This window comes from Peteryoungia wuzhouensis, from assembly GCF_003205195.1.
Taxonomy (GTDB): Bacteria; Pseudomonadota; Alphaproteobacteria; order Rhizobiales; family Rhizobiaceae; genus Allorhizobium; species Allorhizobium wuzhouense.
Genome location: NZ_QJRY01000003.1, coordinates 1 through 113,834, shown reverse-complemented (window position 1 = coordinate 113,834; position 113,834 = coordinate 1). Strand labels below are relative to the sequence as shown.

General features: G+C 63.3%; 99 protein-coding genes and 1 tRNA gene (1 of these 100 running past the window's edge). 48 read left to right on the top strand and 52 right to left on the bottom strand.

Annotation, left to right across the window (positions count from 1 at the left end; translation table 11 throughout):
• Positions 1-319: the 5' portion of a M20 aminoacylase family protein gene (locus tag DMY87_RS09715; RefSeq protein ID WP_110791120.1), read on the bottom strand. The gene continues 842 nt to the left of window position 1, outside the view; 319 of the gene's 1,161 nt are visible here — the first part of the coding sequence; the start codon lies at positions 317-319; its stop codon lies beyond the left edge, outside the window.
• A 200-nt stretch (positions 320-519) separates the two neighbouring features.
• Here DMY87_RS09715 and DMY87_RS09710 point away from each other — a divergent pair, with 200 nt between their 5' ends.
• Together DMY87_RS09710 and DMY87_RS09705 are read left to right on the top strand one after the other, a co-directional pair.
• Positions 520-1,578 (top strand): D-alanyl-D-alanine carboxypeptidase family protein, encoded by a 1,059-nt coding sequence (locus DMY87_RS09710; protein ID WP_110791119.1) that lies wholly within the window; start codon positions 520-522, stop codon positions 1,576-1,578.
• A gap of 8 nt (positions 1,579-1,586) precedes the next feature.
• Positions 1,587-2,768 carry a CobW family GTP-binding protein gene (locus tag DMY87_RS09705; protein ID WP_110791118.1) on the top strand — a complete coding sequence of 394 codons (1,182 nt, stop codon included), beginning with the start codon at positions 1,587-1,589 and terminating at the stop codon, positions 2,766-2,768.
• On the opposite strand, the gene DMY87_RS09700 is transcribed toward DMY87_RS09705, so the two are convergent.
• The 5 genes from DMY87_RS09700 to DMY87_RS24150 form a co-directional block, all read right to left on the bottom strand.
• Positions 2,765-3,007 carry a sulfurtransferase TusA family protein gene (locus tag DMY87_RS09700; protein ID WP_110791117.1) on the bottom strand — a complete coding sequence of 81 codons (243 nt, stop codon included), beginning with the start codon at positions 3,005-3,007 and terminating at the stop codon, positions 2,765-2,767. The two genes, DMY87_RS09705 and DMY87_RS09700, sit on opposite strands and share 4 nt — an antisense overlap.
• Complete coding sequence (locus DMY87_RS09695) at positions 3,004-4,284, bottom strand: L,D-transpeptidase family protein (RefSeq protein ID WP_110791116.1); 1,281 nt, start codon at positions 4,282-4,284, stop codon at positions 3,004-3,006. Before DMY87_RS09695 ends, DMY87_RS09700 begins: the two co-directional genes overlap by 4 nt.
• 167 nt (positions 4,285-4,451) lie before the next feature.
• A complete protein-coding gene (locus DMY87_RS09690; protein ID WP_110791115.1) occupies positions 4,452-5,405 on the bottom strand; it encodes an acetyl-CoA carboxylase carboxyltransferase subunit alpha in 954 nt (317 codons plus the stop codon).
• A 62-nt stretch (positions 5,406-5,467) separates the two neighbouring features.
• The gene (gene xerD / locus DMY87_RS09685) at positions 5,468-6,409 is read right to left on the bottom strand and encodes a site-specific tyrosine recombinase XerD (protein ID WP_110791114.1); all 942 of its coding nucleotides are present in this window, start codon (positions 6,407-6,409) and stop codon (positions 5,468-5,470) included.
• A gap of 17 nt (positions 6,410-6,426) precedes the next feature.
• Complete coding sequence (locus DMY87_RS24150) at positions 6,427-6,576, bottom strand: hypothetical protein (protein ID WP_165826195.1); 150 nt, start codon at positions 6,574-6,576, stop codon at positions 6,427-6,429.
• A 146-nt stretch (positions 6,577-6,722) separates the two neighbouring features.
• Between DMY87_RS24150 and DMY87_RS09680 the strand changes: the two genes are divergently transcribed.
• From DMY87_RS09680 to DMY87_RS09670, 3 genes are read left to right on the top strand one after another with little or no spacing between them, the layout of a single operon-like run.
• On the top strand, positions 6,723-7,313 hold the full coding sequence (locus DMY87_RS09680) for a shikimate kinase (protein ID WP_110791113.1): 591 nt from the start codon (positions 6,723-6,725) through the stop codon (positions 7,311-7,313).
• Positions 7,310-8,437 (top strand): 3-dehydroquinate synthase, encoded by a 1,128-nt coding sequence (gene aroB, locus DMY87_RS09675; protein ID WP_110791112.1) that lies wholly within the window; start codon positions 7,310-7,312, stop codon positions 8,435-8,437. The genes DMY87_RS09680 and aroB overlap by 4 nt, the downstream gene beginning before the upstream one ends.
• On the top strand, positions 8,437-9,744 hold the full coding sequence (locus tag DMY87_RS09670) for an HlyC/CorC family transporter (RefSeq protein WP_110791439.1): 1,308 nt from the start codon (positions 8,437-8,439) through the stop codon (positions 9,742-9,744). Before aroB ends, DMY87_RS09670 begins: the two co-directional genes overlap by 1 nt.
• A 16-nt stretch (positions 9,745-9,760) precedes the next feature.
• On the opposite strand, the gene DMY87_RS09665 is transcribed toward DMY87_RS09670, so the two are convergent.
• The gene (locus tag DMY87_RS09665) at positions 9,761-10,042 is read right to left on the bottom strand and encodes a BolA family protein (protein ID WP_062282470.1); all 282 of its coding nucleotides are present in this window, start codon (positions 10,040-10,042) and stop codon (positions 9,761-9,763) included.
• A 103-nt stretch (positions 10,043-10,145) separates the two neighbouring features.
• On the opposite strand from DMY87_RS09665, the gene DMY87_RS09660 reads away from it, so the two are divergent.
• From DMY87_RS09660 to DMY87_RS09640, 5 genes are all read left to right on the top strand, one after another.
• Complete coding sequence (locus tag DMY87_RS09660) at positions 10,146-10,772, top strand: J domain-containing protein (protein WP_110791111.1); 627 nt, start codon at positions 10,146-10,148, stop codon at positions 10,770-10,772.
• 58 nt (positions 10,773-10,830) lie between these two features.
• Positions 10,831-11,823 (top strand): cobaltochelatase subunit CobS, encoded by a 993-nt coding sequence (gene cobS, locus DMY87_RS09655; protein WP_110791110.1) that lies wholly within the window; start codon positions 10,831-10,833, stop codon positions 11,821-11,823.
• A 12-nt stretch (positions 11,824-11,835) separates the two neighbouring features.
• Positions 11,836-13,731, top strand: coding sequence for a cobaltochelatase subunit CobT (cobT, locus tag DMY87_RS09650; RefSeq protein ID WP_110791109.1), 1,896 nt, complete (start codon positions 11,836-11,838; stop codon positions 13,729-13,731).
• Between the two features lie 49 nt (positions 13,732-13,780).
• On the top strand, positions 13,781-14,770 hold the full coding sequence (locus tag DMY87_RS09645; RefSeq protein WP_110791108.1) for an esterase-like activity of phytase family protein: 990 nt from the start codon (positions 13,781-13,783) through the stop codon (positions 14,768-14,770).
• A gap of 121 nt (positions 14,771-14,891) precedes the next feature.
• Complete coding sequence (locus DMY87_RS09640; protein WP_133253015.1) at positions 14,892-15,458, top strand: hypothetical protein; 567 nt, start codon at positions 14,892-14,894, stop codon at positions 15,456-15,458.
• A 67-nt stretch (positions 15,459-15,525) separates the two neighbouring features.
• On the opposite strand, the gene DMY87_RS09635 is transcribed toward DMY87_RS09640, so the two are convergent.
• Together DMY87_RS09635 and rpmB are read right to left on the bottom strand one after the other, a co-directional pair.
• Complete coding sequence (locus DMY87_RS09635) at positions 15,526-16,164, bottom strand: queuosine precursor transporter (RefSeq protein ID WP_110791106.1); 639 nt, start codon at positions 16,162-16,164, stop codon at positions 15,526-15,528.
• A gap of 156 nt (positions 16,165-16,320) precedes the next feature.
• The gene (gene rpmB, locus DMY87_RS09630) at positions 16,321-16,611 is read right to left on the bottom strand and encodes a 50S ribosomal protein L28 (RefSeq protein ID WP_062282487.1); all 291 of its coding nucleotides are present in this window, start codon (positions 16,609-16,611) and stop codon (positions 16,321-16,323) included.
• 235 nt (positions 16,612-16,846) lie between these two features.
• Between rpmB and DMY87_RS09625 the strand changes: the two genes are divergently transcribed.
• From DMY87_RS09625 to DMY87_RS09615, 3 genes are read left to right on the top strand one after another with little or no spacing between them, the layout of a single operon-like run.
• Positions 16,847-17,620, top strand: coding sequence for a DUF3108 domain-containing protein (locus DMY87_RS09625; protein WP_110791438.1), 774 nt, complete (start codon positions 16,847-16,849; stop codon positions 17,618-17,620).
• 33 nt (positions 17,621-17,653) lie between these two features.
• Positions 17,654-18,532, top strand: coding sequence for an aromatic amino acid exporter YddG (gene yddG / locus DMY87_RS09620; protein ID WP_110791105.1), 879 nt, complete (start codon positions 17,654-17,656; stop codon positions 18,530-18,532).
• An 11-nt stretch (positions 18,533-18,543) separates the two neighbouring features.
• The gene (locus DMY87_RS09615; protein WP_110791104.1) at positions 18,544-19,185 is read left to right on the top strand and encodes a lysoplasmalogenase; all 642 of its coding nucleotides are present in this window, start codon (positions 18,544-18,546) and stop codon (positions 19,183-19,185) included.
• A 7-nt stretch (positions 19,186-19,192) separates the two neighbouring features.
• Here DMY87_RS09615 and DMY87_RS09610 read toward each other — a convergent pair whose 3' ends face one another.
• Positions 19,193-19,615: a cupin domain-containing protein gene (locus DMY87_RS09610; RefSeq protein WP_110791103.1), complete on the bottom strand. Its 423-nt coding sequence runs from the start codon at positions 19,613-19,615 to the stop codon at positions 19,193-19,195.
• Entirely contained in the window at positions 19,615-20,385 is a 771-nt protein-coding gene (gloB, locus tag DMY87_RS09605) for a hydroxyacylglutathione hydrolase (RefSeq protein ID WP_110791102.1), read from the bottom strand. The genes DMY87_RS09610 and gloB overlap by 1 nt, the downstream gene beginning before the upstream one ends.
• Positions 20,386-20,473: 88 nt before the next feature.
• On the opposite strand from gloB, the gene DMY87_RS09600 reads away from it, so the two are divergent.
• On the top strand, positions 20,474-21,226 hold the full coding sequence (locus DMY87_RS09600) for a class I SAM-dependent methyltransferase (RefSeq protein ID WP_110791101.1): 753 nt from the start codon (positions 20,474-20,476) through the stop codon (positions 21,224-21,226).
• Between the two features lie 127 nt (positions 21,227-21,353).
• Positions 21,354-22,277 carry a prephenate/arogenate dehydrogenase family protein gene (locus tag DMY87_RS09595; protein WP_110791100.1) on the top strand — a complete coding sequence of 308 codons (924 nt, stop codon included), beginning with the start codon at positions 21,354-21,356 and terminating at the stop codon, positions 22,275-22,277.
• A 120-nt stretch (positions 22,278-22,397) separates the two neighbouring features.
• Here the strand turns inward: DMY87_RS09595 and DMY87_RS09590 are convergent, their stop codons facing one another.
• A complete protein-coding gene (locus DMY87_RS09590) occupies positions 22,398-23,411 on the bottom strand; it encodes a DUF2125 domain-containing protein (protein WP_110791099.1) in 1,014 nt (337 codons plus the stop codon).
• Between the two features lie 49 nt (positions 23,412-23,460).
• Between DMY87_RS09590 and DMY87_RS09585 the strand changes: the two genes are divergently transcribed.
• Entirely contained in the window at positions 23,461-23,994 is a 534-nt protein-coding gene (locus DMY87_RS09585) for a gamma-glutamylcyclotransferase (RefSeq protein WP_110791437.1), read from the top strand.
• A 12-nt stretch (positions 23,995-24,006) separates the two neighbouring features.
• Here the strand turns inward: DMY87_RS09585 and DMY87_RS09580 are convergent, their stop codons facing one another.
• From DMY87_RS09580 to ftsE, 4 genes are all read right to left on the bottom strand, one after another.
• Entirely contained in the window at positions 24,007-24,789 is a 783-nt protein-coding gene (locus DMY87_RS09580; RefSeq protein WP_110791098.1) for a lysophospholipid acyltransferase family protein, read from the bottom strand.
• A 77-nt stretch (positions 24,790-24,866) separates the two neighbouring features.
• Positions 24,867-25,577: a YdcF family protein gene (locus tag DMY87_RS09575; protein ID WP_245408869.1), complete on the bottom strand. Its 711-nt coding sequence runs from the start codon at positions 25,575-25,577 to the stop codon at positions 24,867-24,869.
• 76 nt (positions 25,578-25,653) lie between these two features.
• Positions 25,654-26,655, bottom strand: a complete 1,002-nt coding sequence (locus tag DMY87_RS09570; RefSeq protein ID WP_110791097.1) for a cell division protein FtsX — start codon at positions 26,653-26,655, stop codon at positions 25,654-25,656.
• Positions 26,648-27,307 carry a cell division ATP-binding protein FtsE gene (gene ftsE / locus DMY87_RS09565; RefSeq protein ID WP_165826207.1) on the bottom strand — a complete coding sequence of 220 codons (660 nt, stop codon included), beginning with the start codon at positions 27,305-27,307 and terminating at the stop codon, positions 26,648-26,650. The genes DMY87_RS09570 and ftsE overlap by 8 nt, the downstream gene beginning before the upstream one ends.
• A gap of 201 nt (positions 27,308-27,508) precedes the next feature.
• Between ftsE and DMY87_RS09560 the strand changes: the two genes are divergently transcribed.
• The 3 genes from DMY87_RS09560 (at position 27,509) to DMY87_RS09550 (ending at position 29,297) form a co-directional block, all read left to right on the top strand.
• Positions 27,509-28,159: a hypothetical protein gene (locus DMY87_RS09560; RefSeq protein ID WP_110791096.1), complete on the top strand. Its 651-nt coding sequence runs from the start codon at positions 27,509-27,511 to the stop codon at positions 28,157-28,159.
• A gap of 84 nt (positions 28,160-28,243) precedes the next feature.
• On the top strand, positions 28,244-28,786 hold the full coding sequence (gene hpt / locus DMY87_RS09555) for a hypoxanthine phosphoribosyltransferase (RefSeq protein ID WP_110791095.1): 543 nt from the start codon (positions 28,244-28,246) through the stop codon (positions 28,784-28,786).
• 151 nt (positions 28,787-28,937) lie between these two features.
• Positions 28,938-29,297 carry a response regulator gene (locus DMY87_RS09550; protein WP_110791094.1) on the top strand — a complete coding sequence of 120 codons (360 nt, stop codon included), beginning with the start codon at positions 28,938-28,940 and terminating at the stop codon, positions 29,295-29,297.
• A gap of 96 nt (positions 29,298-29,393) precedes the next feature.
• Here DMY87_RS09550 and DMY87_RS09545 read toward each other — a convergent pair whose 3' ends face one another.
• The 4 genes from DMY87_RS09545 to argH all read right to left on the bottom strand — a co-directional run bounded on the left by DMY87_RS09545 (position 29,394) and on the right by argH (position 35,179).
• Positions 29,394-32,048: a TIGR02302 family protein gene (locus DMY87_RS09545; RefSeq protein WP_110791093.1), complete on the bottom strand. Its 2,655-nt coding sequence runs from the start codon at positions 32,046-32,048 to the stop codon at positions 29,394-29,396.
• Between the two features lie 133 nt (positions 32,049-32,181).
• A complete protein-coding gene (gene lysA / locus DMY87_RS09540; protein ID WP_110791092.1) occupies positions 32,182-33,450 on the bottom strand; it encodes a diaminopimelate decarboxylase in 1,269 nt (422 codons plus the stop codon).
• 13 nt (positions 33,451-33,463) lie between these two features.
• Positions 33,464-33,652 (bottom strand): LPS translocon maturation chaperone LptM, encoded by a 189-nt coding sequence (lptM, locus tag DMY87_RS09535; RefSeq protein WP_165826194.1) that lies wholly within the window; start codon positions 33,650-33,652, stop codon positions 33,464-33,466.
• Positions 33,653-33,775: 123 nt separating this feature from the next.
• Complete coding sequence (gene argH, locus DMY87_RS09530; protein ID WP_110791090.1) at positions 33,776-35,179, bottom strand: argininosuccinate lyase; 1,404 nt, start codon at positions 35,177-35,179, stop codon at positions 33,776-33,778.
• A gap of 24 nt (positions 35,180-35,203) precedes the next feature.
• On the opposite strand from argH, the gene tlpA reads away from it, so the two are divergent.
• Positions 35,204-35,866, top strand: coding sequence for a thiol:disulfide interchange protein TlpA (tlpA, locus tag DMY87_RS09525; protein WP_110791089.1), 663 nt, complete (start codon positions 35,204-35,206; stop codon positions 35,864-35,866).
• A 310-nt stretch (positions 35,867-36,176) separates the two neighbouring features.
• Here tlpA and DMY87_RS09520 read toward each other — a convergent pair whose 3' ends face one another.
• From DMY87_RS09520 to DMY87_RS09485, 7 genes are all read right to left on the bottom strand, one after another.
• A complete protein-coding gene (locus DMY87_RS09520) occupies positions 36,177-37,058 on the bottom strand; it encodes a 3-hydroxybutyryl-CoA dehydrogenase (protein WP_110791088.1) in 882 nt (293 codons plus the stop codon).
• Positions 37,059-37,184: 126 nt separating this feature from the next.
• Positions 37,185-38,114, bottom strand: a complete 930-nt coding sequence (locus DMY87_RS09515) for an electron transfer flavoprotein subunit alpha/FixB family protein (RefSeq protein ID WP_110791087.1) — start codon at positions 38,112-38,114, stop codon at positions 37,185-37,187.
• Positions 38,115-38,262: 148 nt separating this feature from the next.
• Entirely contained in the window at positions 38,263-39,012 is a 750-nt protein-coding gene (locus DMY87_RS09510; RefSeq protein ID WP_110791086.1) for an electron transfer flavoprotein subunit beta/FixA family protein, read from the bottom strand.
• Positions 39,013-39,194: 182 nt separating this feature from the next.
• Positions 39,195-40,076, bottom strand: coding sequence for a rhomboid family intramembrane serine protease (locus tag DMY87_RS09505; protein ID WP_110791085.1), 882 nt, complete (start codon positions 40,074-40,076; stop codon positions 39,195-39,197).
• Positions 40,077-41,736: 1,660 nt separating this feature from the next.
• Positions 41,737-42,315, bottom strand: coding sequence for a cob(I)yrinic acid a,c-diamide adenosyltransferase (locus tag DMY87_RS09495; protein WP_110791083.1), 579 nt, complete (start codon positions 42,313-42,315; stop codon positions 41,737-41,739).
• Positions 42,316-42,319: 4 nt separating this feature from the next.
• Complete coding sequence (locus DMY87_RS09490; protein ID WP_110791082.1) at positions 42,320-42,517, bottom strand: twin transmembrane helix small protein; 198 nt, start codon at positions 42,515-42,517, stop codon at positions 42,320-42,322.
• Positions 42,518-42,547: 30 nt separating this feature from the next.
• A complete protein-coding gene (locus DMY87_RS09485; RefSeq protein ID WP_110791081.1) occupies positions 42,548-43,372 on the bottom strand; it encodes an SDR family oxidoreductase in 825 nt (274 codons plus the stop codon).
• 106 nt (positions 43,373-43,478) lie between these two features.
• On the opposite strand from DMY87_RS09485, the gene DMY87_RS09480 reads away from it, so the two are divergent.
• Positions 43,479-44,372, top strand: a complete 894-nt coding sequence (locus DMY87_RS09480) for a YihY/virulence factor BrkB family protein (protein ID WP_110791080.1) — start codon at positions 43,479-43,481, stop codon at positions 44,370-44,372.
• On the opposite strand, the gene gluQRS is transcribed toward DMY87_RS09480, so the two are convergent.
• The gene (gene gluQRS / locus DMY87_RS09475) at positions 44,343-45,239 is read right to left on the bottom strand and encodes a tRNA glutamyl-Q(34) synthetase GluQRS (protein WP_425353490.1); all 897 of its coding nucleotides are present in this window, start codon (positions 45,237-45,239) and stop codon (positions 44,343-44,345) included. The two genes, DMY87_RS09480 and gluQRS, sit on opposite strands and share 30 nt — an antisense overlap.
• A 33-nt stretch (positions 45,240-45,272) precedes the next feature.
• Between gluQRS and DMY87_RS09470 the strand changes: the two genes are divergently transcribed.
• Positions 45,273-45,914: a DNA-3-methyladenine glycosylase family protein gene (locus DMY87_RS09470; RefSeq protein WP_110791078.1), complete on the top strand. Its 642-nt coding sequence runs from the start codon at positions 45,273-45,275 to the stop codon at positions 45,912-45,914.
• Between the two features lie 173 nt (positions 45,915-46,087).
• Positions 46,088-46,645 (top strand): HNH endonuclease, encoded by a 558-nt coding sequence (locus DMY87_RS09465; protein ID WP_062282563.1) that lies wholly within the window; start codon positions 46,088-46,090, stop codon positions 46,643-46,645.
• 78 nt (positions 46,646-46,723) lie between these two features.
• On the opposite strand, the gene DMY87_RS09460 is transcribed toward DMY87_RS09465, so the two are convergent.
• Together DMY87_RS09460 and DMY87_RS09455 are read right to left on the bottom strand one after the other, a co-directional pair.
• On the bottom strand, positions 46,724-47,239 hold the full coding sequence (locus DMY87_RS09460; RefSeq protein WP_110791077.1) for a disulfide bond formation protein B: 516 nt from the start codon (positions 47,237-47,239) through the stop codon (positions 46,724-46,726).
• A gap of 11 nt (positions 47,240-47,250) precedes the next feature.
• Positions 47,251-47,832, bottom strand: coding sequence for a YqaA family protein (locus DMY87_RS09455; RefSeq protein WP_110791076.1), 582 nt, complete (start codon positions 47,830-47,832; stop codon positions 47,251-47,253).
• A 178-nt stretch (positions 47,833-48,010) separates the two neighbouring features.
• Between DMY87_RS09455 and DMY87_RS09450 the strand changes: the two genes are divergently transcribed.
• Positions 48,011-48,095: transfer RNA gene (locus tag DMY87_RS09450), tRNA-Leu, on the top strand.
• Positions 48,096-48,318: 223 nt separating this feature from the next.
• Here DMY87_RS09450 and DMY87_RS09445 read toward each other — a convergent pair.
• From DMY87_RS09445 to DMY87_RS09390, 12 genes are all read right to left on the bottom strand, one after another.
• Positions 48,319-52,425: a tandem-95 repeat protein gene (locus DMY87_RS09445; protein ID WP_110791075.1), complete on the bottom strand. Its 4,107-nt coding sequence runs from the start codon at positions 52,423-52,425 to the stop codon at positions 48,319-48,321.
• A 138-nt stretch (positions 52,426-52,563) separates the two neighbouring features.
• On the bottom strand, positions 52,564-53,574 hold the full coding sequence (locus DMY87_RS09440; protein WP_110791074.1) for an alginate lyase family protein: 1,011 nt from the start codon (positions 53,572-53,574) through the stop codon (positions 52,564-52,566).
• A 110-nt stretch (positions 53,575-53,684) separates the two neighbouring features.
• Positions 53,685-54,935, bottom strand: coding sequence for a tetratricopeptide repeat protein (locus tag DMY87_RS09435; protein ID WP_165826193.1), 1,251 nt, complete (start codon positions 54,933-54,935; stop codon positions 53,685-53,687).
• Positions 54,919-57,696 (bottom strand): tetratricopeptide repeat protein, encoded by a 2,778-nt coding sequence (locus tag DMY87_RS09430; protein WP_110791072.1) that lies wholly within the window; start codon positions 57,694-57,696, stop codon positions 54,919-54,921. Before DMY87_RS09430 ends, DMY87_RS09435 begins: the two co-directional genes overlap by 17 nt.
• 65 nt (positions 57,697-57,761) lie before the next feature.
• On the bottom strand, positions 57,762-60,500 hold the full coding sequence (locus DMY87_RS09425; protein ID WP_165826192.1) for a tetratricopeptide repeat protein: 2,739 nt from the start codon (positions 60,498-60,500) through the stop codon (positions 57,762-57,764).
• On the bottom strand, positions 60,497-61,603 hold the full coding sequence (locus DMY87_RS09420) for an alginate lyase family protein (RefSeq protein WP_110791070.1): 1,107 nt from the start codon (positions 61,601-61,603) through the stop codon (positions 60,497-60,499). The genes DMY87_RS09425 and DMY87_RS09420 overlap by 4 nt, the downstream gene beginning before the upstream one ends.
• A complete protein-coding gene (locus tag DMY87_RS09415) occupies positions 61,596-65,216 on the bottom strand; it encodes a NosD domain-containing protein (RefSeq protein ID WP_133253013.1) in 3,621 nt (1,206 codons plus the stop codon). Before DMY87_RS09415 ends, DMY87_RS09420 begins: the two co-directional genes overlap by 8 nt.
• Complete coding sequence (locus tag DMY87_RS09410) at positions 65,216-66,625, bottom strand: mannose-1-phosphate guanylyltransferase/mannose-6-phosphate isomerase (RefSeq protein WP_110791068.1); 1,410 nt, start codon at positions 66,623-66,625, stop codon at positions 65,216-65,218. The genes DMY87_RS09415 and DMY87_RS09410 overlap by 1 nt, the downstream gene beginning before the upstream one ends.
• A complete protein-coding gene (locus tag DMY87_RS09405; protein WP_147412781.1) occupies positions 66,622-67,737 on the bottom strand; it encodes a PilZ domain-containing protein in 1,116 nt (371 codons plus the stop codon). Before DMY87_RS09405 ends, DMY87_RS09410 begins: the two co-directional genes overlap by 4 nt.
• A 21-nt stretch (positions 67,738-67,758) precedes the next feature.
• Positions 67,759-69,258, bottom strand: coding sequence for a glycosyltransferase (locus DMY87_RS09400; protein WP_110791066.1), 1,500 nt, complete (start codon positions 69,256-69,258; stop codon positions 67,759-67,761).
• The gene (locus tag DMY87_RS09395; RefSeq protein WP_110791065.1) at positions 69,242-70,552 is read right to left on the bottom strand and encodes a nucleotide sugar dehydrogenase; all 1,311 of its coding nucleotides are present in this window, start codon (positions 70,550-70,552) and stop codon (positions 69,242-69,244) included. The genes DMY87_RS09400 and DMY87_RS09395 overlap by 17 nt, the downstream gene beginning before the upstream one ends.
• Before the next feature lie 234 nt (positions 70,553-70,786).
• Entirely contained in the window at positions 70,787-71,485 is a 699-nt protein-coding gene (locus DMY87_RS09390) for a Crp/Fnr family transcriptional regulator (protein ID WP_147412782.1), read from the bottom strand.
• A 393-nt stretch (positions 71,486-71,878) separates the two neighbouring features.
• Between DMY87_RS09390 and DMY87_RS09385 the strand changes: the two genes are divergently transcribed.
• The 7 genes from DMY87_RS09385 to DMY87_RS09355 all read left to right on the top strand — a co-directional run bounded on the left by DMY87_RS09385 (position 71,879) and on the right by DMY87_RS09355 (position 81,086).
• Positions 71,879-73,162 (top strand): AGE family epimerase/isomerase, encoded by a 1,284-nt coding sequence (locus tag DMY87_RS09385; RefSeq protein ID WP_110791063.1) that lies wholly within the window; start codon positions 71,879-71,881, stop codon positions 73,160-73,162.
• A complete protein-coding gene (locus DMY87_RS09380) occupies positions 73,162-74,694 on the top strand; it encodes a phosphomannomutase (protein WP_110791062.1) in 1,533 nt (510 codons plus the stop codon). The genes DMY87_RS09385 and DMY87_RS09380 overlap by 1 nt, the downstream gene beginning before the upstream one ends.
• A gap of 29 nt (positions 74,695-74,723) precedes the next feature.
• Positions 74,724-75,200 (top strand): Ros/MucR family transcriptional regulator, encoded by a 477-nt coding sequence (locus DMY87_RS09375; RefSeq protein ID WP_110791061.1) that lies wholly within the window; start codon positions 74,724-74,726, stop codon positions 75,198-75,200.
• The gene (locus tag DMY87_RS09370) at positions 75,197-77,047 is read left to right on the top strand and encodes a type I secretion system permease/ATPase (RefSeq protein WP_110791060.1); all 1,851 of its coding nucleotides are present in this window, start codon (positions 75,197-75,199) and stop codon (positions 77,045-77,047) included. Before DMY87_RS09375 ends, DMY87_RS09370 begins: the two co-directional genes overlap by 4 nt.
• Positions 77,044-78,339 carry an HlyD family type I secretion periplasmic adaptor subunit gene (locus DMY87_RS09365; RefSeq protein ID WP_110791059.1) on the top strand — a complete coding sequence of 432 codons (1,296 nt, stop codon included), beginning with the start codon at positions 77,044-77,046 and terminating at the stop codon, positions 78,337-78,339. The genes DMY87_RS09370 and DMY87_RS09365 overlap by 4 nt, the downstream gene beginning before the upstream one ends.
• Positions 78,340-78,753: 414 nt before the next feature.
• Positions 78,754-79,203 carry a hypothetical protein gene (locus DMY87_RS09360; RefSeq protein ID WP_110791058.1) on the top strand — a complete coding sequence of 150 codons (450 nt, stop codon included), beginning with the start codon at positions 78,754-78,756 and terminating at the stop codon, positions 79,201-79,203.
• 194 nt (positions 79,204-79,397) lie between these two features.
• Complete coding sequence (locus DMY87_RS09355) at positions 79,398-81,086, top strand: AMP-binding protein (protein ID WP_110791057.1); 1,689 nt, start codon at positions 79,398-79,400, stop codon at positions 81,084-81,086.
• 58 nt (positions 81,087-81,144) lie between these two features.
• Here the strand turns inward: DMY87_RS09355 and DMY87_RS09350 are convergent, their stop codons facing one another.
• The 4 genes from DMY87_RS09350 to secA form a co-directional block, all read right to left on the bottom strand.
• A complete protein-coding gene (locus DMY87_RS09350; RefSeq protein ID WP_110791056.1) occupies positions 81,145-82,416 on the bottom strand; it encodes a GNAT family N-acetyltransferase in 1,272 nt (423 codons plus the stop codon).
• Positions 82,413-83,807 (bottom strand): lipopolysaccharide biosynthesis protein, encoded by a 1,395-nt coding sequence (locus DMY87_RS09345; protein ID WP_110791055.1) that lies wholly within the window; start codon positions 83,805-83,807, stop codon positions 82,413-82,415. The genes DMY87_RS09350 and DMY87_RS09345 overlap by 4 nt, the downstream gene beginning before the upstream one ends.
• 60 nt (positions 83,808-83,867) lie before the next feature.
• Complete coding sequence (locus DMY87_RS09340) at positions 83,868-85,073, bottom strand: acyltransferase family protein (RefSeq protein ID WP_110791054.1); 1,206 nt, start codon at positions 85,071-85,073, stop codon at positions 83,868-83,870.
• Between the two features lie 235 nt (positions 85,074-85,308).
• Positions 85,309-88,011 (bottom strand): preprotein translocase subunit SecA, encoded by a 2,703-nt coding sequence (gene secA, locus DMY87_RS09335; protein WP_110791053.1) that lies wholly within the window; start codon positions 88,009-88,011, stop codon positions 85,309-85,311.
• A 245-nt stretch (positions 88,012-88,256) separates the two neighbouring features.
• On the opposite strand from secA, the gene DMY87_RS09330 reads away from it, so the two are divergent.
• From DMY87_RS09330 to DMY87_RS09305, 6 genes are all read left to right on the top strand, one after another.
• Complete coding sequence (locus DMY87_RS09330; protein ID WP_110791052.1) at positions 88,257-89,108, top strand: peptidylprolyl isomerase; 852 nt, start codon at positions 88,257-88,259, stop codon at positions 89,106-89,108.
• 76 nt (positions 89,109-89,184) lie between these two features.
• Entirely contained in the window at positions 89,185-90,426 is a 1,242-nt protein-coding gene (argJ, locus tag DMY87_RS09325) for a bifunctional glutamate N-acetyltransferase/amino-acid acetyltransferase ArgJ (protein ID WP_110791051.1), read from the top strand.
• Between the two features lie 8 nt (positions 90,427-90,434).
• Entirely contained in the window at positions 90,435-91,205 is a 771-nt protein-coding gene (locus DMY87_RS09320) for a GNAT family N-acetyltransferase (protein WP_110791434.1), read from the top strand.
• Between the two features lie 2 nt (positions 91,206-91,207).
• Positions 91,208-91,621, top strand: a complete 414-nt coding sequence (mutT, locus tag DMY87_RS09315) for an 8-oxo-dGTP diphosphatase MutT (RefSeq protein ID WP_110791050.1) — start codon at positions 91,208-91,210, stop codon at positions 91,619-91,621.
• Between the two features lie 98 nt (positions 91,622-91,719).
• Positions 91,720-92,040 (top strand): hypothetical protein, encoded by a 321-nt coding sequence (locus tag DMY87_RS09310; RefSeq protein WP_110791049.1) that lies wholly within the window; start codon positions 91,720-91,722, stop codon positions 92,038-92,040.
• Positions 92,041-92,098: 58 nt separating this feature from the next.
• Positions 92,099-92,272 carry a Flp family type IVb pilin gene (locus DMY87_RS09305; RefSeq protein WP_110791048.1) on the top strand — a complete coding sequence of 58 codons (174 nt, stop codon included), beginning with the start codon at positions 92,099-92,101 and terminating at the stop codon, positions 92,270-92,272.
• Here DMY87_RS09305 and DMY87_RS09300 read toward each other — a convergent pair.
• Entirely contained in the window at positions 92,269-93,168 is a 900-nt protein-coding gene (locus DMY87_RS09300) for a methyltransferase domain-containing protein (protein ID WP_110791047.1), read from the bottom strand. The genes DMY87_RS09305 and DMY87_RS09300 overlap by 4 nt on opposite strands.
• 117 nt (positions 93,169-93,285) lie before the next feature.
• Between DMY87_RS09300 and DMY87_RS09295 the strand changes: the two genes are divergently transcribed.
• From DMY87_RS09295 to DMY87_RS09275, 5 genes are read left to right on the top strand one after another with little or no spacing between them, the layout of a single operon-like run.
• Positions 93,286-94,005, top strand: coding sequence for a ComF family protein (locus tag DMY87_RS09295; protein WP_245408894.1), 720 nt, complete (start codon positions 93,286-93,288; stop codon positions 94,003-94,005).
• Positions 94,006-94,058: 53 nt separating this feature from the next.
• Positions 94,059-94,313: a glutaredoxin 3 gene (gene grxC, locus DMY87_RS09290; protein WP_110791045.1), complete on the top strand. Its 255-nt coding sequence runs from the start codon at positions 94,059-94,061 to the stop codon at positions 94,311-94,313.
• A gap of 13 nt (positions 94,314-94,326) precedes the next feature.
• Positions 94,327-95,184: a carbon-nitrogen hydrolase family protein gene (locus DMY87_RS09285; protein WP_110791044.1), complete on the top strand. Its 858-nt coding sequence runs from the start codon at positions 94,327-94,329 to the stop codon at positions 95,182-95,184.
• Positions 95,181-95,609 (top strand): DUF1178 family protein, encoded by a 429-nt coding sequence (locus DMY87_RS09280; protein WP_110791043.1) that lies wholly within the window; start codon positions 95,181-95,183, stop codon positions 95,607-95,609. Before DMY87_RS09285 ends, DMY87_RS09280 begins: the two co-directional genes overlap by 4 nt.
• Positions 95,606-96,190, top strand: a complete 585-nt coding sequence (locus DMY87_RS09275; protein ID WP_110791042.1) for a DUF3291 domain-containing protein — start codon at positions 95,606-95,608, stop codon at positions 96,188-96,190. The genes DMY87_RS09280 and DMY87_RS09275 overlap by 4 nt, the downstream gene beginning before the upstream one ends.
• Positions 96,191-96,193: 3 nt before the next feature.
• On the opposite strand, the gene DMY87_RS09270 is transcribed toward DMY87_RS09275, so the two are convergent.
• From DMY87_RS09270 to mprF, 4 genes are all read right to left on the bottom strand, one after another.
• Complete coding sequence (locus tag DMY87_RS09270) at positions 96,194-96,745, bottom strand: DUF924 family protein (protein WP_110791041.1); 552 nt, start codon at positions 96,743-96,745, stop codon at positions 96,194-96,196.
• A complete protein-coding gene (gene ubiG, locus DMY87_RS09265) occupies positions 96,742-97,497 on the bottom strand; it encodes a bifunctional 2-polyprenyl-6-hydroxyphenol methylase/3-demethylubiquinol 3-O-methyltransferase UbiG (RefSeq protein WP_110791040.1) in 756 nt (251 codons plus the stop codon). Before ubiG ends, DMY87_RS09270 begins: the two co-directional genes overlap by 4 nt.
• Before the next feature lie 137 nt (positions 97,498-97,634).
• Positions 97,635-98,996, bottom strand: a complete 1,362-nt coding sequence (locus DMY87_RS09260; RefSeq protein ID WP_110791039.1) for a virulence factor family protein — start codon at positions 98,994-98,996, stop codon at positions 97,635-97,637.
• The gene (gene mprF, locus DMY87_RS09255) at positions 98,993-101,596 is read right to left on the bottom strand and encodes a bifunctional lysylphosphatidylglycerol flippase/synthetase MprF (RefSeq protein ID WP_110791038.1); all 2,604 of its coding nucleotides are present in this window, start codon (positions 101,594-101,596) and stop codon (positions 98,993-98,995) included. Before mprF ends, DMY87_RS09260 begins: the two co-directional genes overlap by 4 nt.
• A 277-nt stretch (positions 101,597-101,873) precedes the next feature.
• On the opposite strand from mprF, the gene DMY87_RS09250 reads away from it, so the two are divergent.
• From DMY87_RS09250 to clpB, 6 genes are all read left to right on the top strand, one after another.
• Complete coding sequence (locus DMY87_RS09250; protein WP_110791037.1) at positions 101,874-103,148, top strand: aspartate kinase; 1,275 nt, start codon at positions 101,874-101,876, stop codon at positions 103,146-103,148.
• 86 nt (positions 103,149-103,234) lie between these two features.
• A complete protein-coding gene (gene ptsP, locus DMY87_RS09245; RefSeq protein ID WP_110791036.1) occupies positions 103,235-105,502 on the top strand; it encodes a phosphoenolpyruvate--protein phosphotransferase in 2,268 nt (755 codons plus the stop codon).
• Positions 105,503-105,529: 27 nt separating this feature from the next.
• Entirely contained in the window at positions 105,530-106,609 is a 1,080-nt protein-coding gene (prfA, locus tag DMY87_RS09240) for a peptide chain release factor 1 (protein ID WP_110791035.1), read from the top strand.
• On the top strand, positions 106,606-107,481 hold the full coding sequence (prmC, locus tag DMY87_RS09235) for a peptide chain release factor N(5)-glutamine methyltransferase (protein WP_110791034.1): 876 nt from the start codon (positions 106,606-106,608) through the stop codon (positions 107,479-107,481). The genes prfA and prmC overlap by 4 nt, the downstream gene beginning before the upstream one ends.
• A gap of 332 nt (positions 107,482-107,813) precedes the next feature.
• Positions 107,814-108,611 (top strand): DUF4167 domain-containing protein, encoded by a 798-nt coding sequence (locus DMY87_RS09230; RefSeq protein WP_110791033.1) that lies wholly within the window; start codon positions 107,814-107,816, stop codon positions 108,609-108,611.
• Positions 108,612-108,818: 207 nt separating this feature from the next.
• On the top strand, positions 108,819-111,422 hold the full coding sequence (gene clpB / locus DMY87_RS09225) for an ATP-dependent chaperone ClpB (RefSeq protein ID WP_110791032.1): 2,604 nt from the start codon (positions 108,819-108,821) through the stop codon (positions 111,420-111,422).
• Positions 111,423-111,519: 97 nt separating this feature from the next.
• Here the strand turns inward: clpB and DMY87_RS09220 are convergent, their stop codons facing one another.
• On the bottom strand, positions 111,520-113,463 hold the full coding sequence (locus DMY87_RS09220) for a M23 family metallopeptidase (protein WP_110791031.1): 1,944 nt from the start codon (positions 113,461-113,463) through the stop codon (positions 111,520-111,522).
• Positions 113,464-113,834: the final 371 nt, after the last annotated feature.

Sequence of the window (113,834 nt, the reverse complement as noted above, 5' to 3'; positions counted from 1 at the left end):
GCCCGTCATGGCCGCAGGCATGCATGCGGCCTGCGGTCGCGGACGCCCAGGGCTTGCCCGAAATCTCCTCCAGCGGCAGGGCATCCATGTCGGCCCGCAGGCCGATGGTGCGGCCGGTGCCGGTGCCCTTGATGATGCCGACGACGCCGGTGCGGCCGATGCCGGTCACGATTTCGTCGACACCGAATTCCTGCAGTTTTTCTGTGATGAAGGCCGCCGTGTTCTCGACGTCATAGAGGATTTCGGGATGGGCATGGAGATGGCGACGCCATGCGGTGGCCACCGACTGGAGTTCGGAGGCACTGTTCAGTATCGGCATTGCATTATCCTGGAGGCTTTCGATCACATGATTGTCGGGCCTGAATGTGCGCCTTTCAATTGACGTATTCAATGGGCTTTGCCATTGCTTGCACTCCCATGGCATGGCAATGCCAGCACTCCTTACCCGCGAACAAGAGGTTCCCAATCGTGTCAACGAAGTGCCCGGGCAGGTTCTCCGTCAGAGCAGCCCTCCGCCGAATGGTCGCTGTTGCAGCCCTCGTCGCCGTTGCCGCCCCCGGCGTCGTCGCCGCCAATCCGGTCGTGGTCGTCGATGTCGCGAGCGGCCGCGTGATCGCCCATCAGGAGGCGTTTCGCAAGTGGTATCCCGCCTCGCTCACCAAGCTGATGACGGCCTATGTGACCTTCAGTGCCATCCGCAGCGGCCAGGTCTCGCTCGATACCGTCGTCGTCATGAGCAAACATGCGGCCGACCAGCCGGCCAGCAAGATGTATTTCAAGCCGGGTTCGAAGCTGACGCTCGACAGCGCGCTGAAGCTGTTGCTCGTCAAGTCGGCCAATGACGTGGCCGTTGCGATCGCCGAGACGGTGGGGGGCACGGAAGGCGCCTTTGTCGCGCGGATGAATGCGGAAGCGAAACGCCTCGGCATGAGCTCCAGCCGCTTCATCAATCCGAACGGATTGCCGGGCAAGGGTCAGTATACGACGGCGCGGGATCTCGCCCTGCTCGCCGCCGCCATCCGCCGTGAATTCCCCGAACATGCCGGCTATTTTACGCTCGAAGGCGTCACCACCGGCAAGAAGGAATACCCGAACTACAACCTGCTGATCGGTCGCTTTCCCGGCGCCGACGGCATGAAGACGGGTTTCATCTGCGCCTCCGGCTTCAACCAGGTCTCGTCGGCCACGCGCAATGGCCGCACCGTGATCTCCGTCGTGCTCGGTGCTGACAGTCTTGGCGCGCGTGCCGACATGTCGGCGGATCTGCTGCAGAAGGCGCTGACCACCAATGTCGCCGGGAACCGGCTGGAGGCGCTGGCGCCTTATGGCGAGGGCCAGGATCAGGTGGCCGATATCAGCGCCGATATCTGCAATCCCAAGGCCGCCGCCGTGCGCAGCGAAGGTCGCGACGAAGGCGGCCGCATGAAGCTCCTGTCGGCCTATATCCGCGAAATGGATCATCCGCCGGTCATGAGCTTTGCCGGGCTGATCCCGGGCAGCGAGCCGGTCGACAGCAAGAAAACGCCCGCTGGCGAAATCGCCAATGTGCCGATCCCCAAGCCCCGTCCGAGTTTGTGAGCGATTTCATGACGACTGACCGCATCCCTGTTTCGATCCTCACCGGCTTCCTCGGGGCGGGCAAGTCGACCCTGCTCAACCGGCTCCTGAAGGACCCGGCGATGAAGGATGCCGCCGTCATCATCAACGAGTTCGGCGAAGTCGGGATCGACCACCTGCTGGTCGAGGCATCGAATGATGCGGTGGTGGAACTGGCCGATGGCTGCCTGTGCTGCACAGTGCGCGGCGAACTGGTCGACACACTCGCCGAACTGATCGACGGCATGCAGACGGGACGGCTGAAAGCCTTGTCCCGCATCGTCATCGAAACCACCGGCCTTGCCGATCCCGCGCCTGTCATGCAGTCGGTCATGGGCCATCCGTCCATCGCCCAGCATTTCGATCTCGATGGCGTCGTGACTGTGGTCGATGCCGTCAACGGGCTGTCGACGATCGAGAGCTTCCCCGAGGCCTATCGCCAGGTCGCGGTCGCCGACCGGCTGATCCTCACCAAGAAGACGCTCGCCGATGCGGAGACGATCGACCGCATCACGACCCGGCTGAGAGCGCTCAATCCGCGCGCGCCGATCACCGATGGCGATGACGAGGGAGCTGCTCAAGCCTCCATCCTGATTAACGGTCTCTACGATCCCGGTAGCAAGATCCCCGATGTCGACCGGTGGCTGCGGGACGAGATGGCGGCTGCCGATGATCACCATCATCACGACCACGATCACCACGGCCACGACAACCATGATCATCATCACGGTCATCATCATGACCATCACCATGAGCACCACCACCATCATCACGCCCATGACGTGAACCGACACGGCGATCAGATCCGCTCCTATTCGATCCTGCACGACCAGCCGATCGATCCGATGGCGATCAACATGTTCATCGACCTGTTGCGCTCCACCCACGGCGACAAACTCCTTCGAATGAAGGCGATCGTCGCGCTGACCGACCGGCCGGACAAGCCGCTCGTGCTGCATGGGGTGCAGTCGATCTTCCATCCGCCGGTCCGCCTGTCGGCCTGGCCCGAGGGGTCCGACCGCAAGACGCGGCTGGTGCTGATCACCAAAGATCTCTCGGAAGATTATGTGCGGGATCTGTTCGGCGCTTTCACCGGCAAGGTCGCGATCGACCGTCCCGACCGCGCCGCGATGACCGACAATCCGCTGTCGGTGCCGGGTTTCAAGTTCTAGGCTTTCTGAGCGCCACCCTTGCGGATGCGGAAACGATGTCCGGTCTCGATCTTCTCCTGGGCGAGAAGGTCGTGGCCGTCCTCGCCGCAGAAATGCGGGATGTCGATGCCGGCCAGCGGGTCGCTGGTCTCGATCAGCAGTTCCTCGCCGGGGTTCATGTCCGCCAGCCTGCGCCGCGTCTTCAGGACGGGCAGGGGGCATTTCAGCCCCTTGAGATCATAGAGGATGGCGGCGGTCATTCCGACTGCCAGAGCTTCCAGAAGGGCTTCTTGCTGGTCGGCGCTTCCGGAGCGGCTGCGGCCTGCGGCGGTGCCAGCGGGTTCGGCTGCGGCACGGGAATGTTGCTCGCAGTCTGCGTGCCCGGAGCCGCTTGCGCGGTCGCTGCCTGGTTTGCCACCGGGGCTGCATTGCCGGGCGTCGACATCGGTGCGGCCGTGCCATTGCCCGATGCGTTGTTCGCCATGCGGTTTACCGCGGCAGCGCCGTCGGGTGCGCTGAGGGTCGCGGGATCCACATCGTCGATATCAAGCAGCTTGCCCGCCTTCAGCGCCGATCCGGTCGGGGCAAAGGCGAGATCCTTGGCACGCGACCGGCGCAGGTCCGCCACCAGCGCCTTGCGCTCGGCTTCGGTCGGGTCGTACCAGATCTTGCCGTCGAACTTTTTCATGGCCTTGTCATAGGCCTTGTCATAGGCGGCATTATAGCCTGCCATGGCCATTTCGAGCGCCGGCGGCGTCGACATCGGCGGGCAGGCGGCCTGGGCCGCGAAGCTCTGGCCCTCAGCGGCCACCTGGTTGAAGACGTATTTCTTCTCGCAGACATTCACTTCCGGGGGACGCTTGGTCACCTCGAACTGGTCATAGCCCACCTTCAGCATCTTCCAGAACTCGATGTGCTGGCTGTGGCGGTGGCGCGCCATGTTCTCGGCGGTCATGCGGAAGGGAAAGGCCTGCAGCTGGATCGAGGTCTGGCCGCCCTTGAAGGCGTCGCGGGCGAAGGCATAGATCTCAAGGATCTGCGCATCCGTCATCGAATAGCAGCCGGATGAAGAGCAGGCGCCGTGGATCATCAGGTTCGTGCCGCTGCGGCCATTGGCCTGGTCGAAGCGGTTCGGGAAACCCGTGTTGATCGCGAGGAAATATTTCGAATTCGGGTTCAGGTGATAGGGCGTCAGCGGATAAAAGCCCTCGGGCGCCTGACGGTCGCCTTCCTTGACCTTCGGGCCAAGGCGGCCCGACCAGGCGCAGATGTCGTAGGAGGCGATCAGGTCGAAGCGGTTGTTGGTCTTCGCCTTCCAGACCTCCAGCTTGCCCTCTTCCTTGAAGATGCGCAGCATGATCGGCGAATTGCGCTCCATGCCCTTCTTCTGGATTTCGGCAAGGATGCGGCCGGGCAGCGGCTGCTCGACCTTGTTGGAGACCTTCGGCGTATCGTAGGTCGCACTTTCCAACGTGTCATTGCAGCCCGCGAGGGCAGCAGCAAAAACCAGGAGCAGGGCCGTTGATGTCAAGCGCATGCGTAAACGCTCTTTCCAGAACTGATAGACAGGCTCAAGGAGCCCGGGATCAATAGTTTATAATGTCTTTCTTCACAAATTATAAACCACCGGAAACCGGCTGGCCTCACCCGCCTTCTGCCGCTAGGGCGGCAAAACGGCGGAGTGATGGCAAATAGCCTGCGGCGTCAGAGATTTCGGCCGATCTCGAGGAATTTCTGCCGACGGTCGGTGCGCAGCTTGTCGCCCGGCTGCGCAGAGAGTTCGGTGAGCGCCGTGAAGATCACGTCGCCGGTGGCATTGATCACCTTTTCCGGGGCGCGGTGCGCGCCGCCGACCGGCTCGGGAATGATGCCGTCGATGATGCCGAAACCTTTCAGGTCTTCCGCCGTGATCTTCATGCTGGTCGCGGCTTCCTTGGCGCGGGTCGAGTCGCGCCAGAGGATCGAGGCCGCCCCTTCCGGCGAAATGACGGAATAGATCGCGTGTTCGAGCATGTAGACGCGGTTGCCCGTGGCGATCGCGATCGCGCCGCCGGAGCCGCCTTCGCCGATCACGACAGAGATCATCGGGACCTTGAGGCCCAGGCACATTTCGGTCGAACGGGCGATGGCTTCCGCCTGGCCGCGCTCTTCCGCACCCACGCCCGGATAGGCGCCGGCCGTGTCGATCAGCGAAATCACCGGCAGGCCGAAACGATCGGCCATTTCCATGACGCGGATCGCCTTGCGATAGCCTTCGGGACGCGGGCTGCCGAAATTGTGCTTGATGCGCGACTTGGTGTCGTTGCCCTTTTCCTGGCCGATCACGGCAACAGGCTGGCCACGGAAGCGGGCGAGGCCGGCCTGGATGGCGGCGTCCTCGGCAAACTTGCGGTCACCGGCCAGCGGCGTGAATTCGGTGAACAGCGCTTCGGCATAGTCGACGAAATGCGGCCGCTGCGGATGGCGCGCGACCTGCGTCTTCTGCCAGGCGTTCAGCTTCGAATAGATGTCCACCATCGCCTCGTCGACGCGGCTTTCCAGCCGGCTGATCTCTTCCGAGGTGTCGATGCTCTCGTCCTCTTCCGCGATTTTCTTCAGTTCGCGGATCTTGGCCTCGAGGTCGGAGATGGGTTTTTCGAAGTCGAGATAATTGTGCATGAACTCCGTTCCGATCGTTCGTCCCTGGCGCGCGCCGCCCGCAGGAACCGGCTTTGCCGGTCCTAATCGGGGTTTTTGGCCTGTTTTGCAAGGGGGTGATGTGTTTGCACCAGTTGCTGCAGCCGCTCGTCCAATACATGCGTGTAGATTTGTGTCGTGGAAATGTCGCTGTGGCCAAGCAGTTCCTGCACCACGCGCAGGTCGGCTCCATTGCCGAGAAGATGGCTGGCAAAGGCGTGTCTCAGCACATGCGGCGAAACGGCCGCGGCCGACAGGCCGGCCCTGATGGCGAGATCCTTCAGCTCGCGGGCAAAGACCTGGCGGGGCAGATGCCCTTCCTTTGATGCCGCCGGAAACAGGAAGGAACTCGCGGCATGGACCGGGTTTTCCGCCCGGATCGTCCCGTAACGGGCCAGTGCCTCGATCGCCGTGCGTGACAGCGGCACCAGCCGTTCCTTGTTGCCCTTGCCCTTCACCACCAGGAAGCGTCCTTCCTGGGTCAGGACCTTGGCCGGCAGCGACACGAGTTCGCTCACGCGCATGCCGGTCGCATAGAGCAGTTCCAGCAAAGCCAACAGGCGTATGCGCTGTGGCTGTTCGGGTCCTTCCTCAAGGCTCTCTTCCTCGGCCAGCGTCAGCATGCCGTTCACATCCTCGACCGTCAGCACCTTGGGCAGCGGACGCGCCTTCTTCGGCGCATCGAGGATCGCGGTCGGGTCGTCGCCGCGCAGGTTTTCCGCATAGAGAAACTTGTAGAACTGCCGCATGGCTGACAGCCGGCGTGCCTGGGACGTCGGCTGGAAGCCGCGCCTTGAGAGGTCGGCCAGATAGGCCACGAGGTCGTCCCGGGTCGCATTGCCGACCGATACCTTTCGCCCCGACAGAAAGGAGGCGAGGTCTTCCAGGTCGCGTTCGTAAGACAAAAGCGTATTGGCAGCCGCCCCCCGCTCCGCACTCAGCATTTCGAGAAAGGCGTCCACACGGGCCCGGCTCAGATCCGACACGCCTGTCTCCTTTTTCGCTATTCGGCGGGGTTGATGCGTTCGGAAGGAATGCGCACGGTCACATCCCGTTCCCTCGGCTCGACGAAGACGGCGAAGGACCACATCGTCGCATAGACCATGCCGACAATGGTGGCGCAAAGGAAGAGAAAGCGGAAGAGTGTGGGCATGAACAGTCCTTTGGGCTCGCGCAGTCCTAGATAGGGAGAAGCGTGGCCAAGATGCAAGGCCGGGACAGTGTGGCCCGTTTGCCGCCTACGGCTTGACGCTCGCCCCCTATTTGTCAATAGGTCATGAAACAGTTGCGAACAGGCCGATGACCGATACGATCTTCAACCTAGCTCCCTCGCCCGGTGAGCGCGCCAAGGCAGCGCTGGGGCGCCGCAACCTCGTTCTCGTCGGTCTGATGGGGGCCGGCAAGTCGGCGATCGGGCGTCTCGTCGCCCAGCAGCTCGGTCTGCCCTTCATCGACACCGATACCGAGATCGAACGGGTTTCGCGCATGACGATCAGCGAACTCTTTGCCGCCTATGGCGAAGAGGAGTTCCGGGCGCTGGAAACCCGCGTCATCAAGCGGCTCATGCGCTCGGGGCCGCGCGTGGTCTCCACCGGCGGCGGCGCCTTCATCAACGAGAAGACCCGCAAGCAGATCGAGCGCGGGGGGCTCTCCGTCTGGTTGAACGCCGATCTCGACGTCCTTTGGGACCGCGTCAACAAGCGGGACCATCGGCCGCTCCTGAAGACGGAAAACCCGAAACAGACACTCAAGGACCTGATGGACAAGCGGTATCCCATTTATGCACTGGCTGATATCACCGTGCAGTCGCGGGACGAACGCAAGGAGGTGATCGCCGGTGAAGTGCTCACCGCAGTCATCGATCATATCGGCAAGGACAAACGCCCATGACAAAGCTCGAAACGACCGAACGCCTGGTGCATGTGCCGCTGGGCGAGCGCTCCTATGACATCCTGATCGGTCCCGGCCTGATGGCGCGTGCCGGCGGCGAGATCACGAGCCGCATCAAGGGCCGCCGCGCCGCGATCGTGACCGACGAGAATGTGGGTAAGCTTTATCTCGACGGTCTGATGGACAGCCTGCAGACCGACGGCATCGAGGCGGTCTCGGTGACGCTTCCCGCCGGCGAAAAGACCAAGAGCTTCGACAGCCTCACCAATGTCTGCGACGTGCTGCTTGAAGCGCACATCGAGCGTAACGATACCGTGATTGCGCTGGGCGGCGGCGTCATCGGCGATCTCACCGGCTTTGCCGCCGGCATCGTGCGCCGTGGCGTGCGTTTCGTGCAGATCCCGACCTCGCTTCTCTCCCAGGTCGACAGCTCCGTCGGCGGCAAGACCGGCATCAATGCCCGCCAGGGCAAGAACCTGGTCGGCATCTTCAATCAGCCGGACCTCGTGCTTGCCGATACCGATGTGCTCGACACGCTGTCCGAGCGCGAATTCCGCGCCGGTTATGCCGAGGTCGCCAAATACGGCCTCATCGACAAGCCCGATTTCTTCGAATGGCTGGAGACGAACTGGCGCGAGGTCTTTGCCGGCGGCGCCGCCCGCATCGAAGCGATTGCCGTGTCCTGTCAGGCCAAGGCCGATGTGGTCGCCGCCGACGAGCGCGAAAACGGTCGTCGCGCACTGCTCAATCTCGGTCATACCTTCGGCCATGCCCTGGAAGCCGCGACGAAATACGACAGCAGCCGCCTCGTGCATGGCGAAGGTGTTTCCATTGGCATGGTGCTGGCGCATCGCTTTTCGGCGCGGATGAATCTGGCAAGCCCCGATCTTGCAACCCGAGTCGAGGCGCATCTGCGCGAAGTGGGGCTTCCTACCCGCATGGACGAAATCCCCGGCGAGCTGCCACCGACCGAAATCCTGATGGACGCCATCGCCCAGGACAAGAAGGTGAAAAGCGGCAAGCTCACCTTTATCCTGACACGGGGCCTCGGGCAGTCGTTCGTTGCCGATGACGTGCCGGCCTCGGAAGTCGAGCGCTTCATCGAGGAGATGCGCGCACCATGATGGAGATCCAGGCTTTCCTGTCGAACCTGTCGGACTACTGGCTGACGCTTCTCGCCATCCTGGGGCTGATCTGTGCCTCGGCCTTCTTCTCCGGGTCCGAGACGGCGCTGACCGCAACGTCGCGCGCTCGCATGCACAGCCTGGAGGTCAATGGCGACACCCGTGCAGGCGTGGTCAATTTGCTGATCGAGCGGCGCGACCGGCTGATCGGGGCACTTCTGATCGGCAACAACCTGGTCAACATCCTTGCCTCGTCGCTGACCACCAGCCTGTTCCTCGGCCTGCTCGGCGATTCCGGTGTGGCGATCGCCACCTTGTTGATGACCGTGCTTCTGGTCATCTTCTCTGAAGTCCTGCCGAAGAGCTGGGCGATTTCGACGCCTGAGCGTTTTGCCCTGTTCGTGGCGCCTCTCGTTCGACCCTATGTGGCGGTGGTCGGCCCCCTGTCGAGCGTGGTCAACTGGATCGTGCGCAAGCTGCTCGGCATCTTCGGCGTCTCCATTTCCGGTGAGGCTTCGATGCTGTCGGCCCACGAAGAACTGCGCGGCGCGGTTGCGCTGCTCCATCGCGAGGGTGGCGTGGTCAAGGCCGATCGCGATCGTCTGGGCGGCGTTCTCGATCTCGGCGAGCTCGAGGTCTCCGACATCATGATCCACCGCACTGCCATGCGGGCGGTCAATGCCGACGAGCCGCCGGAAGTCGCCATCCGCATCATTCTCGAAAGTCCTTATACGCGCATGCCCGTCTGGCGCGGCGCGACCGACAACATCATCGGCGTCATTCATGCCAAGGACCTGATCCGGGCGCTCGCCGAACCCAATGTCGAACCGCACGACCTCGATATCGTCAAGATCGCCCAGAAGCCGTGGTTCGTGCCCGACACCACCAATCTGAAAGACCAGCTCAATGCCTTCCTGCGCCGCAAGACGCATTTTGCCGTCGTCGTGGACGAATATGGCGAAGTGCAGGGCGTGGTGACGCTGGAAGACATCCTCGAGGAGATCGTCGGCGATATCTCCGACGAGCACGATCTGGAAATCCAGGGCGTGCGTCAGGACAGCGATGGTTCGATCGTGGTCGATGGCGGTGTGCCGATCCGCGATCTCAACCGCGCCATGGACTGGCAGCTGCCGGATGAAGAGGCAACCACCATTGCCGGCTTGGTCATCCACGAATCGAAGACGATCCCGGAAGAACGCCAGGCGTTCACCTTCTACGGCAAGCGCTTCATCGTGTTGAAGCGTGAGAAGAACCGGATCACGCGGCTGCGCATCCGGCCGATCGAGACGACCGAAACTCCGGCCTGACCGTCAGGCTGCGGCCTTACCAGCGGGTAGCTTCGCCCGGTGCTGCGGGTTCGATGGCGAGCGCATGCAGGCCCGCATCGATTTCGGGTTTGAGAAGATCGTTGACCGCCCGGTGACGCGCCAGTCGCGTCATGCCGGCAAAGGCGTCGGAGACGATCCGCACCCGCATATGCGTCTCGCCGGTACCGGTGATGTCAGGCTGATGGCCAGCGTGATGCGCGCTTTCGTCGATCACGACGAGCCTTTCCGGCGCGAAGGTCTCGGTGAGTTTCGCCTCGATCCGGTCGCGGAGGGACATGGGAATTCTCCTGGGCACTGCTTCGGCCAAAGCCCCACAAAGCGCTGAACATTCCCGTTTGTCAATTCTTGTCGCGCCCCTGCCCGCACCCCATAATCACCGCATGAAACTCGACTCGAAATACTTCGATCCGATCCGCACCAAGCGTCGACGGACGGCGGAGCCGGAACAATCCGATCCAACCTGCCAATGGGACGGCTGCAACAAGCCGGGTGCCCATCGCGCCCCCGTGGGTCGTCATGCCGAAGGCCAGTTTTTCCTGTTCTGCTTCGAGCATGTGAAGGAATACAACAAGGGCTACAACTACTTCTCGGGCCTCTCGGACACCGAGATTGCGCGCTACCAGAAAGAGGCGATCACCGGCCATCGCCCCACCTGGACCGTCGGTGTCAACAAGGCTGCCAAATCGAGCCCGATCCACTCGACAATGCGCTCCGGTTCGGCTGCGTCACAGGCGCGCATGAAGGACCCGTTCGGCTTCATCCAGCAGGGTCGCGGCGGCGCCTCGCGCTATCAGGCCGCCGACCGGAAACTCAAGACCTTGGAGGCGAAAGCGCTGGATACGCTTGGGCTTACCGTCAGCGCAACACCGACCGACATCAAGACCCGGTACAAGGAGCTTGTAAAAAAACACCATCCCGACGCAAATGGCGGAGACAGGGCTTCGGAAGAGCGTTTTCGCGCTGTCATTGAAGCCTACAAATTGTTAAAGCAGGCCGGTTTCTGTTAATCCGAACACACAGCAGCGATGAATGCGGCCGGTCGGTGGCGCCCGGCATGGAGAGACGATGAGCAAAATGGATCTTGATATTACCAATCTCCCCGACACCACCGTGTCGGTTCGCGAGGTCTTTGGTATCGACAGCGATATTCGGGTGCCTGCCTATTCCAAGGGTGACGCCTATGTGCCGGACCTCGATCCGGACTATCTTTTCGACCGTGAAACCACGCTCGCCATCCTCGCCGGCTTTGCCCACAATCGTCGCGTCATGGTCTCCGGCTTCCACGGCACCGGCAAGTCGACCCATATCGAGCAGGTCGCCGCCCGCCTCAACTGGCCCTGCGTGCGCGTCAACCTCGACAGCCATGTCAGCCGTATCGATCTCGTCGGCAAGGACGCGATCGTTCTGAAAGACGGCAAGCAGATCACCGAATTCAAGGACGGCATCCTGCCCTGGGCCTATCAGCACAATGTCGCGCTCGTCTTCGACGAATATGATGCCGGTCGTCCGGACGTGATGTTCGTCATCCAGCGCGTGCTGGAATCGTCCGGCCGCCTGACGCTTCTCGACCAGAGCCGCGTCATCCGTCCTCACCCCGCCTTCCGCCTGTTCGCCACCGCCAACACGGTTGGCCTCGGCGACACGACCGGCCTCTATCACGGCACGCAGCAGATCAACCAGGCGCAGATGGACCGCTGGTCGATCGTCACCACGCTGAACTACCTGCCGCATGACAAGGAAGTCGACATCGTCTCGGCCAAGGTGAAGAGCTTCGGCTCGACGGCCGAAGGTCGCGACACCGTCTCGCGCATGGTTCGCCTCGCCGATCTGACGCGCGCCGCCTTCATCAACGGCGATCTCTCGACCGTCATGAGCCCGCGTACCGTCATCACCTGGGCTGAAAACGCCGAGATCTTCGGTGATGTCGCCTTCGCTTTCCGCGTCACCTTCCTCAACAAGTGCGACGAACTGGAGCGTACGCTGGTGGCCGAGCAGTATCAGCGCGCCTTCGGCGTGGAACTCAAGGAAAGTGCGGCCAATATCGTGCTTGGCGCATAAGGACTGAACAGCATGGCAGTGCGGGGCGATAATTCGAAGGCTAAGGCCGGCGGCGTGGTGGACATGGAGCCGATGCGCCGTGCCATCACCGGCTGCGTACGCTCGATCGCGGGCGATCCGCAGGTCGAGGTCGCCTTTGCCAATGAACGTCCGGGTCTCGCCGGCGAGCGCATCCGCCTGCCGGAACTCTCCAAGCGTCCGACGGCGCATGAACTCGCCGTGACCCGTGGTCTCGGCGATTCCATGGCGCTGCGGCTCGCCTGCCACGATCAGAAAATCCATGCCAGCATGGCACCGCAAGGCACCGATGCCCGCGCCATCTTCGATGCCGTCGAACAGGCGCGCGTCGAGGCGCTGGGCTCGATCCGCATGCCCGGCGTCGCCTCCAACATCCAGTCGATGAACACCGAGAAATACGCAAAGGCGAATTTCTCGACGATCAGCCGCCAGGAAGATGCCCCGATCGGCGAAGCCGTCGCCATGCTCGTGCGTGAAAAGCTCACGGGCCAGAAGCCGCCGGAAACCGCCGGCAAGGTACTCGATCTCTGGCGTCCCTTCATCGAGGACAAGGGCGGTGCCGATCTCGACAACCTCGCCTCCGTCATTGAAGACCAGCAGGCCTTTTCCCGTGTGATCCGCCACATGCTCTCGTCCATGGAAATGGCCGAGGACATGGGCGACGAAGAGGAGCAGGGCGAAGACGACCAGTCGACCGACGAGGAGCAGCCGCGCAGCGGCGAGCAGGACCAGGAAAGCGCCGAGGAAGAAGCCGGCCAGGATTCGGCGCCTGCCGAAGACAGCGAAGCCTCGCAGGAACAACTCGACGACGGCGAAATGGATGGTGCCGAGATCTCCGAAGAGGAGATGTCGGACGAAGGCGACGACGACAGCGAAACGCCCGGCGAAATGCGCCGTCCGGCCACCCCCTTCGACGATTTCAACGAGAAGGTCGACTACAAGATCTTCACGCCGGAGTTCGACGAGGAAATCACCGCGGAAGAACTCTGCGACGAGGCTGAGCTTGAGCGGCTGCGCGCCTTCCTCGACAAGCAGCTCGCCCATCTGCAGGGTGCCGTCGGCCGGCTCGCCAACCGGCTGCAGCGCCGACTGATGGCGCAGCAGAACCGCTCCTGGGATTTCGACCTCGAAGAGGGTTACCTCGACCCGGCGCGCCTGACGCGCCTGATCATCGATCCCATGCAGCCGCTCTCCTTCAAGAAGGAGAAGGACACCAAGTTCCGCGACACCGTCGTGACGCTGGTCATCGACAATTCCGGCTCGATGCGCGGCCGCCCGATCACGGTTGCCGCTTCCTGCGCCGACATTCTCGCCCGCACGCTCGAGCGCTGCGGCGTCAAGGTCGAGATCCTCGGCTTCACGACCAAGGCCTGGAAGGGCGGGCAGGCACGCGAGAAATGGCTTGCCGGCGGCAAGCCGCCAGCGCCCGGCCGCCTGAATGATCTCCGCCACATCATCTACAAGTCGGCGGACGCCCCCTGGCGCCGGTCGCGCCGCAATCTCGGCCTGATGATGCGCGAAGGCCTGCTCAAGGAAAACATCGACGGTGAAGCGCTGATGTGGGCGCATAACCGTCTGATCGGCCGCCGCGAGCAGCGCAAGATCCTGATGATGATTTCCGACGGTGCCCCTGTCGACGATTCGACGCTGTCGGTGAACCCTGGCAACTATCTCGAACGCCACCTGCGCGCCGTCATCGAGCAGATCGAGACGAAGTCGCCGGTCGAGCTTCTTGCCATCGGCATCGGCCACGATGTCACCCGCTACTATCGCCGCGCCGTCACCATCGTGGATGCCGACGAACTGGCTGGCGCGATGACCGAACAGCTCGCTTCGCTGTTCGAAGACAAGTCGACGGGTGGCACGGGACGGGCGCGTCTGCGTGCCTGAGCGCGGTCGGCTTCGTCGTTTCACGTCTCATCTGGCGTTGAGTGCCTGCGTGGCGCTTTTGGCCGCCTGCTCCAAACCGGCGGATATTCCTGCCGGCGAAACCCTTGCGATCCCCGTTGAAAGTAGTGCCTTCGTCGATCTCGACGGGGTGACGACGGCGCTTGGCGGCGCACCCAAGCTAGCGCCCGGCCTTACCTTCCTCGGCGGCATGGAGCTATCCTCCCCCGAGCCGCTGTTCGGTGCCTTCTCCTCGATCCGTTTCCGGGACAAGGAGCGTTTTCTCGGCGTTTTCGATACGGGCTATTTCATCGAAGGGCGCATCACGCGCGATGGCACTGGCCGCCTGGCCGGTCTGTCAGATGTCCGTCTCGCCCCCTTGCTCGATGCCGACGGGCGGATCAGTCCGTCCAAGTATCTGGTCGATGCGGAAAGCCTGGCGCTCGATGGAGACCGCGCCTATGTCGGCTTCGAGCAACGCCACCGCGTTGTTGCCTATTCACCCGTGTCAGATCTCGGCCAGGCGCGACCCTCGGCCCCGCTGCCGCTCCCATTCGATGTTACCCGGCTGCGCAGCAATGGCGGGATCGAGGCTCTTGTATTGTCGCCAACCGCCAGCCCGCTTGCCGGCGCGCTCCTTGCGCTCTCGGAGAAGAGCGTGGACGAGAACGGCAACAATTACGCCGGCATACTCTCTGGCCCGCTTCAGGGCGAGTTCCGTGTCAAGCCGCATGATGGCTTCGAGATCACCGACGGCGCCTTCCTGCCTGATGGCGACCTGTTGCTGCTGGAGCGTCGCTTCTCGATCGCGACCGGCGTCGGCATGCGTCTGCGACGCATCGCGGGCGCCACAATCCGCCCCGGTGCCGTGGTCGATGGTGAAATCATCTTCGAAGCCGACAACCGCTCGCAAATCGACAATATGGAAGGCATGGATGCGATCGTCGCCGAGGACGGCTCAATCCATCTGATCGTCGTCTCTGATGACAACCACTCCATCCTGCAGCGGACGCTGATGCTGGAATTCCGGCTGGCAAACTAGAACGGCTGGAAGACTTCGTTAACGCCGTTTGACCGTTGTTAATTCGGCGCCATCCATGGCTCTTGCGCCGCTCCCTCGCTGCGGCGATAGTTCCGATACCGAGGCAAGCGACGAGCCCATCTTGAGCGACACCGGCGCAGATATCCTTGTCAGCCAGTCCATCCCCGCACCGCTGAGGATTGTGTTCGCCGTGGTGTCCGCCGCGCTTGCAATCCTGATGGTCACCGAACTGTCGCCCGGGCTCTGGCCGATTTCGCTTGTCACACCCTTTTTTGCGGTGATCGTCGGTGGCGGCCTTGTCGTGCTGGCCGGGCTCTTCCTGACTGCGGTCACAGGCCCTGGTGAGACCTGGCATTTCCGGCCCGGATTGGTTGAGATCGATCAGCGTCTTCTGACGGCCCGACAGGTCTTCGTCGTGGAGCCGGGACCGGGGGATTGCCGGATCCTTCGACAGGAAATCAGCGATTCCGCGCCGAGCTGGCACATCGTCATCGATCGCGCAGCCGCGCCTATGACGGTGCCAGGCGATCTCCTGGAGCGCGCCGCTACTTGGCTCATTTCGTCTGCGCGCAAAAGGCAGGGGCCCGGTCTCGTCTCACCGGGATTTGGTTCGGAGCAAGCGGCCGAGGAGGCGCTGGCACTGCTTCTGGCGAAAGGCGTGACGGTGTCTTCGGACACGGTCTCCTGACAAGAAAAAGGCGGGATCTTCACCCCGCCTGTTCTTCCCATTCGTCTGGCTTGCCGGTCCCGCTTGATCAGGCGGTCCGTTCGACCTGCGGCATTGGGCGCAGTACGCTCATCAGCGCGCCATAGGGCAGTAGCATCACCACGCCGATCAGCATCTTCACGCTGAAGTCGGCCATCGCCCAGGAGATCCAGCGCGGCGCTTCCGCGCTCATCACTCCGAGGATCGGGGCTGCAGAAATGGCGAAGTCGTCATTCGGGCCGATGAAGCCGAAGACCGGGGCGAAGGAGAGCGAGAAGAAGATCACGGTGTCGAGCACCGAGCCGATCACCGAACCCATCAGCGGCGCCTTCCACCAGGACTGACGGCGCAGCCGGTTGAAGACGGAGATGTCGAGCAGCTGGCCGACCAGGAAGGCGGAGCCGGAGGCGACAGCGATGCGCGGGGTTGCCAGCAGAACGGAGAGGATGACGCCGGCGATGAAGCCGACAAAGACCACCTTGCGGGCAGCCGTCGGGCCGAACTGACGGTTGGTCAGATCCGTGACGAGGAAGGCGACCGGATAGGTGAAGGCGCCGAAGGTCAGGAGATCGGCGAGATTGATGTTGCCCAGCGTTCCCTGCAGCGGAAACTGCACGAGGAAGTTCGAGGCGACGACCACGATCGTCATGAGAAGGCTGTAGGCGATAAAATAGCGTGCGCTCAGCATTTTTTTATCCTGGGTGATGCCACCAGTTGGAGGGACAATACTGTTTGTTCGAAAGGATCACGATATCGGCCGTTTGACGGCCATCATGTTCCCAAACGAAAAGGCTTGCCCGGATGCCCGGCCAAGCCTTGCTCGTTCAATGACCGAAAGCGTTTATTACGCGGCTTCGGCGGTCTTCTTGGCGATCTGGCGGCGCAGCAGACGGGCGCGCATGCTCAGTTCGTTTTCGGAAGCCTTGAGAAGGAAGGCGTCGAGGCCACCGCGATGCTCGACCGTGCGCAGGGCAGCAGCCGAAACGCGCAGACGGAAACGCTGGTTGAGAGCGTCCGAGATCAGCGTGACGTCGCACAGGTTCGGCAGGAACCGGCGCTTGGTCTTGTTGTTCGCGTGGCTTACATTGTTGCCCGACTGGACGCCCTTGCCGGTCAATTCGCAACTGCGGGACATGGTACACCTATTGTTTTTCTAGGCCATCGCATCGCTACCGGGCAAATGCCGGTGAGGCAATCCAACAGCGTCTGATTGGAAAGTTGCGGTTCTATAGTCAGTGAGAACCGGCCCGTCAAGCCAAACCTTGGATTTTCCCGGCTGACGCCCGTTCTTACGTTATTTTGTTGCCATAGTCCAACGGCATGTATGCGCCTATATCCACGCCGAAGCCCCGGCGTTGTCCCATATGGAGATGGTGTCCTTGCGTCGAACCGGTCTCGCCCTTGCTTCCCTTCTCGTTCTCTCGGCCTCCGCGTCGGCGGCCGACTACCGCTATGACACCGCCTACAGCGTCTCGCTCGGCATCCTGCCGATCGCCCGGCTCACCTTCCGAACGGAGGTGAAGAACGACCGGTACGAGATTTCGGGCCGGTTCCGCTCTTCGGGGCTTGTCGATATCGTGCGCGAGGTTTCTGCGGACAGCAGCGTCTCCGGAGTCTTTGCCGGCAACCGTTTGCAGCCCGATCTCTACCGGCTCGATTACACGAGCGGCAAGAAGAAGAGCCACTATACGATTACCTACGGCAATGGCAGCGCTATCGACACGAAGGTCGAGCCACCGCCGAAGCCGAGGCCGCAGTCCTGGGTTCCGGTCACCGATGCCGACCTCAAGTCCGTTCTCGATCCGATCGGGGCTCTGCTGATTTCCGGCGATGGCGATGTCTGCTCCCGCACTTTGCCGATCTATGACGGCGAAAGCCGCATGGATCTGGTGCTGTCGCCTGTCGGCAATGCGCCGTTCACCGCCGGCAAGGCGCGTGGCGAGGCGATTGTCTGCTCCGTCCGCTACGTGCCGGTCTCCGGTTACAAGAAGGGACGCAAGGACATCGAGTATCTGAAGTCGGTCACGGGCATGGAGATCTGGTTTGCCAAGACCGCGACGCTGAAGCTATATGCTCCTGTCTATGCCAAGATCCCGACCCGCTACGGCACGGTGCATGTCTCGGCCGAGGCATTTGACGGGTAAAGCAGGGGGCAGACCCCGTGACAGGGGTTGTGCATGAAGACCAAGGCAACGCTGATCGGTTTCACCGCGATTCTGATGTGGTCCTTCCTTGCCCTGATGACGGCCGCCTCCGGCACGATGCCGCCCTTCCAGCTGTCGGCGATCACCTTTGCCATCGGCAGCCTGCCGGGCCTCGCCCTGTTCGCCGCGCGGCCCGAACGCCTGCAGTCGTTGCGCCAGCCCCCCAAGGTCTGGCTTGCCGGCGTCGGCGGCCTGTTCGGCTATCACTTCCTCTATTTCACCGCGCTTCGAAACGCACCGGCCGTTGAGGCTGGACTGATTGCCTATCTCTGGCCCCTGCTGATCGTCGTGGGGTCGGCACTTTTGCCGGGTGAAAAGCTCGGCTGGCACCATATCGTCGGCGCCATCGCCGGGCTTGCCGGCACCGCGCTGATCGTTGCCAAAAACGGTCTCGCCTTCGATCCGGCCTACAGCCTCGGTTATGTCGCCGCCTTCCTCTGTGCTTTCACCTGGGCGGCCTACTCGCTGATCAGCCGCAAGTTCGAGGCCGTGTCGACCGATGTCGTCACCGGCTTCTGCCTTGCGACGTCCATCCTGTCGCTCGTCTGCCATCTCGGCCTCGAAACCACCGTCTGGCCCGAAACGGCGACACAGTGGGTCGCCGTGGTCGGGCTTGGCCTCCTGCCGGTCGGACTTGCCTTCTATGTCTGGGACTATGGCGTCAAGAACGGCGACATCCAGATCCTCGGCGCATCGAGCTATGCAGCCCCGCTGCTTTCGACCCTGATCCTGATTATTTTTGGGTTTGGTGATATTAGCGCCAGAATTGGCCTCTCCTGTGTCTTAATCACCGGTGGTGCCATGCTTGCTGCCAAGGATATGGTGCTGCGCAAGAAGGATGTGGCGAGCTAGGCGGAGGTGCAATGGACAGTGCGACCGGCATTCTAGCGCTTTCGGTCGCACTCGGCGTCAGCTACCATTGGATCCTGTCGCGGGAGAAGACCCTGCTGCGCGCCGTCTGGAAGACGCTGCCGGTTACCCTTCTGTCGGTCTATGCCCTTGGCGTCGGCGCTCACCCCCTGCTTGTCGCCGCCTTGGTGTTCGGCGCGCTCGGCGATCTCTCGCTCGCGTTCGAAGGCGATCGAGCCTTTATCGGCGGTGTCACAGCCTTCCTTCTCTCGCATCTCGCCTATCTGGGTCTGCTCGCCGGTGTCACCGATCTCAGCCTGGTGCAGGCTGAACCCTGGCGCCTTGTCTGCGGCCTGATCGTTGCCGGCATCACGGTGGGCGTGCTTGTGCGGATCTGGCGGCCGGCGGGTGTCATGGCCTGGCCCATCGCGATCTATGTCGTGGTTTTCATGCTTCTGGTCTGGATGACACTCGGGCTCGAAAATCCCTTCGTCTTCGTCGGGGCCGCGCTTTTCATCCTGTCCGACATCATCCTGAGCATCCGGAAATACTGGACCGGGCCAGACCACCCGATCGACGGGGTGGCTGCGCATGTGGTCTGGGTGACCTATTACGCCGCCCAGCTGATCCTCACACTCACCCTCGTCCGCGTCTGATGCGGTCTCAGCGGCCGGGTGCCCAGCCGGGCGGGGCCATTTCGAAGACGGAGAAGTCGAAGCCGGGTGCCACAGTGCAGCCAACCAGCGTATAGGCACCCAGGCTTTCGGCAGACTGCCATTCATCCGCCTCGATGATCGCCTGGGGCCGTTCGCCGGCGAGGATGTCAGGGCCAAGCCGCACGGTCTCCTGCGTCACTCCGTCCTTCGAGCGGTGCAGGGCGAGTGCGGCGCCGGCGTAATAATGCCAGGCTTCCGAGGCATCGCGCACCCTGTGCCAATGCGAGCGCTCGCCGGCCTCCAGCAGATAGTAGATCGCCGTCGAATGGCCGCGCGGGCCACCATTCGCATCACGAAAGGTCTGGATATACCAGCCACCCTCGGGATGGCGCTGCATGCCGAGAGCCTCGATGATGTCTTTTGCCTGCATCAGAAATTGTCCTTGCGCTTGCGGATCTCGGCGAAGACCTCGTCATTGGCCGCCGTTTCCATGCCGAGGTTCCGGCGGATGTCCGGATCGCCGGCCCGCAGGAAGGGATTGGTCTCCTTTTCCAGCCCGATCGTCGTCGGGATGGTGAAGTCGCCGCGCTTTCGCTGCGCCTCTATCACCTCGGCGCGCGTCTTCAGCCGCGTGTTGTCCGGGTCGATGGTGAGCGCGAAGCGGGCGTTGGAGAGCGTGTATTCGTGGCCGAAATAGACGATCGTCTCGTCGGGCAGCGCTGCCAGTTTCTGCAGCGAATGCCACATGTCCATGGCCGAGCGCTCGAAGAGCCGGCCGCAGCCGAGTGCAAACAGCGTGTCGGCGGCAAAGAGCAGCATGTCTTCAGGCAGATAGTAGCAGATGTGACCCGCCGTGTGGCCCGGTGTCTCGATGACACGCACCGGATGGGTGCCGAACATGAATTCGGTGCCATCGCCGACGGTGCGGTCGATGCCGGGAATGGCGACCGCTTCATTGAGCGGACCGATGATCTCGCAGCCATAGGCTTCCTTCAGCGCGAGGTTCGCCTCCACATGGTCGCCATGATGATGGGTGGTGAAGATGTGGGTGATGGCCCAGCCGCGCTTCGCCGCCGCCGCCTGGATCGGCGCCAGTTCCGGCGCGTCGATGCAGGCCGTCAGCCCGGATTCCGGGCAGTGGAGCAGCACGCCGAAGTTGTCGCTTCGACACTGGAAGACCTCGATCTGCAGTGATTTCATTGTTGTACCGTTTCTTGTCCCGCCTCTTTGGCGCGAATGTAGCCTGTTGCGCCTTGAGTTCCAATCGCCGGCTGCTAACAATAAGTTCATGCATGTCGATATCGTCGATCTACGCCAGTTTTATTACACCATGCTCGGGCGTGTGGCTGAGCAGTCGATTGCACTGGCATTGTCGTCCGTCTGGGCCCGTCTGCCGCAGGAGCGCCTCGTCGGCCTTGGATACTGCATTCCCTTCCTTGAGCGCTTTCGCGCCGATACCGAACGCACCATGGCCTTCATGCCGGCAGGCCAGGGTGCCGTGAACTGGCCCGTGGGCGAGCCGTCCGCCACCACGCTGGTCTTTGAAGAAGAACTGCCGCTGCCCGACAGTTCCGTCGACCGGGTGCTGATGGTGCACTCCCTGGAATTCGCTGAGAACCCGCGTGAGACATTGAAGGAAATCTGGCGGGTGCTGGCGCCCGGCGGACGCCTCGTCATCGTCGTGCCCAACCGGCGCGGCGTCTGGGCCCGCATGGAGCACACACCCTTCGGCTCGGGTCGACCCTATTCGCGCGGCCAGCTGACGGCGCTCTTGCGCGAGACCAATTTCACCCCCGGCGCCTCGGCCGAGGCGCTGTTTTTCCCACCGTCCAAGATCCGCGCGATCCTCCGGCTCCGGCGCGGCTTCGAACGGGTCGGACGCATCCTCTGGCCAGCCTTTTCCGGCGTCATCGTTGTGGAGGCGCAGAAGCGTCTCTATCAGGGCCTGCCGGTCGCCTCGCGCGCCTCACGCCGCGTCTTTGCGCCCGTGCTCGCGCCGCAGGGCATCCCGACGACGCGGAGCCGGCCGCCGCAGCCGTGACCGGCTCTGCGCAAGAGCCTCCCGTGCCCGTCCGCCTCGACAAACCGCCGTTTCCGCTTTATTGCCAGCGCGGTAAAGGACACCCGGTCGCCCCGTGTCCTCAAAGCGAATTCATGGAACTGCGCTGATGTCTGAAATCCTGTTCGACCGCATCGTCCTGATCGGTATCGGCCTGATCGGCTCCTCGATTGCCCGCGACATCAAGAAGCTCGGGCTCGCCCGCGATGTCGTCATCTCGACGCGCAGCGCCGAGACGCTGAAGCGCGCGGAAGAGCTGGACCTCGGCACGGCCTATACGACCTCGTCTGCAGATGCCGTGAAGGACGCCGATCTCGTGATCGTCTCCGTGCCCGTGGGAGCATCAGAGGCCGTGGCGCAGCAGATCGCCCCGTATCTGAAAGCCGGCGCGATCGTCACCGATGTCGGCTCGACCAAGGCCTCCGTCATCGCTCAGATGGCGCCGCATATGCCTGATAATGTCCATTTCATCCCCGGCCATCCGCTCGCCGGCACCGAAAAATCCGGCCCGGATGCCGGTTTCTCCGGCCTGTTCAAGGGGCGCTGGTGCATCTTCACGCCGCTGCCGGACACGGACCGCGCTGCGCTCGACCGGTTGAGTGCCTTCTGGATCGCGCTGGGCTCGATGATCGACGAAATGGACCCGCAGCACCACGACAAGGTGCTGGCGATCGTCTCGCACTTGCCGCATATCATCGCCTACAACATCGTCGGCACGGCCGATGACCTGGAAACGGTGACGGAATCGGAAGTCATCAAATACTCCGCCTCGGGTTTTCGCGACTTCACCCGTCTCGCCGCGTCCGATCCCACCATGTGGCGGGATGTCTGCCTGCACAACAAGGATGCGATCCTGGAAATGCTGGCGCGGTTTTCCGAAGATCTCGCCTATCTGCAGCGGGCGATCCGCTGGGGCGAGGGCGACAAGCTGTTCGAGCTTTTCTCCCGCACACGCACGATCCGCCGCTCGATTGTCCAGGCGGGCCAGGACGTGGATTCCCCGGACTTCGGCCGCCACGCCCTCGACAAGTGATGCCTGTGTCGCTCCTGCTCAGAGCCATTCCAGCGAAAGTGGAGACCGGTTTCGCGCCCGGAATTGCTTGATAACAAAGAGATAGATCATTTCAGTGTTTCCGTGAAATACGGAAATCATCTAAAGCGGTGGGAGCTGGCCGAGCGGAATGAAGCCAAGGGAGGCGACGCCGTTCTGGATGGTGATCTCGGCCGAGCCGTCGTCCTTGCCGAGCGTCAGAACCCGCAGCACCTTGGCGAGGTCGTCAAAGGTTTCTTGCTGGTCCGGATAGGCGGTTTTCAGGGTATCCCTCCAGGCGCGGATCTTTTCGATCTCCACCCGGATCGAGCCGGAAATCAGGCCGTCATTGCCCACCGAAAAGGGGCCGCGCAGGGTCAGCACCCGTCCTTCTCCCGCGTCGACCACCATGCGTCGCAGCTCGCCCTTGGTGCCGTAGAGCTCCTGGCGATGGGCAAGGCGTGGATCGAGAAGACCGCCCCGATCGGCAAAGGTCGCGTCGATGCTCGCAGAGACCGGGGGCAGCGCAATCGCCGTTCCGTTTACAGCCACCACGGTATCGTTGATCAGCGCCGCATAGTCGAGATTGCCCTCGTTCTGGCGCACATGCGATTCCAGATGCGGGGTCGTCACTTCGATCTGCAGCCCCGTCACCGTCGAGGTCACCTTGGTCTTCAGATCCGTCCATTCCATCGAGCTGCGCTGCAGGCCTGAGAAACCAGCGCGGAAGCTTGCGCGCAGATCGCTCCATTCCAGCGTCGAATTGAAGCCGAGAGCAGAGCGGACTTCCGCCGGCCCGTCCATTTCCCAGACCACCTGACCTGGATTGTAGACCTGGGCGGCGGCGCGCACGGGACCGGATGAAGCGGATATGCCCTGGAAATTGTCGTCGAAGGACAGGCGGTCGCAGTTCAGCCGGAAGCGGAAGGGATAACCGCCCATGGTGGCATTTTCGCAATTGGCACTGACGCCTGCCGGATTTCCGCCGGAAAAGAAGCCTGTGATGCGGTTTCGCAAAAATTCGGCGGCAAAATGCCAGGCCACGCTATAGACAGCGATGAAGAGGACGATCAAAAGGCCGAGCAGCAGCACCTTGCGACTGGTCGGGCTTTGCGGCGCTGTCGACGGCACGGCCATGGAAGTCTCCTCGCTGCGAGTTTTTCTGTTTCTTGGATTGGCCTGCGATATGGACGAATTTTGGGTCTTTGGCTACGGCTCGCTGATGTGGAACCCGGGCTTTCCCTATGAGGAAAGGCTGACCGCTCGCCTCGGTGGATATCGCCGTTCGCTCTGCGTACGTTCCTATGTCCATCGCGGCACCCAGGAGCGACCTGGCCTCGTGCTCGGCCTCGATCGCGGTGGCTCGTGCAAGGGCGTCGCGTTTCGCGTCTCTGCCCAGACTTGGCCCGAGACACTCGCATACCTGCGTGAGCGCGAACTGGTGACTAGCGTCTATCTCGAACGCTTCGTGCGTCTGGCGCTTGCCGACGGGCGCCAGGTCCAGGGGCTCACTTACGTCATCGACCGTGCACATCCACAGTATGCAGGCGCCGCCACGGTCGATGAGGCCGCGCGCGTCGTGCATGGCGCGGTCGGCCGCTCGGGTGCCAATCCGGTCTATGTCGCCAACACCGTCGAACACCTGCGCGAACTTGGCATTCGCGACCAGTGGCTCGAAAGCGTCGTTGCCGCTATCGCAACCCTCGACCAGCCCGGCTGACATCCAACTCGCTCAGGCCGCGCCCAGTTCCTTCAGCCGCTGCACTGCCGTTGGCGGCAGGGGCAGCTTCGGATTGTCGCGCGCCGTCTGCACCAGCAGTTCGTCGCTCGCCTGTTCCAGATCATGCAGCAGCTTGTCGTGGAAGGCGTCCGGGTCCATCCCCGGCTGGATCGCGGGCAGGATGCGCACGGTGAAATGGCCGGGGAAACGGAGGAACTTGCGCCGCGGCCAGAAGAGGCCTGGATGCATGGCGACCGGCACCACGGGAACGTTTAGGTCGCGATAGAGGCGTGCGATCCCGTATTTGTATTCCGGCGGAGCGCCGGGCGGCCTGCGTGTTCCCTCGGGATAGATGATCAGCTGGCGTCCGGTCGCCATTTCCAGCTTGGTCCGCTCGATCACCTGAGCCATGACCTTGCCCTTGGCGCCGCGGTTGACGGGGATCATGCGCTGCTTGGCAATGTACCAGCCGAAGATCGGGATCCAGGTCAACTCGCGCTTGAGGATGTAGACCGGGTCGTCCAACCAGGGCAGCAGCGCATAGGTGTCCCAGAAGGACTGATGCTTCGGTGCCAGGATGTAACCGCCCTTGGGAATGTTCTCGAGGCCCTCGACCGTGAAGGTCGTGCCGACGATCGTCTTCATCAGCCAGTGGTTGGCTTTCGCCCAGTTCTTCGGAATGAAGTAGGCACGCTTGCGCGGCAGCAGGAAGTAGATCGGCGACAGGACAATCATCCGGAGGATGAGATTGGCATAAAAGGCGGTGTTGAACAGGATGGAACGGAAGGCAATCATGAAGGGGCTCTCTCGACGTGCAGGTCGTGCTTAGACCAAAAGCGTCGCCAGCAAAAGCAGAAGAGCGCGAAGAGGCGTCAGGAGTTGCGGCCAGATTCGGTGATTTCGCCATCGGGCCGCAGTCCCTGATCGCGACTCCAGCCGGTGATGCCCCTGACATAGGCGATGATGGTCTTGCCGTATTCGAACAGCATGGTGCGCATGGCGTCTGGTTCGCTGTACCAGGCCCGTGTCTTCAGATCGGACGCAACGACCGGATAACCGACGAATTCCGTGCCGGGGTCGCTGCGCCGCAGTTCCATGAGGCTGCGGGAAAGGTGATAGTTGCTGGTGACGACCAGCACCGAGCGATAGCCCTTGTCGCGGATCCACGATGCCGTCTCATTGGCGTTGCCGATCGTGTCGATCGCGGAGTAGCCGATGTCGACGCAGCAGTTGAAGATGTCAGGCGAGGCGCGGGTCGCGCGGCGGATCTGGCCCGCTGTCGTCCGCGGATTGACGCCTGAAATCAGCAGCCGCTTGCCGTAACCCCGCTTCAACAGGTCGATCGCCTGCTCGATCCGCTGATAGCCTCCGGTCAGGACGACGATCGCATCGGCCTTGGCGACCTCCGGCGGGCGCATATTGGTGACCTGATCGGCAAAGACGAGGAAGCCGGCGACAACGGCCGCAATCAGCAGCAAAACCAGGATGCCGCCATAGCGCAGCACCCGCCGGATGATGCCACGGCGGGCAAATAGTCCGGTGTTCTGGCCGCGCAATGGCTCGTTCTGCGTCATCCGGTTCATGGTCTTCGTCCGAGAATCGCCGGGATTTCCCACACGGAACAGGCGGCTTTAAGGCGAGTCAACACATGAGATGTCATCAGTCATCCAGCAGCCCGTCGGTGCGGGTCGGGTCCGAGCGGATGAGGTCGATTTCGTAGATCGTGCGCATGACCGTGATCCGCGCCGTGATCGTCGTCAAAAGGGCAATCACGATCATCGTGGCGAAGATGCCGAGATAGCCCGCCCAGCCGATGGTAAAGGTACCGAAGAGCGCCGTTGCCTGGTCGCTTTCCGGCGTTGCCAGCGACCGGCTCTGCCAGAAACTGGCGACGGCAAAGAGACCCGCTGCCAGCACGCCGCCGGCTGCCGCACCCTTGAGGCTGATCTTCAGGAAGTGCTTCTGGAATTCCTGCGCCACGAAGCTTCCCTCGGCGCCGACGAAATGCAGGACCTCGATGATGTGGCGGTTGCCCGAGAGCGCGCCGCGCGTCGCAAACACCACTGTCAGCACCATGGCGGTGAAGACGAGGATCAGCACGCCGGCGCCGATCATCACGGTCGTGCGGGCCATCTGAACCAGCCGGTTCACCCAGGTACGATGGTCGTCGAGAAAGGCCTGCGGCACCTCCTCTTTCAACAGCGCACGCATCGCCTCGAAATCCGGCGGATTGCTCTCGTCGATGGTGACGACGATCAGCCGTGGCACCGGCAGGTCCTCGAGATTGAGGCCGGTGCCGAGCCATGGCTCGAGCAGGCGGGCCGTCGCGCTGTCGTCCATGATCTGGCCGTCACGCGTGCCGACAAAGGTGAGCGCCAGATCGCGTGCCTTGACGAGTGCTGCGCCCATGTCCAGCCCGTCCTCGGGCTTGATCTGGATGGTGATCTCGCGGGAGATCTGGCTCTGCCAGCCGGTCGCGGTGGCGCGCACCATGGAGACGGCGCCGAGCGTCAGGCAGGCGAGGAAGGCCATGATGGCGATCACAACCATCAGCGCATTGCCCTGGATGTTCGAGGGCGGCAAGATCGGCGCGGTGGGCCGCACCGTCATCTCGACGCGGCGCTTCGGCTGTTTCTGCTCGGGCGGGGTCTGGTCATTCATAGATGTCGAGCCGCCCGTCGGTGAGGATCATGCGCCGCGCATCGACCTGGTCCATCAAGGCGAGATCATGGGTCGCGATGATCACGGCGGTTCCCAGCCGGTTGAGTTCGAGGAAGAGGCTGAGCAGGCGTCTCGCCATCGGCGGGTCGACATTGCCGGTCGGCTCGTCGGCCAGCAGGATTTCCGGCCGGTCGATCAGGGCGCGGGCAATCGCGACGCGCTGCTTCTCGCCGCCCGAGAGCACCGGCGGCAGCACGTTGATGCGCTCGCCAAGCCCGACCCATTTCAGAAGCTCGATCACATCCTGCTTGTAGCTCTGCTCCTCCTTGCCGCGCACCCTCAGCGGCAACGCCACATTCTCATAGGTGGTGAGATGCTCCAGCAGTCTAAAATCCTGGAAGACGATGCCGACGCGGCGGCGCAGCATCGGAAGCTCGGCGCGGGGAATGCGGGTGATGTCGCGGCCGAAGCTGCGGATCAGTCCACGCGTCGGCTGCAGCGACATGAACAGCAGGCGCAGCAGTGTCGTCTTGCCGGCGCCGGATGGGCCGGTCAGGAACTGGAACGAGCCTTTCGGTACGTCAAAGGTGACGTCGCGGAGAATCTCCGGTCCCATCCCATAACGCAGGCCGACATTTTCGAAGTGGATCAACGGCTGGGCCCAGTCTGACGTGTCCGAGGTCTGGGGCTCGTAAACGAGGATCGTCAACGGCCGGTAAACGCATGCGGGGAAAGCGGTGCTTTGAGGCCATCTTTCCGAAGCATTAACCATTTGAATTTACGTCTGGTGTGGATTCGTTTCAACCGCCGAGTTTCGGAGTGCCCGAATTTGGCTGTGCGAAAGGTCCGATCCATGCGTGCATTCCGCAATCCGTCGCAGGCTGCCATTCCCGAGGCGGACCTCCTGCCGCCGGATCGCGCGCGTCGCAAGCTTGACCGCAGCACGACCCGCCTCTCCAATACCGATGTCATCGACGCGCAATTCGTTGTGTTGCGCGACATGCCGAAGGATGCGCCCGGTCTCCGGGTGAGCGAATTCGTCTCTCCGGTCGCCGAACTGCAGACCCGCATCCGAACCGCCTTCGCCTCCGCCGAGAGCCGGCTGCAACGTCTGTCGGACATGTCCTTCGCCGTCATCGTCGCGCTCGCTTTCGTGTCTGTCTTTTCGCTCGCCGGTCAGTTTCTCCTCCAAAGCGCAGCGCATCCGGAACTTGAGGCCCGCCCGCTGGATCTCACCCATGTGAACCTGACGCCGCAGGACAAAGACGGCATGCGTGTGCTGCTGATCAGCGCCATCGTCGAGAACCGGACGGACCGCGAGGTCGCGTTGCCGCGCGTGCGGGCGGATCTGCTCGTCGGCGGACAGGTCGTCGCCAGCACCTATGTCGAACCGCCCGTAGCCGCGCTTCAAGGCGGGCAGAGCCGTGGATTGGCCGCCCGCCTCCAGCATCCTGGGGGAAAAACGCCGGAACTCCGGCTTTCCTTCGAAGATGCGGGTGCCTGACGCATTCGACTGTGCTAATGGCAGTGCCTTTCCGGCGGTGCTTGCCGGGTGAGGCCAGTTCCGGCCCGCATCAAGGAGACCGCCATGCCCGTCGTTCGCGGAAAGAACATCGAACCGCTTTTCACACCTGAGCAGATTGATACGCGCAATCGTGAACTGGCGTCAGAGATCATGAAGGGGCCCTGCGAGGACCTGCTGGTCATTTCCGTGCTCAAGGGCTCCTTCATCTTCGCTGCCGATCTCATTCGGGCGTTGCATCACGTGGGGCTCGCGCCTGAAGTCGAGTTCATCACCCTGTCCAGCTATGGCACAGGCACGGTGTCGCAGGGCGTCAAGATCATCAAGGACATCGACAGTGACGTGAAGGGCCGCAATGTGCTCCTGATCGACGACATTCTGGAGTCCGGCCGCACGCTGCTGTTCGCCAAGGAACTGATGTATCAGCGGGGTGCCGCAAATGTCACGATCGCTGTGCTCCTCGACAAGAAAGTGAAGCGAAAAGAACAATTTGAGGCTGATTACGTCGGCTTCGAATGCCCCGATTATTTCGTCGTCGGCTATGGCATGGATGTGGCCTATGCCTTCCGCGAACTGCCCTTTGTCGGTGTCGTCACCGGCGACGCCTGAGCCGTCCCAAAGTGCGACATCCTTTCTGATCGGGGAAGAGACTTGTTAACCATGGCGCCGGACTGATGGTCCGGCGTTTACCACTCGACAAGGAAAGTCTGGTGATTTGCCTGCCTGAACAGTGAATCCATGATGGAGGCAGATTTCAACCATGGCGAGAATTCTTATCACCGAAGACGAAGACTCGCTGCGTTCCTTCGTCGCTCGCGCCCTTCGCCTGGATGGCCATGAAACCCATGAGGCCGCCGATGGCGCCGAGGGTCTGGAGAAACTCGCCGAGGCGGATTACGATCTCCTCCTCTCGGATATCCGCATGCCCGTCATGGACGGCATCGAGCTTGCCCACCGCGCCTCGTCCGATTTCCCCGACATGAAGATCCTGCTGATGACCGGCTATGCCGAACAGCGCGAACGGGCCGATGATCTCGCCTTGAAGATCGTGGACGTGGTCTCGAAACCCTTCGCGCTTCCGGATATCCGCAGCGCCGTCGCGCGGGCCCTTGCCGGCTGAGTTTTTTCGAAATGATCGACACGCTGAGCGCCGCCTCGTCCATGACGCAGGCGGCATTCTGTTGACGGCAACGGGGAAAGCGCCCCGTTCTTTCCCTCACTGAATATCCAGCAACCGCTCCAGATAGCGCCGCTCGATCTCCGGGCTTGCGTTCTGGCCAAGCTTCTCGCGGATCGCCTCCAGGATTTCGCGGGCGCGCTGCACGTCGATCTCGTCGGGCACCTTCACCCGCTCACCGAAGTCAGGGCCATTGGTGGCGCGCGGGCGGCCGAGCGGATCGCGGCCGTCCTGGTTGCCCTGACCCTGGCCCGTCTGTTGCCCCTGACCCTGCTGGCCCTGCATGGCCTGCATCATCTGGTTCATCATGTCGCGCGCGCCCTGGCGCAGGGCTTCCATGGCGCGGCCCTGGCCCTGCACGGCGCGGTCGCCCTGGCTCTTGCCCAAGGCTTCACCGGCGCCTTCCATTTCCTTCTGCGCCTCGCCAAAGCCCTTGCCTGGCTGCATGCCGAGGCCCTTGAGGCCCTCCTGCAATTTGCCGAGTTCCTTGCCGAGCCCTTCCTGCTGCTGGCGCAGCTGGCGCAATGCCTCGCGCAACTGCTCGGCCGTCATGCCGTCGAGCCCCTGTTGACCCTGCTGGCCTTGCTGCCCCTGTTGACCTTGTTGGCCAGGATCCTGCTGCTGGCCTTCAGCGCCCTCTTCGCCCTGTTGCGGATCTCCGCGCTGCATGCGGTCGCGCAAGGCCTGGTCAAGGCGGAACGTCTCGTCCATCAGCTGCTGCTGCTGCTGCATGATCTCACCCAGCTTGTCGATCTGGCGGCGGGCTTCGCTGTTTTCCTGCTGCTGGCCCTGCTGCGGGCGGCCGGCCTGCAGGTTGTTCATCATGCGCTGCAGCTCGGAGAGCAGCTGCTGCGCCTGCTCGCGATTGCCGGAACGCGCCAGGTTTTCCAGCTGATCGAGCAGATTGTCGAGGTCCTTCTGACGCAGGGTGTTTTCTGCTGTCTGTTGCTGCTGGCCCTGCTGGTTCGGCATGCGCTCCGCCAGCGCCGTCATGAAGTCCTGCATGGCAGCGCGCAGCTCGTCCATCAGCTTCTTGATCTCCGCGTCGGTCGCACCGTTTTCCAGGGCCTCCGCCAGCGCCTGCTGGGCGTCGCGCAGACGTCGCTCGGCCAGCGACAGGTCGCCGTCCTCGATGCCGAGCGCGATTTCCCAGAGATAATCCGCCGTGTCCTTCAGCGCCTCCTCGCCCTTGGCGAGTGCCATGCGGGCGCGAGCGCTTTCGATCAGAATGAAATGGCCGAGATTGGGGATCGTCTCATCGGCGCGGATCACCAGCGCCTCGTTCAGCGCGATCGCCCGCGCCATCTCGCGGGTGTCGAGCGCAAAGGTCTGACGTTGTTCGGCAACCGCTGCCGCCAGAGGCTCTGCGAAGTTGCGCGTGGGCAACACCATTTCGACCGGCTCGCTGCGGCCGATCTGGCCGGCACCGTCGGTCGCGACCAGGGTGATTTTCACCTTGCTGCCGGCAAGCGGATGTTCGGTGATGTTGCGGCTCGCCACACTTTTCATGTCGCGGGCATTGTGGCGCGGCAGGTCGAGCTTGTAGTCCGGGAGCGGATAGAGCGGCGTGGCACCCGGTTTCTCATCGACAGGCGAGATTTCCGCATGGGCCTTTTGCAGGCCGTAATCGTCCTTGGCGGTAAAGGCGATCTCGAGCGCGCCATTCAGCGCGCGGCGCGGGGTGCCGTCAAAGGCGATTTCAGGGGCGGTGTCCGGCGTCACCCCAATCGTCCATTGCCGGTCGGCCACGCGCAGCTGGCCGGCTTCGGCAAGATCCAGTTCGTGGGTTCGCGCGGTCTGGGGGGCAGGGGGCGCGGCCGCAGGGGCAGCTGCCTGCGGGGCTGCCGCTGCAGGCGGGGTCGTGCCGTTGCTCGCAGCCTTCGGGTCGTTCGGAGCGATCTCGACCACCGCGCCGTCGCTCTGTTTGACGAACAACACCTTTTCGTCGCTCGCGCCGCCGCTGATGCGCACGGTCATCTTCGAATTCTGTGGCACGACGAGACCTGATGTCTGGGTGCCCAGTCCCGACAGAAAAACCGGCGGCTGGCCGGTATAGGCGGGCGGGGTGATCCAGGCATCGATGCGGATCGCCGCCTGCTCGCTTTCCGGCACGTGGCGCCGGAAAGCATCGGCGATCGAGCCTGCCCCGTTCGATGCGGAATAGGCAAGCGCTGTGACGAAGAGCAGGGCGGGCACGGCGCGCAGCGCATGGCGGTCGTAGCGGGCGATATCGGGTTGTGGCAGGCCAGCATCGAGACCGGCAATCCGCTCGGCCATGCGGCGCTGATGTTCCTGCCACAGTGCCCGAGCAAAGGGCGTGTCGGCCGCCAGGGCATCGTCCTGGACGGCCACCGGCTGGTGCCGCAAGCCATTGCGCTCTTCCAGAAGCCTGTCAGCCTCGCGGGCGGTCGGCCAGGAGAGCCGGAAGAACGGCAGGAAGGAGGCGACGAAGGCGAAAACCAGCAGGAAGACGAGGCCGAGCCGCAGGATCTCCGGCAAGTCGCGGAAGACGCCCAACCAGGCGAGAGAGACGAAGAGGGCCGCAATGCCAAGGATCGGCACAAAGAGCGGCAAGATCCGTTCGGCGAGTAGCACGCTGCGAGCCAGAACGCGCTTCACCCCGACGCGCCGCGCCAGGGTCGGGTCGTTCTTCAAAGCGCCTTTCCTTTGGCCGGCCGGGCGGGAAAAGATCATCCGTCTGGTCTCCGAGAGCGCCACCGATATGTCGGGGCTCGTCACCGTCGAAGATAGCAGTCTTTGTGGCGAAGACGAGGGGAGCCGGCCCGTCGGCGGGCTTTTTCCCGTCTCATCGCTCGAATGTGAAGGATCAGGCCAGCCAGTCGGGCACGGAATCGAGTGCGATCAGGTCCTCATAGCTCGGGCGCTTGCGAATCACATGGAATTCGCCGCCCTTCACCAGCACCTCGGGAATAAGCCTGCGCGTGTTGTAGGTGCCGGCCTGGACCGCGCCATATGCGCCGGCGGAACCGACGGCGATCAGGTCGCCCGGCTTCGGCTTCGACATTTCCCGATCGAGCGCCAGGTAATCGCCCGTTTCGCAAACCGGGCCGACGACATCGGCCTTGATGCGCGGCGCGTTGGCCGCCTGCAGCACCACGGGCTTGATCTCGTGATAGGCCTCATACAGCGTCGGACGGATGAGATCGTTCATGGCGGCGTCGACGATGATGAAGGTCTTGTCGCCGCCATCCTTCACATAGATCACCTCGGTCACCAGAATACCGGCATTGCCGACGATCAGGCGGCCAGGTTCGGTGACGATCCGGCAGTTGAGGCTCGCCAGTTGATCCTTCACGATCCTGGCATAGGCATCCGGCTCCGGCGGCGGGTTGTTGTCGTCCTTGTAGGGAATGCCAAGGCCGCCACCGACATCGACATGGTCGATCGAATGGCCGTCGGCGCGCAGATTCTCCACGAGTTCGCGCAGCAGGCGGAAGGCATCCTCGAAGGGTTGCAGATCGGTGATCTGGCTGCCGATATGCATGTCGATGCCGGACACCTGGATGCCTTCGAGCGTCGCAGCCCGAGCATAGACGGCGCGGGCGCGCTCGTAGGAAATGCCGAACTTGTTTTCCTTCTTGCCGGTCGAAATCTTGGCATGGGTCTTCGCATCGACATCCGGATTGATGCGGAAGGAAACATGCGCCTTCTTCCCGGCCTTGATGGCGCGCTGGTTCAAGACTTCCAGCTCCGGCTCGCTCTCGACGTTGAAGCAATAGATGCCGACTTCCAGGGCCAAATCCATCTCGCTCGGGGTCTTGCCGACGCCGGAGAACATGATGCGGTTTGCTGGGATGCCGGCGGCCAACGCCCGGCGGAGTTCGCCTTCCGAGACCACGTCGACGCCAGCGCCCAGTTGTCCAAGCGTCTTCAGCACCGCCTGGTTGGAATTGGCCTTCATCGCATAGCAGACGAGGGCATCAACACCGTCAAAAGCCTTGGCGAAGACCTTGTAGTGGCGCTCCAGCGTTGCGGTCGAGTAGCAGTAGAAGGGCGTACCGACGGTGCGGGCAATCTCGGGAATGGCCACGTCTTCGGCGTAGAGCACGCCGTCGCGAAAGTCGAAATGGTTCACGGGTAAAGCCCTGTCACAGAAGCGGGTCGAGGAGGAAAGGCTTGTCAGCCACAGGTGCTGCCTTGCTGTCGCGCTTGTTCTGCTGGTCCACAGGCGTGCTCGGCGGGTCGAGATCGCCCTTGCGGCCGCAGGCGGACAGAGCCAGCGAGGCGGCGAGTACCAGAGAGAGCGTCAGCGTCGTACGTTTCAGCGAATTCACCATGACCCGGTCCAAAGAAATATCGTTGTGCTAGCGTGTACAGAAAAAAGGGGCGCTTGTGCACCCCTGATCTCGTGATGTGTCCTGCAAGTGCCAGTGATCGGTTGTCTTGATCGATTGTCCCGATCAGTTGCGTGCCCGCCACCAGGCGATCTGCTTCCTCACTTCCGAGGGCGCCGTGCCGCCAAAGCTCTTGCGGCTGGCAACAGAGGCCTCCACCGTCAGAACGTTGAAGACATCGGCCGTGATCGCCGCATTGATGCCCTGCAGCTCTTCCAGCGACAGTTCGGCCAGATCGCAGCCCTTCTTTTCCGCCAGTGCCACGGCATGGCCCGTCGCATGATGGGCGTCGCGGAAGGGAAGGCCCGCTTCGCGCACCAGCCAGTCGGCGAGATCGGTCGCGGTCGAGTAACCCGAGCCGGCAGCCGCCTTCATGCGGTCGGTGCGGATGGTCATGTCGGTGACCATGCCGGTCATGGCGGCAATTGCCAGTTCCAGGCTTTCGGCGGCGTCGAAGACTTGTTCCTTGTCTTCCTGCATGTCCTTGGAATAGGCGAGCGGCAGACCCTTCATGACAGTCAGCAGCGCAATCAGCGAGCCGTTGATCCGGCCGGTCTTGGCGCGCACCAATTCGGCCGCATCCGGGTTCTTCTTCTGCGGCATGATCGAGGAGCCGGTGGAGAAGGCATCCGACAGGCGGATGAAGCCGAATTGCGGCGTCGACCAGATGACAATCTCTTCCGCCAGCCGCGACAGGTGGGTGGCAGCGATCGAGGCGATCGAGAGGAATTCCAGCGCGAAGTCGCGGTCCGACACAGTGTCGATCGAGTTGCGGGTCGGCTCGCGGAAGCCGAGTGCGTTGGCCGTCATGTGGCGGTCGATCGGATAGCCGGTGCCGGCGAGCGCCGCCGCGCCGATCGGACTTTCGTCCAGATGCTCGATGGCATGGCGCACACGCTGACGGTCACGGCCGAACATCTCGACATAGGCCATGCAGTGATGCCCGAAAGTCACCGGCTGGGCTGTCTGGAGATGGGTAAAGCCGGGCATCACGGTGTCGGCATGTTCTTCCGCACGGTTGAGGAAGGCGGCAATCAGGCCTGACAAAGCCGCTTCCGTCTTCTGCAGTTCTTCCTTCACCCAGAGGCGGAAATCGAGCGCCACCTGGTCATTGCGCGAGCGGGCGGTGTGCAGGCGGCCGGCGGCCGGGCCGATCATTTCGGCAAGGCGCGCCTCAATGTTCATGTGAATGTCTTCGAGCTTGCGCGAGAAGACGAACTGGCCGGCCTCGATCTCTGACAGGATCGTGTCCAGACCGTGAAGGATCTTGTCTTTATCTTCGGCCGAGATGATGCCTTGGTGCGCCAGCATGGTCGCATGCGCCTTTGAGCCGCGGATATCCTGGGCGTAAAGCTTCTTGTCGAAACCGATGGAGGCATTTATCTCCTCCATGATCGCCGACGGCCCGGAGGCGAAGCGACCGCCCCACATCTGGTTGGAGGATTTGGTGTCCTTGATGTCCTCGGCCATGAAGTGCCCGTCCTGGAGAATGACATGACAGAAAAAAGACGTATCGGTCTCTTCCCTACCAAGCTGGTTGCGATTGCGGCGGTTGCCGGCATCGTCGCCGGCGCGGCTGCGGTATACGTGAGAGAGACCACGTCTGGCAATGCCGAGACGGCCCAGAATGCCACGCCCTGCGCCGGTTCGCTCGGCCAGGCGCGGGCGCTCGAACCCTTCTTCAAGGGCGATGTCGCCGCCATGGTGCCGATCGATGCACCCCAGGCGGTCGAAGGTCTCACCTTCACCGACGCATCCGGCAAGGCGATGAGCACCGCCGACTTCGCCGGCAAGACCACGCTGATCAACCTCTGGGCCACCTGGTGTGTACCGTGCCGCGAAGAAATGCCGGCCCTCAACGGCCTGCAGAAGGCGCTCGGCAGCGACCGCTTCCAGGTCGTCGCCATCAACATCGACACCGGCGACGCGGAAAAGCCGAAAGCCTTCCTCAGCGAGACCGGCGTCGATGCGCTCGGCCTCTACCGCGATGCCTCGATGGGCGTGTTCAACACCCTGAAAAAACAGGGCCTCGCCTTCGGCCTGCCGGTCACCCTGCTCGTCAATGACAAGGGCTGCCTGCTCGGCCACATGAACGGCCCGGCTGCCTGGGATGGCCCGGATGCCCGTGCGCTGGTCACGGCGGCGCGGGGAGTCTGAGCGCGCCTCTAGACGACAGCTCAGGTTGCGATATTCTCTCTCCGGTTGTGCGGTGAAAGCAGACGCGTTTTGCCAGGCGCATCGGAGAAGATAGGCTACTCCGACCAGGGCGAAGGCCTCGCCACATAACCGGAGTGTGAGCGATGTGGCGAAAACCATTGAGCATCACGTTTATGATACGAAAAACCCGCACGGGCTGGCAGGCTAGCGTGCGGGTATTATTCGTAAGATAAACCAGAGGGGCGGGCGAAAGCTCGCCTCTCACTCCTTCAATATAATCGTCAACGCCCTTTCGATCAAGTCATCCGCCCTATCGCGTCGGCACCGGCACTTCGCCGCGATAGTCGTAGAAGCCGCGGCCGGACTTGCGACCCAGCCAGCCGGCCTCGACATATTTGACCAGCAGCGGGCAGGGGCGGTACTTCGAGTCCGCCAGTCCGTCATGCAGCACCTGCATGATCGAGAGACAGGTATCGAGGCCGATGAAGTCGGCAAGCTGCAGCGGACCCATCGGGTGGTTTGCGCCGAGCTTCATCGCCGTATCGATCGCCTCGACGGAGCCCACGCCCTCATAAAGCGTGTAGATCGCCTCGTTGATCATCGGCAGCAGGATGCGGTTGACGATGAAGGCGGGGAAGTCTTCGGCGACCGTGATCGTCTTGTCGAGCGAGGAGACGAAGGTTTTTGCCGTCTTGAAGGTGGTCTCGTCGGTCGCGATGCCGCGCACCAGCTCGACCAGCTTCATCACCGGCACCGGGTTCATGAAATGGATGCCCATGAAGCGTTCCGGCCGGTCGGTGGCAGACGCCAGGCGGGTGATGGACAGCGACGAGGTGTTCGTCGCAATCAAGGCCTCGGGCTTCAGGACGGGGCAGACGGTGGCGAAAATCTTGCGCTTGACGCTTTCGTCCTCGGTCGCGGCCTCGATGACGAGATCGGCGGGCGCCAGGTCGTTGACATCTGCGGAGCCTGAAATCAGCGCCAGCGCCTCCTTGCGCTGTTCGTCTGTGATCTTGCCGTTGGTCACCTGGCGGGCGAGATTGCCGTTGATCGTGGCCAGCCCCGCTTCGATACGCTCCTTGGACAGATCATAGATGGTGACCTTGTAGCCGGCAGCGGCGGAGACCTGTGCGATGCCGCAGCCCATCTGGCCGGCACCCACAACACCCACATTGCTGATCTTGTCCGTCATCGTCTCGCTCCTCACCCGTTCCAGTCTTCACCCAAGAAAATGCCGGGCCCGCTTATCGCGGACCCGGCTGATTGATAGACCGCAAACCAGTCTTTGACCAGTCCTTTCGCAGCTGCGAGATGGCGCTCAGAGCGCCTTCTCGAGCTCCGGCAGGGCTTCGAAGATGTCGGCCACGAGGCCGTAATCGGCGACCTGGAAGATCGGGGCTTCCTCGTCCTTGTTGATCGCGACGATGACCTTCGAATCCTTCATGCCGGCCAGATGCTGGATCGCGCCCGAGATGCCGCAGGCGATGTAGAGCTGCGGGGCAACCACCTTGCCGGTCTGGCCGACCTGCCAGTCGTTCGGGGCGTAGCCGGCGTCAACTGCCGCGCGCGAGGCGCCAACGGCAGCACCCAGCTTGTCGGCGACGGGCAGGATCACTTCCTTGAACTTTTCCGAGGAGCCGAGCGCGCGGCCGCCGGAGATGATGATCTTGGCCGAGGCCAGTTCCGGGCGGTCGGACGACGACAGCGCGTCGGAGACGTGGCTGGAAACGCCGGGGTTGGCAGCGGCCGAGACGCTCTCGACGGCAGCCGAGCCACCTTCGCCAGCAGCGGCAAAGGAGGCGGTACGGACCGTGATGACCTTTTTGGCATCGGTCGACTGCACCGTCTGGATGGCATTGCCGGCATAGATCGGACGCTTGAAGGTGTCGGCGGAGACGACCTCGATGATTTCCGAAACCTGCATCACGTCGAGCAGAGCCGCCACGCGCGGCATGACGTTCTTGCCGACCGAGGTCGCCGGGGCAATGATCGTGTCGTAGGAACCGGCCAGCGAGACGATCAGCGCTGCCAGCGGTTCTGCCAAGTTGTTGCCGAGCGACGCGTCGTCGGCGAGCAGCACCTTGGAGACGCCTGCGAGCTTGGCAGCTGCGTCTGCGGCCGCCTTGGCGCCGGAGCCGGCCACCAGCACTGCCACATCGCCGCCGATCTTGGTCGCGGCGGTCAGGGTCTTCGCGGTCTGTTCGGAGACGGTCGCGTTGTCGTGTTCTGCGAGAAGAAGAATAGCCATGGTTCAATCCTCGAATAGGTTTCCGTGGAAATCCGTCAGGCCCAGCCGAAAAGCGTGGGGTGCGAGAACCGGCGCGAAGCGTACGTCTCGTACGTGAGCACCGGAAGCGCAGCGACCCGCCCTTTGCAGGCGGGCCTCACGGATTTCATTACAATACGCCGGCTTCGTTCTTGAGCTTGTCGACCAGTTCGGCGACGCTCTTCACCTTGATGCCGGCCTTGCGGCCGCCCGGCTCCTCGGTCTTCAGCACCTTGAGGCGCGGGGCAACATCGACGCCGAAATCAGCCGGCGTCTTCTTGTCGAGCGGCTTCTTCTTGGCCTTCATGATGTTCGGCAGCGAGGCATAACGCGGCTCGTTCAGGCGCAGGTCGGTGGTGACGATGGCCGGCAGCTTGACCTCGATCGTCTGCAGACCGCCGTCGACTTCGCGGGTCACGGTCGCCTTGTCGGCGCCGAGGTCCAGCTTGGAGGCAAAGGTTGCCTGACCCCAGCCCATCAGGGCTGCCAGCATCTGGCCGGTCTGGTTCGAATCGTCGTCGATCGCCTGCTTGCCGACGATGACGAGGCCCGGAGCCTCGGCTTCCACCAAGCCCTTCAGAAGCTTGGCAACGGCGAGCGGCTCAACCGTCTCGTCGGTTTCGATCAGGATGCCGCGGTCGGCGCCCATGGCGAGTGCGGTGCGGATGGTTTCCTCGGCCTTGGCCGGGCCGATCGACACGACGACCACTTCCTCCGCCTTGCCGGCCTCTTTCAGGCGCAGGGCTTCTTCGACGGAGATCTCGTCGAAGGGGTTCATGGACATCTTGACGTTGGCGAGTTCGACGCCGGAACCATCTGGCTTGACGCGGATCTTGACGTTGTAATCCACAACCCGCTTGACTGGGACGAGTATCTTCATGGGTTCCTTCCTTCAAATCTTCCGCCGGAAAATGCGCTCAAGCGCGCTCCGCCGTTTGTCGATTGGCGACATCGATACGCATTTTTCGTCCAAACACAACGCTTGAACCCGAATGCTTCGCTCTTGCAACAGGAATAATTGACGTTGACGTTCACGTCAACAAGCGCATCCGCGACGGAAGGTCATCGGCCCCAATGCGGAACCCTGCGCCCAACCACTCCGGGAGAGAGCGTCCCGCCCGCCTCCGCATCGGCTTCGGCCGTGTTGGCTGGGCGGGTTCCGCCCGCGCCGGGCTGCGCCGGCAGGGGGCGCTGACCCCAGGGGCCGGCCATGAAACCATCGACCGGCCGCGCCCTATGCTCGACCGCCCTCGGGGTGACGATGCTGCGGTCGAACAGCGGCACGCCTGGACGTCGCAAAACGATCACCAGCAAGGCACCCGCCAGGATCCCGCCGACATGGGCGCCCCACGACACATTGCTGTCTGCGTCGATGACAAGCATGACGAATTGCTGGCCGATCCAGAACAGGAGCGGAATGAAAGCCGGCAACGGCAAGGGAAAGCGCATCAGCACCAGAACCCAGACCCTGACCTTGGGATGCAGCATGACATAGGCGGCCACCACGCCGGAGACCGCCCCGGAGGCCCCGATCAGCGGTGCCTGGCTCGTTGGCGCCACCAGGCCATGGACGAGGGCGCCGGCTGCCGCACAGGCGAGATAGAAAAACAGAAACTTGAAATGCCCCATGGCGTCCTCGACATTGTCGCCGAAAACCCAGAGGAACAGCATGTTCGAGCCGAGATGCAGCCAGCTGCCATGCAGGAAGGCATAGGTGATATACGTCGCCCCCTCCGGCACCAGCGTGAGCGAGGGATCGAGCGTCGCGCCGCCCAGCAGGATCGCCGGAATGAAGCCGAGGCCATAGACCCCCAGTTCATAGGCCGCATCCGGCACGACACTCGCCAGCGCATAAGAGATCACATTGGCCGCAATCAGCCCCAGCGTCACATATTGCCGCCGGATATGCTTCAGCGCGTTTCGGTCATGCAGGGGAATGAACATCGCGCCTCGTCGGGTTTGGGTCGGAAGAAGTTAGCGCAGGATTGGGTGCGGGGACAGGGGGCAGCAGGCGACCGGCGGTTTTCGCCTCTCCCCTTTGTGGGAGAGGTTACAAAATCGAGGGCTTGGCCCGCTTAGGGCTAAATTTCAGATTTTGTTGGTGAGGGGATCGATTTCTGGCCTTCGGCCACCGCTCGGAGGTCTCCCCCACCAAGGGGGAGATGGAGCCCGAGATTGGCTTGTGTCTGAATCCTCGGGTCAAGCCCGAGGATGACGACCTTCTTGGAGACGAAGAGGGTATTCTCCTCGGGCGTTTTACGATGGATGCGGTAGCGGAGGATACCCGTCGCTCCCCCCATCCGTCATCCTCGGGCTTGACCCGAGGATCCAAACACAAGCCTTCCGAGGCCAGACGGTCACGCCAGACAGCGCCATTTCCCAAAAAACGGGGATGACTTTCAGACATTTCCCAACAAAATCAAACCCCGACACATTTTTTCATCCCCCACCCTTTTTCCGCTCGTAGACTTGTCCCCGTCCCGCCCTCGGATACACCTGACGATGCGATGTCAGGCGAGGCGGGGCCGGCGCCGGGGTTAAGCACTGTCGCAGGTGCAAGACCCCGGCCCACTGCAACGGTCTCCCTCCGGACGAAGGGCTTGACGAGGGTGATGGGGTCGGATGCGTCCCAAAACCTGGATACCCTGATCGGAAGGACGTGCCTCAGAGGCACACAGACAAGGCGCCCGCGCTGTCGCGAACATCCAGACAGCGGGGCGAAACAAACGGCGGGGATGGTGGCCTAAGCCGCCAATGGCCAGACGATCATCCCCCGGGCGAGGGTCCCGGTCGGATTGGTGCACCATCCGGCGGGAACCTCCCGGGCCACCGGCCAGGCTCTGGCAGAACACTCTTCGGGGGAGACTGCCGCAGCCGGACCCGCGCCCGGTCATTCCTCGGTCCTCGGGTCATCCTCGGGTTAAACCCGAGGACGAGGATGACGAGGACCGTCGCCGCCTTGCCAGAGAGACGCATGCAGCGGGAAAAACGCCGAACGAGGCGCCGGAAGGAGCCACATAAAATACTTAGACAGGTTGCTTCTGGCGCCTCGTCCGAGACAAGCATGCCCACACCCGGAGGGAGAGATCCCGACCGGCGGCGAAGCTTGGGTTTTTTGACATTGATACATTCCCCCTCACCCTGAGGTGCCCGACACAGTCGGGCCTCGAAGGGCGAGGCCACCCCGCCACCCCTCATGCTGAGGTGCCGGGCAACGCCCGGCCTCGAAGGACCAGGCCACCAGTGCAGGATGCTTCGAGGCCCGCGCTTCACGCGGGCAACTCAGCATGAGGGAGCCGAGACACAAGCGCGGAGCCATCTCCCCCCTTGCGGGGGAGAACGGAAAATCGAAGGCTTAGGCCAGCGCAAGCGGCCTAAACTTCAGATTTTCCAAGAGAGGGGCAAAGTTGCGCGGGCAGAAACCTCACCGCGCCCCCCTCTGGCGAAATCTTAAGGTTTGGCCCTGATCGGGCCAATTCCTCTCACAGCCTTCGCGCGGCGTCGCGCTCAGGCCTCCGTTCGCTGAAATCGATTCACTGGATCGATTTCTGGCCTTCGGCCAACGCTCCGAAGTCTCCCCCGCTAGTGTGAGATATGTCGCCGCCTACCTATTCTTCCCCGGCACCCACAAGATATCCGCCTTCCCGCCATCATTCGCATGCCGTGCCGCGACAAACAGAAAATCCGAGAGACGGTTCACGTATTTCAGCGCCGGCTCGCCCACCTCCTCGCCGTCGAAGCGGGAGAGTTCGACCATGATGCGTTCGGCACGCCGCGCCGTGGTGCGGGCGAGGTGCAGATAGGCGGCGGCCGGCGTGCCGCCGGGCAGGATGAAGGATTTCAAGGGATCGAGATCGGCATTCAGCTGATCGATCTCCTTCTCGATCCGGTCGACCTGGGCCTCGATCACGCGCAGCGGTTCATAGGTCAGCACTTCCCCGGTTTCGGGGGCGGCCAGATCGGCGCCGAGGTCGAAGAGGTCGTTCTGGATGCGCAACAGCATGGCGTCCAGCTCCGGCATGTCAGCCGTGTGCAACCGGGCGATGCCGATTGCCGAATTGGTCTCGTCGATCGTGCCATAGGCGTCGACGCGCAGGTCGTGCTTCAGGCGGCGCGGGCCGGTGACCAGTGCCGTGGTGCCGTCGTCGCCGGTGCGGGTGTAGATCTTGTTGAGCTTGACCATGGGGTCAGCGTCCTCCGCCGGTCAGCCAGAGCGTCAGCATGATCAGCGCAATCGCGATCGCCTGCAGCACGATGCGGGCTTGCATCAGCTTGTTGGAGGTGTTGCCGTCGCCGCCCTTCATCATGTTGAAGAGGCCTCTGACGAGGACGAGGGCGACAAGCCCCATGACGATGATGGCGAGGACATAGGTGAATGTGGACATGAGTTCGGATGAGCCTTTGTTCGTCGCCGGTCAGTCCAGCGAGCGCATCAGTCGATAAAAGAGATCTGCCGGCAGCCAGCGCTTGATGAGCGCGCCCTGTTTCGCCGGCTTGGTCACGAGATAATGTGGGCGGGCACGCTTGGCGGTCAAGGCGTGGATGAGGACTTTGTAGACGGCCTCCGGCCCCAGTTTGTGGCGGTTGATCGGCCCTGTGCCATCAAGTCGCGCCAGTTGCCGACGGTAGTCCTCGGCATGGACGGAGTTTTCCAGGTCGATCGCCTCACGGATATGGGCGAGCGCATTGGCGGTGAAGCGGCTTTCGATCGGGCCGGGTTCGATCAGGCTCACCTGGACGCCCGACCCTTCGAGCTCCATCCGGAGCGTCAGCGACAGCCCTTCCAGCGCAAACTTCGATGCCGTATAGGCGCCGCGCCAGCGATAGGGCACGATGCCGAGGATCGACGAGCACTGCACGATGCGCCCCTCGCCTTGTGCCCGCATGGCCGGGATCACCCGACGCGTCAGATCATGCCAGCCGAAGAGATTGGTCTCGAACTGGGCGCGGAGCGCCTCGGTCGGCAGGTCTTCGACAGCACCCGGCTGGCCATAGGCGCCGTTGTTGAAGAGGGCATCGAGCCTTCCGCCGGTTCGCTCGAAGACGGTTGCGACGAGAGCCTCGATGCTGGCAGGATCGGTGTAATCCATGATCAGGGTCTCGATGCCCTGATCGGCCAAGGGCGCGACATGCTCCGCCTTGCGCACCGTCGCAAAGACCCGCCAGCCGTCGTGCTTCAAGGCTTGGGCACAATAGGCGCCAATGCCGGAGGAGCAGCCCGTGACGATGATGCTTTTCACCTTCGACCTCGTCTTTCCCTATACAAACGGGGATGGGTTTCCCATATTCGCCCGCAGCTTACAATCGGACTTGTCGCAATCGCACTTGTTCGTCAGAGGAGACTGGATGCCGTCATTCTTTCGCAGGCTTTACAAGGTCACGTTCGACGCCCTCTGGCATTTCACGCTGGATGACGGCTGGGCCATGGCAAGCCATGTGGCGCTCTCGGCGATCCTGGCGCTGTTTCCCTTTCTGATCTTCGGCACGGCGCTGGCAAGTTTTCTCGGGGCCGATCAGTTCGCCGAGACCGCCGTGCACCTGATCTTCGACACCTGGCCGGAGACCATTGCCAAGCCGCTATCCGACCAGGTGGTGCAGGTCTTGACCATCCCGCGTGGCGGGCTGTTGACGGTCTCGGTGCTGGCCGCCGCCTATTTCGCCTCGAACGGTGTCGAGGCGCTCAGGATCTCACTCAACCGGGCCTATCGCGTGGTCGAGACGCGGCCCTGGTACGTGACCCGGCTGGTCAGCTTCGGCTTTGTGCTGGGGGCGGTCATCGTGCTGGCATTGATCAGCCTGCTTCTCGTCGCGGTTCCCGTGGCGCTTGCCTTTGCCGAGCGCTATTTCCCGCTTCTCAAGAATTTCCTGCTGACGGTGGCAAACTGGCGCATCTATGGCACCGTTGCTTTCCTGGTGGTCGGCTTGATGGTGTTTCATCTCGGCCTGCCGGATGGTCGTCGGCGGGTCATCGACGTTTTGCCCGGCGTGCTGCTGACCCTGGTTCTGTGGCTCGTCGGCGCGCTGGTATTCGGTTACTACCTCGGCACATTTGCCAATTATGCCGCCACCTATGCCGGTCTCGCCTCGATCATGGTGGTGCTGGTCTTCCTCTACATGGTCAGCGCCATCTTCATCATCGGAGCCGAGTTCAATGCGGCGCTGATGAAGTTCCAGGTGGTGCCGGTGAAGGGCCAGCCGAATATCGGGATCTCAAATCCCGATCAGGGCGCGGATATCTGAAGGCGTCTTGCCCTCGACGCGAAGGGCTGCCAGCGCCGTGTCGCCGGCGCTCTTCGACAGCTTGCGGCCGTCGGGCCCAAGGATCAGTCGGTGGTGGTGGTAGACAGGCTGCGGCAGGCCGAGAAGGTGCTGCAGCAGGCGATGCACCGAGGTCGCGTGGAAGAGGTCGAGACCGCGCACCACGTGGGTTACGCCCTGCGCCGCGTCATCCACGGTGACAGCCAGGTGGTAGCTTGCAGGCGCATCGGAGCGCCACAGCACCACATCGCCCCATGCGGCGGGATCGGCTGATACTTCGCCCCGCGCTCCGTCGCCGGTTTCCGTCCAGGTGAGCGGATGCCCGGCCGCAGCCAGCGCCTTTTCCATGTCGAGCCGAAGCGCGTGGCGCTCGGTGGTCGCCAGTTTTTCCGTCCGCTCGTCGGGTGACAGGCCACGCTCTTCGGTCGGATAGAGCGGCGCACCATCGGGATCGCGGGGCCATCTGCCGCCGTTTTCCTCGACGGCTGCGACCCTGGCCTTCACCTCGCCGCGCGTGAGGAATGAGGGGTAGACGAGACCGCTGGCGATCAACGTGTCGAGAGCGGTGCGATATTGGTCGAAATGCTCCGACTGGCGGCGCACGGGCCGTTCGTAGGCCAGGCCCAGCCAATCGAGATCGTCGTAGATCGCCTGCTCCAGCGCCTGATTGCAGCGGGTGAGATCGATATCCTCGATGCGCAGCAGCAGCCGGCCCCTCGCCTCCGCTGCCATCTCGGCATTGATCAGGGCCGAGAGGGCGTGGCCGAGATGCAGCCGGCCGTTCGGGCTTGGGGCAAAGCGGAAGACGGGGGTTTGACGGGGCGGTTCGGTCATGATTTTCCTTCGCATGATGCGCAGACGAGGAAAAGGGGAGGGGCGCCGATGATCATCCGCAACGAGGCGGATCTGGCCGAGGGGCTCGCGCTGCTGCTGGAGCGGGATCCCCGGCTTTGCCGGATTGCCGAGGCCTGCGGTCCGCTGCCGCTCCGGCTCTCGCCGCCGGGCTTTGCCGGGCTCGCCTCGATCATCGTGTCGCAGATGGTATCGCGAGCGAGCGCCGATGCGATCTGGCGGCGAATGACGGCCGTGCTGGGCCTGCGACCGACGGCCGAGGACTTTCTCGGCCTTCCGCCCGAGGTGGTCGCGACCTTCGGCCTGTCGCGCGGCAAGCTGGTGGCGCTCGAAGCGGCGGCGAAAGCGGATCTCGGGGGTCCCTTCCGTCTCGATGAACTGGCTTTTCTCCCGGCGGACCAGGCGATGGCGGCGCTCACGGCGCTGAAAGGGGTCGGCCCCTGGACAGCAGAGGTCTACCTGATGTTCTGCGGCGGCCATCCGGACATTTTTCCGGTGGGCGACGTGGCCCTCAGGATTGCCGTCGGGGCCGTGTTCTTTGGCGGTGCGCGGCCGCAGCCTGAAGCCGTTGCCGCCGTTGCAGAGGTCTGGTCCCCGGTGCGCTCGGTCGCGGCGCGGCTGTTCTGGGCGCATTATGCGGGGCTGACGGGCCGGGTTGCCCTGCCGCGCTGATATGTCGCCGGACATGATTTTCGGCATGTGCAAAGCCCGGAAAACAACGGGGTTCGGCCGCATAAACGGCCGCGATAAAGCGACGCGGGGTGTCCTGAAAATTCAGGCTTCACAATGCTGTAACAACGGACCTAATATAGAAGGGCAGATGCCGAATCGATCAGGAGTACGCCTTGACGATTGCAGTTTCTCCCCAGGCCCTGCCGGCGCTCGTCCTGAATGCCGACTACAGGCCACTGAGTTATTATCCCTTGTCGCTCTGGTCCTGGCAGGACGCGATCAAGGCGGTTTTCCTCGACCGTGTGAACATCATCGCCGAGTATGAACATTCCGTCTGCTCGCCGAGTTTCTCGATGCGGCTGCCGAGCGTGGTCAGCCTCAAGACCTATGTTCAGCCGACCCGGAACCCGGCCTTTACCCGCTTCAACGTCTTCCTGCGCGACAAGTTCGAATGCCAGTATTGCGGCTCGCCCGACGACCTGACCTTCGACCATGTCATCCCGCGCGCCCATGGCGGCGAGACGACCTGGGAAAATGTCGTGGCGGCCTGCTCGCCCTGCAATCTGCGGAAAGGGTCCAAGCTGCCGAAACAGGCGCAGATGTTCCCGCATCAGAAGCCCTACCGGCCGACGGTGCAGGACCTGCACAACAATGGCCGGCTGTTCCCGCCGAACTACCTGCATGAAAGCTGGGTCGACTATCTCTACTGGGATACCGAACTGCAGCCGTAAGCAAGGGGCGGGCGGGGCCGTGCTCAGGCTTGTCCCGTGAACGACCGGCGGCTTGTCCCGCCGGTCTCCGTTTGCTGCTTACGCAGCCCGCTTGCGGACAACGCCCCAGATCGCGAGGGCGGCCAATGCCGCGCTCGTCAGCACGTTCCAGCCCGCGAAAGACAGGCCGAGGACCCTAAGCGTCGCTTCCGTGCAGGAGGGCGCCTTGGTGGCGTTCAGCGCATCCAGCACATTGACCGGCGTGTCGCCGCCGGTGGCGCCGATGGTGCAGCTCGCCGGTCCCTCCCAGAATTTCCACTCGACACCCGAATGATAGATGCCAAGCCCCATGCCGACCAGCATCAGGGCTGCGATGGCCAGAAACAGCAGTTTCGTGACAACAGGCGGCAGGCGCAGGATCGAGGAGAGCACGGCCGCCAGACCGACGCCGATGCCGATGTAATAGGGATTGCGCTGCATCAGGCAGAGCGCACAGGGAATATAGCCGCCGATATGCTCAAAGCCGAGGGCCGAGCCGACGACCAGAGCCATGCCAAAGGTCAGCAGGATCGCAAGGGCTGTATCGGAACGCAGAAATGCGGGATGGGTGTTCATCGCGATGACTTTCAGAGGATGACCTTGACCAGGTAGAAGCCGCCCAGGAGCAGCACCATGAAGAGGGTGAAAAGAAGGCCGAGATATTTTTCGATGAAGAGCCGGATCGGTTCGCCGTAGAGCTTCAGCAGGAAGGCGACGAGCACAAAGCGCGCGGCGCGGCCGATGATGCTGACGATGGTGAAGACGAGAAAGTTGAGGCCGGTGGCACCCGAAAAGATGGTCAGGACCTTGTACGGAAAGGGTGTGACGGCGGCAAACAGGACACCCCAGCCGCCCCAGCTGTTGTACCACTGCGCCACCTGGTCGAAGGCATCTTCCTTGCCGTAGAGGGCGAGGATCGGCCGGCCGATGGCTTCGAAGAGAAACATGCCGATGGCATAGCCGAGAAAGGCGCCGAGCACGGACGAAACCGTGCAGACCACGGCAAGCCGTAACCAATGGTCGCGCCTTGCGAGCACCATCGGGATCAACAGGACGTCAGGCGGGATCGGAAAGAACGAACTTTCGATAAAGGAGACGCCGGCCAGTGCTTTTTCGGCATGACGGGTGCCGGCCAGTGACATGGTCCAGTCGTAGATGCGACGCAGCATGAGATATTCCGTGGCGAGATGTTCGGGCGTTTTATGGGACCGCGCCGCGCCTGTAAATGCTCCCGCTGTTTCCCGGTCCGGAGCCCCGGAACATTTGCGTGATGGACCTCGACCAAAAAGGCTGTTGACCGGAGCCCAAGCCTTCGTATAGTCCGGCGCTGTCATCCGATGCTCATGTGCCCCGTTGGCGGAATTGGTAGACGCGCCTGACTCAAAATCAGGTTCCGAGAGGAGTGCTGGTTCGATTCCGGCACGGGGCACCAAGAGCTTTCACCGCCCAGAGGCGCGTGCGGCTCCGTCTTTCCAATCTGGTGATTTCCCCTTGATCGATTCGTCTGCGCCTCCAGCGCCGGTGTTCGCGCCGGGATAGCCTCTGCTAGCTGGCGGTGATCGCACCCGATGCATAACCAGACCGCCGGTCAGTCGCTGATCGACTGGCCGGCGGTCTCTTGCATTCTTCAATCCGGTTCGCCCGGCTCTTTCCGCTTATACCAGCGTGGTGTCCTCGACGACGAAGTCGAGATAGGTCATCGCGAGGTTCTTCGAGATGGTGGCGAACTGGATGGCGGCTGCGCCGCCGGCGCCGTCGGCATCGTAGAGCAATATACCGGCGGTCTTGTTGTAGATGATGTGATCGTTCGCATCGAGTGCCTGGGTGCCGGTGACGAATTCCGCCGCTGACAGCTGGCCCGTTGAAAGGGCGGAAAAGATCGCCTTGTCGAGCACGATCGTGTCGTCCACCACCTTGAAGTCCTTGATGGCATCGACATTCGCGGCAGAAAGCGCCGTGGAGAAGACGAAGCTGTCCTTGCCGTTGCCGCCGGTCAGCGAATCCTTGCCGAGCCCGCCGTCGAGGCGGTCGTCGCCATTGTTGCCGGTCAAGGTGTTGGAGGCGGCATTGCCGATCAGCACGTTGTTGAACTCGTTGCCCTTGAGCGAGACCGAGGATGTGCCGGTGGCCTTGACATATTCCACTTCGGAACCGGCCTGCAGCGTATAGGACGCGGTGGTGATGACGCGGTCGTAACCCTCGCCGACAACTTCGATCACCTTGTCGCCCGAGGCATCGACATAATAGGTGTCGTTGCCGGCATGGCCATACATGGTGTCGGAGCTCTTCAGTCCGTCGATCGTGTCATCGCCAGCGCCGCCATGCAGGATATTGCTGCTGTTGGTGCCGGTGATGACCTGGCCGGTCGAAGGCGGCGTGACGGAAATGGTGAAGCTCTGGGCGGCACTGACCGCTCCAAGCGGATCGACCACCTTGTATTGGAAGGTGAAATCGCCGGTGGCGCCCGAAGCCGGCGTGTAGGAGAAGCTGCCATTGGGATTGAGCGTCAGGCCGCTCAGCCCGCTGACGAGGGCATAACTGATGGCATCTCCATCAATATCCGTGCCGGTCGGCAGGTTTCCGCTGATCACGGTGTTGGTCTGGCCGCTGGCTGCATTGCCGGCGACGGCGGCTGTCGGCGCGTCATTGACCGGGACCACGGTGATGGTGAAGGCCTGAGCGGCACTCTGGGCGCCGGAGGGATCGCGGACGGCATAGTTGAAGGTGACAGGGCCGTTGGCATTGGCGGCGGGCACGTAGGAGAAGGTGCCGTTTGCGTTCAGGGTCAGACCCGCAACGGTGCCGACCTGGACATAGGTGAGTGCATCCCCGTCGATATCACTGCCCGTGGGCACCGAGCCCGTGATCGTCGTGTCTTCGTTGCCCGAGGCCGTGTTGCCGGCAGCGGCGGCTGTCGGGGCGTCGTTCACGGCGTTGACCGTGATGGTGAAGGCTTGGGCGGCACTCTGGGCGCCGGAGGGGTCGCGGACGGCATAGTTGAAGGTGACAGGGCCATTGGCATTGGCGGCGGGCACGTAGGAGAAGGTGCCGTTTGCGTTCAGCGTGAGGCCTGCAACGGTGCCGACCTGGACATAGGTGAGCGCATCCCCGTCGATATCGCTGCCCGTGGGCACCGAGCCCGTGATCGTCGTGTCTTCGTTGCCGGAAGCCGTATTGCCGGCAGAAGCGGCTGTCGGGGCGTCGTTGACCGGATTGACCGTGATGGTGAAGGTCTGGGCTGCGCTCTGCGCGCCCTTTGCATCCACCACCATGTAGGAAAAATTGACCGGGCCCGTGGCATTGGCCGGCGGCTGGTAGGAGAAGCTGCCATTGGCGTTCAGCGTCAGGCCCGATACGGAACCGACCTGGACATAGGTGAGGGCGTCGTTTTCGGCGTCGCTGCCGGCCGGCACGGATCCTGATATCAGCGTGTCCTCGTCGCCGCTCGCGCTGTTGCCGGTGGCCGATGCCGTGGGCGCCGTGTTCTGCGGAATGACCACGTCGGTGCCGAAACCGTAGTCCTGTGCGGAGAACGCAACTTCGCCGACCGGCGTCTTGATGCGGAAGGTCTCGGTATAACTGCCGTCCTGGACCATCCAGTTGCCGCTGCCGAGATCGACCAGTATGGCGGCCGAGGAGAAGCCGGTGAAGACGATCGAATCCCCCAGCGCAGCCCCCTTGCCGGTGAAGTCCTCGATGACATCGCCGGCGAATTCGCCCTTGCGCAGGATGAAGGTATCATTGCCGGCATCGCCATACAGCTGGTCCGCGCCAAGCCCGCCTTCGATGACGTCGTCGCCGTCCATGCCGTGGATCTTGTTGACCCCGTCATTGCCCTTGATCACGTTGGACAACTCGTTGCCGGTTGCGTCGCGGTTGAGCGTGCCGGTCAACGTCAGGTTTTCGAGATTGGCGCCGAGCACATAGGTGAGCGAGCTGACGACGGTGTCGATGCCTTCATCGGCAAGTTCGATCACGGTGTCGCCGGTGTGGTCGATGACGTAGGTGTCGTTGCCCTTGCCGCCGGTCATGCTGTCGGCGCCGGCCTTGCCGTCGAGCACGTTGTTGCCGTCATTGCCGATCAGCGCATTGGCGGACGCATTGCCGGTGCCGTCGAGATTGCCGGTGCCGAGCAGCACGAGTTTTTCCACTTCGGTGGCCAGCGTGTAGCTGACCGTGCTGTAGACGGTGTCGTAGCCGCCCGCGCCGAGATTGTCCTTCTCGACGATGGTGTCGCCGACATTGTCGACGAAATAGGTGTCGTTGCCATCCCCGCCCTGCATCAGATCGGCGCCAAGGCCGCCATCCAGGATATCGGCGCCGCCGAGGCCCTCCAGTTCGTTGGCGAGTGCATTGCCGACGATCTCGTTTGCCAGCGCATTGCCGGTGCCGCGAATTGCCGTGCCGGTGAGGAAAAGATCCTCGACATTGGCCGACAGGGTGTGGTTCAGGGAGGCGATGACGGTGTCGTGGCCGGCATTGAGCTGCTCGGTCACCACGTCGAGCGAATGGTTGACGATGTAGATGTCGTCACCGCCGAGACCGGCAAAATTGTCGCCGCTCGCGGTGCCGTAGAAGATGTCGGCGCCTTCGGTGGCGGAATGGGGCGGGATGAAGATGTCGCCGCTGACTTCGCCGGTCACCGTGTTGCCGTAGACGACGGTGCCGGACGGGTTGTCGGCGGTCGAATTGGTCGATTCCTCGCGAATGCCATAGCGGGCCCGGACGGCGCCGTCGGCATAGATGATGTTGTCGTAGATCTGGGTGTTTTCGGAATAATAGGTGCGCGACGGGCTGACGGCCGTATCGACCCGCAGGCGGATGTTGATCTCGTCATAGACGCCGTTGGCTTCCTGCGAGTTGTTGTAGACGGTGTTGTCGTGGATCACCGTGTTGGTGGCGCCCTCGATGCGGATGCCCTGGCGCTTGTTGTCGTGAATGTCGGCACCGGTGACCGTGACGTGGTCGGAGAGCTTGATCAGGATGCCTTCGCGGGCGTTGGCGTAATATTCGCCACCGATGACCATGATGTTCTCGGGCCAGGGAATGGTGTCCTGCCCCTCCGGGAAGATGTCGCTGCGCTGGGTGACGAGGCCGGCACCGCCGTTCTGATAGGCGGTGTTGTTCTCCAGCACGAGATCGTTGCTGCTCGTGGTGATGTTGAAGCCGTGACGAACGTTGTTGTAGGCAATGTTGTTGCGGTAGATACCGCCCTCGACATAATCGGCGACGAAGCCGTCCTTGCCGTTGTCGTGCGAGATGCAGTTCTCGACCAGGAGATCATAGGTGATCTCGTGCGGATTGACGCCATAGGCGTTGCAATTCATCACCTCGACGCCGCGGATGGTGATGTCCTGATGGATGAGGCCATTGCCTTCCTTCACCCCGGTGATGATGCCGGCCTGATGTTCGATATTGTTGGCGCGGTTGCCGTCGATCGTCAGGTTCTCGATCACGACATTGCTGGCGTTCTGGTCGACCGGCGTGCGGATCATGCCGTTGATGCGGGCATCGAAGTGATCGACGAGCTTGAGCACGGTTTCGCCGATTCCGGCGCCGGTCAGCGTCACGTTCGAGCGGACTTCGATGCAGCCATCCGAGGAGTTTGCCGGGTTGCCGGTCATCAGGAAGGTGCCGGCCGGGATGTAGACGGTGCCGCCGCCGGCGGCATAGGCCGCATCGATGGCCGCCTGGATGGCTGCACTGTCGACGGTGTCGTCATTCGGGGTTGCGCCATACTCCAAGACGTTGAAAATTGCCATGTTTTCCCCATCGCCCCCAGGGCCGTTTCCTCAATTCCTCCGAGTTTAAGAGGGGCGCAAAGGAAAGGATATAAACACAGATCAACGATGGGAGGTTTTATTTGAGTGGAGAAAACTAATATTTGAATGAGTTGAAAATCAGAAGTTTTTTACGTCGCCAGTCGTGCCCATGTCCTCAAGGCGTGGCGGAACAAGCGCAATGACTTCGAGATGGCGTGGGGAGGGCGTGCGCTGCTCAAGCCCCGTGCGCCGCGCGAAGTCGCGGGCGCTGGCCTCTCCGCGCGAGATCAGGCGATAGAGGCGGTCAAGCCGGTCCTCGCAGGGGAGCGGTCTCGATCCCGAGGCCGAAAGGCGGATGGCGAGGCGCGCGAGCGCGCCATAGGCATACAGGTGATACTCATAGGCGCGATCGGCGCGGGCGAGTTCAAGGGGCAGGTAACCGAGGGTGTCGACCTGGCAGGCGCCGATGGCGAAGGCGTCCTTCGACCATTCCCGCATGGGCTTTTCGCCGAGGATTTCGGCAATCTCGGCGACGGCGATGCCGGCGAGATAACGGTGATTGTTGCGGCGTGCGGTCGGCCCGGCCTCGCCATCATAATAGGCCATGGTCTGGCGAGCGAGTGTGGCAAGCCAGGCGCGGATCTCGCCTTCGCCTCGCAGGTCCTGGCCGCGGGCCTGCAGCGTCATGACGATGCCGGCAATATCGGAGGTGAAACGGTCGCGGCTCAGATTGGCGTCCGAGGTCGCCATGTCGGTGAGCGCGCCTGTCGCGGCCCAGTGGCGCAGGGTGGCGATCGTGCAGGCGGTGGATTGGGGGTTGCCATTGCGGCGTGCCTCCAGCGCGAGGTTGCGGATCGCGTTGGTGACCGGCGCCAGCTGGTCTTCCCGGCGTTGCCGGGCCGCCGGATCAATCACCGATTTCGAGGCGATCGACTGGTCGTATTTGGATGCGGTCGCCAACCGGCGGGGCAGATCTGGCAAAGATCGGCAGGCATCAACCGATGGTATCGTCCGCGTGCGCAGCGCGATCTCGACCGGCTGCGCGGCGGCTTCCGAGGTCACCTCTGCGGATTGGCCGCTCGACGGCCCCGCCATGAGCAGCGCGGCGCCGAGAAACAGACAGAAACGGCGGGCGGTCTGCGTTGCCAACACGAAACTCCGGAACGAATTTCATGTCGGTATAAAGATGAAGGCTTACCCCGCACTTAATCTCAGACTGAAAATACAGTGTAAGATCATCATTTCCGCTCTGAAACAGGTCAGTTTCTTGCCGTTTCGACGATCTCGCGAGCATCGGCGACGGTCAGCGGGCCGAATTGCTTGGCGGCCTGGGCGGCGAGTTTGTTGCCGCCGGCGGCAGACAGGACCAGATAGGCGCGCGCGAGATCGTGCTGCTTGCTGTCGCTGGCATCGCCAAGCAGGATGAGCGCCAGCCGATACTGGGTTTCCGGGTCTCCGGCCCTGGCGGCCGCTTCGAGATGGGCCATACCCTTTTCGCGCATCTCGCCAGTCGCCGTCGCGCCGAAGAGGTAATGGGTGCCGAGCGCCAGATTGGCGGATGCGACGCCGGCCTGCGCCTTGTCCTCCAGGAAGGTCATGATGCGATCCGAAAGCGGCGGCTGGGTGACGGTCAGCAGGCGGCCGAGACCCTCATAGGCATCCGGATCGGCGGCGGCTGCTGCCTGGAAATAGAGATCGGCGGCCTTTGCCCGCGCGGGTTCGGTGCCGCTTTCCTCGTAGTGGCGGGCGAGGAAGATCGTGGCGCGGACATTGCCCTTTTCGGCCAGCGGCTGCAGCCATTCGAGCAGTTTCTCGTCGCCGTTCTCCATGGAGCCGGCCAGTTTTCGATAGGCGCCGGCAGCATTCAGCTGGCCGTTCTTGTCGAGCGAAACGGCGCGTTCCAGCCAGTAGAGGGCGAGTTCCGGCTCTTCGCGTCCGGGATGCATCAAGGCCTTGCTGATTTCCAGCATCTTGCGGCTGCGCTGATCGGACGGCACCTTGGCGAGCAGTTGATTGGCGCGCTTGGTGTTGCGCTGGACACCCCAGCCCAAGGCATAGGCGAGAGCTGCATTCTTCGAGGCGCTGAGATTGCCGCTGGCGCCGCCCTTGGCATACCAGCTTGCCGCTTCCTTCGGGTTCTTGGGGCCGCCGATCCCGTATTGCAGCAGGATTCCATAGGCATTGGCCGCAGCGCTCGATCCCTGCAGGGCCTCGCTGCGCAGCAGCGGACGCATCTGGGCCGCAGCCTTGAACGAGCGCGGGCCGATGCGGACGATGGCGCGAGCGACTTCGCGAACCGCAACGCGATCACCGCGCAAGGCGGCGGGAAGGTTTTGCCGCAGCATGGTTTCGGCGCCGGCCGCCAAAGCCGGGGGGGGCACCGGTATTGTGAGGGCGATGGCCAAACCGAGGCCGAAGGCGAAGGCCGTGCGGACGAGGGTGGAGGGTGCACGGCGCAGGCGCTGCGAGAGCATCGGTGGTGCAGCCTGAAACTTACTGAACGAAACCATTTTCAAGTGCCTTCTGATGCCAGGTTTTTGCGGATTTCGGATCGGACTCGACGCCGAAGCCGAGGTCGAGGGCGATGGCATATTGGAACATGGCTTCCGGATCGCCCTGTTCGGCGGCCATGCGGGTCCAGCTGGTGCTCTTGGCCGCCGAAACCTGGCCATCGATGCCGGAGGCATGGAAGCGCGCCAGGATCTTCATGGCGGCCACATCCTTACGGGCGGCGGCTTCTTCCAGCAGGTGGATGCCTTCATCACGGTCTGCACCGCTTTGGGTGGCCAGCAGCATGCCGAGGCTGCGCAAGGCCGTGACATTGCCGGCCTCCGCTACCGATTTCAGGGCCTTCAGGGCTTCGGCATCGGCGCCGCCATTAGACAGACGCGCGAGTTCCGGCACGGCCGTCTGTTCGTCGGCCATGGCTGCGCGACGATACCAGTCGATGGCCTCGGCGTGGCGGTTTCCAAGCTTGCCGCCGTCATAGAGCCGGGCGAGCGCCAGCGTCGCCTTGCCATAGCCGGCCTCGGCGCTCTTGAGCAAAAGACGGGCGGCCCGTTCGGCATCGTCGGGGGCTGCCGGAGTGAGGCCGAGGACAGCCTGGGCGAGCGCGAAGATCTGGCGAGGCGCACGGGCGGTGGCGACGTGCTCGGCGGTGGTCAGCACGGCTGCCGCCGTCTTCTCGTCGCCGAGCAGGCGATGCAGCCGTGCCTTCTGCGCCAGCGTGTCGATATCGCAGAGCAGGACGGTCTTAAGGCCGGTCGTGACCCGGTTCAGCACTGCCGGATCGGTCGGCAGGGCGGATAGAGCCTCCGCATTGCCGCGCTCGGCGGCACGGACGAGCCATTCGGCGGCTTCTGCTGCCGCTGCCTCGTCGGTCGCGGGCAGGTGCGCGAGCATCACCATGGCGTCCGTATTGCCGGCATTCGCCGCGCGTTGCAGCCGCTCGCGCGTCTCCCCGTCGATCGGCGAACCATTGCCGGATTTCAGACGGAGACGGGCAAGTTCGACATCAGCCGCCGGATCGAGGCTGGCCGACAGGGATTGCAACAGATCCGCGCTGCGCCCTGCATCTTCCCCAAGGCGGCCGTTGCGCAGGGCCTGGGCCAGAGCCAGACGCCCTGCGACCATGCCGTCGCCCGGCGCGCCGGCAGCCTCGATCAGGTTTGCCGCCGCCTTGGCACCGCTCTTGCCGGCATCCTTTCCGTCGCCGAGGATGGCAGCGGCACGTTCGACCATGGCGATGCGGTCGCCAAGGATGGCTGCCTGTTCGAACAGCGTGGCCGCCTGCGCCTTGTCCCCGGCATCCATCGCCAGCCTGGCCAGCTTGCGCAGGGCCAGCGGATTGCCAACCGAGGCGGCCTTGCGCAGCAGTGCCGGTTGGTCGAGGCCGGTATCCGGACGGCAGGCCGCGATGTCGGCGAGGGTCGTGGTGACCAGCGTCGAGCCGGCTGTCTCGGCCTTTTGCAGATGGGCGATCGCCGGTTCGACACCCCCACCCGACTTCAGGAGATAGCGGCCATAAATGGCTTCGGCATCGGGTGTGCCGGCAGCCAGAATGCGCTCGTACACGGCCTTTGCCTTTTGCGGGTCGGGTTTCGTTCCCTGCCCGGAGAGCATGGCATTGCCGAGGATGTCGAGCGTGAAGATCGAAACATCCGGCCGGGTGGCTGCCTGTTGCAGCACTTCCTGCAGGGCGGTGAAATCGGCCGTTGCGTTGAAATCACCCCGATGCAGGCGCGCGGCAATCAGGAAGGCATTGGGCTCGCCATTGGCCATGCCGAGCTGAAGCCGGCGACGGACGTCGTCGGTGTCGAGGCCTGATGTCAGATCCTGTTCGGCGAGGGCCGCGAGACCCGTTACCGAGCCGGCATCGACCGCCTGGGCCCAGTATCTGCGTGCGGCGGCCGGATCGGCTTCAACGCCGCGACCGGCGGAATAGGCGCGGGCCAGTTTTTCCAGGGCGTTGCGATGACCCGCCTTGGCCGCGACCTCGAACCAGGCTATGGCGCGGGCCGGCCCGTCCGGCAGGTTTTTGTCGAGCAGGAACTGGCCGACCTCGGCCGCCACGGCGCAATTGCCCGAGGCAAGCGCGGTCTGCAGGTTGATCGTCGCGAGATTGGCGAAATGGGCAGCGGCTCCCTCGAACGGGGCGGGCAGGGCGCCCGACGCGTAGAGCGTGGACAGCTCAAGAGCTGCCATGGGTTCGCCAAAACCGGCGGCGATGCCGAGGTACCGCGGTGCATCCGAAAGCGTCAGGTCGGGAAGTTCGCCGCGGGCAATCAACCGCCCGAGCGAGAGGGCGGCGTCTGTCTCCTGGGATGCCGTCGCTTCAACGAGCAGGCTCGCCGCGCGTTTCGGATCTTCCGGACCCGCCCGGTCGTCGAGCAGGAGCAGGGCCAGCCGGCGCCGGGCTTCCAGGGTGCCGCCGGTGCCCTGGGACACCAGCATTTCCAGCATGCGCCGGGCCAAGGGCATGTCGCGCGCGACTTCGCTGCCGCCGTCGATGAAGCGGATGGCATCGGCGAAGACCTGCTGCTGCGACACGGGAACGGGGCCGCCGGTCCAGCCATACCATTCGAAGGAGAGCGGGGCCGGGGTCTCCGGCTTGCGGCAGATCCGGCCATAATCCAGCGCCGGGGGCGAAACCGGATAGGGAAGCGCTTCCAGCGCCGCCGTTGCGGCATGGCTGCGGTCGCCAAGGCCGGCGGTCGCAAGGACCACGGTCGCGAGCATCAGTCCGAAGCGGCGGATACGAAACCCTTGCATGTGCTGTCCTCCAGTCGCGTTGCTTGCGTGCATTGTTCTCGGTATGGCGGCCATCGGCCCAGGCTTCAGTCTGCGGTGTCGGACACGATCGCGGCCTCCTTGGCCGTGATGCCCTCGCGAACCGCCTTCAGGGTGCGGGCAGCGAGAAGATTTCCGGAGCGCGCCGAGCGCTCGAACCACACCGAGGCCTGGGTCACGTCCTTGTCGACCCATTCCCCGGTCAGATAGGCAAGGCCGAGCTGATAGGCGGCATTGGGATGATTGCGCTCGGCCGCCTTCTGCAGCCAGGCAATGGCTTGACGCGTGTCGCTTTCCGCCTCCGGCCGAAGGGCGAAGACACGGGAGAGCTCATACATGGCGGCCGTGTTGCCGGCATTGGCGGCACGCTCCAGCCAGCCGAGGCCAGCCTCGCGCGACTGATTGAGACCGTAGCCGTTCAGCAGCATGTGGCCGAGGGCCGCCATCGCTTCCTTGTCGCCGGCATTTGCTGCCTCATACATGCGGGTGGCGGCGGCATCGGGCCGGATCGCGGGGCCGAAGCCGTTCAGGTAATACTCGCCGAGAGCCCGCTCGGCTGCCGAGGAACCACGGGCGGCCTGGGCATCGAGGAGTGCGACGGCCTTTGCGGGGTTGCGGCCGGCAGACGAAAAGGCAAGCCAATCGGCCTCCAGCAAGGTGGCTTTCGGCATGCGCATGCCGTTTTCGCTGCGGACATCGGCGACCAGAGATGCCGCCTTGCGAGCATCCCGCTCCACCCCGATGCCGAGCATGTAGGCGCGGGCAAGCAAGAGGCGGCTTTCCGGATCCTTCGGATTGTCCACGAGCACCTGCTGCAGCATGGCAATGGCGGCCGGGACCTTGTCGCGCTGCATGACCGACGACAGGTAGCTTGCGGCGAGGGCGGTGCGGGCAACCTGCGAACCGCTTTCCGCCGCCTTTTCGAGCATGGAAAAGGCCATGGCGGTTTGCTCCGGCGTGACCGCCATGGCCGACTTCAGCCGACCGAGAGACACCAGATCGCCAGGTTCCAGCTCATCCTGGCGGAGACCGGAGAGAAGGGCTGCGGCTTCCTGGACGTAGCCGGGCGTTCCGGTGGAGAAAAGCAGGGATGCAAGAGCGATCGTGTCCGTCGGGGTCTGAATGACGGATTTCGCCCGTTCCAGCACGATCCCGTCCAGTGTTCCCTGGCGCAGGCGGGCCGCGACTATGGCCAGGCCGCCGCGTGGGTCTCCGGCATCGATCTGGGTGAGATAGAAGCGGTCTGCTTCGTCGCGTTCGGCCTGATCGCGCGAGCCGGCCTGCATTTCTGCCAGCTCCCAATTGGCACGTTCCACGGCGCGCTCGCCCGCCCGGATGAACCAGCGTTTGGCAAAGCTGTCGCTGCGCGCCAGCTGATCGCCCTGACGATAGAGCTGGCCGAGCCGAAGCATGGCCTGGCCGACATTGTCGTCGGCTGCCTTGAACAGCAGGCGGATCGCCTGATTGCGGCTGAGCACGGCTTCCGACATGCGGCCATCAAGGGCCAGGCCGGCGACGGTGAAATTGGAATAGCCGACGCTGACGAAGGGGGTCTTGCGCAGGCTTTCGATGAGGGCGCGGGCGACCGCATCAGGCAGGGGCCTGCCATTGGCTTCCAGCCAGGCATTGTAGGCGAGTGCCGCGACGGTCCGGCCGTCCAGAGCCTGTTTCTCCAGAAGGGGCAGCAGAACCTTGCCAATCACCTCGGACTGGGCCGAGCGCCAATTCTGGTTGGCAAGATTGGCGAGGGCATCCGGATCGTCGGCGATCGGTTCGAGCGCCGCCATGATCAATTTCTGTCGTTCCTCCGGCGCTCCATCGAAGGCCAAGGCGATCTTCAGATCGAGGTTCGACAATTCCACCGATGCGGTGCGCACATCGGCTTCGCTCGCCTGCTGCAGCCACCAGCGGGCCTCGGCGCTCGAAACGGGCATGCCGGTCTCGGCGATGGCTGCGCGACCAAGGGCGAGTGCGGCATTGCGTCCGCCGGCGCGGGCGGCCTGACGGAAGAGATCTGCGGCGCGGGCTGGATCGGCCTCGACATTGAGACCGGTCAGATACTGGTCCCCCAGCTGTTCGACGGCCGTGACAGGATCGTTCTGCGCCGCACGCTCCAGCCATTGCATGGCTTTTTGCGGGTCGCGTTCGGTCAGGAGACCGTCGGCATAGATCTGGAAAAGGGCAAGCGCAGCGGGCGCCTGACCCGCTTCGGCGCGCTCCGTCAGGCGGGCAAGAACGGCCTGCCTGAGCGTGTCTCCGACCGAGACCCCGGCGGCGAGCAGATCGTTGACGGCGGCCGCACTGCCGAGCATGGCGGCCGCTTCGAGCCGGGGGATCGCCAGTTCCAACGGTACGTGACGGTTTTCCATCGCATCGACGGCGAGCAGATAGGTCGCATCGCCATTGCCCTGGAGTGCCAGGGCCTGAAGGGCCTGCTCGATTTCGGCAAAGCCTTCGCCACCCGATTGGCGCATCAGCAGGCGTCCCAGCGAGACGGTGACGGAGGGCGAGTTGTCACCCAGTTCGATTGCGCGGCGATAGGCGGAAATCGCGGCGTCGCGGTCGGCCTTGCGGATCGGGTTGTCGGCGCTGAAGATCAGGCCGTCGCGATAGAGATCGCCCAGCTGGCGCTGATCACGCGGCGTGGTGCTGCGGGAGAGGGTCTCGACCAGCGCCTGCTCCTTGGCGAAACGAGCGGCGAGATCCGCGTCCTCGGCTGCGGATGCGGACGGAAGCAGACCGAAGAGCACGAGGCCGACGGCAAGGATATGTGCAAGGCCTCTCATGGCTGCCCCCAGAAACATGTCGAATTTCCACCAATGAATTCATCGATCAGCGGTCGCCGCGCCACGATCTGGCGTGCAAAGAGACCCTTCAGCCGATCGAAGGCGAGGCCGTGGCCGGACAGCATGGCGGCTTCCGCCCAGCCCATGTAGTGGCGGCCGTGACCGCGGGTTTCGAGAAAACCGAGCTCCAGCTGGCGGAAGTCCTTTTCCGGCCCGGGAATGTGGTTTTCTGCGGCGTAAACCGCGACCAGAATCGGCGAGGAAATGCCGTTCAGCAGTGCGCCGAGCAAGGTGGCGTAGGAGCGGCCCTCGGGCGAGGTCTGGCTGTAGAAGTCCCAGCCATGGCCGCGCGCCGTCTCCGCCATCACCGTGAGGCTCGACAGTGTCTGGCGCTGGTACCAGAGGGCACGCGCGCCGCGTCTTGCCTCCAGAGCCAGAGTTCCGTCGAACCTGGTTTCGTCGAGGACGGTTTCATAGCGGGCGAGGCCCTTTTCCATCATGGCCTTGTCGCCGGTCTCTGCGCCCCAGACGGCGAGCACGCTGTCGGCCAGCACACGGTGATTGTTGTGGTCCACGTCGCCGTCGAAGGTGTGATCGATCTTGCGGACCAGGCCATCGATCCAGGAACGCAGGCGGCCGGATCGTTCGGTCTCAAGGCCGGGTTCGAGAATGGCATAGGCGACACTCAGCGGCAGCAGCTGGCGCTTGAGGGCATAATAGGCGTCGTTGATCTCTTCCGTCTCGGTGAAGGCTCCGGCAGCGGCCCATTGATCGAGCAGATCGGACAGGCGGCGGCGGGCATCGGCGTCGCCGGCGAGAGCCCGGCCGGAGAGCACCATGACGGCCCAGGAAAAATCCTCGGCCGAGGTATCGGAGCCGTAGCCTTCTGTCGTTGCCAGCCTGCGGATCGGCTTCAGTTTGGTCCAGGCGGGATCGATGGCGACGGCGAGGCAAAGCGCGCGAATGTCGCGATAGGCGTCGGTCTTCAGCGTTGCGGCACGGCTCTCGACATCGAAGAGGCCCGCCCAGCCTGACGCCGCTGCCGGAAGGGAAAGGCCCAGCGACAGAGTGGCGGCAATCGCAAGGGAGGTGAGGCTAGCCATCCCGCGCCGCCTCGCTGGTTGCGGCCGGAGCCGGGCTCAGCATCATGCCGGTGCAGATGTTGCGCTTGCGGGGTGGATGGGGCCAGCCGCCGAAATTGCAGCTTTGTACGGCCTCCTCCGGTTCGCAGCTGTCATCGGTGAGCAAGGCGGATGTCTCGCGCAGGCGGAGCAGGAAGGGAGAGAGCTGGCGCAGGTCGCCGGCAAAGATATTGTCGCGCTGGCGGCGATACATGTTGCCGTCGAGCTGCAGCTGCGCTGCACCCGCCACATTGATGGCGTCGGCATTCTCCGAGAAGAGATTGCCGCTGATCACGGCGGTAACCAGCATCTGGTAGGGGTCGAGCTCGAAGTTGCGGGTATGGCCCTCGGGCGACTGGCGCAGGTCGGCGACATAGATGTCGGCCCCACTCTGCGTGTTGGCGTCGACGCGGTTGTCGTACATGCCGACATCGGCGCTGTTGCGGATCTTGAAGCCGGCGCGGCGGTTGCGGCTCAGATCATTGGCTGCAGCGATGTTGCAGCCGCTTTCGTAGAAGGTGAGCCCGTCGCCATCATTGGCCACCGCCGTGTTGGCATAGACGATGTTTCGCACGCTGGTGCGGTCGAGCATGATGCCCGAGCCCTTGTTGTGCAGGGAGACATTGCCGACGATGAAACTGTCGTCGACTTCGCGCGAGACGATGATGCCGTGTTTCTTCTGGGAGCCATAGGCCGTGTTGAGCGCGATCAGCAGGTGGCGGGAGCGGTCATGCGGGTCGATGCCGTAGATGATGTTGTCGCGATATTCGTTGCCGATGACCCGGACATGGTCCACTTCGTAGCTGTAATAGCCATAACGCAGATTTTCGAAGCTGTTGTCGACGATGTTGCCGGTCGGGCGGTTGTCGTCGAAGGCATAGAGCGACTGGACGGCGGCCCCGCTGGACTGGGTGAGACCGAAGGCCTTGCTGCTGTCATAGCCCAGCATGGCGAGCCGGCTGCCGGCGATCTGGATGTCGCTGCCGCCCCAGGCGGTGATGAAGGGGCGGAAATTCGCCCGTGTCTTGTCTGACCCGACCGCAGGGCGGCCGGCAATCTCGTCATAACCGACGATTTCGGCATCCTGGACGACGAGGCGTCCGGCAACGGCGATGAAGGCACCCGACTGGACGCCGAGCTTGTACTGGCTGAATTCGGTGCCGGACATCAAGAGCGTCGCGCCGGGCAGGACGATGATGGGAACGCGGACGAGAAGGTCATCGCCGTCGACCACCAGCAGGCGGCGCGCCGAGGTTTCCGGTAGGTCGCGCAGGAGCGTACCGAGCGTTACGACGCCCTTTTCGACGGCGATATAACGCGGCCAGGTCATCTGCTGGGAGAGCTGGACCTGGTGGATGGCAGCTTCGCCGCCGGTGCTGAGCTTGAAGGCCTCGAGGCTGAACGGGCTGAAGCCGAGAATGGCGAGGTGGCCGACGCCTGCGTCAGGAGCTGGAACGCGGCCTCGCAGCATGGCTGCGTCGTGTTCGAAGATGTCGGGCATGCTCACGCCGGGCAGGGCTCGGGTGGATGGAGCCGGTGCGAGGATCTGATGCCGGCCGATGGTGAAATCGGCCGGCTGGCCCGCTGCCGCTGGTGTGGTCGACGCCAAGGGATCGATCTGCGGATCGTTCAGCCATCCCTTGACGTCGAGCGCTTTCGCCCGGGCCTCCGCCATGCGGCGCAGGGCCGGGACGCGCGCCTGCCAGGGGAGAGCGGCGACGCTGGTGACGAAGCTCTCGATCTCCCCGGTCTTCTCGAAGGATGCATATGCGAGATCCGCGCGCAGGGTTGCGGCGAGATCGGCCGGCAGGCGCCCCAGCCGGCCTTCTGCCGGCGCCAGGGCGCCCTGCTTGACGAGCAGATCGGCGATTTCGCTTTCGGCGTCGCGGCGCGCACCCTCATCGGTCAAGCTGTCGAGCAGGCTGTCGGCGCGGGCGAGTTCGCCAATGCGGGCAAAGGCGATCGCGATCTCGGCGCGGCTGTCGTCGACATCCTTTTCGTTGGCGAGCAGGGCCAGAGCCTCGTCGAGGATCTCGCGGGCCGATGCCTTGCCCTGCGTTGCAAGCGCGATCTCGATCAGGATGCGGCAGCGGCTTTCCTTGCCGGTGGCCTGAGCCAGATAATCGCGGGCAAGCCCCAAATTGCCTTTCTCGACGGCGTGATCGGCAAGCGCTTCGAGGACGCGGTCGCGATTTGCCCCGGCGCCGATCTCGGCGAGACTTGCGGTCGCCGCCTGCGTGTCGCCACGCTTGACCAGGGCACGGGCAATGCCGGATCGGGCATAGTCCTGATCTTCCTCACGCGAGATTTCGGAGAGCAGCTTGGTTGCCTCATCCAGCAGGTCGTCGTCGGCCAGGCCCTTTACCAGACGGGCCATGGCAAAGGATCGATCGTCACCGGCCGGCAATGCGCGGGCAAGGGTTTGCGCCGGCCCGAATTCTGCGAAGGTGGCAAGCGCCGAGACGAGATTGGCCGTGGCATTGGGATCGTCGAGCTTCAGCTTGGCATTCTGCAGCAGGATCTCGCGGCCGGCCTCGACATAGCCCTGACGGCGCAGATCCTTGGCGATGGCGATATCGGCATCGATGCGGGCCTTGGCCGTCAGCAACAGGGGGACGATCTCTCGGGCGCGCAGTGCCTTGCTGCGATCGATGCGGGCGTCGATCACCTGGCGGAGCGCCTTGTTCTGGTCGCGGTCGCGGGACATGGACTTTGCCGCCCGGAGTGCCAAAAGGTCTTCCCCCTTGTCGAGCGCCATGTGGAGGATGCCGTCGAGGAATTCGGCGCGGACGTCCTCGTCGCGGTCGAGTGCCTGGGCAAGGACGAGGGCACGTGCGGGGTCCTTTGCGGCGAGAGCAGCCTTGGCGAGTGTCGTCAGCGTCTCGGGGGCCGGATCGGCCATGCCCTCGGCGGCCAGCGCATCAAGAGCGACCGTCTGGTACATCTCGGCACGGGTCCGGGCGAGAACGACGGAATTGGTGGCAATCTCCAGAATGCCCTCCGGGAGCTTGCCGCGCGGGAAAACGAGCACGGCGGCATTCAGCGCGCCGTCTCGCGTTGCATCCCGCTCGATCGCGCGTGCTTCCTCGATGGCCAGGGTCGCCAGACGTTCGGCTTCGGCCTCCTGGCCGGCGCGGACATGGGCGGCGGCCAGTGCCGACCAGCCGGCAGAACGGTAGGCAGGGTCCCGGATCGTTTCCATCGCGGCCTTGGCATCGAGATCGGCCTGCAGGCCGGCATCGCCGGGGCCGATCAGCGCGGTCAGGGCCTCGACGAGGCTCAGGCGAAGGACATCGGGCGTGATCGCCTGGGCCGCCAGATCCTGCAAGGCCTTCTGCGCACCGTCATCGGCCTGATCGTTGCGTCCAAGCCCTTCCAGGACGCCGATCGCATCCACGGCCTCGTCCAGCAGGCGGACACGTGCATGAGGATCCCGCTCCGCATCCAGCTTTACGGTGCTTTCGGTCACGATGGTGCGGGCCATGTCGACCTCGCTCTCGATGGATGCCGAGGCCGGCACGGCCCAGGCGAGACAGGCCGAGAGCAGGGCCATTCGCAGCCGGCGTCCGGCGGAGGGGGGCAACAACGCGGCCATCAGCCCACCTTTCGCTGCTGGCCGAGGCTGCCGACCTCTTCCGCCGTGCGTGTGACGCTCAGCATGAGGATCGCGGTCTGATCGCCGGGATTGCTGAAGGTCAGCTTCTGGCGTGAGCGGAGATCCAGCCCGAAGCCTTGGGTCAGGACCGTTTCTCCGTCTGGCTGGCCGAGCATCGCTTCGCCCGACAGCACAACGATGCTCACCGAGGCCGGCACATCGTCCTGATCGAGTTCGAGCGTTGCGCCGGGCAGAATGTCGATGCGTTCGACCCGGAAACCCGGACCTTCTTCGAGCAGGCGGCGACTTCCGCCCGACTGCTGGCGCAGGAGGTGGCGATCGGCTGCGGGATGACCGGTCTTCGCCAGATGCTGGGCAATGAACTTCACGTCCTGGGACTGGGCGCGGGACGCGACCAGCAGGACATCATCGGTATCGACCACGACGATGTTGGAGAGGCCGATGACCGAAATCAGACGGCGCGAACCGCTGATATAGCTGCGGCGAACGTCCCGCAGCAGCACATCGCCCTTGAGGACGTTTTCCTCGCCATTGTGCTGGCCGGTTTCCCACAGGGCTTCGAAGGAACCCAGATCGTTCCATTCCGGCGAGACCGGCAACACGCCGAGCCTTGACGAATGCTCCATGACGGCATGGTCGATGGAGATTTCCGGCGCGGTGGCGAAGCTTTGCGACAGGCGCAGGCTGTTCTGCGTTCGGCCTGCCTCCGCGATCCCGGCGTCGACGGCGGACAGGACGTGCGGCGCGTGGTCGGCGAGCTCGGCGAGAATGGTATCGGCGCGGAACATGAAGATGCCGCTGTTCCAGGTGTGGCGGCCATCGGCGACGAGGCGGGAGGCGTGATCGAAGTTCGGCTTTTCGACGAAGCTCATGACCTTCAACACCTCGCCTTCGCCTGCCGGTTCGGCCTCGATGTAGCCAAAACCGGTTTCCGGTGCCGTCGGCCGAATGCCGAAGAGGGCGATGCCGCCCTTCTCGACGAAGGCTAGAGCAGCACGATAGGCATCCTGCAGCCGGTCGGGCCGGCCGATGCGGTGGTCACTCGGCACCACCAGCATGACGGCGTCTGGATCTTCGGCGGCGAGAATACGGGCGGCGGCGGCAATGGCCGGTGCGGTGGAGCGCATCGCCGGTTCGATGAGCACGAGCGGGGCCCCGGCCGGATGGTCGATCTGCTGCAATTCATATTGAACGCGGGGTTCCTGCAGCGTGTTGACCAGCACCGTGGCGCGGCCGAATTCGCCGTCGCGGAAGCGGGCGAGGGTATCCTGGAAGAGAGAGTGCTCGCCGCCCAGCGTCTGGAACTGTTTGGGCTCCAGGCGCCGGGACAGCGGCCAGAGGCGGGTGCCCGAGCCGCCGCAGAGAATGACGGGACGGATCCGGGTCATGGCTTGATCTCCTGCGCGGCCGTTTCCGTGCCGAATACGCCAGCGACCGTGTGGACGAGGCGACCGATCGCGCTTTCGCCGAAGAGATCGAAGCGAACCTCGACCGGCTGGCCGATCATGTCCGTGGACAGCGTCTTGTTCGGGGCGATCAGCACGGTCAAGGGATCACGTGGCAGGTCCGACTGCGATCCGCCCTTGCCAGGCAGCCAGAGGATCTCGGCATTGCTGACATGGGTGCCGTCGGGATAGACGAGCGACGCGCTCTTCACGCCGTAAAGGCTCATCAGCTTGTTGTCGCTGACGGCGGCCGAGACCACGATCGGGGCGTCGGCGCGCATCAGCCGGACGATGGGATCGCCGGTGCGGACGAAATCGCCGCTGGCGAAGCGCTGTTCGGTCTGGACGCAGTCGCAGGGGGATTCCACCGTGATGGGATCGCCGACAGCCGGATTGACCGTGATCAGCGGCTCGCCGAAGGCGAGTTGCGCCTTTTCGTTGAGGAAGGTGATACGCCCGACGGCCGGGGAGGCGACATTGACCGTCTTGGCGGCAATGCTCGCGCTTTCCGGGCGCACCACATAGAGTTCGTCATAGACATTCGCAGAGAGGAAGGCGACGAGCGCCGCACCAATGGCGGCAACACCGGCGGTGGCCGCCACGCGGCGACCCAATTGGGCGATGCGGCCTCCGGTCGACAGGCGCGGCGGCGGCGGTACCTGCTTGGAGCGGACCATGTCCGTGCGACGGGCGACATCGAGCACGTCACCGGCTCTAACGACCTCGCCGGAAATGATGGCGTCGGTCATGTATCGCAACAGGCTGATCTGGCTGTCTTCCAGGGCGGTGAAAACGAGGCTGGTGCGGCCCTCGCTATCCGTTGCGTACAAAACCTCGGAGGGCACGTGGGTCAGGCTGAAATGATAGCCGCTGAAGGGAATGGTCAGGTGGGCCATCACCTTCTTGCCGGCGGAAAAGCCTTTGGCGTTGATGGCAAAGCCATTCATCGACCAATCGTGCACGTCATATTCCCGTCCGTCGATCGTGGCCTTCATGGGCAATGGATATCGGGGGTGCTGACGCTGGAGTTCAGCTTCGTAAGATATGCCTCTCATGATCGAGACTCCGGTTCGTGTTCACAGGCGGGGAATGGTGGTGATGCCGATCATCAAGCTGCAGGCGGTGATCAGTGCCAGGATGCTGACCGACTGGTAGAGCTTGGATTCGTATTTGCGGTAGGTGGCGAGCCAGTTGCGGTCCGCCTTGGCAAGCGTCGTGTTCTGGCGTGTCCATTTCTGGCGATCGAGATGGAAGAAGATGAACACCTTCATCGCCGAGCCGAAGATCTGGTTGAAGTAGAGCAGCAGGGGTGCCACGATCGAGACCTGGCGTCGGGCGGTCAGCAGCGAAAGCGTGATCGCGTAGCGTGAGGCGAGGATCCAGACGCCATAGACCAGAAGGGTGAAGGGCGAGACCAGCAGGGTGGCCAGGATGGCGCTGGTGACGCCGACCAGGCAGGTCCACATCGACAAACGCTGATCGAGGATGGCCCACCAGACGAAGTATCCGATCCGGCGTGGTCCAAGCGCCAGGGCACGCCTGTTGGTGCGCAGCATGTTGCCGTACCAGCGGACCATCAGCATGGCGGCGGAGCCGAAGAAGCTCTTGGATGGCGGATCCTCGATGGTCTTCACCATCACGTCCGGCAGATAAAGCATCTGGTAGCCGTTGCGCAGCAGCCAGAACCAACTCGACTTGTCATCCCCCGTCAGAAACTTGAAGCGGCCAAGCCTCGGGTGGTCGATGAAGTCGACCTCGACCTGGGCGACGAAATCGGGATTGCAGATGATCGAAGCGCGGAACATCGACATGCGGCCGGTGAGCGTCAGGACGCGGCGCGAGAGGCCCATGGAGGACATGAGGATATGGCGCTGGGCGAAGCGCAGGGCCCACCATTGCTGGAAGATCCACTTCCCATGCACTTCGGCGATTTCGTCCGTGGTCAGAGCGCCGACATTCGGATCATGGAAGAAGGGCGCGCATTGTTCGACAAGGTCTTCGGGAACCATGCTGTCGCCGTCGATCACCGCCACCATGGCATCCGGGGCGGGAAAGAGACGGGCAATGGCCCGGAAGCCGGAGGCGAGCGCATCGCGCTTGCCGCTGCCGTCGATCCGGACGATGACGAGGTCGACGGGATCTGTATCCGCCACCATCGCGGCATAGAGTTTCTTGATGATCCGCAGGTCCGAGAGATCGACGATCGAGGCCACCACCGTGGCCGGACCTGGCGCCTTCAATGCGGCGGCAAAGGCGGCGCGGTAGACTTCGATCGTCGTTTCCGTCGGGATGCGAAAGCTGGTGACCAGGAGATAGGAGGCAAAGCCTTCTCTCTTCCTGGCCATCGCTGCGCGTTTCATGCGCGGATACATATAGCTGCGATACACAACGCCGCGCAGGAAATGCAGGATGCCCCAGCCATAGCGCCATGCGCCGATCAGGCCGATGGCCAGCCCGGTCTTGCTGTCGATGATGGCATAGGCCTGGCTGGGCAGCGATGTCGCTGCCACAGCGATGCCCAGCACCATCAGGACGTGCGCGGCCGGGCTGTAGGTGAAGTCACCAGCAGATGCCATGATAATTGCCTTCGCTGCGCAGCGTCTTGTCGACGCGGACCAGGTCGATGATGTGGGTCTCGGGTTTGACCCGCTTCAGCGACCCGTTCATTTCGGCCCGGTTGCCGACCACGATCACATCGGAGTCCGAAAGCACGGAATCGATGTCTTCGTTAAGCAGTTCGGCCAGGTGCGGCAGGCGGGCACTGACGAAGCTCGCATTGGCACCGGTGAGGCGGTTCATCCGGATGTTCGGATCGAAGATCTTGATCTGGTAACCGCGGCCATAGAGGCGTTCGGCCAGCTCGACCAGGGGGCTTTCGCGCAGGTCGTCGGTGTCGGGCTTGAAGCTCAGGCCGACGATGCCGACCTTGCGGCTGCCCTGGTTGGCAATCAGGCTGTAGGCGCGGTTGATCTGCACCTCGTTGGCCGAGAGCGTCGCCTCGAGCAGCGGGGCCGGCGTGCCCTGGCGGCGCGACATGCTGATGAGCGCACGCAGGTCCTTGGGCAGGCAGGAGCCGCCGAAGGCGAAGCCGGGGGTGAGATAGGCCTTGGAGATGTTCAGCCGATCGTCCGCGCACAGAATGTCGAGGGCGACGTGGCTGTCGATGCCGGCCTTGCTCAGGATGTTGCCGATCTCGTTGGAGAAGCTGATCTTCAGGGCGTGCCAGGCATTGTTGGTGTATTTGATGCCTTCGGCCGTCTTGATGTCGACGACAAATTTCGGGCGGTTGATCGGGGCATGGATCGCTTCCAGCCGATCAAGCGTGAACTTGTCGGAGGCACCGAAGACGATGACGCCGGGGTCGTAATAGTCCTTGATCGCCGTGCTCTCGCGCAGAAATTCCGGCAGATAGGCGATGCCGAAATCTTCCGCGGCCTTCATGCCGGAGGCGGCTTCCAGCGCCGGGACGACGATGCTTTCGGTGGTGCCGGGCAGGCAGGTCGAGCGCACGACGACGGAGTGGAAGGTGTTCTTCAGCTTGATGGCAGCACCGATATCCTCGGCGACGCGCTTCAGATATTCCGTGTTGAGGCTGCCGTCCGGCAGGGAGGGCGTGCCGACACAGATGAGCGACAGATCCGTCGCGGCAATCGCCGCTGCGGCATCATGGGTTGCGGTGAGCCTGCCCGAGGCGACGCCGTCGCGGATGATTTCCTCGAGGCCGGGCTCGATGATGGGCGATTTTCCGGCCATCAACGGGCCGATCTTGTTGGGATCCGGATCGACCGCCGTGACGTGGTGGCCTTCCTTCACGAGGCATGCGGCTGACACTGCGCCGACATAGCCGGCACCGAATATACTGATCTTCATGCTCAGCTCCTTTGTATAGAGCCTCACTGAAACAAATAAAAGCGGCCACTACATCAACATTGGTTAACCAAAACGCAATTAAAATGTGAATTTTTTCAAATAAAAATGCGGCAGGCGAGACCGTCAGTCTCCCCCGCCGCCAAGGGCGACTTTTCGACGTTTTTATATATCTACAATCCGCCTGACGATATTTGCGACGTTTCTCAAGAACGGCCGGAGCTGTCCGCCTGGATGTCAGGCGGCGACGATCAGATCCTCGCCCAGTTTTTCCAGCATCGAGATGCTGTTCACCAGGATGCCGCCGCGGCTGGTGGCAATGACGCCGCGCCTGCCCATGTCGCCGATGATGCGGTTGAAGTGGATGTGGGTGACGCCGATGGCATCGGCGAGCAGCGACTGCGTGACCGGAATGAAGACAGGCCCGACCTGCCCGGCCGCTGCGGAAAGCCGGAGCGACAGTTCCTTCAGCAGCATGATCACACGGGCCCGGGCATCCCCGCGCCCGAGGCTGGTGATGTGATTGCGCATGATCGCGTTCTGCTCTTCGGCCAGTGTCCAGAGGGCCTGGTTCAGGCCGACGACGCTGTTGCTGAGGCCGATCAGGCTCTCGCAGTCGAAACGGTCGATGCGAACCGGGGTCACGGCGGCGATGCCGTGATCGATCACTGTCGGGTAGATATGTGGATTGCAGATGTCCCCGGCGGTGAGGAACATGATGACCTGGCGGCTGCCGTCCGGCAGCAGGCGGTACCGCATCGCGAGGCCATGTCCGATCGTCAGCACATGGCGTACGCTGGTGCCCGCACCCAGGATTTCGCTGCCCTTTTCAAGACAGGTTGAGCGAAAACCGACAGAATCCAGGATCGGACTTGAGCGTCCGGACGACGGCAGCAGCTGTGCCACGCGCCGCATGAAAGGTGATACATGGTGCATTTTCCGACGTCCCCAACGCCAACATGTCAGACTGAAAATGGCTGCACTTCTCACTATGGCCGTTCGCCGCTGATCTCGACGCACGGAAAATCCCAGGTACAAGACGTGCCCAGACATGAGCCGTCTCTGTCCTGTTCTCTTGACTGTTTCCCCTGAGTTTCTTGTCGCGTTTTCCGATCGCGGGACCGGAACTCCGCATTATATTGCGATAAGTAAGTACGTGCCAGGCATCTGCACTGCTTATGACTGGATGATACTAAATCTGAGCATATGAACAAGTGTGTAAATAGATTTTTTAGGAATTGTTTTTTGGGTTTCATTAATCCATGTAAACGACGGACCGATTAATTGATTGGTAACGATAAGCTCCTTCCGAATGGGTGGAGTGAGAGCATGCGCACCAATGCAGTCTCGAATAGATTCAATCTTGGTTCCGATAGCAATTTTACACTGACTCTCGAAGACGCCGGTATGCAATTTCGGCGGATGCTTTTTGAAGATATACTCCCTCTCTGGTCGACTGTCGGCATAGATCGCGTTCGAGGCGGGTTTTGCGAAAGTATTTCCCGCGAGGGACGCATTCCGACCTCGGCCCGGCGTGTGCGGGTGACTGCGCGGCAGGTCTACAGCTTCTGCGAGGCGGCGCGGCTGGGCTGGAACAAGACAGCGGCGGCAGCGTGTTTGCGGCACGGCTATCGCTTCCTTCTCAATTACAGTGCACCGGACGGGTTGCTGTTTCATGGGCTCAGCGACGACGACGCGCTGGTCGATCAGGACCATCACCTCTACGATCAGGCGTTTCTGCTGTTTGCCTATGCGCATTCCTTCGCCCATCTCCAGGACGAGGATTATCGGCGGCGGGCGATGCTGACCTTGGCGAGCCTGCGCGAACGGCTCGGGCATCACGCCGGCGGCTTCAAGGACCACACGTCGACACCCTATCCGCTGCGCTCGAACCCGCACATGCATCTGCTCGAGGCAGCGCTGGCCTGGATGGCTGTCGATGCCAATCCGGTGTGGCGGATGCTCGCCGACGAGATCGTGGCTCTGTTCAAGAGCCGTTTCTATGATCCCGAGCACGGGGTCGTCCGGGAGTATTTCACCGCCGACTGGGATCCGATCGATGAGGACGGGCGGTCACGCATCGAGCCCGGGCACAATTTCGAATGGGCCTGGCTGCTGATCCGCTGGTCACAGGCGACCGGCGGCAAGATCGGTGACCGGGCGGAACGGATGGTCGCTTTCGCCGAGCAGCACGGCGTCGATCCCGGCCGCCGGGTTGCCGTGAACGAAGTCTGGTCGGACGGTCTGATCGCCGATGGTACGGCGCGGCTCTGGCCACAGACAGAGCGGCTGAAGGCCTGGCTTGCGCTGGCCGAAATCCGCGAGGGCGAAGAGCGGTGGCTCGCCGAGCAGAATGCGCTGGAGGCCTGCCATGGCCTGCTCGCCTATCTCGACGTCGATGCGCGCGGCACCTGGCATGACGTGATGCTGGAGGACGGAAGCTTCAAGACAGGCCCGGCCCCGGCCAGCTCGCTCTACCACATCATCTGTGCACTTGGCGAACTCGCGCGCTACCTGCAGCGGCAGTCCGGCCTCGGCGTGCTGGATCGGGGTCTCGACCGCGGTGAGGTGCAGCCGAAGATGCCGGCGGGCATCGTGATGGGGATGTCGTGATGGATGCCGTTTCCTCGCTTGCTCATCCGTCGCCGACCTCCACCTATCCCGCCCAGGGGGCCGGTCCTACAGCCCTTCCCGAGGGGCTGAAATTCGGAACCTCCGGCCTCAGGGGGCTTGTGACCGAGCTGGTCGGTCTGCCGTCACGCGCCTATGCACTCGGGTTCGTTCGCCATGCGCTGTCGCTCGCGCCGCAGACCCGGCAGGTGCTTGTTGGCCGTGACCTCAGGTCCAGCAGCCCTGAAATTTCGCAGGATTGCCGTGCGGCGATCCAGCATGCGGGGCTGATGGCGGTGGATTGCGGCGCCGTGCCGACACCCGCGCTGGCGCTGGAAGCGATCCGGCGTGGTTGCCCGGCAATCATGGTGACGGGAAGCCATATCCCCGATGATCGCAATGGGCTGAAATTCTATCTGCCGCAGGGCGAGATTTCCAAGGCGGACGAGATGGCGATCGCGGCGCAAGTGGCGTTGCTCGACGATCCGGCGCTTGAAAACCTGGCGCAGGGGGAGATCATTGGCGACGGACAGGCCGCTTCGATCAATGCGGCCTATATCGGCCGTTATGTCGACGTGTTCGGGTCGCGGAGCCTGAAGGGCCGGCGCGTTGCCGTCTATCAGCACAGTTCGGTGGCGCGCGACCTGCTCGTCGACCTCCTGCGCGCCCTCGGTGCCGAGGTGGAGCCGGTCGGCCGGGCCGCGCGCTTCATCCCGGTCGATACGGAAGCGCATGAGCCGGAGCTGGTGGCCTATATCGCGGAAGTGGCCCTGGCCGGGCGGTTCGACGCCGTGGTCTCGACGGACGGCGATGCGGATCGCCCCCTTGTTGCCGACGAAACGGGCGCGATCCTGCGTGGTGACGTCGTCGGTCTTCTGGCGGCCAAGCTTCTCGGTTTTCAGACCATCGTTACACCGGTGACCTCCGGCAGCGTGATCGAGCGCTCCGGTATCACCGCTGACGTGGTGCGGACACGTGTCGGCTCGCCTTTCGTCATCGCCGCGATGGAGGCAGCCGCCCTCTCCGGCAAGACCGGGATCATCGGCTTCGAGGCGAATGGCGGCACGCTGCTCGGCTCGGACGGCATCTGGCAGGGCCGCGCGCTCAGCCGGCTGCCCACGCGCGATGCGGTGCTGCCGATTTTGGCCGGACTGCTGCTTGTTGCGCAATCGGGGCGCCCGCTTTCGGCCATTGTCGGCGATCTGCCGGTGGGACACGCGATGGCGGACCGGCTGAAGGATGTTGCCTCCGCCCAGTCGCAGGACTTTCTCGGCCGTCTCTCGCAGGACGAAGCCTTTGCGCAGACCTATTTCGACCCCGTGGGCAGCATACGCTCGGTCGACCGGCTGGACGGCATCCGTTTCGACCTGAAAGACGGTGCCGTCGTGCATTACCGGGCCTCCGGCAATGCACCGGAATTGCGATGCTATGTCGAAGCCCAGACCAAGGCGCGTGCATCCGACCTGCTCGCCTGGGGCCTCGAAGCCGCGCGTATCCAGCTCGACAGCAAGCGACACTTGCCCATTCAACGCTAATTCCGGGGCGGCAGAAATGCTGTGCGACAATGCAAAGAGACCTACTGCCGGAGGAGCCTCCTGAGGGAGCGACCGACGATATTTCCCCGGAAAGTGCCGTTGCGCTGACCGTCAATCTGGTGCGGGCCTATGTGGCCAATCACATCGTGCCGCCCACGCAGCTGGCCAGCCTTCTGGAGCAGACGCACAGGACGGTCTTGAGCCTGTCCAATCTCAGGCCGGAGCCACCGGAGGGCAGCGTTCCTTTCGTTGCGCCGGGCGCGGAGCGGCTGGTCTGCCTGGAATGCGGCAAGGCGTTCCGGGCGCTCAAACGGCATCTGTCTGCGCAACACCAGCTGACGCCCGAGGAGTATCGCATGCGGTGGAACCTGCCGCCGGATCATCCGGTCACGTCGCCGGCCTATGCGGCCCAGCGCTCGAACATGGCCAAGGCGACAGGGCTCGGCAAACGCCAGCGGGGGCGGCCGCGCAAGGCCCGCCTGCAGGACGGGGAGGGGCAGGCATGAGCCGGCCTTTGTCGTCGACCGTTTCCCTGCCCCCATCCACGGGGTCTCAGCGTCCCTGGCTTCGGGAAGCGCTTTCCCGGTGCCGCAGTGCGCTTGTCGGTGTCGCTCTGATCAGTGCCCTGATCAATGTGCTCTTCCTCAGCGGTCCGCTGTTCATGCTGGAAGTCTATGACAGGGTGCTGCCCAGCCGCAGTGTCCCGACACTGGTTTCTCTGTTGGTGATCCTGGTCGGTCTCTATGCCTGTCAGGGTTTGCTGGACCTGCTGCGCAACCGGATCCTCGCCCGTGTCGGCGCCTATGTCGACAGCATGGCCAGCGAAGCCTGTTTCGCCATGACGGCGGCAGGTCCGCTCAAATCGCGCACGAGCGCGGAGGGGCTGCAGCCGCTGCGCGACATGGACCAGATCCGCGCCTTCCTGGGCGGACCAGGTCCCAGCGCGCTCTTCGACCTGCCGTGGATCCCGCTTTATATGCTGATCTGCTTCGTCTTCCATTTCTGGATCGGCATGGCGGCGCTGACCGGCGCGCTTGTCCTGCTCTGCCTGACGCTGGCGACCGATCTGTCGTCGCGCCGAACCTCGCTTACGGCGACCGTGCTGTCGATGCAGAAATCGAGCATGGCGGAGGCGACATCGCGCAATGCGGAGGCGGTGCGGGTTCTCGGCATGGTGCCGCATCTGTCGGCCCGCTGGTCCGGACTCAACGGCGCCTTCGTCGATACCCAGCTTTCACTGAGCGACGTCGCATCGGGTTTCGGGGCCATGTCGAAAGCGTTCCGGATGTTCCTGCAGTCGGCGATCCTGGCGCTTAGCGCCTTCCTGTTCATCAAGGGCGAAGTGAGCTCGGGCATGATCGTGGCCAGCGGTATTCTGGTGTCGCGGGCGTTGGCGCCGGTCGAGGTGTCGATCGCGCATTGGCGTACCTTCATCGCGGCAAGCCAGAGCTGGCGTCGTCTGAGCAAGACCTTTGGCGGGCAGGCCCCTGCCGAGCGGCTGGCCCTGCCGGCGCCGGTTGCGCGGCTCGATGTAGACAGTCTGGCGGTCGCGGCTCCCGGCAGCTCCAGCCTGATCCTGCAGAAGGCTGGCTTCAGCCTGCAGGCGGGATCGGCGCTGGCGGTGGTCGGGCCGAGTGCGGCAGGCAAGTCGACCCTGGCGCGGGTCCTGGTCGGCGCATGGCCGGCAACGCGGGGCTCGATCCGGCTTGACGGAACGCTGCTCGACCATTTCGACCCGCAGATGCTCTCCCGGCATATCGGATACCTGCCGCAGGATCTGGAACTTCTGTCCGGCAGCGTTGCGGAAAATATTGCCCGCTTCGACGCGGCGGCAACGAGCGAGGCGATCATCGCTGCGGCGCGCACAGCGGGTGTGCACGAGATGATCCTGCGCCTGCCCGATGGTTATGACACGCAGATCGGGGAAGGCGGCAATGTGCTGTCAACCGGCCAGCGGCAGCGCATCGGTCTGGCGCGGGCGCTTTATGGAGATCCCTTCCTTGTGGTGCTGGACGAGCCGAATTCCAACCTCGACCAGGCGGGCGAGGCGGCGCTGACATCGGCCATCCGCCATGTGCGTGCCCGGGGCGGGATCGCCATCGTCATCGCCCATCGGGCCAGCGCGCTTGATGCCTGCGATCAGGTCATGCTGGTGAGCGACGGACAGACGCAGATGCTGGAGCGCAAGCGCGACCTGATCCGTCCGGTGCCGGCTTCGCCGCATCCGGCTGCCGCTGCGGCAGATAGCGCGGAGAGGCATGATGAAACCGGTGATGCGGGAATACGAGACGCGGGCGCCATTGCCACCGGCTCGACCGGAGATCGGCGTCTCGTGATGGGAGAACGGGCATGAGTTCGGAACGCTCCCGTCTGCTCGCGCGCTCCATCCACAGCAATCTCTTGCTGGCGACCGCAGCGCTTGCCTTGCTGACGACGGGGGGCGGCGTTGCGGCCACCGTCGAGATATCAGGGGCGGTCATTGCCGGCGGAACGGTGGTGGTCAATTCCGAGGTGAAGAAGGTCCAGCATCCGGCGGGTGGAACGGTCGCCGAAATCCTGGTGTCGAACGGGCAGCGGGTGCGGGCCGGCGATGTCGTGGCACGGCTCGACGCGACGGTGGCCGCGGCCAATCTCGCGATCGTCAGCAATTCGCTGGACGAGCTGGTGGCGAAACGGGCGCGGCTGCTGGCGGAGCGAGACGGGCAGGCAACCATCACATTCGATGCCGAACTGCTGGGGCGCAGCCAGGATGAGGGCGTCCAGCATATCCTGACGAACGAGACACGGGCCTTTGCCCTGCGTCGAGAGGCGCGCGAAGGGCAGAAGGCCCAGCTGCAGGAACGCATCGTGCAGCTCAGTGAGCAGGTGACCGGTCTCGAAGAGCAGGCGACGGCGATGGACGTGCAGGTCGATCTCGCCCGCAAGGATCTCGCGCTTGCCCAGAAGATGTGGACGCAGAAGCTGGTGCAGTATTCCCGCCTCAACACGGCGCAGCGGGAAAAGGCCGACCTCGATGGCGAACTGGCCGGGATCCGGGCGAGCATCGCCCAGGCGAAAGCGCGAATTTCCGAAACCAATCTGGAAATCTTCCAGATCGATCAGCAATTGCGCGGCGATGTGGCGAAAGAGCTGAACGACGTCAGTTCGTCGCTGTCGGAGCTGAAGGAGCGCAAGGTCGCTGCGGAAGACCAGTTGCGGCGGCTGGATATCCGGGCCCCACAGGACGGGACGATCCATCAACTCAGCATTCACACGATCGGCGGGGTCATTCTGGCGCAGGAAACGCTGATGCTGATCGTGCCGCAATCGGACCTGCTGGTGGCGGATGTGCGGATTTCGCCGCAAGACATCGATCAGGTGCATATGGGGCAAAGCGCCTTCCTGCGTTTCTCCGCCTTCAACCAGCGCCTGACGCCGGAGTTGAAGGGCACGGTCGAGCGGATCTCCCCGGACCTTATTGTCGATCCGCAGAGTCGTGCTGCTTATTACGAGGCGCGGCTGACGCTGGAGCATGACGGCAAGGATCTGGCATTGAAACCGGGCATGCCGGTCGAGGCCTTCCTGCGCACCACGGATCGAACCGTCGGCTCCTATCTCACCAAGCCCTTTACCGACTTCTTCTCGAAGGCCTTTCGGTCTGAATGAGGCGTCGATTGGGCAGGATACGGGCTGTCCGAGCCGGGGCCGTCAGCGGTTGGCAGGTGCGGTTTTGCGGGGGACAGCATGCCGTTGCGCGTCCGTCGCTGGGCAGGTTCCGATGCGTTGGGCGGGTTTGTATTCGGGGGCTGGGGCTGAGCGGCAGCGCGTACGGGGGATGATGCGTGAGCTGGAGTTCGGCTGAGGTTCCGGTCGGACGCGGTGCGCAGGTTTGGCCAGGTGTGGCCAAGGATCTGGAAATCGGGAGGGGCGGCTCGCGGGGCGTCGGCATTTTGCCTTCCGGTTGAAGGGATGGTGGCAAGCTGCTAGAGACGGCGACAGTGCGGCTTTGCGGTTTTGCAGCGCGTGGCCGCCTTCGGTGCTGTGACGCCGAAACACCCGATTTCAACGGAAGGCACTGGCATGACGACGTCCGGCAAGAAAATCCGTATCCCGCAGCCCGTCCTGCAGGTGAGCGTGGATGCGGCGTTGCTGCCGAAATCCCCGGTGAAGCCGGCAGGTGCCTCGGCTGCTCCCGGCTCGGACGGCAAGGCCCGCATCAATATTGTTGCTCCGATCGCGCCCAAGGCCGTGGCCTTGCGCCAGAACCTGCGGCAGCAATCGGTCAAGGCTGCCGTTGCCCGTGTGGACGCGGCCATCGAAGCCAATACGGTTTCGCCGACCGAGGCCAAGGCTCTGGTGCTGGCTCTGGCGGAGAAGATCGTCGGTCCAGGTGCTGCTGCCGAAAAGTGGTATCGCAGCCATCACCTTGCTGCGTTTGGCGGTCGCACACCGGCCCAGATGGTGCGCGCGGGCGAGCTGCCGGCGCTGGTTGCTCATATGAAAGGCGACGCGGCCAAGCCGAAGGGCTGAGGTTGCGATCACCGATCCGGATGCCGGCGCGTCAACAGGTTGCGATCTCCAGGCCGACTGGTCGCTGGGCGTTGATTGCAGTGTCCCTTGCCCCTCATGTTCCCCGCACCCCGTTTACGCTGTTGCGGGACAAAGATTGTGCAGGTGCGAGATGGATGTTAGCACAGCCGGCATGAGGACACGGACCCCTTGCCATGCTGCTGACGCCTCGCGATAGCTTTGACGATCTTCGCCGCGATTTCCGTTGGGAAATCCCTGCCGATTTCAACATCGGGCGGGTGGTGGCCGATGACTGGGCGGCGCGCGTGCCGGATCAGGTCTGCCTTGAGCATTTTTCCCCGGATGGCCGTCATCTGTCGATGACCTATGGTGTGCTATCGGCGCAATCGTCGCGGTTTGCCCATGCGCTGACCGGGCTCGGAGTGCGGCGCGGTGACCGGGTGGCGCTTCTCCTGCCGCAATGTTTCGAGACGGTCATTGCCCATGTGGCGATCTACAAGATGGGAGCGATCGCGCTACCGCTGGCGCTCTTGTTTGGCGAAGAGGCGCTGGAATATCGGCTGAAGGATGCGGGTACCAGCGTTGTCGTCACCAACACGTTCGGCCTGTCGCGGCTCCAGCCGATCCGGGCTCAGCTCACGGACTTGCGCGAGATCGTGTCGATTGACGGGCAAGGCGATGGTGTGCTCGGCTTTGCCGAACTTCTCGACGGCCGGCCTTCGGTCTTCGACGTGGTCGACAGCGGACCGGATGAGCCGGCCTTGATGATCTATACCTCGGGCACCACCGGGCCGCCGAAGGGTGCGCTGCATGGGCACCGGGTGCTGGCCGGGCATATTCCCGGTTTCCAGCTGGCGCATGAATTCCTACCGCAGCCGGGCGACAAGATCTGGACGCCGTCCGACTGGGCCTGGGCGGGCGGGTTGCTCAATGCGTTGTTGCCGGCGCTGATGCTCGGCGTGCCGGTCGTTTCGTCGCCGGCGCAGAAGTTCGATCCGCATATGGCCTTCCGGATCATGGCCGAGATGAAAGTGCGCAATGCCTTCATTCCGCCGACGGCGCTGAGGCTCTTGAAGGCGGTGGAGAACCCGCGGGCGCAGTATGATCTTGTCCTGCGCAGCATCGGATCCGCCGGTGAGTCGCTCGGGCGCGAAACCTATGAATGGGTGAAATCGGCGCTCGGCATCGTGCCCAACGAGTTTTACGGCCAGACGGAATGCAATTTCGTGCTGTCTTCGGCGGCGCATCTGGGTGTCACGAAGGGCGGCTTCATCGGCAAGGCCGTGCCGGGGCATGAGGTCGCGATCATTGATGACGCCGGTCGCGTGCTGCCGGCTGGCGAGACGGGGCAGGTGGCGGTGCGCCGGCCGGATCCGGTGATGTTCCTCGGCTACTGGAACAATCCCGAGGCGACCGAGGGAAAGTTCGTCGGCGACTGGATGAAGACCGGGGATCTCGGGCGGCAGGACGAGGAGGGCTATGTGCAGTTCTTCGGCCGCGACGACGATGTGATCACCTCGTCCGGTTACCGCATCGGGCCGGCGGAAATCGAGGATTGCCTGAGCGGCCATCCGGCGGTTCGGCTGGCGGCAGTGATCGGCAAGCCGGATCCGCTCCGGACCGAAATCGTCAAGGCCTTCGTCGTGTTGCAGCCGGGTTTCGCGCCGGGCGAGGCGCTCGCTTCAGAGATCCGCGATTGGGTGAAACACAGGCTGTCGATGCATGAATATCCGCGCGAGATCGACTTCGTCGGAGAGTTGCCGCTGACCACCAGCGGCAAGGTGATCCGGCGGTTTCTGCGGGATGGCGAGATCGCCAAGGCTAAGCCAGAGCGGGCAAACATGGGTGTCGATTCCGTGCCCGCATCCGCGCGCAGAGGCTGAAACCGACGGTCTTCGGCAGCAATCTCTTGACCTTTAGAAGCCGTGCCTGGATCGGCGATCAGCCGCCGAAGCGTCTGTTCAGCACCTTGTCGCGCAGGATGCGGGCGATGTTGCGGGTGTTGCGGTACATGTGCAGCTGCGCGCCGACCTGACGGACGTCGCGGTCGGTATTGGTGCGCAGGCCGATGACCAGTGTGCCCATCGGTTCGCGTTCCTTCCAGAAACGCGCCATGATCGGATGGTCGGGCATGGCGCAACTGTCCGTGCGCTGGATGTTGGCGTCGTCGAGATGCCATTCCGTGAGGTCTGCGACCAGCAGCTTGCCCGGCGAATAGCGGGCATAGGTTTCGTCGAAGGCGGTCTTCCAGGTATAGGCTTCGCCCGCCATGATGAAGACGACCATTGAGGCGATGGCGCGACCGTTGAGATCGAGCGTGTGGATGCGGACCTGGTCGGCTTCGGCGAGATTGGTGATCGCTTCGCGGGCAAAGGCGGCGCGCAGGCGGTCATTGACCATGGCCGAGCGCTTGCGACCTTTCCAGCCGCTTGCTTCCAGGGCCAGGAATTCCTCCATGCGCAGGCGGATTTCCTCGGGCTGGCGGGCAACGTTGTAGATCACGGGGCCGAGTTCGGACAGAAGGCGGAACTGGCGACGCATCTCGCGCAGGTGGTTCTTGTTGAGCGTGCCGCGCAGATAGGTCTCGCCGTCCTCCAGGCTTTCCAGCATGGGGCGCTCGTAAGCATTGGTCACCGTCAGCGGCAGATCACGACCGATGGCGACGGCGCGGGCGAGCTGGGCAAAGCGGCCTTCCAGCCGCAGATCCGGCAGCACGATGACCCCGGGCAGCTTTGTTTCCGCGCGGCCAATCACCTCCAGAAGATTGTCAAACGTTTCGGCGGCACCCTCGGCGTCGACCAGCGGCGTGCCAAGCGGACCAAAGGGGTTCGACCAGACCCGTAGGATCGAGGGGCCGACGGAGAAGCCGGGCTTCTCGATCGAATAGGGAAAGAGCATGCGCAGGCGCGAACGGCGCTCGTCCTCGTCCCTGATGACGGCAAGCCGGATCTGGCGCTCTTCCAGCCGCGGCATGGCCGGTGCCAGGAAGCGCGGGGCGAAGAAGACATTGGCTTCCATCACCCGATAGGTCAGGTGGTCCAGCTCGTCCTGCAGGTCATAACCCATCTGGCCGGGATAGATGCTGAGGCGGCGGCCGGGGCGGCCCACCGCATATTCGGCTTCAGCGCCATGGCGCATGTCGCCGCCCGTCAGGCTGCCGATCAGGCGGTTCGCGCCGCTGTTCATGCTTTCTGTGTAAACGCGATCGGTCATGCGGCTTTCGCCTCCATCCTGCGCATCAGGGCGAGCGGGTCGGCGAAGGCAAAGACGACGACGCCGAGGGCGCGACGCACGGCGAGGTGCAGCAGCAAAGCTTCGACGGCCATGGCCGATGCCGTGGCCGTTGCGGCGCCGGCGAGGCCGAGATGGGGTATCAGCGTCACGTTGAGGCCGATATTCGTGGCAAGTGCCAGGAAATAGACCCCGACGCAGAGTTTCTGCCGTCCGGCCATGGTGAGCAACATTTCAGCCGGGCCCACCATGGCTTTCGCCATGTTGCCGGCAAAGAGGATGACCATCAGCATGTAACCGGCCGTGAAGGCGGGACCGAACATGGCGAGCAGGAATTCTCCTGATAGAAGCACGACCGCGCCAACAGCAAGCGAGGGCCAGAAGGTCCAGCGAGCGGCCGTGCCGGCAAAGGCCGCGAGCCCCGTCCGGTCGCCTTCCGCCATCAGGGCTGAGAAGCGCGGGGTGGCGCCGGCCTTGACGGCGAAGAAGACGAACTGGACGAGCGCCATGGTCTTGGCAGCTGCGAAATAGACGGCGACCTGATCGGGGGGAAGGTAAAAACCGACCACGATGACATCGGAATTGGTCAGCAGGAAGCCGAAACCTTCAATCAGGAAGATCGGAAAAGCGACCCGGAACCAGGCGAGGAAATCGATCTTGCGCGCACCTTTTTCGTAGCGGCGCACCAGGCGGCGGTCGATGGTGAGAAACTGGCCGAGCGTGGTGACGTAAGTGGCAGCCAGAGCGGCCTGCAGGGCTGTGGTGGCCGTTGCCGGCGCGCCGAGGCTGACGGCCGTCAGCATGAAGACGAGGATCAGCGTCGGACGGATGATGTAGGTCGGGCTCATGGCCACCACCGGCCAGCGATTGGCACGTGCGGTGCCGTCGAGCACGTCGCCGAGCGCAATCATCGGCAGGGCGAAAAGGGCGAGGAAGAGGGGGACGAGGTAGTAGGCCTCGATCTTGTCGCCGAAGACATGCAGGGCAGCCAGACCGATGAGCACGAAGGTGCTGGCGCTCAGCATGGCAAAGACGCGGGCGGTCATGGTCAGGCCGCGGATCTCCGCTTCCGCCTTGTCGAGATCGTATTGCGGCAGGAAGCGGATGAGAGCGGTGGGGAAGCCGAGGCAGGAGAAATTGCCGGCGAGCACGACCAGCACCCAGACGAAGACGAAGATGCCATATTCGAACTCGCCCATCAGGCGGGCCTGGATGATCTGCGAGACGAAGGCTATGGCGGCGCTGAAGATGCGGATGGCGAAGGCGACCATGGCCATCAGCCGGGCACGGGACTGGTCGTCTTCAGCACGGAGCGCGCGGGCCAGAACCTGACCTGCGGGCAACCATTTCTCCGCTGCTTCCAGAACAGTCATCGTGACAAACGCAATACTTCTCACAGGGACGGGCGTGATCTGAGTGTTGACACATCAGGGTTAACGAAGTGTGCCCTCAACGGGGGTAGCCGATGCCGTCGTGGTGGTTCCGGGCCGCAGCGGGAGGCCGTTGAACAGGAAGAGTGCCAGGCGACTTTTGCGCAGAATCCTGTGCGCACCGTAGGACAGGCTGAGTGTCAGCAGGCAGACGATCGCGAACTCCAGCACGGGTGGCCAGGGGGCCAGCAGAAAGAGCGTGACCAGGGCATAGATCAGCGGATGATGCAGGAGGTAGATGGTGAAGGAGGCATCGACAATGCGGTCGACCGAGCGGTTCGGCCGGTTCCAGAAGCGGCTGGCACAGCCGATCAGAACGGCGCTCATCAGGATGGCGGCGAGCCCGTCGGCGGCATTGTAGAGGATTTCGAGGACCAGACCTGTTCTGCCCCGCAGCAGGGAGGCGGCGATGGCGGCAGCCGTTGCGGTGAGAGGCAAGATCCAGCCACCCTGCCAGACGAGGGTCGGACGCAGTTCCGGCACGGCGCGCAGGGCGACGCCCAGCAGAAAGAAGGGCAGATATCGCAGATAGGGATCGACCCCATGGGCCAGCAGGAAGGCAAGGCCCGATGGCTTTGCGAGGAAATAGGAATGCGACAGGGCGATCGCGATTTCCCAGGTCATGGCGAAGGCGAGGACTGCCGGAAGAAGAAGCATGCGGCGCTGGGCCAAAGCGTCTCCTGCCTGGCGAAGATGCCGGCTTGAGCCGGTTGCCTGGACCAATGCCAGGGCGAGTGCAACCAGCGTGCTATAGGCCAGAAGTGCGGGCAGGAACCAAAGATGCATGATCCAGCCGAAGCCCGGATGGGTGACGTCGTAAGCTGCCCGGTGCATGGCCTGAGGCATGGACAGGGCGCCGTTCAGGGCATCCTTCAGGTCGACGAAAAAGAGTTGCGGCGGAGCGAGCAGGACGAGGCCGGTGAGGAAGGGGACGCCGAGGCGGACGAAACGGCCACGCAGCCACTGCAAAGGCGGGCGACGGGCGAGCAGCATGGCGGCGAAATAGCCGGCGACCATGAAGAAAGCCGGCATGCGGAAGGTGACGAGGAAGCCGCTGAGAAAGGTCAGGGTCTCGCTTTTGTCGAGCGACTGCACATCCCAGAGAACCCGCGTGTTGTAGGCCATGGCCGCGTGATAGGGGATACCGAGCAGCATCAGAAGCGCCCGCAGGGAATCCCAGTGATGCTCGCGTTCCGCCATACCTGACATGGCTTCGCTCCCGTAGGGGACCGCACTGGAAAGCCAGTCGCCCCGATCTCGGGCGGCACTCTTGCAGGTAAAGGTTTAGAAACCATCAAGCGGGAGATGACGCGGCCGCTGAGGGCGCCGAGGCCCTTTCCCGCTCAGGCCTCGTTTCGTCACCCATCTCAAATGCGAAACGCCCGCGCTGGCAGGCACGGGCGTTCCGAAATCGGGTTGAAACCGTTGAAACGGCCTTTCTCGATCAGGCGCTTTCGAAGGCGCCGTGGCAGTGCTTGTACTTCTTGCCGGAACCACAGGGGCAGGCCTCGTTGCGACCGACGGTGCCCCAGGTCGTGGGATCCTGCGGATTACGGTCCTGCGGCGGAACCTGGGCGCCTTCGGCAAAGTCGTCCTCGCCGGTGGTGGCATCAAGGTGGTGGCCTTCCATGACCGGCGGCGGAGTCGGGGCAGGCGGGGCTTCACGGACCAGTTCCACACGCGACATCTGCGTGGTCACGGCGTCGCGCAGGTTGGCGAGCAGGGCCTGGAAGAGTTCGAAGGCTTCGGCCTTGTATTCCTGCAATGGATCGCGCTGGGCATAGCCGCGGAAGCCGACGACCGAGCGCAGATGGTCGAGGTTGACGATGTGCTCGCGCCACAGGTTGTCGATGGTCTGCAGGACGACGGAGCGCTCGACATAGGCCATCAGCTCTGCGCCGAAGCGCTCTGCCTTGTCGGCATAGGCCTTGTCGGCGGCTTCCATGATGCGGTTGTAGATGTCGTCCTCGGCGATGCCTTCTTCGGCCGCCCAGGCCTCGATCGGCAGGTCGAGGTTGAGGGTCGCGGCGACCTTCTGCTTCAGGCCGGCGACGTCCCACTGCTCGACATAAGCCGTTTCGGGGATATGAATGCCGACCATGGTCTCGATGACTTCGTGGCGCATGTCGGTCACGGTTGCGGATACATCAGGCGCATCCATCAGCTCGATGCGCTGCTCGAAGATGACCTTGCGCTGGTCGTTGATGACGTCGTCATACTTCAAGAGGTTCTTGCGGATGTCGAAGTTGCGGGCTTCGACCTTCTTCTGGGCGCGTTCGAGTGCCTTGTTGATCCAGGGGTGAACAATGGCTTCGCCATCTTTCAGGCCGAGCTTCTGCAGCATGCCGTCCATGCGGTCGGAGCCGAAGATGCGCATCAGGTCGTCCTGGAGCGACAGGTAGAACTTCGAGCGGCCCGGGTCGCCCTGACGGCCGGAGCGGCCGCGCAGCTGGTTGTCGATGCGGCGGCTTTCGTGGCGTTCGGTGGCGATGACGTAGAGGCCACCGGCTTCGAGCGACTTCTGCTTCAGGGCGGCGATTTCAGCCTTGATGGCTTCGGCCTTGGCATCGCGCTCCGGACCCGGCTCCATTTCGGCCAGTTCGTGCTCGAGGCGCATTTCGAGGTTGCCGCCGAGCTGGATGTCGGTACCACGGCCAGCCATGTTGGTGGCGATCGTGACGGCACCGGGAACGCCGGCCTGGGAGACGATATAGGCTTCCTGCTCGTGGTAGCGGGCGTTCAGGACCTTGAAGTCCTTGAAGCCGGACTGGCTGAGCATGGTGGCCAGAAGCTCGGATTTTTCGATCGAGGTGGTGCCGACGAGAACCGGCTGGTTGCGCTCGTTGGCGGCCTTGATCTCCTCGATGATCGCCTTGAACTTTTCCTCGAAGGTCCGGTAGACCTCGTCGTCCTCGTCAATACGCTTGATCGGCAGGTTGGTCGGGACTTCGACCACTTCGAGGCCGTAGATATTGGCGAATTCTTCGGCTTCCGTAGCCGCCGTCCCGGTCATGCCGGCGAGCTTCTTGTACATGCGGAAGTAGTTCTGGAAGGTGATCGAGGCGAGCGTCTGGTTCTCGGGCTGGATCTGGACCTTTTCCTTGGCTTCGAGCGCCTGGTGCTGGCCTTCCGAATAACGGCGGCCCGGCATCATGCGGCCGGTGAACTCGTCGATGATGACGATTTCGTCGTTGCGGACGATGTAGTCCTTGTCGCGCTGGAAGAGCTTGTGGGCCTTCAGCGCGTTGTTGATGTGGTGGACGATCGCGACGTTCTCGACGTCATAAAGGCTTTCGCCCTTGAGCAGGCCGGCTGCGCGCAGAAGGTTTTCGAGCTTTTCCGTGCCGACTTCGGAGAAGTTGGCCGAGCGCTGCTTCTCGTCGATCTCGTAGTCTTCTTCCGACAGGACCGGGATGAAGGCGTCGATGGTGTTGTAGAGTTCCGAACGGTCGTCGAGCGGGCCGGAGATGATCAGCGGCGTGCGGGCTTCGTCGACGAGGATCGAGTCCACTTCGTCGACGATCGCGAAGTTATGGCCGCGCTGCACCATCTGGGCGCGCTCGTACTTCATGTTGTCGCGCAGATAGTCGAAGCCGAGTTCGTTGTTGGTCGCGTAGGTGATGTCGCAGGCATAGGCTGCGCGGCGTTCGTCGTCGGACAGGCCATGGACGATGACGCCGGTGGTCAGGCCGAGGAAGCCGTACATCTTGGCCATGGTGGCGGCGTCGCGGCGGGCGAGGTAGTCGTTGACGGTCACGACATGCACGCCCTTGCCGGCGAGCGCGTTGAGGTAGACGGCCAGTGTGGCGACCAGCGTCTTGCCTTCGCCCGTCTTCATTTCGGCGATGGAGTTGTCGTTGAGGATCATCGCGCCGATCAGCTGTACGTCAAAAGGACGCATGCCGAGCGCGCGGCGGGAGCCTTCACGGGCCACGGCGAAGGCTGGAACAAGGATGTCGTCAAGCGTCTTGCCGGCGGCGAGCTGAGCACGGAATTCCACCGTCTTTGCTGCCAGTTCTTCGTCGGAGAGCGCCTTCATCTTCTCCTCGAGGGCGGCGATTGCGGCCACCTGAGGCTGATAGGAGCGAACCCGGCGTTCGTTTGACGAGCCGAAAATCTTTCGCGCAAGTCCACCAAGACTGACCATATCGATGGTCCTTTCTGACCTTCGTCATAACGTTGACCCAGTCTTCCGGCCCTTATGAGCACAGAGGAATAGGCGCAATGCGTCCCGAAACTACTCTGGACGCGAGGTTGCGTGACAGATAAGAGGGGGGTCGAATGATGTCAACGGCGCAGGGCGATTGGAAAGACCTGCATTTGTCGGGCGTCTGACAATTTTTTGCCTGATTCGAACGGTCTTCAAACGGTTCACCATCCGAAAGGTCTTTCATGCTTCGCCTCAATAAATTCGTGCTTGCCGCCTGCGTATCGCTCATCGCCTTCCAGGGTGTCGTCGCTGCTGACGATGCCGTGGTCGCCAAGGTCGGCTCCCTGGAGATCAAGCAGTCCGAGCTCGACCTCGCCATCGCCAATCTGGACCCGCAGCTTGCCCAGCTGCCCGATGAGCAGAAAAAGGTTGCCGCCCTGTCCGGCGCCATCGACGTGAAGCTGCTGGCGGCCAATGCCGAGGCTGCCGGTCTGAAGGATGATCCGGACTATCAGCGTCGCATGGCCTACATCGCCGAGCGCGAACTGCACAACGCCTTCTTCAAGAAGAACGTGGTCGATGCCGTGACCACCGAAGAGGTCAAGGCGCGCTACGACAAGGAAGTGGCAGCCCTTCCGAAGCAGGAAGAGATCCGCGCCCGCCACATCCTGGTGAAGACGGAAGAGGAAGCCAAGGCGATCATCGCCGAACTCGACGCCGGCAAGAGCTTCGTTGATCTGGCCAAGGAAAAGTCCACCGACCCGAACAAGTCGGAAGGCGGCGATCTCGGCTACTTTACCAAGGGCCGCATGGTTCCGGAATTCGAAGAAGCAGCCTTTGCTCTCGAAAAGGGCGCCTACACCAAGACCCCGGTCAAGACGCAGTTCGGCTTCCACGTGATCCTGCTCGAAGACAAGCGCGAAGCCGCTCCGCCGGCATTCGAGGCCGTCGAGCAGCAGGTTCGTCAGCTCGTCATGCGTGACAAGTATCTTGCCCTGATCGAGAAGGCCAAGACCGAACAGAAGGTCGAGATCGTCGACGAAACCCTGCGCAAGGGTTATGAAGAGGCGAACAAGCAGGAACAGCAGCAGTAAGCTGCCTCCGTCTTCGATACATTATCTTTAGAAAAAGGCCCGCAGTTTGCGGGCCTTCCATTACAGGCCAGGCACCATGTCTTCCAGCATTTCTCCGCTCGCTCCGAAATCCTATGCCGACATGCCTGTCATCCGCGGTGTGCGGATGGCGACGGCGGCAGCGGGTATCAAGTACAAGAACCGCACCGATGTGCTGCTGATGGCTTTCGATACGCCGGCTACGGTCGCAGGCGTCTTCACCAAGTCGAAGTGCCCTTCGGCGCCTGTGGATTTCTGCCGGCAGAATCTCGGCCATGGCTTTGCCCGTGGCGTAGTGGTGAATTCCGGCAATGCCAATGCCTTTACCGGATCCAAGGGCAGGGCTGCGACGGAGCTCACGGCAAAGTCTGCGGCATCCGCACTCAGCTGCGGCGAGAACGAGATCTATCTGGCTTCGACTGGCGTGATCGGCGAGCCGCTCGATGCGACGAAGTTTGCCGGCGTGCTGGACCAGATGGCCACGGATGCCAAGGGCGATTTCTGGCTGGAAGCGGCCAAGGCAATCATGACGACGGATACATATCCGAAGGTTGCGACGCGTTCGGCCAAGATCGACGGTGTGACTGTCACGATCAACGGGATCGCCAAGGGGGCCGGCATGATCGCGCCCGACATGGCGACCATGCTGTCCTTCGTTGTCACCGATGCCGCCATTTCCTCGTCTGCCCTGCAGGCGCTGCTTTCGGCCGGCGTCGAGCCGAGTTTCAATTCGATCACCGTCGATAGCGACACTTCGACCTCGGACACGCTGCTGCTGTTTGCGACGGGCGCTGCAGCGGCTGATGGCCAGGCGACCGTCGAAAACGCGGATGATGCGCGTCTTGGTGAATTCCGGCAGGCGCTGAACGACCTGCTGAAGGATCTGGCGCTGCAGGTGGTCCGCGACGGCGAAGGTGCGCGCAAGATGGTTGCCGTCACCATCAAGGGTGCCGAGAGCGATCTGGCGGCGAAGAAGATCGCGCTGTCGATTGCCAATTCGCCGCTGGTCAAGACGGCGGTTGCCGGTGAGGACGCGAACTGGGGCCGTATCGTCATGGCCGTAGGCAAGTCCGGCGAGATGGCGGACCGCGACCGGCTGGCGATCTGGTTCGGCGACGTGCGCGTTGCCGTCAATGGCGAGCGGGACCCGGATTATTCCGAGGCTGCAACCACGGCGGTGATGGAGAAGGAAGACATTCCTGTGACCGTCGATATCGGCTTGGGCTCGGGCACGGCGACCGTCTGGACCTGTGACCTGACCAAGGAATATGTCGCCATCAACGGCGATTACCGGAGCTGATGGCCGGAATGCAGGTGAACGTTTCCGATCCGAACCTGCCGCTGGTGCGGCGCCTGGAAGCCGTCGGCTTTCGCGCCTGGCCGGCGAGCAGCGTGGTCTATGACGGCAGCTGGCAGGTGCGGCTGACGGGGAGCCATCCGTCGAAGCGGCTGAACTGTGTTGTTGCGCTCGATCCGTCCGACCACCGCGACATCCCGTTGCGGATCGAGAAGGCCAAGCGGCGGTTCGAGGCGCATGGGCGACCGCTGATGATCCGGCAGACACCCCTGTCGCCGAAGCAATTGATCGATCATCTGGCGGCGGAGGGCTGGGAGTGCTTCGAGGAGGTCGTGACGATGACCTGCGATCTGACGACGCTCGAGCTTCCCGATACCATGGATCATCTGCCGACGCATGACATCGGTCGCTACGTCGATGCCGATATCGCCGTGCATGGGACGGACCCTGCCTTGAAGCCGGCGCTGGCCGAGATCATTACCAGCATCAAGCCGCCAAGTGGCCTCTTTGTCATTGAGGACCCCGAGAGTGGGCCCGTGGCTGCGACGCTCTGCGTGCAGGACAATGACCTCGCGGGGGTCATGTCGCTTGCGGTGCGCTCCGACAAGCGTGGGCAGGGGCTGGGCGTCGAGATCCTGAGCACGGCGCTGCGCTGGGCCCGGATGCGCGGTGCACGCACCGCCTGGCTGCAGGTCGTCGCGAACAACGAAGCGGCCCTTTCCCTCTATACCAAGATGGGTTTCAGCGAAGCCTATCGCTATCACTATTGGCGGAAGGCTTGAGCATGAGCGACGAGAAGAAGCCGATCCTGCTGGTGGCCGCCTGCGCGCTTGTCGATACCGACAACCGCATCCTTCTTGCGCAACGGCCCGAGGGCAAGTCGCTGGCCGGATTGTGGGAGTTTCCCGGCGGCAAGGTCGAGGCTGGCGAGACGCCCGAGGAAACGCTGGTGCGTGAACTCAACGAAGAGCTGGGTATCGTCACCAAGGTTGCGTGCCTGGCGCCGCTCACATTCGCCAGCCACACCTATGAGCGCTTTCACCTGCTGATGCCGCTCTATATCTGCCGACGTTATGAGGGGATTCCCCAGGGGCGCGAAGGCCAGGCGATCAAGTGGGTTCGGGCCAAGGCGTTGCGCGACTATCCGATGCCGCCGGCCGACGAGCCGCTGATCCCGTTTCTCCAGGACCTTCTGTGAGCGGTCGCGAATTCTTCGGGCGTCGTTAACACAAAGTTTATACCCCGCACCGCAATATACGCTCTGTTCATGCGTCGTAAACGTGTGTGGAGCGTATCATGGTAAACGAGGATTTCTGGAAGGCCGCACGGTCAAGAGAGCGGTCTTCGATCAAATCAGGCCGGACCGGTGTTCTGAATATCGCCCTGCTTTTCGGCACGGCTGCGATCGCCCTTTCGCTCGTCCTGACGCCGATGCTTGCTTCCAAGACCGACCGCAAGACCCTGGCTTTCCAGCCTGATGACTACGACATGATCACCACAGGTTCCATCCCGAAGGGCGATCCCGGCAAGCGCTACACGATCCGTCGTAGCGTGCTTCAGGAAACGCCCGGCTCCGTCTGTATCATCGACGGTTATGGTTCCGGCCAGGCCTGTTAACCACCACCGTGCCGGGAGCGCTGCGCGGCAGGCTCCGGGTCGATCGCCAGGAGACCGCATGCGTCTATTGCGTCAGATGATCGCCGACCAGAGCGGCGCGACCGCGATCGAATACGGATTGATTGCCGCGATCATGAGCGTTGCCCTGATCAGCGGCTTCGGAGTCTTGAGCGGGCGTGTTCAGAACGTCTTCGAAACCGTGACGGCGACGATCACGGCCGCCTGGACCTAATCCTTGCTTTCCCTGGCTGTGGTGGGCACTGACCTGTTCGGGTCCAGCGCATCGGCAAGCCGCATCTTGGCGGAGCCAGGCTTCAGCGGCTTCTGCTGGCTTTCATGCGGCGCCCAGCCCGAAACGAAGACGATCGAGAAGGTGGCACGGATGCGGCCATCCGGATCGGCATACCGTTCGGCATAGAGTTCGGCGGCGCGCATGAAGAAGCGGCGGGAGACCGGGCGGCGGCTTCGGCCGATCAGCGGATTGCCCATGCCCATGGCTTTCAGATCGCGCATCAGCGCGAAGATGTGGTCGTAGCGGACCGTAAAACTCTCCTCATCGATGACAGGCAAAGCGAAACCCGATCGCTGCATGAGCGCGCCGATGTCGCGGATGTCGGCAAAGGGCACGACGCGGGGGCTGGCGCCGCCATAGATTTCGGTTTCGGCCGCCAGCAGCACATCGCGCAGTTCGGCAAGTGTTCCGGCACCCGGGATGGCGGCGAGCAGCAGGCCATCGGGCTTCAGGGCGCGGCGCATCTGGATCAGCATGCCGGGCGTGTCGTTGGTCAGATGCAGGGAGAGCGGCGAGAGGATCAGGTTGACCGACTGGGGCGCGAGCGGGACGCTCTCGAAATTGGTCACGCTTCCGGCTGTGCCTGCCAGCAGGGCCGCATCGGTTTCGACACGTTCCAGATCTGCAATCTTGCCGGTGGCAAGCGCCGCCTCTGCCGTCAGCCCCGTGCCGCCGAAGAGTTCGACCGCCTTGTCGAAGCGGCGTTCGACGATGGACAGGCGGTCGGCCAGTTCGCGCGCTGTCAGCTCCAGCAGGAAATCGGCCCCTTGCGCTCTCTGTGCCCAGGCGCGGCTGCGGTTGCGGGCGATGAGAGCTTCGTCGAAAATTTCATTCATGGCGGTCTTCCCTGGCTGACGCGGATTGGCTCTCTGCCCCGGCAGGCGTAAAGTCATCGCATGCTCGCTCACTTAGTGCAGAAATCGCTATCCGTCAGCCTGGATCGTTCCGGGACGATGCTGCGTGGGCTTTTTCATCTGGTTTATCCGCCGACCTGTGCGCATTGCCATGTGCAGACCCTGACGCAGAATGCGCTTTGCAGCGACTGCTGGTCGACATTGCGGCTGATCGAGCGGCCGTTCTGCGAGGTTCTGGGCCTGCCCTTTGCGCATGATCCAGGCGAGGGCATGCTGTCGCCCGAGGCGATCGCGCATCCGCCGGTCTTCGACCGGCTGCGGTCCGTTGCGCTGCATGAGGGGGTGGCGCGGCATCTGGTGCATGGGCTGAAATATCGCGACCGCACCGATCTCGCGCCGATGATGGCGGCCTGGATGGTGCGGGCGGCATCAGCCGAGATCGCGGCGGCAGACGGCATCGTTGCGGTGCCGCTGCACCGGATGCGGATGTTCCGGCGGATGTTCAACCAGTCGGCGGAGCTGGCGCGGCATGTCGGGCGGCAGGCGGGGAAACCGTTTTTCGCCGAGGCGCTGGTCAGGCGCAAGCGCACGCAGCAGCAGGTGGGGCTGACGGCCAACCAGCGGGCTCTCAACGTGCGCGGTGCCTTTTTGGTGCCGGAGGGGCGGGAAGAGCTGGTGTTCGGGCGGCGGCTGGTGCTGATCGACGACGTCTATACGACCGGGGCGACGGTCGGTGCCGCGACCGCTGCCCTGAAAAAGGCAGGGGCCGCGGATGTCACTGTTTTGACCTTTGCAAGGGCTTTGTCCGGGCCTATATGAGGGGTCCGGTCCTCTCCAGCACAGTCCCGTGCCCATCTTCTGCGGAGTTCTTCATGGCGGATGTCATTGTCTATACGCGTCAGTTCTGCGGCTATTGCGCCAGCGCCAAGGCGCTGCTCGAGAAGAAGGGCGTGAGCTATGTCGAGCATGACGCGACCGGCAAGCCGGAGCTGCGCGAAGAGATGATCTCCAAGTCCGGCCGCAACACCTTCCCGCAGATCTTCATCGACGGAATGCATGTCGGTGGTTGCGACGATCTGCATGCGCTTGATCGGGCCGGCAAGCTCGATCCGCTTCTTTCCCAATAAGGATATTCGTTCGATGGTGTTCAAGGCCGCTGCCGTCCAGATGTGTTCCGGGGTTGATCCGGAGAAGAATGCCCAGAGCATGGCGCGCCTGGTGCGCGACGCTGTTTCCAAAGGCGCGATCTATGTGCAGACGCCGGAGATGACCGGGGCCGTGCAGAAGGACCGCGCGGGTCTCGCCGCTGTTCTGCGCGACGAGGAAAACGACCTGATCGTCAAGGCAGCGTCGGATCTCGCGAAAGAGCTTAAGATCCACCTGCATGTCGGCTCGACCGCGATCAAGCTTGCCGATGGCAAGATCGCCAACCGGGCCTTCCTGTTCGGACCTGATGGCGCGAAGATCACCTCCTATGACAAGATCCACATGTTCGACGTCGATCTCGACAATGGCGAGAGCTGGCGGGAAAGCACCGTCTATCGGCCGGGCGACCGGGCAGTCGTGGCGGATCTGCCGTTCGCCAAGCTCGGCTTCGGCGTGTGTTACGATGTGCGGTTTCCGCACCTGTTCCGGACCGAGGCGATGGCCGGTGCCGAGATCCTGACGACACCGGCGGCCTTCACCAAGCAGACCGGCGAGGCGCATTGGGAGATCCTGCTGCGCGCGCGCGCCATCGAGAACGGCGCCTATGTGATCTCGGCGGCGCAGGCCGGCGTGCATGAAGATGGTCGCGAGACTTTCGGGCACTCGATGATTGTCGGCCCCTGGGGCAAGGTTCTGGCGAGTGCGGGCGGGTCGGGCGAGGCTGTCGTTGTCGCAGATATTGATCTTGAAGCGGTCAAGGCCTGCCGTGCAAAAATCCCGAACCTGAAGAACGGTCGCGACTTCCAGCTCGATATCGCGCCGCAGCTTGCCAAGGGAGGCGTGACGGTTTGATCCGCTATTCCCTCAGCTGCGAAAAGGCCCATGAATTCGAAGGCTGGTTTTCGGAAAGCGCCGAGTTCGACCGGCAGAAGGCAAGCGGCTTTCTGACCTGTCCCGTCTGCGGATCGGGCGAGGTGTCGAAGGTGTTGATGGCGCCGTCGGTAACAACCGCGCGGCAGAAGGAAGGCACGCAGGCGCTGGCCGTTTCTGCGGCGCAAAAGCTGGCGATGAGCAAGCTGAAGGAAGCCATCCAGGAAATCCGCGCCTCCAGCGAGGATGTCGGCGAGAAGTTTCCCGAGGAGGCGCGCAAGATCCATTACGGCGAGGCGGAAGCCCGTGGTATCATCGGCCAGGCCTCGCCCGTTGAGGTAAAGTCTCTGATCGAAGAGGGCATCGAGATCGCCCCGTTGCCCGTGTTGCCGGACGATGTGAATTGACGACTGCGGACCATCACCTTGCGATCTACAATTTCGGCATCCATGTCGATCTCGCCGAAAGTGCTGCGGTGCGGGGCTTTGCTCTCAGAGAGCCGATGAACTTTGCGGCGGCAGAGCGGGCACCGGGGTTTGTTGCACGGTCCGGCTACAAGGGCGTCCCGGGACCTCGGAGCTGGGGACCGCTCCTCTTTCCGCGCTTCCTGACCGAGCAATCTAGCGGTGCCGCGGTGTCGTCGCTCTCGCTTTGGCACGACCTCGAGAGCTTGATGGCCTTTACCTATACCGGCGTTCATGCCGATGCCATCAAGCACGCGCGCCACTGGAACGTGGTGCAGAAATGGCCGCCGATGGTGCTGTTCTGGGTGCCTGCCGGCAGGAGGCCGGATTGGCAGGAAGGGGCAAAACGGCTCGAAATGCTTTTCGACAACGGCAGCGGGCCGCAGTGCTTCACCTTCAAGGAACCCTATGATCCGAATGGGCGGCCCGCCGAGATTGATCGCGCCTTGGTCAAGCAATTGGCGGCGGAAAATTTGGCCGCTCAGGGCGCGCTTCTCGACGCCGTCCTCAAGCTGCCTGTCTGACCTTCACCCCTTGAAGCCATCATTGTCGAGATAGGCCTGTTCCTCGGCTGTCGTCTCACGCCCCAAGGCGGCGTTTCTGTGGGGGAAGCGGCCGAAGCGTTCGATCAAGTCCAGATGCACGACCGCCCATTTCAGCGTCTCAGCGTCCCCCGTTTCGTCCCGGTGCTTTTCGAACAGCGACACGCTGTAGCGCTGATCCTCGATGTCTTCCGAATGTTCGAAGGGCAGATAGAAGAAGGGGCGCAGGATTGGTTCGACCTTCTTGTCGAAGCCTTTGGCGAGCGCCCGGTGGGCCGTGGCCCGGGCGAGTGGATCGGTGGCGTAGGAATGGCCGCTGCCGCGAAAGAGATTGCGGGGGAACTGGTCGAGCAGCAGCAGAAGTGCCAGCGTGCCTTCCGGTGTTTCTTCCCAATGGCTCAGGGCGCAACGGGATGCCTGGAAATGGAGATCGGCATAGTCAGCCTCGATCTCCGCATCCAAGGCTTCGTTGCGCGAAAACCAGGCTTCGGGACCGTGGCGCAGCCAGCACTCGATGACGGCCTCAGGGGAACTCATGCCGCCACTCCGGGGCGGCTTGCCAGCACCATGTAGTTCACGTCGATGTCGGAGGAAAGGTTCCACTGGTTCTGCAGCGGATTGAAGAAGACACCCTTCATCTCGACGACACCCATGCCGCTCAGGGCGAGCGGCCCTTCGATCTCTTCGGGGCGGACCAGCTTCTCATACTGGTGCGTGCCGCGCGGCAGCCAGCGCAGGACATATTCGGCGCCGACGATGGCAAGGGCGGCCGCCTTCATCGTGCGGTTGATGGTGGAGACCAGCATGAGGCCGCCGGGGCGGACCATGGAGGCGCAGGTCGACAGGAAGAACTCGACATCGGCGACGTGTTCGACCACTTCCATGTTGAGGACGATGTCGAAGGTTTCGCCGGCCGCGGCCAGGGCTTCGGCGGTGACCGCGCGGTAATCGACCTCGACGCCGCTCTGGGCCGAATGGGTCATGGCGATCTTGATGTTCTTTTCCGAAGCGTCTGCGCCAAGCACGCTTGCACCCATGCGGGCGACGGGTTCCGACAGAAGGCCACCGCCACAGCCGATATCGAGGATGCGCAGGCCTTCGAGCGGGCGATGGGCCTTTGGATCGCGGCCGTAATGGGCTGAGACCATGTCCCTGATATAGGCGAGACGTACCGGATTGATCTTGTGCAGCGGCTTGAACTTGCCGGTCGGATCCCACCACTCGGCCGCCATGGCGGAAAAGCGGTCGACCTCGGACTGATCGATGGTGGTGCGTGCGTCTGCACTCATGACGGAAAACCTCCTGGCGACACTTGGTTCTCCAAGTCGTCCTGATGCCGCCCAAAGTCAAGAGTGTGGGAGGTCGCAGGCAGGGAGGCCCCGTGGCCGCCCTTGTCATTTCATGAGGCGTCGGCTTCTCGCCGCGTTCAGGGCTTTAACCGGCGGGCCAGTCCATCCGAGATTTTCTTGGCCAATGCCGGGTAGTCCCCGTCGAAATGATGGCCGCCATCGAGCTGGATGGTCTCCACGGATGTCCCGGCCAGATCACGGCAGGCGTCGTCTTCTTCGTCGGCGCCATAGAAACACTGTACCTTTGTCGGGTCGATGCGCTTGATGTCGGTGAGCGGGTCACCGGCGCCCTTGCCGTCATTTGCGCCAAGCCAGCCCGAGACCGAAATTTCGTAGTCCACCTGGTGCGAGAGCGCGAGCAGGCTGAGCTGCGGGATGCGGTCCTTGAGCTTGTCCGAGAGACCGTTATAGGCGGCCGGCAGGACATCGGCGCCGAAGGAATAGCCGACGAGCAGCACGTGCCGAACCTTCCAGCGCTTCTGGTAGGTGCGCATGATGGTGGCGAGATCGGCGCTGGTTTGTTCCGGTGTCCGCTCGGACCAGAAGTAGCGGAGCGAGTCGACGCCGACGACTGGAATGCCGCTTGCCTGGAGATTGGCCGCCACTTCGCTGTCGATGTCGCGCCAGCCGCCATCGCCGGAATAGATGATGGCCATGGTGTCGCTGGTTGGCGCAGTTTCCAGGATGGTGAGTGGCAGGCCGAGCGGTGTGTCGGTGGCGTTGCCGAGGGCAATCAGTTCATCGATCGCATCGGAATAGGCCTTGTTGGCATCGTCCTTCACATCCCGCTGGTCGATGTCGGGATGGGCCGCGACGAGGCTTGTCACGTGATCGCGGCCATCGGCAGGAGCCGCCGGGCTCAAGAGAACGGTCGCCGGATCCGGCAGGTCGCCATCGGTCAGGCCGTAAACCATGCGGTCGCCGCTGCGCGTCTTGTTGGCGGGCGTGCAGAACTCCTTGGTGACCGGGATACCGGCTTCCGGGTCAAGTGCCAGGGTCTGGCCGATGGTGGCCTTCGGGGTCTGGGCGAGGATCGCAAGTGCCAGCGCGCCGCCCTGGCCCCGACCCGCAATGATCGGCGGCAGGAAGGCCGAGTTGCCGGCCTTGCGCTGCAGCTGATGGCCGATTTCCTCGATGTCAGAGACCGTGTAGATGCAGTCGCCGGTGTCTTTTGCCAGGGACGCCAGGTATTTCGGTGTGTCGATGCCGACGACGATGGCGCCGTTCTGCTGCAGCCGTTCTGCCTGCTGCTGGTCGCCATCCTGCCAGCCGTCCTTGTCCGACAGCAGCACCACCAAAGCCTTCGGGGTATCGTCGGGCAGGAGTGTCAGGGGTGCTGGGATCATGCCGGTGTCGAGTGGTGGGGTGTCGTCGGCCAGAGCGACCGAGGCCGTCGACAGCGTCAGGATCAGCGCGAAGGCTTTGAGGATCGACGTCATTTTTTCACCACGCCTTTCAGTCCACCGCCGATCAGGAGCGTCGCGTCGAGAAGCGCGAGGACAGGGTTGAGACCGCCGGCGACCGCCAGGTAACGCGGCTGCCATTCGGGATGGAACTTGGCCTTGAAGGCTCTCAGTCCCTTGAAGTTGTAGAAGCGCTCGCCGTGTTCATAGAAGGTGTTGGCGATGCGGTCCCAGACGGGGGCGACCTGCCGGCGGGACATGCCGGAAAGCGGGGCCATGCCGAGGTTGAAATGGCGGTAGCCCTGGTCGCGCAGATCGCTCATGAGCCGGACGAAGAGGAAATCCATCGAGCCTTTCGGCGCATCGGGCGAGAAGCGCATAAGGTCGATCGAGGCCTCCTCCTTGGTGGCCGTGAGCAGGATATTGGCAAAGGCGACGATGCGGCCTTCGCAGCGCAGGATCGCGACCGGCTGGGCGTTCATGTAGGCGTCGGTGAAGGCGCCGAGCGAGAAGCCCTTTTCACGGGCGCGGTGGTGGTCGAGCCAGCTGTCGGAGACGCGCCGCAGGTCTTCCAGGATGGCGGGGACCTGGTCTGCCGGGATGGTCTCGAAGGAGAGGCCATCCCGCTCGCCGCGGGTCGCAGTCTGGCGCAGGCTTGCCCAGCGACCACCCTTCAGGTCGAAGTGCTGGAGATCGACCATGGCGAGTTCGCCGAGCTTGAAGGCCTTCATGCCGGCATCGGCGATGGCCGGCAGGAGGGCTGGCGAGGCCTGGTAGAACACGGCCCGGCAACCGGTGGCGCGCGCGGTTTCGACGAACTGCCAGACGAGTTCGTCACGCGAGGCCTTGGGGCCCGTCGGATCGAGGAAGGCGATGAAAGAGCGGCCCTGGCGGGCATACATCAGGAAGGCCTTGCCATCGGGCGAGAACATCACGCTCTTGTCGCCGGTGCGCACGAGATTGGCGTCGGCGATGTCGTTGACATCGAGGATCTCGACGGCCTTTTCCAGATCCGTTTCGCCGGCGGGCGGGACCGCGAAGGTGGCCGGGCGCAGCAGGCTGAACAGGCTGATCGCCATCGAGAAGATGGTCAGACCAAGCACGGCGCGCAAAGAGCGGGGGGCTTCGGCGGAGAATTCGAACTGCCACCAGAGATCGTGGCTGTATTCGACGTCGCGGTAGACGAAGAGCATGACGGCGATGGCGCCGACGAGCAGGACGCCGACGGCGAGAAGCCAGGCCGAATTCAATGCCTGGAGCAGGGAGGCCGGACGCTGGAAGAGGCGACGGCTGGCGACGAGGCCGACCAGCAGAAGCGCCAGCATGCCGGCTTCGTAGACGGCGACCGCCTTGGCGAGCGACAGGACGAGTGCCGCCACGGCCACAAAAACTGCCGCCCACCAGGCACCGTCCAGCCGCTGTGCAAGCCCGCGCGCGACAATCACGAGCATGAGGCCAAGAATGCTGGCAAGGAAGTGGGCGCCTTCGAGGACCGGCAGTGGCAGGATCTCGGCCAGAGCATCAAGGTTGCTATCCGGCGCCGGTGTGACGCTGGACAGGACCAGCATGACTCCGAGGAGGAGGGTCAGCGTTGCCAGGAGCGTCGGCGCAAGGCGCCCCGCCGTTCGGGCAACGCCTGCCGAGAAGGGCGTTGTGGCCAGTTGCCGGAGTTCGGCAACCGTGACGAGGATGATCGCGACGATCAGCGGCAGAACATAGTAGATCAGGCGATAGGCGACGAGCGAGGCCAGCACGGCCTCCGTGCCGAGATGGCTGCCCAGAGCTGCGACCATCACCGTCTCGAAGACGCCGATGCCGGCCGGCACGTGGCTGATCACACCGACACCGATGGCGACCGCGTAGATGGCAAAGAAGGTCGGCCAGCTGATGTCGGCGGCAGCCGGCAGCAGGGCGTAGAGCACGGACGCCGAGAAGGCGACATCAAGCACGGTGACGATGAACTGGCGCGACATGGTTTTGCTGTCGGCCAGACGCAGGCGCCGTCCGCCGATTGTCACACCATTACCGCTCGCCATCAGCAGCAGGATCGCGAGCACGACCAGAACCACGATGTCGCCCGCGACGAGCACGTTCTGCGACAGGCCGATCAAGGGGGCAATTTCGCCAGCGACCGGGAGGAGCGTTAGCGCTGTCACCAGCACCAATCCGATGGAGAAGGACACCGTGACGAAGGCGATGATGCGCCCGATATCGTCCGGGGACAGACCGGCACGGGAATAGGCCCGGTAGCGGATCGCGCCGCCGGACAGCGCGCCGAAGCCTGCGACATTGCCGACGGCATAGGCGCTGAAGGCCGTCAGGGCCACTTCGGGCCAGGGGCGGCGTCGGCCGATATGAGCCAGCGCGTTCAAATCGTAGAGGCAGAGGGTCGCGAAGCTGAGTGCCGTGAAGAGGATGGCAAGCGCAATCGAGCCGGGGCTCGTTGTGCGCAGGCCGTTCACCACATCGGCATAGGTGACCTCTTCGGTGAGCCTGTAGATCGCGTAACCGACGGCCGCAAAGACGAAGAGTGCAGCGACGGCGGCGAGCGGGCGGGCATAGCGATTGAGCCTGGAGGTCCGCAGAGCCGGTTCGGCATCATCGAGTGGCGGGGAGAATTCGGTGCTGGATGTCATGCGGCCCTGTCCGGATTAACGGCTTACACTCAAAGGAACCGGCTCCCAGCCCGGTTGGGCGATGGTTGGCGCCTGAATTGGTTCCAAATTAAGGCAGCATGGGGATGGCGCATTTCCGGCGATTTTCCGTGGCTGAGCGTACCGTTTCGGCCATACCTGACCGTTGCGCCCCAGGAACATATTCGCTAAAAGCCCGGCAACCTGCAGCCTGTGGCGCAGGGCGTCAGTTTCTTCGCCGCTCAGGCGGCGTGTTCTCAAGGGCATATGGTTCAAGTCTATGGCTCGCATCGTCATGAAATTCGGCGGGACTTCCGTCGCCAATCTGGAACGCATCCACAACGTCGCGCGCCATGTGAAACGCGAAGTGGATGCCGGTCACGAAGTGGCCGTGGTCGTCTCGGCCATGTCGGGCAAGACCAACGAGCTGGTCGACTGGGTGCAGACCATGCCGAAGGTGGCAGGCGCAGACTCGCCGTTCTATGACGCGCGCGAGTACGATGCGGTCGTCGCGTCAGGCGAACAGGTGACATCGGGGCTGCTGGCGATTGCGCTGCAGTCGATGGGCATCAATGCCCGTTCCTGGCAGGGGTGGCAGATCCCGATCAAGACCGACAACGCCCATGGCGCGGCCCGCATTCAGGAAATCGACGGCTCGGATATCGTGCGCCGCATGGGCGAGGGCCAGGTGGCCGTCGTCGCCGGTTTCCAGGGCATCGGCCCTGACAACCGGATCGCGACGCTTGGTCGTGGCGGCTCGGATACCTCGGCCGTGGCGATTGCCGCCGGCCTCAAGGCCGATCGCTGCGACATCTATACTGATGTCGACGGCGTCTACACGACCGATCCGCGCATCGAGCCCAAGGCGCGTCGCCTGAAGAAGATCGCGTTCGAGGAAATGCTGGAAATGGCGTCGCTCGGCGCTAAGGTCCTGCAGGTCCGCTCGGTCGAGCTTGCGATGGTACACAAGGTCCGCACCTTCGTGCGCTCCAGCTTTGAAGATCCCGATGCGCCGGGCATGGGCGATCTCCTGAACCCGCCCGGTACATTGATTTGCGATGAGGAAGAGATCGTGGAACAGGAAGTCGTCACCGGTATTGCCTATGCCAAGGATGAAGCCCAGATTTCGCTGCGCCGTCTGGCCGACCGGCCGGGCGTGTCGGCCGCGATCTTCGGACCGCTCGCCGAATCCCACATCAATGTCGACATGATCGTCCAGAATATTTCGGAAGATGGTTCGAAGACCGACATGACCTTCACCGTGCCGTCGGGCGACGTGGACAAGGCGCTGGCCGTGCTCGGCTCCAACAAGGACAAGATCGGCTTCGACGTTGTCCAGAGCGAGAAGGGCCTGGTCAAGGTTTCCGTCATCGGCATCGGCATGCGCAGCCATGCGGGCGTTGCCGCGACGGCTTTCCGGGCGCTCGCCGAGAAGGGCATCAACATCAAGGCGATCACCACCTCCGAGATCAAGATTTCCATCCTGATCGACGGTCCCTATGCCGAGCTTGCGGTTCGCACTTTGCATTCCTGCTACGGTCTGGATAAGAATTGATTCCTGAGAGCGGAGAACCGATGCCCGACCCCTAAAAAGGCAAGGGTAGCAGCCCGCTGACCAATGGGAAGTGGAGCAAAAGCGCGATGAGAGACCTTTCTGCGGGTCCCCGCGTCCTGCTCAAGCGGTTGCGCGAAATGATGGCGGAGCCGCTCGAGCCGCAGGAGCGTCTTGATCGGATCGTTCGCCAGATTGCGAGCAACATGGTCGCCGAGGTGTGCTCGGTCTATGTGTTGCGCTCCGACGGCGTGTTGGAACTCTACGCAACGGAAGGTCTGAACAAGGACGCCGTTCACCTGGCCCAGCTGAAGATGGGGCAGGGTCTCGTCGGGACGATCGCGGCGTCGGCGCAGTCTCTCAACCTCTCCGATGCGCAGGCGCATCCGGCCTTCCGCTATCTCCCCGAGACGGGTGAAGAAATTTACCACTCCTTCCTCGGCGTGCCGATCCTCAGGGCCGGCCGGAGCCTTGGCGTTCTCGTCGTACAGAACAAGGCCGCGCGGAATTATCGCGAGGACGAACTCGAAGCGCTCGAAACCACCGCGATGGTTCTGGCCGAGATGATTGCGACGGGCGAACTCAAGAAGATTACCCGTCCGGGTCTCGAACTCGACCTGACGCGCCCGGTCTCGATCAATGGCGACAGCTATTCGGAAGGCATCGGCCTCGGTTATGTCGTGCTGCACGAGCCACGCATCGTCGTCACCAATCTCTTGAACGAAGACAGCGAGACCGAAATCCGTCGGCTGGCCGATGCGCTTGGATCGTTGCGCATTTCGATCGACGACATGCTGTCGCGGCGTGAGATCTCCATGGAAGGCGAGCATCGCGACGTGCTCGAGACCTACCGCATGTTTGCCCATGACCAGGGCTGGGTGCGACGCATGGAAGAGGCGATCCACAACGGGTTGACGGCCGAAGCGGCCGTCGAGAAGGTGCAAAGCGACACCAAGGCGCGGATGATCCGGTTGACGGATCCTTACCTGCGCGAACGCATGCATGACTTCGACGACTTGGCGAACCGCCTGCTCAGGCAGCTGACCGGCTTTTCGCCGCGCAGCACGGCAGAAGGTTTCCCGAACGACGCGATCGTCTTTGCCCGCGCCATGGGGGCGGCCGAACTTCTGGATTATCCGCGGGCGAACCTGCGCGGTCTCGTGCTTGAAGAAGGCGCGGTGACCAGCCACGTCGTCATCGTCGCGCGGGCCATGGGCATCGCCGTGGTCGGTCAGGCAGCGGGTGCGGTGGCATTGGCGGAAAACGGCGACCCCGTGATCATCGACGGGGACGACGGCACGGTGCATGTGCGCCCGGTCGCCGATCTGCAGAAGGCCTATGAAGAGAAGGTCAAACTGCGGGCGAAGCGCCAGGAGCAATTCCGGGCGCTGCGTGATGTCGAGCCGGTTACCAAGGACGGGCACCGGATCAAGCTGCAGATGAATGCCGGCCTTCTGGTCGACCTGCCGCAGCTTTCGGATTCGGGTGCCGATGGCATCGGTCTGTTCCGCACCGAATTGCAGTTCATGATCTCCTCCACCATGCCGAAAGGCGAGGAGCAGGAGAGCTTCTATCGCAGCGTTCTGAAGCAGGCGGCCGGCCGGCCGGTGACGTTCCGGACGCTCGACATCGGTGGCGACAAGGTCGTTTCCTATTTCCGCAGCCAGGAAGAAGAGAACCCGGCATTGGGCTGGAGAGCAATCCGCCTGTCGCTCGATCGGCCGGGATTGCTCAGGACACAGTTGCGGGCGCTGCTGAAGGCGTCTTCCGGTGCCGAGTTGAAGATGATGCTGCCGATGGTGACCGAGGTTGCCGAGATCCGGGCCGTGCGCGACCTGATGCAGAAGGAAGTGCAGCATCTGTCGAAGTTTGGCCACCAGCTGCCGAAAAAACTGCAGTTCGGCGTCATGCTGGAAGTGCCGTCGCTGATGTGGCAGCTCGACGAATTGATGGACGAGGTCGACTTCGTCTCCGTCGGATCGAACGACCTGTTCCAGTTCTCGATGGCGGTGGATCGTGGCAATGCGCGGGTGGCGGATCGCTTCGATGTGCTGGGGCGGCCTTTCCTGCGGATTCTTCGGGACATCGTGCGTGCCGGCGACCGAAACAACACGCCGGTGACGCTGTGTGGCGAGATGGCGTCGAAGCCGCTTTCGGCCATGGCGCTGCTCGGGATCGGCTTCCGGTCGATCTCGATGTCGCCGACCTCGATCGGTCCGGTCAAGGCCATGCTGCTCGGTCTTGATGTCGGCCAGCTTGCCGGTGTCCTGATGGCCGCGCTTGACGACAACACACCCGGCGTGTCAGTGCGCGAGGTGCTCGTCCGCTTTGCGACTGAGAACAACATTCCCGTCTGACATTTGACGAAGAAACCGGAGTAAAGGGTGGCGAAGCTTCCTGTCGAGAAAATGCGCGAACTCGAACGCCGCTTCGGCGAGATCGAGGCGCGAATGTCGGCGGGTCCGGCGGCCGACGTCTATGTGAAGCTCGCGTCGGAATATTCCGAGCTCGAGCCTGTGGTGAAGAAGATCCGCGAATACCAGGCGGCGATCGACGAGGCGGCCGACCTGCGGACCATGCTCTCGGACAAGGCGACGGATCGCGAGATGCGCGATCTCGCCGAGATGGAACTGCCCGAGTTGGAGACCCGGATCGAAGGGCTTGAAGGCGAGATGCAGATCCTGCTTCTGCCGAAGGATGCGGCCGACGAGAAGAGCGCGATCCTGGAAATCCGCGCCGGCACCGGTGGATCGGAAGCAGCATTGTTCGCTGGCGACCTCTTTCGCATGTATGAGCGCTTTGCCTCCACCAAGGGATGGAAGGTGGATGTGCTTTCGGCAAGCGAGGGCGAAGCCGGCGGCTACAAGGAGATCATCGCGACGATCAGCGGGCGGGGCGTGTTCTCCAAGTTGAAGTTCGAGTCCGGGGTGCACCGGGTGCAGCGCGTGCCGGAAACGGAAGCGAGCGGGCGCATTCATACGTCTGCGGCGACCGTGGCCGTTTTGCCGGAAGCGGAAGAGATCGACATCGAGATCAAGCCCGAAGATATCCGCATCGACACCATGCGTTCCTCCGGTGCCGGTGGCCAGCACGTCAACACGACCGACTCCGCCGTGCGCATCACCCATCTGCCGACCGGGCTGATTGTCACGTCCTCGGAAAAGTCGCAGCACCAGAACCGGGCCAAGGCGATGCAGGTGTTGCGCTCGCGCCTGTACGATATCGAGCGGCAGAAGGTGGACAGCGAACGGTCGGCCAACCGCAAGAACCAGGTCGGTTCCGGTGACCGGTCGGAGCGGATCCGGACCTATAACTTCCCGCAGGGACGGGTGACGGATCACCGCATCAATCTGACGCTCTACAAGCTGGACAAGATGATCGAGGGCGACATCGACGAAATGGTCGATGCGCTGATCTCGGATTACCAGGCCGGGCAGCTGGCGCAGTTGGGCGAAATCCAGTGAACGAGAAGAGCGCAACGGCGAGAGGTCTGATCCACGACGTCCGCCGGCGCTTCGAGGACGTCGGCCTTGCCGATGCCGATCAGGATTCGCGGATCCTTGTGATGGAGCTGCTGGGGCTCAGCCATACGGATCTGGTGTTGCGTGGCGATCGTGCGGTATCGGACGAAAACCTTTCCCGCGTGGAACAGGCGGTGCTGCGGCGGCTGGCGCGCGAACCGGTCTATCGGATTCTCGGATCGCGCGAATTCTACGGGCTTGAGCTCAAGCTTTCCTCCGGCACGCTCGAGCCGCGCCCCGATACGGAAGTGCTCGTCGATGCCGTGTTGCCCTATCTGCGAAACACGATCGCCCGGCAAGGGCGTGCCGAGATCGTGGATCTCGGCACGGGCACGGGCGCAATTGCGCTGGCGCTCATCGCAGACTGTTCGGACGCACGGGCGGTGGGCGTCGACATTTCCGAGGATGCGCTGAAGACGGCAGCAGCCAATGCTGCGGCTCTCGGGCTCGGCGCGCGCTTTGCGACACGGGTCGGTCCCTGGTTTGCGCAGACGTCCGAAAGCTTCGACATCATCGTCTCCAATCCGCCCTATATTCGCACAGAGGTGATGGCGGATCTGGAGCCGGAAGTGGCAAATCATGATCCCGCCGCCGCTCTGGATGGTGGACCTGACGGTCTCGACGCCTATCGTGCCATTGCAAAGGACGCCTCGGCCCATTTGAAGCCGGAAGGTATCGTTGGGCTCGAAATCGGCTACGACCAGCATGACGAGGTGAAGCAAGTCTTTGAGCAGGCGGGTTTTTTTCTCGTTGAAGCGCGCCGCGACCATGGCGGCCGCGATCGTGTGTTGATCTTCAGCGCAAAGCGTGACTGACGGGTTTGCTGCGGCTGCTAAGGATAATTCCGGGAAAAACAGAAAAAGGCTTGGTTTTCCGGATGAAGCGTAATAGTTTGCGGGCACGCAACGGGCGGCGGGGTAAAGAACGAAGATTCGTTCGTGTCTGGGCCGGCTTCGATCACGGTTCGCTTTCGAACTCCGCGAAGCACAAAAAGACCGGTGCGTAACTCAGTAAACTCGACTTTCACCAGCGGCGAGCAAGGCGAGAGCGCGGTCTGCCGGCGGCGCGTGGAGACTTGGTCCGGGCTAACCAGAACCAGCGGCTTTGCCCTTTTTCAGCACAACAGAGACATTCAGGTGAATCATCTATGAGGCCAGGACAGCAGAACAAGCGTGGTCGGGGGCGTAACAACAACAATGGCGGTGGCGGCGGCAATGGCGGCGGCAACTTCAACCGCAAGGGCCAGAACCCCCTGACCCGGACCTATGACAGCTCGGGTCCTGACGTCAAAATCCGTGGCACGGCTCAGCATATCGCAGAGAAGTATTCGACGCTGGCGCGCGATGCGCAGAGTGCCGGCGACCGCGTCATGGCGGAAAACTATCTGCAGCATGCCGAACACTATAACCGCATCATCGCTGCCGCCCAGGCGCAGATGCAGGAACGCTTCCAGCGCGACGACCGCGATGGCAACGACGACCGCGACGATCGCCAGGACTATAACGAGCGCGATGGCGAGGACTTCGACGGTTCCGACGACAACAATGGTCACACCGCCGAGCGCGGCAATGATCGTGGGAATGAACGGGGCGGTGAGCGCGGCAACCAGCAGGCACCGCAGCAGCAGCCGCGTCCGCAGCAGCAGAACCGGCCGCAGCAGCACAACCGCCCGCCGCGTCAGCCAGAGCCCCAGCTTCAGCCGCAGCCGGAAATTGCCGGATCGGGTCCGCAGCCGGTCATCGAGGACATGCCGGCAGAAGCCGTAGCCGCTGCTGCCGAAAGCGCAGCCGAGGCCAGCGGTGAACGCCAGCCGCGTCGCCGCGCTGCCGGCAATCGTCCCCGTCGCCAGCCGCGCCGCAGTGCCGGTGCCGACGAAGGTGGCGAAGGCGGTGGAAACGCTGACGGTGACGGCGCTCCGGCGCTCGCTTCGGCCGAGACCGAGTGATTGGATCCACGCCAATTTGACGAATGAAAGCTCCGGGCGAAAGCCCGGAGTTTTTCGTTTAAATGCCTCTTTAAAGGGCACAAAACCACTCCCATATCTCGATCAAGGGCGCGGTGATCCGCGCCAGGGCCCGCCGGTTCCGGGGGCCTGATCCACAGCATCCGTTCTGTGCCGAATGCGGGCAGGGCGGGGAAACGGAGACAGACCATGAATATCGAGAGCTATTCCGAACGTGTGCGCGGCTTTTTGCAGTCGGCGCAGACCTATGCCCTTTCCGAGGGGCACCAGCAGTTCACGCCCGAGCATGTGCTGAAAGTTCTGCTCGATGACGACCAGGGCATGGCGTCGTCGCTGATCAGCCGGGCGGGCGGGGATGCGAAGGCCGTGCGCATCGCCAATGATGCAGCACTTGCCAAACTGCCGAAGGTGTCCGGCGGCAATGGCCAGGTCTATCTGGCACAGCCGCTCGCCAAGGTATTTTCGACCGCCGAAGATGCAGCGAAGAAGGCCGGCGACAGTTTCGTCACCGTCGAGCGCCTGCTGCTGGCGCTGGCCATCGAATCCTCCGCCTCCACATCCGCTTCTTTGAAGAAGGGCGGGGTGACGGCGGCTGCGCTCAACCAGGTGATCAACGAAATCCGCAAGGGCCGGACCGCCGATGGCGCCAATGCCGAGGCCGGTTTCGATGCCCTGAAGAAATATGCCCGTGACCTGACCGAAGAAGCCCGCGAAGGCCGGCTTGATCCCGTCATCGGTCGTGACGACGAAATCCGTCGCACCATTCAGGTTCTGTCGCGCCGGACCAAGAACAATCCTGTGCTGATCGGTGAACCCGGTGTCGGCAAGACGGCGATCGCCGAGGGGCTGGCGCTGCGCATCGTCAATGGCGACGTGCCGGAAAGTCTCAAAGACAAGAAGCTGATGGCGCTCGACATGGGCGCGCTGATTGCCGGTGCGAAATATCGCGGCGAATTCGAGGAGCGGCTGAAGGCCGTGCTTTCGGAAGTGCAGTCGGAAAGCGGCGAGATCATTCTGTTCATCGACGAAATGCACACGCTTGTTGGTGCCGGCAAGGCGGATGGAGCGATGGACGCCTCCAATCTGCTCAAGCCCGCGCTTGCCCGCGGCGAGCTGCATTGCGTTGGCGCGACCACGCTCGACGAATATCGCAAACATGTCGAGAAGGATGCGGCCCTTGCCCGGCGCTTCCAGCCGGTCATGGTCAACGAGCCGAATGTCGAGGACACGATCTCGATCCTGCGCGGGTTGAAGGAGAAATACGAGCAGCATCACAAGGTGCGGATCTCGGATTCGGCACTGGTCGCGGCCGCGACCTTGTCGAACCGCTATATCACCGACCGGTTCCTGCCCGACAAGGCGATCGATCTGATGGACGAAGCCGCATCGCGGCTTCGGATGCAGGTGGATTCGAAGCCGGAAGAGCTGGACGAACTCGACCGCCGTATCATGCAGTTGAAGATCGAGCGCGAGGCGCTGAAGAAGGAAACCGATGCGGCCTCGGCCGACCGGCTGAACCGGCTTGAAACCGAGCTCACCTCGCTTGAGGAAGAGGCGGATGCGCTGACGGCCCGCTGGCAGGCGGAGAAGCAGAAGCTTGGTCTCGCTGCCGATCTGAAGAAGCAGCTCGACGAGGCGCGCAACGAACTTGCGATCGCGCAGCGGCAGGGTGAATTCCAGCGGGCGGGCGAACTCGCCTATGGCGTGATCCCGAACCTCGAAAAGCAGCTTGTCGAAGCGGAGGCCCAGGATGCGTCGGGCATCGGCAACATGGTGCAGGAAGTGGTGACCGCCGATGGTATCGCCCATGTCGTGTCGCGCTGGACAGGCATTCCTGTTGACCGGATGTTGGAAGGCGAACGCGACAAGCTGCTCCGGATGGAAGACGAGCTGGCAAAATCGGTTGTCGGCCAGGGGGATGCCGTGCAGGCGGTGTCACGTGCGGTTCGCCGTGCCCGCGCCGGACTGCAGGACCCCAACCGGCCGATCGGCTCGTTCATCTTCCTTGGCCCCACCGGCGTCGGCAAGACCGAGCTTACCAAGTCGCTCGCCCGTTTCCTCTTCGACGACGAGACGGCCATGGTGCGGCTCGACATGTCCGAGTTCATGGAGAAGCATTCGGTCGCGCGGTTGATCGGGGCGCCTCCCGGTTATGTCGGTTATGAGGAAGGCGGCGCGCTCACCGAAGCCGTACGGCGCAAGCCCTATCAGGTCGTGCTGTTCGACGAGATCGAAAAGGCGCATCCCGATGTGTTCAATGTTCTCCTTCAGGTGCTCGATGACGGGCGTCTGACTGACGGGCAGGGTCGTACCGTCGACTTCAAGAACACGATCATCATCATGACCTCGAACCTCGGGGCCGATTACCTGACCAGCCTCGGCGAGGATCAGGATGTCGATCAGGTGCGCGACCAGGTGATGGATGTGGTGAAGGCCTCGTTCCGGCCGGAATTCCTCAATCGCGTCGACGAGATCATCCTGTTCCACCGCCTGCGCCGCTCGGAAATGGGTGCGATCGTCGATATCCAGATGAAGCGGCTCTTGTCCCTGCTGTCGGAACGCAAGATCGCGATCGATCTGGCACCCGATGCCCGCAACTGGCTGGCGGACAAGGGATACGATCCTGTCTACGGCGCACGTCCGTTGAAGCGGGTGATCCAGAAATACCTGCAGGATCCGCTGGCCGAGCAGATCCTGTCGGGTCAGGTCCTGGATGGATCGGAGATCCGGATCGAGGCCGGCAGTGACCGGCTGCTGATCTCGCCGAAGACCTCGGTCAGCGCTGCGGCCTGATCTGCGGCCTCGCTTGACCCAAAAGAAACGGCGGTCCATCGGGCCGCCGTTTTGCTGTGTCGCCCATCATGTGCGGGAGCTGCCGGTTGCGGCTGCCTCAGCGGCTCGCCACCTGGGCCGGTCGGCCGCCGCTTTCGAGAAGGGTGTCGATGCGCTGCCGTTCCTCTTCGAAAGAGGCGAGCGCCGGACCGTCCAGCGCCTTGCCGCCGGGCAGGCGGACTTTCATCGCATCGACCTTGGTGCCATTGACGATCAGTTCGTAATGCAGGTGTGCGCCGGTCGAGGAGCCGGTCGAGCCGACGAAGCCGATCACCTGGCCTTGCGTTACCTTGGCGCCGGGCACGATGCCCTTGGCGATGCCGCTCTGGTGATTGTAGGAGGTGACGTAACCATTGGCATGGCGGATCAGGGTCTGGTTGCCGTAGCCGGAAGCCCAGCCGGCCTTTTCCACGACACCATTGCCGGCGGCGATGATCGGCGTGCCGCGGGGGGCCGCCCAATCGACGCCGGTATGCATGCGCGAATAACCGAGGATCGGGTGGCGGCGCATGCCGAAACCCGAGGTAAAGCGGCCGTTCGGGACAGGGTTGCGCAGCAGGAACTGCCGGATCGACTTGCCATCTTCGTCGAAGTAGTCGATCGAGCCGTCTTCGGGATCCTGGAAACGGTAGAATTGCGTGATCGTGTCGCCAAAGCGGGCGCGCACGTAGAGAAGTTCTGAATCTTCGGTCGCCTTGCCTTCTTCGTCGGTCACCGAGAAGACGGCTTCCAGCATGTCGGTCGGTTTCAACTGGGCCTGGAAGTCGACATTCGAGGCGAGCAGGCGGACGACAAGTGCCGTGAGTTCCTTGCTCATGCCGTAGGAAAGTGCGGCGCGGTAGATGCCGTCATAGGCGCGCGGCAGATCGCGGCCGGTGACGATGGCCGGGGTCGATCCGTCGAAGGCGCCGGAAATCGCGGCCAGTTGCGGCGGTTCGCTGCCTTCAACGAGACGGCCTCCGTCGTTGACCGCCAGCGTCACGACGTGATCGGAATTGTGATAGAGCGAGAAGCGGACGAGACGAACCTCGTCTCCGCGCTGAATCAGGCCGACCCGCAGCACGTCGCCGACCGCCAGCAGTTTGCCCGGCATGTGGGGGGCAAGCGCTTTTTCGACGTCCTCGGCCTTGGCGGAAGGATATCCCGATGAGATCATCAGCGCCGAGACCGATTGGGCGCTGCGCACCGGCAGCACGTCGTCGGCAAATTCCGGCGTCATCGCGGTGACGGCTTCCGGCTCGGCGACGCTCATGTTCTCCTCGACCACCCGGGCCGACAGGCCTGCAGCGAGATCGATGCCGGTGTCTTCCGTGTCGAAACGGCGGGGGTCGATATAATAGAGCGCGGCGACCTGGCTGTCGCCATCGGTCAGGACCGACCCGTTGGAGCGCACATTCTCCTCGACCTCATCGAAGGTCATCTCGCCGGCGAGGGGCAGGTCCGGGACGCTCGGGAAAGGGCTCGACTTGAGGATGACCTCGGATTCGATGTTGGATCCATAGAGCGAGCCGGTGCGGTTGGCGACGGGCGGCGTGGTCTGATCAATCGCGAAGATCGAGAGCGGATCGAAGGGGGGGTAACGGTCCTGGACGGCGTAGTCGGCGGCAAGCGCCATCTTCACATGGGCGAAGGGCTGTTTGCGCACCACCTCGCGCTCACCGTCCTTGATCACGGTCGGCACATCGAGGATTGCCTTGTCGACCGGACGGGCGGCGATCTTCGGGCCGAAGAGCCGGGCGCCGCGCACGGTATCCTGCGCAGACGCTGCCGCCCCTTCGGGTGGGGCCACGGCATAGGCTTCGGCCGGGATGGCGAGTTGCTGGCGACCATCGAGTGCCGCGAAGAGCGCGACCCCCATGAGGATGCAGGATGTAATGCCGGTGAGGAAGGTGCCGGAAAGCCAGCGCAGCGAGATCTCGCGGCGATCGGGTGCGCGAAAACCATCCGCCAGGATCGGAGGTTCGGTGCCCAGCGAGCGGATCATGTCGCGGTCTGCCGTCATGCCGGTCTGTCGATCCCTGTCCTGATCATCGTGAAGACGCTGAAGACCCCAAGCCGGAGCCAAGCGGCTTTCATGTCTCATGTTTTGGCCGCCGGCGTCAAATCAGCGGCGATTTCGGGCTCTGTGTGAACCCGAATTATGGAGAATGCGGGGCGCCTCTCCTTATATGGGGTTTGACGCGGGGAGGATGGTGCGGGCGACGTTGGTCCTGATGCACGGGAAGGCCACCTTTTGCCGAGCCAAAGACCGTGCCGGATCGCTGCTTTTTCGGGCGGCATATCAGCGATAACGAAATTCTCCAATCATTTCAATTGTTTGTTCGTTTTTCTCATTTTTTATGAAATCGAGTGTTGACGTGTTGGGAGGTGGAA

Excerpts from the sequence above, each read along its gene's own strand:
- DMY87_RS09710 (WP_110791119.1), top strand. The coding sequence starts at position 520 with ATGGTCGCTGTTGCAGCCCTCGTCGCCGTTGCCGCCCCCGGCGTCGTC.
- DMY87_RS09705 (WP_110791118.1), top strand. The coding sequence starts at position 1,587 with ATGACGACTGACCGCATCCCTGTTTCGATCCTCACCGGCTTCCTCGGG.
- DMY87_RS09700 (WP_110791117.1), bottom strand. The coding sequence starts at position 3,007 with ATGACCGCCGCCATCCTCTATGATCTCAAGGGGCTGAAATGCCCCCTG.
- DMY87_RS09695 (WP_110791116.1), bottom strand. The coding sequence starts at position 4,284 with ATGCGCTTGACATCAACGGCCCTGCTCCTGGTTTTTGCTGCTGCCCTC.
- DMY87_RS09690 (WP_110791115.1), bottom strand. The coding sequence starts at position 5,405 with ATGCACAATTATCTCGACTTCGAAAAACCCATCTCCGACCTCGAGGCC.
- DMY87_RS24150 (WP_165826195.1), bottom strand. The coding sequence starts at position 6,576 with ATGCCCACACTCTTCCGCTTTCTCTTCCTTTGCGCCACCATTGTCGGC.
- DMY87_RS09680 (WP_110791113.1), top strand. The coding sequence starts at position 6,723 with ATGACCGATACGATCTTCAACCTAGCTCCCTCGCCCGGTGAGCGCGCC.
- aroB (WP_110791112.1), top strand. The coding sequence starts at position 7,310 with ATGACAAAGCTCGAAACGACCGAACGCCTGGTGCATGTGCCGCTGGGC.
- DMY87_RS09670 (WP_110791439.1), top strand. The coding sequence starts at position 8,437 with ATGGAGATCCAGGCTTTCCTGTCGAACCTGTCGGACTACTGGCTGACG.
- DMY87_RS09665 (WP_062282470.1), bottom strand. The coding sequence starts at position 10,042 with ATGTCCCTCCGCGACCGGATCGAGGCGAAACTCACCGAGACCTTCGCG.
- DMY87_RS09660 (WP_110791111.1), top strand. The coding sequence starts at position 10,146 with ATGAAACTCGACTCGAAATACTTCGATCCGATCCGCACCAAGCGTCGA.
- cobS (WP_110791110.1), top strand. The coding sequence starts at position 10,831 with ATGAGCAAAATGGATCTTGATATTACCAATCTCCCCGACACCACCGTG.
- cobT (WP_110791109.1), top strand. The coding sequence starts at position 11,836 with ATGGCAGTGCGGGGCGATAATTCGAAGGCTAAGGCCGGCGGCGTGGTG.
- DMY87_RS09635 (WP_110791106.1), bottom strand. The coding sequence starts at position 16,164 with ATGCTGAGCGCACGCTATTTTATCGCCTACAGCCTTCTCATGACGATC.
- rpmB (WP_062282487.1), bottom strand. The coding sequence starts at position 16,611 with ATGTCCCGCAGTTGCGAATTGACCGGCAAGGGCGTCCAGTCGGGCAAC.
- DMY87_RS09625 (WP_110791438.1), top strand. The coding sequence starts at position 16,847 with ATGGTGTCCTTGCGTCGAACCGGTCTCGCCCTTGCTTCCCTTCTCGTT.
- yddG (WP_110791105.1), top strand. The coding sequence starts at position 17,654 with ATGAAGACCAAGGCAACGCTGATCGGTTTCACCGCGATTCTGATGTGG.
- DMY87_RS09615 (WP_110791104.1), top strand. The coding sequence starts at position 18,544 with ATGGACAGTGCGACCGGCATTCTAGCGCTTTCGGTCGCACTCGGCGTC.
- DMY87_RS09610 (WP_110791103.1), bottom strand. The coding sequence starts at position 19,615 with ATGCAGGCAAAAGACATCATCGAGGCTCTCGGCATGCAGCGCCATCCC.
- gloB (WP_110791102.1), bottom strand. The coding sequence starts at position 20,385 with ATGAAATCACTGCAGATCGAGGTCTTCCAGTGTCGAAGCGACAACTTC.
- DMY87_RS09600 (WP_110791101.1), top strand. The coding sequence starts at position 20,474 with ATGCATGTCGATATCGTCGATCTACGCCAGTTTTATTACACCATGCTC.
- DMY87_RS09595 (WP_110791100.1), top strand. The coding sequence starts at position 21,354 with ATGTCTGAAATCCTGTTCGACCGCATCGTCCTGATCGGTATCGGCCTG.
- DMY87_RS09590 (WP_110791099.1), bottom strand. The coding sequence starts at position 23,411 with ATGGCCGTGCCGTCGACAGCGCCGCAAAGCCCGACCAGTCGCAAGGTG.
- DMY87_RS09585 (WP_110791437.1), top strand. The coding sequence starts at position 23,461 with ATGGACGAATTTTGGGTCTTTGGCTACGGCTCGCTGATGTGGAACCCG.
- DMY87_RS09580 (WP_110791098.1), bottom strand. The coding sequence starts at position 24,789 with ATGATTGCCTTCCGTTCCATCCTGTTCAACACCGCCTTTTATGCCAAT.
- DMY87_RS09575 (WP_245408869.1), bottom strand. The coding sequence starts at position 25,577 with ATGAACCGGATGACGCAGAACGAGCCATTGCGCGGCCAGAACACCGGA.
- DMY87_RS09570 (WP_110791097.1), bottom strand. The coding sequence starts at position 26,655 with ATGAATGACCAGACCCCGCCCGAGCAGAAACAGCCGAAGCGCCGCGTC.
- DMY87_RS09560 (WP_110791096.1), top strand. The coding sequence starts at position 27,509 with ATGCGTGCATTCCGCAATCCGTCGCAGGCTGCCATTCCCGAGGCGGAC.
- hpt (WP_110791095.1), top strand. The coding sequence starts at position 28,244 with ATGCCCGTCGTTCGCGGAAAGAACATCGAACCGCTTTTCACACCTGAG.
- DMY87_RS09550 (WP_110791094.1), top strand. The coding sequence starts at position 28,938 with ATGGCGAGAATTCTTATCACCGAAGACGAAGACTCGCTGCGTTCCTTC.
- DMY87_RS09545 (WP_110791093.1), bottom strand. The coding sequence starts at position 32,048 with ATGATCTTTTCCCGCCCGGCCGGCCAAAGGAAAGGCGCTTTGAAGAAC.
- lptM (WP_165826194.1), bottom strand. The coding sequence starts at position 33,652 with ATGGTGAATTCGCTGAAACGTACGACGCTGACGCTCTCTCTGGTACTC.
- argH (WP_110791090.1), bottom strand. The coding sequence starts at position 35,179 with ATGGCCGAGGACATCAAGGACACCAAATCCTCCAACCAGATGTGGGGC.
- tlpA (WP_110791089.1), top strand. The coding sequence starts at position 35,204 with ATGACAGAAAAAAGACGTATCGGTCTCTTCCCTACCAAGCTGGTTGCG.
- DMY87_RS09520 (WP_110791088.1), bottom strand. The coding sequence starts at position 37,058 with ATGACGGACAAGATCAGCAATGTGGGTGTTGTGGGTGCCGGCCAGATG.
- DMY87_RS09515 (WP_110791087.1), bottom strand. The coding sequence starts at position 38,114 with ATGGCTATTCTTCTTCTCGCAGAACACGACAACGCGACCGTCTCCGAA.
- DMY87_RS09510 (WP_110791086.1), bottom strand. The coding sequence starts at position 39,012 with ATGAAGATACTCGTCCCAGTCAAGCGGGTTGTGGATTACAACGTCAAG.
- DMY87_RS09505 (WP_110791085.1), bottom strand. The coding sequence starts at position 40,076 with ATGTTCATTCCCCTGCATGACCGAAACGCGCTGAAGCATATCCGGCGG.
- DMY87_RS09495 (WP_110791083.1), bottom strand. The coding sequence starts at position 42,315 with ATGGTCAAGCTCAACAAGATCTACACCCGCACCGGCGACGACGGCACC.
- DMY87_RS09490 (WP_110791082.1), bottom strand. The coding sequence starts at position 42,517 with ATGTCCACATTCACCTATGTCCTCGCCATCATCGTCATGGGGCTTGTC.
- DMY87_RS09480 (WP_110791080.1), top strand. The coding sequence starts at position 43,479 with ATGCCGTCATTCTTTCGCAGGCTTTACAAGGTCACGTTCGACGCCCTC.
- gluQRS (WP_425353490.1), bottom strand. The coding sequence starts at position 45,239 with ATGCGAAGGAAAATCATGACCGAACCGCCCCGTCAAACCCCCGTCTTC.
- DMY87_RS09470 (WP_110791078.1), top strand. The coding sequence starts at position 45,273 with ATGATCATCCGCAACGAGGCGGATCTGGCCGAGGGGCTCGCGCTGCTG.
- DMY87_RS09460 (WP_110791077.1), bottom strand. The coding sequence starts at position 47,239 with ATGAACACCCATCCCGCATTTCTGCGTTCCGATACAGCCCTTGCGATC.
- DMY87_RS09455 (WP_110791076.1), bottom strand. The coding sequence starts at position 47,832 with ATGCTGCGTCGCATCTACGACTGGACCATGTCACTGGCCGGCACCCGT.
- DMY87_RS09445 (WP_110791075.1), bottom strand. The coding sequence starts at position 52,425 with ATGGCAATTTTCAACGTCTTGGAGTATGGCGCAACCCCGAATGACGAC.
- DMY87_RS09435 (WP_165826193.1), bottom strand. The coding sequence starts at position 54,935 with ATGGTTTCGTTCAGTAAGTTTCAGGCTGCACCACCGATGCTCTCGCAG.
- DMY87_RS09430 (WP_110791072.1), bottom strand. The coding sequence starts at position 57,696 with ATGCAAGGGTTTCGTATCCGCCGCTTCGGACTGATGCTCGCGACCGTG.
- DMY87_RS09425 (WP_165826192.1), bottom strand. The coding sequence starts at position 60,500 with ATGAGAGGCCTTGCACATATCCTTGCCGTCGGCCTCGTGCTCTTCGGT.
- DMY87_RS09420 (WP_110791070.1), bottom strand. The coding sequence starts at position 61,603 with ATGGCTAGCCTCACCTCCCTTGCGATTGCCGCCACTCTGTCGCTGGGC.
- DMY87_RS09415 (WP_133253013.1), bottom strand. The coding sequence starts at position 65,216 with ATGGCCGCGTTGTTGCCCCCCTCCGCCGGACGCCGGCTGCGAATGGCC.
- DMY87_RS09410 (WP_110791068.1), bottom strand. The coding sequence starts at position 66,625 with ATGACCCGGATCCGTCCCGTCATTCTCTGCGGCGGCTCGGGCACCCGC.
- DMY87_RS09405 (WP_147412781.1), bottom strand. The coding sequence starts at position 67,737 with ATGAGAGGCATATCTTACGAAGCTGAACTCCAGCGTCAGCACCCCCGA.
- DMY87_RS09400 (WP_110791066.1), bottom strand. The coding sequence starts at position 69,258 with ATGGCATCTGCTGGTGACTTCACCTACAGCCCGGCCGCGCACGTCCTG.
- DMY87_RS09395 (WP_110791065.1), bottom strand. The coding sequence starts at position 70,552 with ATGAAGATCAGTATATTCGGTGCCGGCTATGTCGGCGCAGTGTCAGCC.
- DMY87_RS09390 (WP_147412782.1), bottom strand. The coding sequence starts at position 71,485 with ATGCACCATGTATCACCTTTCATGCGGCGCGTGGCACAGCTGCTGCCG.
- DMY87_RS09385 (WP_110791063.1), top strand. The coding sequence starts at position 71,879 with ATGCGCACCAATGCAGTCTCGAATAGATTCAATCTTGGTTCCGATAGC.
- DMY87_RS09380 (WP_110791062.1), top strand. The coding sequence starts at position 73,162 with ATGGATGCCGTTTCCTCGCTTGCTCATCCGTCGCCGACCTCCACCTAT.
- DMY87_RS09375 (WP_110791061.1), top strand. The coding sequence starts at position 74,724 with ATGCAAAGAGACCTACTGCCGGAGGAGCCTCCTGAGGGAGCGACCGAC.
- DMY87_RS09370 (WP_110791060.1), top strand. The coding sequence starts at position 75,197 with ATGAGCCGGCCTTTGTCGTCGACCGTTTCCCTGCCCCCATCCACGGGG.
- DMY87_RS09365 (WP_110791059.1), top strand. The coding sequence starts at position 77,044 with ATGAGTTCGGAACGCTCCCGTCTGCTCGCGCGCTCCATCCACAGCAAT.
- DMY87_RS09360 (WP_110791058.1), top strand. The coding sequence starts at position 78,754 with ATGACGACGTCCGGCAAGAAAATCCGTATCCCGCAGCCCGTCCTGCAG.
- DMY87_RS09355 (WP_110791057.1), top strand. The coding sequence starts at position 79,398 with ATGCTGCTGACGCCTCGCGATAGCTTTGACGATCTTCGCCGCGATTTC.
- DMY87_RS09350 (WP_110791056.1), bottom strand. The coding sequence starts at position 82,416 with ATGACCGATCGCGTTTACACAGAAAGCATGAACAGCGGCGCGAACCGC.
- DMY87_RS09345 (WP_110791055.1), bottom strand. The coding sequence starts at position 83,807 with ATGACTGTTCTGGAAGCAGCGGAGAAATGGTTGCCCGCAGGTCAGGTT.
- DMY87_RS09340 (WP_110791054.1), bottom strand. The coding sequence starts at position 85,073 with ATGTCAGGTATGGCGGAACGCGAGCATCACTGGGATTCCCTGCGGGCG.
- secA (WP_110791053.1), bottom strand. The coding sequence starts at position 88,011 with ATGGTCAGTCTTGGTGGACTTGCGCGAAAGATTTTCGGCTCGTCAAAC.
- DMY87_RS09330 (WP_110791052.1), top strand. The coding sequence starts at position 88,257 with ATGCTTCGCCTCAATAAATTCGTGCTTGCCGCCTGCGTATCGCTCATC.
- argJ (WP_110791051.1), top strand. The coding sequence starts at position 89,185 with ATGTCTTCCAGCATTTCTCCGCTCGCTCCGAAATCCTATGCCGACATG.
- DMY87_RS09320 (WP_110791434.1), top strand. The coding sequence starts at position 90,435 with ATGCAGGTGAACGTTTCCGATCCGAACCTGCCGCTGGTGCGGCGCCTG.
- mutT (WP_110791050.1), top strand. The coding sequence starts at position 91,208 with ATGAGCGACGAGAAGAAGCCGATCCTGCTGGTGGCCGCCTGCGCGCTT.
- DMY87_RS09310 (WP_110791049.1), top strand. The coding sequence starts at position 91,720 with ATGGTAAACGAGGATTTCTGGAAGGCCGCACGGTCAAGAGAGCGGTCT.
- DMY87_RS09305 (WP_110791048.1), top strand. The coding sequence starts at position 92,099 with ATGCGTCTATTGCGTCAGATGATCGCCGACCAGAGCGGCGCGACCGCG.
- DMY87_RS09300 (WP_110791047.1), bottom strand. The coding sequence starts at position 93,168 with ATGAATGAAATTTTCGACGAAGCTCTCATCGCCCGCAACCGCAGCCGC.
- DMY87_RS09295 (WP_245408894.1), top strand. The coding sequence starts at position 93,286 with ATGCTGCGTGGGCTTTTTCATCTGGTTTATCCGCCGACCTGTGCGCAT.
- grxC (WP_110791045.1), top strand. The coding sequence starts at position 94,059 with ATGGCGGATGTCATTGTCTATACGCGTCAGTTCTGCGGCTATTGCGCC.
- DMY87_RS09285 (WP_110791044.1), top strand. The coding sequence starts at position 94,327 with ATGGTGTTCAAGGCCGCTGCCGTCCAGATGTGTTCCGGGGTTGATCCG.
- DMY87_RS09270 (WP_110791041.1), bottom strand. The coding sequence starts at position 96,745 with ATGAGTTCCCCTGAGGCCGTCATCGAGTGCTGGCTGCGCCACGGTCCC.
- ubiG (WP_110791040.1), bottom strand. The coding sequence starts at position 97,497 with ATGAGTGCAGACGCACGCACCACCATCGATCAGTCCGAGGTCGACCGC.
- DMY87_RS09260 (WP_110791039.1), bottom strand. The coding sequence starts at position 98,996 with ATGACGTCGATCCTCAAAGCCTTCGCGCTGATCCTGACGCTGTCGACG.
- mprF (WP_110791038.1), bottom strand. The coding sequence starts at position 101,596 with ATGACATCCAGCACCGAATTCTCCCCGCCACTCGATGATGCCGAACCG.
- DMY87_RS09250 (WP_110791037.1), top strand. The coding sequence starts at position 101,874 with ATGGCTCGCATCGTCATGAAATTCGGCGGGACTTCCGTCGCCAATCTG.
- ptsP (WP_110791036.1), top strand. The coding sequence starts at position 103,235 with ATGAGAGACCTTTCTGCGGGTCCCCGCGTCCTGCTCAAGCGGTTGCGC.
- DMY87_RS09230 (WP_110791033.1), top strand. The coding sequence starts at position 107,814 with ATGAGGCCAGGACAGCAGAACAAGCGTGGTCGGGGGCGTAACAACAAC.
- clpB (WP_110791032.1), top strand. The coding sequence starts at position 108,819 with ATGAATATCGAGAGCTATTCCGAACGTGTGCGCGGCTTTTTGCAGTCG.
- DMY87_RS09220 (WP_110791031.1), bottom strand. The coding sequence starts at position 113,463 with ATGACGGCAGACCGCGACATGATCCGCTCGCTGGGCACCGAACCTCCG.